Raw genomic sequence first — 87,581 nt, 5'->3', positions numbered from 1 at the left:
TGAATATTTTTATCGACTGAACAGGTCAATTTACAAAGATTCTATTTTTGATAATATATTCAAACGATTAGTCTCACATCCGCATCAGGGTTGGAAGCAAATCGTAGTCATTAAGTAAGTAACTCGATCGATTTAATAACCGCGTCTTGACTTACATATCCTTTAGATTTATTAAAAGTAAATTCACTAGGTTTAATACCTTTTTTATTTGAGCTTGGTCTTCGGTAATAACTACTTTGAACCATTCCTACTATAGTAATAATTTTGGTTTTACTAATCTTATGTTTACTATAAATACTATCTACTAAATCTTTCTTGGATCGGATGTCCCAAACTTTTTTTTTAAAAGTTCACGCCCAATTTCTAATTCGATTTCCTTGTTAGCTAATAATTTGCGTAGAATTCTGTTTTCTTCCTCAGCTTGCTTTAGCTCTTTACTACTAGTGTCATAAGTTACTTTTAAACCAGCTTCTCCCTGCTTCTCGTGTTTCTTCTTCCAGCTATACAAAGTGCCAGTGCTAACGCTGTATTTACGGCACGTTTCAACAACTCCTAATTCTTCTGAAAAGGATAGGATTTCTAGCTTTTCTTCTAAACTCCATTTCTTGTATTTCATATATCAAATGTACTATTTGAAATTTAAAATATCACTCCGAACTATTAAGGGGCTAAAATAATTATCAACTGCGTAACGAATTGCTGCAGCAATATCATTATCATGCTCATCTGCATTATTACAAATAACCAAAGGCATTATCTTAGTATGATGTGTAATTCCTTTTATTCCTATATCATTGGTTCTATCTGCTGCAATTATTCCTGAAACTAGTGTGCTGTGATTCTCTATTGTGTGCTCTTTTTTAATTGTATTTACTATTTCATTGTTTCCTTTTGCGACAAATACATCATCGTTAATAAAATGACGTTCATTAAATTCAAGATTTAAACATTCATTTTCAATGGAATTAAGTTGTAATTCTTGATCTTGTATATCCGTCAAAGTATTTTGATTTGATGCTAAGCTAGCCCTCATATAATCGATTAATGCGCCTAGATCTTTATCATTATCATCCCTTCTTCTCCTAAAACTTTTATCATTGATTTTGTGCTTTTGATACAAACTGTCCAACTGTTGGCTTGTATAATCTTCTTTTGGAAAATAGTGTTTTAAGGTGTCTTTGACCAATGGATATACTTGTATAAGATACTGCAAAGACCTTAACCAATTTTTATAAAATTTAGTTTCAGTATCAAACCTTAATTGGGCTCTTTGATATTCTTTGAATTGATTTAATTCATTCTTTGATAGTTGTGCCGCAGTTTTATCTTTAAATACGGGCGACCATTTTCTAATAATACGCACAAATTCATTGTTGCCCCATTTTATATAGTCTCCGTTACTATAACCTAGAAAATTCCACCCATTTACATCATCAATAAATCCATTACTATCATCGTCTATACCGTTATTTGCAATTTCTTTTGTGTTGATCCATATCTGATTTTGTAAATCTTCGTGTTTTAAATCAATTTTAGTATCAATAACAGCAACAATTATTTCCTTTGCTTTTGATACTTTTTTATTTTGTTTATACCATTTGTCTAAGGAAATACCTGGAATGCTGTCCTGCAGCTCATCTCTTTGAAACCAATTATTTAATGAACCATCTTGCTTTGTGGTGAGTAAATTACTGCTTGTCGTGTTCTCTTGAGAAAAACAGCTTACAAAATTTGCAATAAAAAGAAAACAAGTAAAATAATAAAGCGGCAATGATTTCATGATTAAGGTAATTTTAATGGTTCAAATGTATTAAAGTTGAACGATTCCTGTAAATAGAAATGTAAAGTTGTTACTGGAATTCCGTGAATTCCGCTATCTAAAATTCTATTGGCTTATTTTAAAACAGTTAAATTGCTCTAGTTTTACTCAATTCTTTGATAAAAAAGCTAGGCTTGATTTTATACTTTTTATAAAAAGCAGCCGAAAAGGCTTCAGCCGAATTAAAACCAAACTCACTTGCTAAGGAAGCTATGGTATAATTTTGCAAAACAGGTTGTGCTTGCAATTGCAAAACTGCTTCATTTACACGAAGCTCATTGATGTATTGTACAAACGTTTTTCCTTTTTGTTCATTAATAACTTTAGACAAATATTTAGTATTGGTGTTGAGTTGCAAAGCCAGTTTTTGAATAGAAATTATTTTTTCTATAAAGCCTTTATCGTTTTCAAACACTGTTAATTTCTCCAGTAATTCAAGTACAATTTCATTTGATAAACTTTGTTGTACTTGACTTTCTTTAGCATCAGGCGTGGTAAGCTGCGTTTCTAGAACAGTACTATTTTCTTCAATAGATCCGGCTGGATTCAGAATTGCTTCAAATCGATTTTGGTGTTGTTTTTTTAAGTAAAATTGGTAACCAATCAAGCCAGCAACGCCCACAACTAAAACTATAATCCATATATAAGAAGCAGACTGCTTTTTTTCCAAAGATTGTATTAAGGCTTCTTTCTCTGCAATTAAGTGCGGGGTATCGTATTCATCTCACAAAACTTTACTTAGTTGCTTGTAGTCACTTTGTAAAACGCTATCGATTTTTGTGAATGTGGTTAAATATTTCAATTGATTCTCTTTATCTCCCGTTTGTTTGTAATAATCAATTAAATAAAAGTAACCACCAACAAATTCGGGTATGATTGTTTTATTAATGACATACATTGAATCTACTTTTATATAATTTTTAATCGCATTTTCTTCATTACCCATACCCGCATAACACTTTCCTAAATAAAAATAAGATGCCAGTATGTTGCCATAGTTTTTATCTGATACTATTTTAGGTAATACCTTATTTATGCTATCTATAGCTGCTTTATAGTTTTTCTTTAATACTTGATTTGCACCTTCATTTAAAATAAAATATGAAATATAATAGTAGTCATTGGTAACTCTCGACTCTTCGTAACCCAATTTATTATAAAAACTCGTAGAATCTAAATTGTTTAATGATTTGTGAGCATCAGCTAAAGCGAACAAAACATTATGGTATTCAATTGCATAATTAGGAGACCTAACATCTTTCCCTTTATAATAATTAAAACATTCTCTGTAAAGCACAAGAGCTTCTTCCACTTGACCTAATTCTTCAGAGCGAAGCATACCTATCGAATGTTTTATATTAAAGTAAAAATCTAAATTGTTTTTTTTCGCTATCCTTTCAGCGATAAAAAAATTATCAAGTGCTTCAGCAAATCGAAACTGTTTTTTTAGTTCATATCCTTTTTTAGAATAGGACAAAGCTGGGAATTCTGTATCATTTATGTTTTTTGCGTAAGCAATTGAATAATCCAACAATTGAATTGCTTTAGCTCCCTCATACATGTGCGCTAATATGTAATAACCCCTAGATATATTTATGTGGCTATTGTTAGCGCGGGCTCTTTTTAAATATTCATTCGCATAATACAATTGTTTGACATCATTGCCTTTATTTTTAATGAAAGCATTTTTTAAATCCTCGTATACTGCAGATTTGTTAGAAGATTTACTTGTCTGAGACCATAAAAAGAAAGGAAACAGTACTAAAAGCACTATTTTTAAAAATTGCTGGTTAATCATTGTAGTTTGGTTTAGTGCAAAAAAAGATTATATAAATTGAAATGCAGTAAAAAACTACATTTCTATTTTAATTTTATTATGTTGATTTTCAATGTTTTAAAAATATAAATTATCGGAATTCACGGAATTCCGATAACAAGTATTTGCACATCCTCAACAACAATCCTAGTTTTGACCTCAGAAATGAAAAGCATTAAAAATAAAACGATAGCCAAAAAATATAAGCTTTATCAAAAAAAGGGAATAATTCAGCTGGTAGGTAACCCTTCAAAAAAAATACAGAGCATGGAGTTTATAAAGCTACGATCTCCATTAAAAAATGAGCATAAAAGTTCTCGAGAAACTTTTTTAAAAAAAGAATTTTAAAAATGAAAAAATGAATTTACAACCATTTTTAGATCAACTAAATAGTGCAAAAGTAAAAACTATAAAAGAAACAACTTTCACTGCACTTTTTGTGGTTATTGCTGCATCAGTTGAGATAATTTCTGATTGGGCCAATTTTATGGCTGGACTAATGGGAACACTACCTAACAATCACTCAAAAATGAAACTACCCAAAAACTTTTATTTATTCTTTGGAATTTTCTTTACCATAAACTTAATTTATTCCTTAATTGAGATCAGAGACACCTACGAATTATTCTCTTTCCCAGTTAATATTTGGGTATACAGAGGCTATAGATTGTTTATTGCTGTAGTGTTTATAATGATATATTTTAAAATGAGAGCCAACGATATGTCAAAACTAAATCAATAAGTATAAGTTCTGTCATCAAGAACCTTAAACCTACAAAATTTGTTTGAAAAATATACTTTTTAGTTCCTACTAGTTTACTGAAGTTTAAAAGCCCACAACTAATGAAATACTTTATTACTCAAACGTTACAAAATACAATTCTAATTGTGTTCATTTTACTTATACGAAATTTTTTTAAAGATGAAAAAAACATCGACATCTACAAACTATTGGACTTAGAACAAATCTATTTAATCCTCTTTTTTTCAGTAGCACTAGCAAGCTATGAAACATACAAAAAGAAGCAATCAGACTCAAAAAAGGAACTGAATCCATAAACATCATTTTAGATCTATCCTAAATGACCCTATAGACTTTGAAGTTAAATTATATCTTTTACATTAAAATTCATATAGAAATACTTCATTTTTCAAATCAAAAAGAATCCTAATAAAATCCTCATAAAAATACTATACATAAAATGATCACACTTCTACTGAAAATAATCATACTATACTGGAACCTAGTCGTGAATTTAATTACAGAAACTTTAGGTTAAATAACGAATTGGCATACTATTTGAAATAAAATTATAGCTATTTCAGTACAAAAAAAATGAAAAAATACATCTACTTTTTGATATGCTTCGCCATATTCACTACAACATCTTACGCCCAAAAAAAAGGTAAAACGGCTTTACCTGAAATTGAAAAAACAGTAAATACAAATCCCTGGCAAAATATAAAAACAATAAAATATTCTTGGTTAGAGACTATAGATAAAAAACAAATTGACTCCATTATGGGAACATCACTAATAATAACAAGTACAGAAAAACCAGTTAAAACATTCAAAAAGAAAAGCTAACCACAAAAAAAAGAGCCAACATTATGTTGGCTCTTTTCATATTTGTGTGTAAGTAATTACTATCCTTTTAAAGCTTCTGCTCCACCTACAATCTCTAAGATTTCATTGGTAATTGCAGCTTGACGTGCTTTATTATAAGTCAATTTCAATTGATTTCTCAATTCCGTTGCATTATCAGTTGCTTTGTGCATCGCTGTCATACGTGCTCCATGTTCAGAGGCAAATGAATCACGAATACCTTTATACAATTGAGTTTTTAATGATTTAGGAATCAAGGTCAAAACAATTTCTTCTTTTGAAGGCTCAAAAATATAATCACCTGCCGCAACAATAATATCTGTTTTCAGTGCTGCTAAAGGCAAGAACTGTTCAGTTTGAACAATTTGTGTAGCAGCATTTTTAAATTGATTGTAAATCAATTCAATCTTATCGTACTGCCCAGCAACAAATTTCTCCATTAACTCATCGGCAATTTTTGCCACATTGTCAAAAGTTAAATCATCAAAAACAGTACTATGATTTGCAACAACAGATAAAGTTTTGCTTAATACATCATTTCCTTTTTTACCTATTGCAAAAATATCTACTTGCTTTCCTGCATAAAATTCAGCACGGTTCTTAGCTTCTTTTATAACATTAGTATTAAAAGCTCCAGCTAAACCTCTATTAGAAGTTACTACAACAAGCAACACTTTTTTGATATCACGTTGTGTGGTATACTCACCACCAGCGTCACCCTCTAAAGTAGCAGAAAGATTTTGTAAAAGTTCTGTCAATTTTTCGGCATAAGGGCGCATAGCAGTGATTGCATCTTGTGCTTTCTTTAGCTTTGCTGCAGAAACCATTTTCATTGCCGATGTAATTTGCATCGTCGACGAAACGGAAGTAATTCTATTACGGATTTCCTTTAAATTTGCCATTGTTCTTTAAATATTAAGATTTAAGTATTAAGTATTAAGTCAAGGAAAAAACCTTAGAACTTAATACCTAATACTTAATACTTTTTTTAGTTATATTTCGCTGATAATTCTTTTGCAACAGTTTCAATTACATCTGTAATTTCATCAGTCAATTTTCCTGCTTTCAACGCATCAAGAGTTCCTCTATGTTTAGCATTTAAGAATTCTAAGAAATCTTTCTCGAATTCTCTAACTTTAGAAACAGGTACGTTTTTCAACAAGTTTTTTGATCCTGCATAAATAATAGCAACTTGATCTTCTACAGTATAAGGATCATTCAAACCTTGTTTCAAGATTTCAACGTTTCTTTTTCCTTTTTCGATTACGTTTAAAGTAACAGCATCCAAATCGGAACCAAATTTAGCAAACGCTTCCAATTCACGGAATTGTGCTTGGTCTAATTTTAAAGTACCAGCCACTTTTTTCATTGACTTAATTTGCGCATTTCCTCCAACACGAGATACTGAGATACCTACGTTGATCGCTGGACGAACTCCAGAGTTAAACAAATCTCCATCTAAGAAAATTTGACCGTCAGTAATCGAAATTACGTTTGTTGGGATGTATGCAGAAACGTCACCAGCTTGAGTTTCAATAATTGGTAAAGCAGTTAATGAACCGCCACCTTTTACAATTGATTTCAATGAATCTGGTAAATCATTCATGTTTTTAGCAATTCCATCATCAGCAATTACTTTACAAGCACGCTCTAATAAACGACTGTGTAAGTAAAAAACGTCTCCAGGATACGCCTCACGTCCCGGTGGTCTTCTCAATAAAAGAGAAACCTCACGGTAAGCAACAGCTTGTTTAGACAAATCATCATAAACGATCAACGCTGGACGACCTGAATCTCTGAAATATTCCCCAATAGCAGCACCTGCAAAAGGAGCATACACTTGCATAGGAGCTGGATCAGATGCATTTGCAGCAACGATCACTGTATACGCCATAGCACCTTTTTCTTCTAACATCTTAGCAATTCCTGCTACAGTAGAAGCTTTTTGTCCAATAGCTACGTAGATACAAAATACTGGTTTCCCAGCATCGTAAAATTCTTTCTGATTTAAGATAGTATCAATACAAACAGTTGATTTACCTGTTTGACGGTCACCAATAACTAGCTCACGTTGTCCACGTCCTACTGGGATCATTGCATCTACTGCTTTGATACCTGTTTGTAATGGCTCAGTAACTGGCTGACGGAAGATAACTCCAGGAGCTTTTCTTTCTAATGGCATTTCATATAAATCTCCACCGATTGGTCCTTTTCCATCAATAGGAAAACCTAGTGTATTTACAACACGACCTACCATTTGTTCTCCTACTTTAAGAGAAGCAATACGTTGTGTTCGTTTTGCAGTAGATCCTTCTTTGATTCCTGTAGATGGTCCTAAAAGTACCACACCCACATTGTCTTCTTCAAGGTTCAATACAATAGCTTCAAGTCCGTTTTCAAATTCAACTAACTCACCATATTGCACATTTGAAAGCCCGTAAATACGAGCAATACCGTCTCCAACTTGAAGTACAGTTCCTACTTCTTCTAGTGTAGCACCAGATTCAAAACCTTCTACTTGCTTTCTTAATATTGCTGAAATTTCAGCAGGTTTAATTTCCGCCATCTTAATTTATAATTTAGACACTTAATGTGTAATAAAAATTAGTTACTTAATTCTCTTTTTAAAACTTGTAATCTGTTAGCAACAGCAGCATTGTACTGCTTATCACCTATTCTAATAATAAAACCTCCAATAATAGCAGGATCTACCGTATTTATAATTGTAATTTTCTTATCAGACAAAGTAGCTACTTTAGCTAAAACTTTGGCTTCTAAAACTTCATCCATGGGAACAGCAGTAGTAACAGTTGCTACTTCAACTCCGTTCATTGTGTCAAACAAACCATTGTACTCTAATGCAATAGCACCTAGGATTTCAAATCTTTTGTTTTCAAATAACAAATGAAATAAACTTTTACTCACAGGATTTGCATCAGCAAAAACCTCTAGTAAAGCACTTTGTTTTTGATCTACTTTTAAAGTTGGATTTTCAATAAAGTTTTTCAATTCTAGATTTTCTGTAACAGTCAACGCAATAGTTTTCATATCAGCATTGACAGCATCAGCCACACCTTTTGACTGCGCGATTTCTAAAATTGCTTTCGCATAACGAATTGCTGCTCTAGTTCCTGACATAATGTTAGTTTAATTTTACGTCTCCTAACATGTTCTCAACTAGTTTAGTTTGAGCTTCTTTGTTAGATAATTCGCTTTTTAATAATTTCTCTGCAATGTCCAAAGATAAAGTAGAAACATGAGATTTCAATTCAGCCATTGCCGCATTTTTTTCTGCTGCAATAGCTACTTTTGCTTGCTCAATCATACGAGCTCCCTCTGCTTGCGCATCAGCTTTTGAATCAGCAATCATTTTCTCTCTCATTTCACGTGCTTCTTTTAACATAGCATCACGCTCTAAACGTGCTTCTTGTAAAATACGCTCATTTTCTGCAGTTAAATTTTGCATTTCCAAACGGGCAGTTTCAGCTGCAGCTAAAGCAGAGTTGATTGAATCTTCTCTTCCTTTTACTGCGCTCAAAATTGGTTTCCAAGCAAATTTCCCTAATAGGATAAAGAAAACTATAAAGATGATAGAGGTCCAAAAAATTAAACTCTCTGGTGCTGTAAAATTCATATATTTATATTTAAAAAGTTTGTTTTAGAAATAAAAACTTCCTGATACCAACCGTATCAGGAAGTTTTAAGCTTTAATTATGCGTTTGTAATTAACGCAACAACTACTGCGAAAAGTGCAACACCTTCAATAAGTGCAGCAGCAATAATCATAGCAGTCTGGATTTTTCCAGCAGCCTCAGGTTGACGAGCAATAGCGTCCATTGCAGAACCACCAATTTTTCCAATACCTAGACCTGCACCAATAACAGCTAATCCAGCTCCGATTCCAGCTAATACCATAATACTAAATTTAATATAGTTAATAATTAATAAAACACAAATTAATGGTGGTCGTGCTCCTCAACAGCCTGACCAATAAACAATGCAGTTAACAACGTGAAGATATATGCCTGCAACGCCGCAACCAACATTTCAAGTACACTCATGAACACTACGAAAGCTCCAGATATAGGTGCAACCGCTACTGTCTTGAATATAAAAATCAATGAGACCAAACTCAAGATGATAATGTGCCCTGCAGTGATGTTAGCAAATAAACGAATCATCAATGCGAAAGGTTTTGTCAACATACCAATAATTTCTACTGGTATCATAATAGGATATAATGCTTTAGGTACTGGTGGCAACAAAATGTGTTTCCAGTAATCTTTGCTTCCGCTAAAAGTAGTTACAATAAAAGTAATCAACGCCAATACAAATGTAAAGAAGATGTTACCTGTAAGGTTAGCACTAAATGGGAAAAAAGGAATTAGACCAATTAAGTTGTTAATCCAGATAAAGAAAAATATGGTTAACAAATACGGCATGTATTTGGCATATTTTTTAGTTCCAATATTAGGAATTGCAATTTCGTCTCTAACAAAAATAACTAATGGCTCTAGGAAACCTGCGATACCTTTTGGCGCTTTTGGGTTTTTCTTGTATGATCTTGCTACTGCAAAAAACAAGAAAAATAAAACCAAAGCCGACATTAACATAGAGAAGACATTTTTTGTAATCGAAAAATCAAGTGGTCTTGCATCAAATGCGAAAGCACCATTTTTTCTTTGATCTTCTGTTAAACTTTCAAATTTATCAGCATAAAAAATAACTTCATTGAAACGAACTAATTTTTGACCGTTTATATCAATTACATGATGACCTTCGTTATCGTGGTGAAATTGCTCCGAAGAGAAAACCTCTAAACCATTATTAGTCCACAAAATAACTGGAAGGTAAAACGAAATCGGGTGACCATCCCAATCAGCAATATGGAATTCATGCGAATCACCAATGTGATCATTAATCAATTCTGTGGCGTTGAATTCTTTTTCAGCAGAATGACCTGTTTCTCCGTGTGCTTCTGCAGCAGGAGTAGTGTTTTCAGTGTGATTTTGAAGACTATCCGCGCTTTCATTTGCGAAAGTAACCAATGGCATACACGCTAGAAAAGTTACTAACAGGAATTGAAGTGATTTTTTTGAAATTACCATTATTAATTGAGTATCTGATTTAACGTTTTTAAAATTTTTTGCAAAGGTACATATTTAATTGAAAATTGAAAATTATAATGATGATTTTAAAAAATGAATTTTACAATCGTCTTGCATTATTTTCAAGCAACTTATCTTTTATTTATCAATCGTACTGAAAATACAGTTTCAAAAAACAAAAATAGGAAATACGGTATAAAGAATGCAGCGATATCTAAATTAGTTTCTCTACCCTTTGTTTGTATCAGTGGAATTAAAAAAACAACCGAAGCCATCATTTTAAAAAACGTAATCCCCATAAAAGCAAACCCCGTGTATTCTGGTATTTTTGAATGAACAAAAAGTAGTATTATATATAGGAGTAATGACGATACAAATTGAAATAAATAAATACTCCAAGTTGTGTAAAAAAAATCGTGTTGAGATCCTAAAGCCGTTGTTGCATATTGCTGTGCAAAATACAATAGTAAGGTAAAGGGTATGCAATATTTTAAAAATGTAATTAATTTGCTCATTTATTATTTTTATTAATGTTGTTCACCTGACGTATGACATTATATAGCCCAACAAAAACAGAAAATAAAGATAGGCCAATGGTAAACCAAGGGGTTGTTCCATGAGTATATTTTCCGTCCAGCCATATTCCTAAATAAGTGAATAAAAAAATGACAATTCCCATTTGAAAAGGGATTCCCATAAATAAAAGCCACTTATTAACATTACTGTTTTTTGGTTCCTTTTTCACTGTCATTTGGTGTTTGACTTATATTTATCATTTTCATGGTACAGGTAGCCGTAAAATCAGCTCCTGGTTCTACAGAAAGTTTCCCTACAAGTACTTCACCATTTATGCGTGCCGTTGCTTTAATGTTTAAAAGTTCGGTTACTTGAATTTTACCTTCAAATTTTCCTTCTATATCGGCATTTTTACAAATTATATCTCCTTTTACACTACCCAAGGGACCGATAACAATTTTACCCTCTGAATGAAAATTGCCAATTAAATTTCCATCTAGTCTAAAATCAGCCTTAGAGGATATATCTCCTGTAATTGTTGTAGCTTCTACAATTCTATTTGTTTTGCCTAAAAGATCAGTGTAAGGTTTTTGCTTTTTATCAAACATAGTTTATTTTTTTAGACCCAGATACGCCTCCAGATTTTTTTTTATTTGAATTACTTTGTAATTATCATTGCTAATCACAATGGCATTTGGCACATTTTCAATTGGTTTTAATGCTTGTATTTTTGTTGTGATGTTTCTTGCAAATGTACTAGAATTAAATCCGTGGATTGTGATGAAATTTTCTTTTTCATTATACACATCAAATGACAAAGACAATTCAGTTAGATCATTTTCTTTTATAAATTTGGTTAATTTATCTGTTAAGAGTTTAGTGGCTTCGGCATCTTTTTTCCCTATGGTGTACAATACTTTCCACTTACCGCTTTCTGTTGTCTTGAAATCTATTTTTTCTAAAAATGGAATTTGCTCTTTTAAGGTAAGCACTGCACCCTTACCTTCTTCGCTATTTGGATAATTATCAGCAACATCTTGCAATGCATTTTTAAAGGCCGTTACTCCTCTTAGTTTACCTATGGTATTGGCCTTAAGCAATTCAAATTTTGACACTATTGCATCCCCTGAAAATTGTGTAATTAATGGGTCTATGTTTTCTAATACTGTTACGTAGTCTTCATTCTGGAAAATTCTATACCATTTGTTATACGTTGTTTCTGGAGTTTCTTCTACAGTTACTGAACTTGAGCTGGTATTGCTTATAATTTGAGCATAGCGAGAATTAGGGAATTGAGTCTCTATTTTTTGTTTTATAGCGGCTGCTTTACTCACATCGGTAATTTGGTATAATTTATACAAATTGTAAAGTGATGGCAATACTAGTTTTTCCTCAGGATTGTTTAAAAGTAATTGCTCTAACTTGGCTATTGCCAATTGATTTTCTTTGAATTTTTCCTTGTAGATTATTCCTAACTGATAGTAGGCCTCATTTCGGTCTTTATTTAACTTATCCAAGTCGGCTTGTTCAGTAGGTAATTTCTTGATGTAAAAATCAGTAGTAAACTGCTCCGCAACGGCTGTTGTTGTTTCTCCTGCTGCGCTTGTAAGTGGCGAATTAGTATCATCGTTTGCCAAACTAGAATTTGAGGTAGCTTTTAGGATTCTCCAATTGCCTGTGGCTTCTCTATCTCCCCAATTTTTTTTAAATTCTACTTTTCCAAAAGCTACTGTGGTAGGATTGTAAAAATAAAAGGTGCTGAGTGCTTGTTGTGAAATAGGTGCGTTCCCTGATGGCGGAAGCATTGCGTTTCTTCCTCCAGGGGGTACCGGGCTTAAATTTTCAGCTGGATCTATTGAATTAATTGATGTATTTGCAGCTAAATTTTCAGCAATGCGTTTGTTTTTTTCTTCAAGTATTCGTTTTTGTTCTTCTTTTTCTTTGAGTACCGCAATGTGTTTTTCATAATATGCAATTCTATCTGTTGTACTCATGGCTACAACCCGCAGGATACTGTCATTTCTATTGGCAATGGTTTCGTATAAAATAACCTCATCAAGATCCGTTCTAATTTTCTTGATTTTTGCAAACTCTCTAGTCTTATCATTAAGTTTTACCAACGTACTATCATAATACTTGGCTGCAATAGGATATTTTGTATTTCTAAAATACATATTCCCCAGATTTCTATAGTTTGAAGCTACGAGATAAGCATCTTTAGAATTTGATTTTAAGGATTCATTATACAACGCAACTGCTTGTTCTTGTTTGTTTTGCTTGTCCTGAAATAAGGCCATTTGATGAAAGATCAAATCCTTAAATGGACGGTTTTCTCGATCATTTATTAATTTGTTAAAGGTTTTAGTGAACAATGCCACATCTCCTTTTTGATAATCAAAAAGCGTTGCTTTTTTTGCTTGAGCTTGAATGACAAACTTGCGCTCCGCTTTTCTGTTCATGTCAATGACTGATTGGTAGATTACAACGGCACTATCTTTATGTCCTAACTCTTGATATAACTGCCCTAAAATAAAACGGTATCTTGCTCTTTCTTGATTAATTCTTGTGAAATCTATGGCTAATTTTAATTTGGCCACAGCACTATCTTTTTGTTCTTGATTTAAAAAAGAAGAAGCCAAAAGGGCATTTGCATCTGCGAAAACTTGTTTTTTTACTTCGTGATCCTTTAGTAATTTGCTAATATTCTTGATAACGAGTGGGTCATTACCCAAACGCATATTGGTTTTTTCACGCCAAATCTTAGCTTCGTAAATTTTACTACTATTGGGGTATTTGTAAAGGATGTAATTGAATGCATCAAGAGCTGGTATAAACCTTTGGTCATAATATCTGGCTTTTCCTAGCATGAGATATGCCTCATCAATTTGCATGTTTTTTTCTCGGCCGTTAATGTTCATAGAGTGTTTTTGAATGGCTTTAGTCGCTTTGGTTTCGGCCAATTCAAAATCAGGGTTTTTAGCTTTGTTTGAAGCTGAAAATTCCTCTGAAATTTGCATTTTTTCTATGGGTAGAATATTCCAAAAATTATCATCGCTGTTGTCGTTGACGGTTTTTATTCCTTTGTCTAAGGCTATTTGTCCGTTGTAAAGGATGTTGTATTCTGTACTTAAGGCATGGGAATTTCTAGAAATGAAGGTATCTTTTTTTGTAGAACAGGCTACAAAAAAAGTAAGAAGCAACCCGAGAGATAATGTTTTAAATATATTGATTTTCAATGGAAAACGTTTTTATCAATTAACTAAAAAATACACCTTTTAGTATATTACTGGTAAAAATACATTTCTTTTTGATAACGTGAAAATTATGATGCTTTATTTGGTTAATGTGAGTGCGTAAGGGATTGCAGCGGCATCCTTTATTTTTTTTCTTTAAAAAAATAAAGATAGAGCGAAAAGCCCGACCCGAGGTCTCGTTTTACTGAACGAGACTGAGGGTTACGGTTACGCCCAAAAGAAAACGCTAATTCATTTAGTAGATATTCTCCTGGGAGCCTCTCATAAGCGAATTAGCGTTGTCTATTTTATAGAACTGTTGTGCTGAATTTATACGGCAAAAAACTGCTCTAATTCTTGTAAGGTTTCTGGTGATGTTTGAATGTCTTTGACCACGTTTCCTTTGTGCATGGCAACAATCCTGTCACTAACCTCAACGGTATGTTGCAAATCATGGCTTGACACAAGCACGGTTACGTTAGGATCATCGGCTAGATCTTTGATGATTTTTTTTAATCGGAATTGCGTGGTTGGATCTAAATTCGCAAACGGTTCGTCAAGAATCACTACTTCGGGATTGCCAATAAGAGTGGCAATGATACCAACTTTTTTCTGGTTTCCTTTTGATAAATCGCGTAAATATTTTTTGTTTTTAAGGATTTCGCCGTTGAAAAACTCTTCATGTTTGGCTAGTAAAACATCAACATCGGCTTTGTTTTGACCGCGTAAATCGCCAATGAAATAAAAATATTCTTCGGGAGTTAGGTATCCTATCAAGAAGCTTTCGTCTAGGAACGATGCTGTAAAAGGTTTCCAGGATTCGCAGGTATTGACTTGTACGCCATGGTTAATGATGTTTCCTGTTGAGGGCTGGATTAAATCTAAAAGCAAACTGAAAAAGGTGGTTTTTCCAGCGCCGTTGTTACCTACTAAGCCAAAGCTTTCCCCTTTTTTTATCTCTAAAGAATCTATTTTTAATACGGTTGTTCCGTTATATGTTTTTGATAAGTTGTTTACTTGTATCATTTTTTGAAGTTTTATAGGTTGGTTTGTTGTTGCTTGAATTGCTTAATCTATTTTTTAAACCATTAAGGGATTAAGAAAATTAAGAGTTGATTGCTCAGCATTATTTTATAATTGTTGATAGTGTTTTTTTTAAACCATTAAGGGATTAAGAAAATTAAGCACCATCGCATTAAATTATCTTTATGAATCTTATCCTTTTTGTTTGTATGCTGCTATGGTAGCGTATTTCTCTGATTTATAAGTTTTTTCAATCAATGAAAATGCTTTTTCTTTGAATGCAAAACCTATTACACCTAGGGCTGCTACTAGCGCTAAACCTATAGTTGGACTGCCATATTTAGATCCAAGCCAATACAATAATACAGGTAATCCTAGTTGTGGTATGGAGATGAGCATGGTTTTTACATTGAAGGCTTTTTTATCTCCAAAAGCGCCTTTTCCTGAACTTAAATCAATAGGTGTTTTAGTGTACGCTCCTCCTAATAATACAAGATGTGAGTTGACACCAATGTTATAAATGGCTCCTACAATTATGGTTAAGTAGACTTGTATTCCAAAATAAAGATAGAACGAAGCAATAACTGTTGTGACTATAGTAGCGATTACCATCAACCACCATTTTGAACTCAAATAGCCTTTGTACGGAATATTTTGTGTCATCATGAGCTGGTAATACGAGCTATCCCAACTCGGCACAAATTGTCCGAAAGTAATTAAGAATCCACCTGAAACTATAATCCCGCCCAAAATTTGCATTGAAGGATTGCTGTACATAGGAATTCCATTACTGAAAAACAGTAAGCCGTAAACAAGAAACATAACGCTAAGTCCAACCGTAGTTTTAGAACGTTTGTTTCTTTTAATCAATTTGATGTCATTTTTCAAGAAAGTTCCGATGGATCCAAACTGGTTCAACCAAGTTAGGTCTTCTGTTTTGGCCTCATCGTGTTTGCTAGATAAACCTGCGTCTAGGTACAAGTTATTTTTGAAATATTGAAAAGTAACATAATACAAAACAACTAGTGCAACAACTGGTATTAAAAATGCCCAATAGGTATTGAAAAGTGCATTAAAAAACGGAGCTACATAAGCTGTAATATCAAATATGCCATAGTAATGCAATCCTCCTAAAACGGCTGTTGTTCCTAAAAATACGGCAAATAAATTATCTTTATTGCTCAACAATATATTGATAAAATTGTTACCATATAACAAAGAATAAACAGCCAAGAACCACAGTACCACTGAGGCTGGATCATATCCTTCTATAAGTAATACTATACTAAAGGGAATTAAAAAGAAGGCATGAATAATGTTGAAAAAAGACAAAATAGTTTTCCCTAGCGAGAAATGGACAATAGTTGATTTATTGATGGGGAAAATCAACAAAGGGCGAATATTGAGCACTGGAATTTTTTGAAGCATCAAGCGGATAATTAAATCCATGATTACATAGTAAAATAGGAATTGATTTACCGCTACCACAGGATCTAGCTTCATTTTCTTCAGGATATAAAATGCTCCTACCCCTACTCCTAGGAAAATTAAAATGAAATAAGCGGCTAAAAAGCCCATCAGGATTTTTAGTGCCAAATTAGATGCGAAGGAAGCTGACCTAGTGAAAGCTTTCCACTCGAGATAAAGGAATTTTGAAATCATATTTTGGTTTTTTGGTTTGCTAGTAAGTAGATCGAAATAAAAAAATGTTACAATTTTTCGTATTTATATTCTGGATAGGTTTGTTCTAGGTAGGTTTGTGTTTTGGATGGGATTATTTTAAAAATGATGAAAAGGGCTTTGTCCTTCATTCATTTTTAACTGTATAAAAATTGGTTTGCGGCGTGTATGTCATGCTGAGGAACGAAGCATCTCAACTATGAATAGCAAACAAATCATCAAGAAATCCCATGTCAGGATTTATGGTTTTTATTAATGCTATTTTCTTATCTCTCTTCCAGCCTTTAATTTCTTTTTCCCTTGCAATTGCAACTTGAATCCAAGTAAACTTCTCGAAGTATAACAAATGAAAAACCTTGTATTTACTTGTAAATGAGTCTGAATTCAAGGAATCTTTATGCTGCTGTAGCCTTACTTTTAAATTATTTGTCACGCCCGTGTACAAGACTGTTTTAGCTTTGTTAGTTAACATGTATAAATAAATAGGTATGATAACCTTCTTGATATTCAATCATGGCTTTCTCTTTTAAAATAAATTGCTAGTTTGTAGAGATGCTTCGTACCTCAGCATCATGGGTAATCTCAGTAAATTAGTACTTTAAGACCCTAATATATAGGTTGGCCAACTGCACTGTGAGCAACTTGTTAAGATGCTTCGTACCTCAGCATGACAAATTTGGAGAAATCTATTCTTACAAAAACCTACGTTAATTTCAATTTTTTTACGATTTTAAAATGTTCACTAGCCAACATTAATTGAAAGAAAGAGTATACAAATGGACTACATAATAATATACAACCTACTAAATTTTGCAAAAAAGAACTAGTAGCATCAAAATGCTTCAATGGATCTCTATAGATGTTAAACTGTAAGCAAAATAAAAAAACGACCCAACCTCTGAAAAGAAACAATCTTCCGTACATAGTTTTAATTGTAGATCTCCAAATCAAGAACATACTTATACTGGTACATACCATCAAAAGGGTATAAACTCCTTGTAAAGCTAAACTAATGGCTTTAAAGGTTTCTTTTTGAAATGTATTTGAAACTATAACAGCTAATAGAGACCCGAAAACAAGAACTGAAAAAAATACATGTAAAGCCTCTCTTTTAGAATAAGCGACTAATTTGTCTACTACAAATCGAGGTGCTTTAAAGAAAGCTCCTAACCAAGCATAACTTGAAGAAATTATTAGTGCACTTTTCCATTTCTCAAAAACTGATTTACAGACATTGTCAAATGAAATTTCTTCATGACTCATTCTTTCTTCAATTTCTGATGCTATGTGGTCAATTATTTCTAGCTTCACATCTTGATAAACAAGACCATTTAAAACTAAAGTTCCTTCTATTTGGGCTATTTGTTCGGTGGTTAATTTCATCTTGAAAAAATTAAAATTCTAAACTAGGCTTAGGGTTCACTAAACTCTGCATGTTTCTGATGAAATCCTCGAGTTCTGAGAGTCGGTTTACGGTTTCCTTCTCGCCTGCTTCGGTTAGTTTGTAATACTTGCGCATGCGGTTGTCTACTTTTTCAATTTCAACATCCAGAATACCTTCCGCTTCAAGTTTGTGTAGGGCGGGATACAAAGCGCCTTCAGTAATATTCAACTCGCCCGCAGTAATCGCTTTTACTTTCTGAGTGATTTCATAGCCGTACATCTTGCCATTTTCTTCCAGCAATTTCATGATAATCGTATTCAGACTTCCTTTGTACAATTGTGAGTTTTTCATTTTCATTTTCTTTTGGAAAAACAAATATACATAAGATTCTTATACATAACACTTCTAGGTATGTAAATTTTCAATTACTTTAATTTAACTTACCTATTGACTTTAGTATCTTTGTAAAAAAAATTATCACATGTCGTCTTTTTTAAAACTTATTATAAAAGAAGTAAAACGCGAAACCAAAGATGCGGTTTCTTTACTTTTTAATGTACCACAAGAATTAAAAGCTAATTATGCTTTTATTGCTGGTCAATATTTGAACTTAAAACTAACCCTTGACGGTCAAGAAATTCGCAGAGCCTACTCTATTTGTTCTTCGCCTGATAGTGATGAACTTCGAATCGCTGTTAAAGCCGTTCCTAATGGTTTGTTTTCCCAATTTGCCAACACCAAACTCCAAGCGGGTGACGTTCTTGAAGTAGGAACTCCCGAAGGAAAATTTACATTTGAACCTCAGGCTGATCGCCAACGCAACTACGCGGCTTTTGCAGCAGGAAGTGGAATTACTCCGGTGATGTCGATCTTAAAATCGGTTTTACACAACGAGCCCAACAGCACTTTTGTTTTAGTTTATGGTAACAAATCACCTGAAGAAACTATTTTTCACCAGGAATTACACGATTTACAATTGCAATACGTAGGACGCCTTTTTGTGCATTATGTGTACAGTAAAGTTCAAGTAGAGCCTTCTTTATTTGGCCGAATTGAAAAATCAAGCGTAAATTTTGTTTTAAACACAAAACACAAAGAACTTGAGTTTTCTAAATTTTACTTGTGCGGACCAGAGGAAATGATCAATACCGTTTCTGGAGTTTTAAAAGAGCACAATGTAAAAGAATCAAATATTAAATTTGAATTGTTTGCTTCTTCAACCAAAGAAAATAAGATAGAAAAATCATTGGGCGGTCATTCAAAAATTACCGTTTTAGTAGATGACGAAGAGACTACTTTTGAAATGTCGCAAAAACAAACCGTTCTAGATGCCGCATTAAAACAAGGAATTGATGCTCCATATTCTTGCCAAGGCGGAATTTGCAGCAGTTGTCTGGCTCGTGTTACCTCTGGAACTGCTGAGATGTCTAAGAATTCTATCCTTACGGATAAAGAAATAGCCGATGGTTTGATACTTACCTGTCAAGCGCATCCTACCTCTGAGACTCTTTATGTAGATTATGATGATGTTTAAGAAGTAACTATCCATTATTAAAAATTCCAAATTCCAACGTTTAAAGCTGGCATTTGGAATTTTTGTTATTTATAAATTCTGGTTATCTCATTTACAAGAAAGCATTCCACAAAAACAGGTTTTTTTGACGCTTATTTTCTTCCTTATCTTCCCCATACGTAAACCAATCTTTTGTTTTTTCTTCGATCAAGGTTTTTAACCCTATTAAATCGTACGTTTTTTTAGCTGTAATGGACTTGATCGCGGCGTTATCATTGATTTTTAAATCTACTTTAGTTGCAATGTACGAGGTGTATAATCTAGGAATTGATAGACCTAAAATAAGTCCTGGCAATCCGTTTATAGAACATGGACCTCCAGAAATGGTGATATCATTTGTATAAAATGCAAAAACATATACATCATCCATTATTTTACCAACTGCTTTTCTACAATTATAGCCAGCAATTTCTCTGTGTTCATTAGTAATCTTCCACTGAATGTTAGGAATACTATCTACAACAACAAAATTGGTTTCTGCAATTTGCTTTTGCATGTTCATTTTTCGAGCTGTAAAATCAAAAAACCAACTGTTCTCTTCGTCTGCGTCTTTTTCGTGTTTCGGGATTCTAGTTTTGGGACTCCAACGGTCGAATTTAAAAATACTTTTATTGTCCTCAAAAGTATAGGTGAAATAGGAAATTTTTAAGTCAGACATGTTTTCTTTCATTTGCTCATCCCAACTGTCATTGCTCATTGTTTTTTTCAGATTGGTGCTTACTTCATATTCAACTACAGCCTTATCTACAAATTGCTGAGCAAATAATCCTGAAGTGCAAACAAAAGCTGCGAGATAAAATAGGATTGATTTCATAGGATTAGATTTTATACTTTTTGATGTTTTCATTTTAGTTGCTGTGCTTAAAAACGTTATTCAACGCATGATTCTACTTAACAAACATGTTTGTCTATTTTTTTTCTAGGCCATTTTTGTTTTTAAAATTCCATGTAAAACCAATCATAGCATAACGGCGAAGTCTATCATTACGCTCCTCACCTATGGTGTTTTCATAGACAAATCTATTAATGCCAATGTTTTGATTCAAAATATCTCGTACCATAACATAAGCGGTAAATTCATCATTTTTGAATGTTCTTTGCAACCTAGCATTCCATAATTGGTTTGTAAGATTGGTTTGAAAATCTACTGTTTTTTGACGAGAGTATAAATTATAATCAGTAGATATTTTCCATTTTTCTCTAAAGTAAACCGCAACATCTAATCCTAAATTATTGGTATTAAAAGATTTCACCTCATTGTTTTGAGAGGTAGCATTTCGGCTATTTGAAAAACTATTGTTTAAAGTAATATCATATTTCTTCTCTTTAGATTTATTCAAATAAATAGAGAATGACGAATTCAAAGTATTCGAATTATTGATTTTGTTATTGATACTATTTACAGATCTATTGAAATTAGCTGATGGACTTAAATTGACATTCAAATCAAATTTTTTGATCCTAAAACCATATCCCATATAGAAATTTCCTGAGAAATTTCCGTTTGTGTTGATTGGTGTGGTGACGGTCTTTGCACTTTCAGGATCAATATCTCTATTGAAAGAAATCAAATTTGAAGTCGTTCTAAAAGAAACACTTTGATACCAATTCGTTTCGGTCAAAATATCATAACTATTATTAGACACATTTATGCTATTTGTAAACGATTGTTTCAAATCTGGATTTCCTACTATTTGGTTAAAGAAATCTTGATTGTTACGCAATGGTTGTAATTGGTCAATTGTAGGCTGTCTTGTAGCTCCTTGATACGTCACACGCAAATTGCTGTTGCTTTTGTATTTATACGAAAAATTAGCCGATGGGAAAAAATTAGTAAAACTGCGTTTGTATTCTTTATTCAAAGTTAAATCTTGTAAATTAAAGGAAGTAAAGCCAAAACCACTACCAAAACTGTAATTGATTTTTTTGGTATTGTAATTTAATTTTATAACCGGTTTATGGGTTGTAATATTTTGTTCAAACTGATTCGAAAGTGACTCTACTACTACATCATATTTGCCTGTAATATCAGAGAAGTCGTAGGTGATAAAATTACTATCGCCGCTGTTATTTGCAATTTGATAAGATAATTGCAATGCGAATTTTTTTCCTAAAGGTTCTGTATACGTAGTGTTTCCTGTAAGATTCTGAGTGCTTTTTTCGCCTATTTTGTTTTGGTCCACTTCATTACTAAACGCAAAAACACCACCTTCATAACTTTCGTTGGCCGATTTTAAAAAATTATTAGCATTGGTATTAAGAGTATTCCAATTGGTATTTATAGACAATGTCCTACGGGCTTTAGCAAATTTATGCTTGAATAAAGCTCCAGCTGAAAGCGCTACTTTATCAGATTTAGTAGTAAACAAACGCTCTTGATTGTTTCGTATCAAACCATCGCTACCGGTTGTATTCCCGGTTGTAAACTCATCACTTTCTGTATTATAAAAATTAGTTTTCGCTGTAATTTTTAAAGTATTTACAGAGTCAATTTTTACATCATAAACCGCATTTAATTTAAAGTTATCTCTGTTAACATGGCTTACGGTTGATCTATTCTCGTTCAATTGTGTGTCACCTACCTGAGTCTGTGTATTTCTAGAATTATTGTTTTGGTAGCTTTGTCTGTTATATTTTGGTGAAAAATTAAAATTATGATTTTCACCCCATTTGTTGCTGTATTGCACACCTGCATTGGTATTCTTTATAAATCCATTTTGAGTATCTACATACTGTTCCTGATCTGTATCGCCACCAGTCCATTCGTAGTTTACGTTTCCATCATCATCCATACTCATGTTTACATTACCTGATCCGCCTCCAAATTTGTCACTATCCTCCCAGTCCAACCCATCTTGGCCTGTATTTCCATTTAATAAAAATGCAGAGAGCTTTCTTTTTCCTTTGAAACTGCTCGCCATAACATTGCTATTGTATCTGGAATCTGCATCGGTAAAGGGTTGGTTCGAACCATCTATTTTACCAAAATATCCTTTCTTTTTGTCCTCTTTCAATCGCAGATTAATTGTTTTTTTTGTGTCACCATCGTCTATTCCTGTGAACTCTGCTTGATCACTTTTTTTATTAAAAACTTGTACCTCTTTAATAGCATCCGCACGTAAATTTTTAACAGCCATTCCTGGATCATCTCCAAAAAATTCTTCGCCATCTACCAATACTTTTTCAACGGTTTCTCCCATGGCTTTAATCGTACCGTTTTTGTCAACTTGTATTCCTGGTAATTTTTTTAGTAATTCCTCCACATTTGCGTTGGCATCCACTTTAAAATCACTAGCTCTATAACTAGTGGTATCTCCTTTAATCTTGATAGAACCCGTTTTAATGACCACTTCACGGAGCAACTCCATTTTACTCATTAAGTTAATGTTACCCATATCCATGTCTTTATCAGTAATGGTAATATCCTCTAAATAATCTGCATATTGATTGTGAGCAGTCATCAGGATGTACTTTCCTGGCTTTATATTTTGTAGCAAGAACTTACCGTCCTTGTTGGATCGTGTAAATTGAAATAGGACAGAGTCTACCGGAGTTAATAATGCTACAACTGAATTGTAAATTGGAGTTTTTTCATTACCATCCATTATCACTCCAGAAAGTTTGGTTTTTTGAGAAAATACTGAAAAGCAGAAATAAAAGAAAATTACAAGTGTTACAACAATTTTTTGCATAAAGGGTATCTGATTTTGTGAAAGGAACGATTCAAGATTCTTCTAAAAAGTTTGATTATCAAATGAATATTTTCTTCTAACCAAAACAGATTGAAACAAACTGAATTTTTCAAAATCAAAAATAGTATTATTCTTACTGCAAAAATAATGCGTTTTTGTTATATTAATGTTAAATTTATTCTTACATAAAAAGTCCATGCGTTTAAAAACTACAATTGTAATTCACAAAGCACTTCTAAAGATTGAAATCACTTTTGGGAAACCATCGTGTTAAAAACGAAAACTTATCTGAAATGGGTGGTTTTTGATGGGTGTTTTGCTTTAAAATTCTAAATGGTTGTCCAAAATACCATTAATTTTTAAAACAATAGCTTCTGGGGAAATGGTGCGCATGGCCTTTTCATAACCCACTACTTTTTTGTTTCCATAAACCGAAGTTGGTAATTTAGGAAACAGATTCCTATCTGATACCAAAGTATTCTCTAAAGACTGGTTAAAAGGTGAGAATCCCGCATAAGGATGTGTTGCGCCCCAAAGTGTAATGACTTTTACACCAAGCATAGCCGCAATATGCGCATTTCCAGAGTCCATAGAAAGCATTACATTTAGGTTACTGATGAGTTGTAATTCCTGCTGAAACTTAATTTTTCCTGCAACTACAATCACATTTTCTTTATTCAATGCAAGTGAATATAAGAGTTCTATTTCCATTTTTCCTCCGCCAAAAAGCAAAATGGTTTGGGTTGTATCCAATGCTAATTGATTAATTACTTCCTGCATTAAATCCTGCGGATAAACTTTAGAATCGTACTGTGCAAAAGGAGCAATACCTATCAGTTTTTGATTTTTTTTCCCAATTAATTCTAAGATTTCAGGACTCAAAACTGCTTTTTCAGGAAACTCAGGTTCCGTAATATAAACGGTAAAACCTAGTTGCTCAAAAACTTTTACGTGTCGTTCAAACATAGTAGGCAGTTGCTGAAATATTTTGTTTTTGGGTTGGGTCAATGCTTTTTTTGCTGCTCTTCCCTTATCTACTGCTGCTGTTTTTTTTCCGCTCATGGCAAAAAATACACGAACAAATTTAGAGCGCAATATACTGTGCAAATCTGCAACGGCGTCGATTTTTAAACCTTTTAAGTCTTTAAACAAACGCAACAACCCTACAAATCCTTTGTGCCGATCTATTTCATCAAAAGCAAAAAAAGAAAGATTGGGAATTCCCTCAAAAAAAGGTTTGAAAAACGGTCTTGAAATAACCGTAATTTTAATTTGTGGATACTGTTTTACAAAAGCCCGTAAAACAGGAACAGTCATAGCGACGTCTCCCATTGCAGAGAGTCTCATGACGGCTATATGTTTGATAGTAGTTGACAAATATTTGTTGTTTAAAAACCATTAAGCCATTAGGAAAATTAAGAAAATTTAATGAATCCTAACAGCTTTATGGTTCAAAATACTTTTTTACTTTTTATTTTGGTACAAAACAGGATTCAATTCATCATCATTGTACATCTTCATTTGTTTGTACACTTTCATGAATTTATCTCCCTTTTCAATATCAGTAAGTAAATCATCAATTGCTGTTGACAAATCAGTGCGCTGCTCTAACAACACATTCAATTTAGCTTGGCATTTGTCGCGGTGGTCTTGCGATGCTTCTGCACGGGTAGCCTCCTCTTGCATGTGGTAGATTTTTAATGCTAAGATAGACAAACGGTCAAACGCCCAAGCAGGACTTTCGGAGTTGATTTTGGCATGATCTTTAACCATCACTTGACTGTATTTTTGAAGAAAATAACTGTCTATATATTCCACCATATCCGTACGCTCTTGATTAGAAGCATCAATTCTTCTTTTCAATGATAAAGCAGCAACTGGATCAATGTTTGGATCGCGTACAATATCCTCAAAATGCCATTGAACGGTGTCAATCCAGTTTTTGTGATACAACAAATGTTCAAATTTATCCTTTGGGAAAGGATTGTTTATAGGTTGATCAACGTTATCAAACTGGTGATAATCCTTGATGCTTTGCTCGAATACGGAGTAGGCTATTTTTGAAAACATATCTTTAAATATTAAAACACAAAGATACTTTTTATACTTTTATACCATAAAAAATAAGTACTAAGTTTAATTCGAAAAAAAAAACCATGCAAATTCATTATTTATCAGAGGAAAACAGTGTCCTTAATCACTTTTTAGGGCAAATTCGAAATGTTACTGTACACAACGACAGCATGCGTTTCCGAAGAAATATTGAACGTATTGGTGAAATAATGGCATACGAGTTAAGTAAAAATTTAGAGTATACTAATATTGAAATCCAAACACCTCTAGGAATAAAAAAAACTACTGAAATAGCAGATCAACTTGTTTTATGTTCAGTACTTAGAGCAGGTTTACCATTGCATTTAGGTTTTTTAAATTACTTTGATCAGGCCGAAAACGGTTTTGTATCCGCTTACCGACACCACCCAAACAATGATGAAGAATTTGATATTTTGGTGCAATACCAAGCCATTACTGACCTCAATGGAAAAAATTTAATTCTAGTAGATCCTATGCTTGCTACAGGACAATCGCTAGTAGCTGTTTTCAATAAACTAATGGAAAATAGTACACCAAAAGAAATTCACATTGCCGTGGTTATTGCCGCTCCAGAGGGCATTGCTTACCTGCAAGAACAATTGCCTGATACTTGTCACTTATGGGTTGCCTCACTCGATGAAAAGCTAAATGAGAAAAGCTATATCGTTCCTGGACTAGGAGATGCAGGCGATTTGGCCTACGGGATTAAATTATAATTGCGTAAAAAAAGCAAACATACTGCAAGCAATCATCACATAAACTACAATTTCTTGTTTTAATTTTTCTTGTGGCAACTCAATATGACTGGTTGCCATGATGGCTAATGGTGCAAAGGTAAAAATCAGTAAATCATTACTTTTATCATCTGAGATAAGATAAATGATAACTCCTAAAAAGAATGAAGCAATCACTTTTTTATAGGATGTGTGTAGTATTTGAGGTCTACTGGACAAACTAGCAAACATAGAGATTATAAAAAACAAAGCAATAGTTGCAAAAATAGACATTGCCCCGTTTTGATAATTATTCGTGAAATAATCTAGTGAAAAGTTAACACGAAGGCTATTTTGGATATAAGAGAAACTATCAACTTGAAAGAGCGTTGTGAATAATAGAAAGATAATTCCGGTAACAAAAAAAGCAATAAAAGGTAAAATCCAGTTTCTATAGTCTCTGGCTACGTGAAAAATAATAGAAATAAATACCAAACCTATAAAAAGGATACTCCAAAAATGAAACAAACTAGCTAAGAAAATCCATAACGAAGCATCAAATATTTTCTCTTTGGATGCTTTTAAAGAATGTAATGAGATTAATCTGCGTAGGGCTAAAAGCAGAAAAAAATTTGCAATAATGAGATTAATATTGTCAAAAATACTTGGGAAAAATAACAAGAACAATAAAAAGAAAAATATCGTAAAAGTGCTGTCTTTACTCAAGCCATTTCTTTTGGCAATAAAATCAGTTAAAAACACCGAAGCAACTATAAAACAAAAAGATATCCCTTTTTTAAACATTAAAAAATAAGATGTCATCCAAGAAGTTTCTTGGAATTGTACTGCTAAAAAGAAAACCAGCAAAAAAATTACAACAACTGAAAAATTTAATGGTGTAGATTTTCTAAAAACACTTGTTATCATAAGGATATTTTATACTTTTGTGTTTGTAAATATAATACTTGTTTAAAAAGTAAAGCCTGCTTGTTAATAAAGATTATTTTATTTTAAAAAACATTCGTTAGTATCGTGTTTACAAAACAATTACTTAAATCAATTTATATATTATGAAAGCATTTTTCGAAGGAATACAATACTTATTTGTAGACATTTTATTTGCTCCTCTAGATTTTTTACGTTCTTTAGAGCTTAGCTCATGGTTTGTTGCTAATACCATCAACTGGATTTTCATGATTATTTGTGCATCTGCAATGGTATACTGGATCAAACAATTGCAAATCTTTAATGATGCAGGAACAGAAAATCAAGATACTACGGCTCACTCTTTCTTAAAATAAGAACCCTCAACCCCAAGTGGGATTGAGAGCTCTTTTTATTATTTAAGATCATTTCCAATGTCTTTTCTAAAAAACATCTTATCAAAATGTAGCTTGTCTATGTTTTGGTAAGATTTTTTTATGGCCTCTTGAAAATCATTTCCGTAGGACGTAATGGCTAGCACTCTACCCCCATTTGAAACAATAGCTCCTTGGTCAAGTTTAGTTCCAGCATGAAATACAATAGCATCTTGAACGTTTTCTAGTCCCGTAATTACTTTTCCTTTTTCAAAATCTTCTGGATAACCTCCAGATACTAGCATTACGGTAGTAGCACTTCTTGGATCAATTTCTAAGTTGATTTCGTCTAGTTTTTCATTGGCTACAGCCAAAAATAATTCGACCAAATCAGTTTGTAATCTTGGGATTACTACTTCAGTCTCTGGATCTCCCATTCTTACATTGTATTCAATAACAATAGGTTCATTATTAACATTGATTAAACCTATGAAAACAAAACCTTTGTAGGCAATTCCATCTTTTTGAAAACCATCAATTGTAGGTTTTACAATGCGAGTTTCTATTTTTTCCATCAAAACAGCATCTACATAAGGAACTGGAGAAACAGCTCCCATACCGCCTGTATTAAGTCCTGTATCGCCTTCGCCAATGCGTTTGTAATCCTTAGCAGTTGGCAATATTTTATAACTTTTTCCGTCTGTGAGTACAAAACAGCTCAGTTCTATTCCGTCCAAAAATTCTTCGATAACAACTTTTGAACTGGCTACACCAAATTTTTGATGTACGAGCATGTTTCTTAATTCTTCTTTGGCTTCAGCCAAATCCTGAATGATCAAAACGCCTTTACCAGCGGCCAAACCATCTGCTTTTAACACATACGGAGGTTGCAATGTTTCTAAGAATTCACATCCTTGTTCTACGGTTTCGGCTGTAAAACTATCATAAGCAGCCGTTGGAATGTTGTGTTTGATTAAAAATTCCTTTGCAAATTCCTTACTCCCTTCTAGCTGAGCGCCTATTTTTGAAGGACCAATAACAGGAATATGACGTAAAGCTGGATCATTTAAAAAGAAATCATAAATCCCCTTTACCAATGGATCCTCAGGACCTACAACCACCATGCCTACATTCTCTTGAATGGCAAATGTTTTTATGGCTTCAAAATCGGTTGGACTCATAGCAAGATTGGTTGCAATGGCTGCGGTTCCTGCATTTCCAGGAGCTACAAAAAGTTTTTCGCATAATGGGCTTTGAACCATTTTCCAAGCAAATGCGTGCTCTCTTCCGCCAGAACCGAGTAGTAAAATTGTCATGTGTGTTGTTTTTAGTTGTCGTGCAAAAATAATTGGTTTTGAACTCAAAAAACAATTAAATAGTAAAAACTTCCCCAAAGCGACTAATAAGTAAGACATAAATACTATTTTTGACTACTCAATACTTCCTAAAAATGTTTCGATTATTTGATATAGCACTGCAATGGAACGGGTTTCCCATTCGTAAAGCAAAGCAGGAATTACTAAAAATAATTGCAGATACACCGCAAGAACATGAGCAATTTATTGAGAGAAAGAAACGAGAAATTGTTCAGTATCATTTAGAAAACAATCCGTTTTACAATGAACTTGTAGGTACAAAAAATTATAAAAATTGGGACAATTTACCCGTTTTGACCAAACAAAATTTACAAAAAGCACTTCAAGAAAGACTTTCTAGTGGATATACTTTAAAAAACTGCTACACAAACAAAACGTCTGGCTCAAGCGGTACTCCATTTATATTTGCAAAAGACAATTATTCTCATGCTTTGACTTGGGCTTCAAACATGTACCGTTTTGGTTGGTATGGCATTGATTTTAATACTTCATACCAAGCCCGGTTTTATGGCATCCCGATGGATTTTATTGGAAATAAAAAAGAAAGGTTCAAAGATTTCTTGAGTCATCGATACCGGTTTTCTGTATTTGATTTGTCAGATGTTGTTTTAGAAAGGATTTTGAAAACCTTTAGCCAAAAAAAATTTGATTACATCAATGGGTATACCAGCGCTATTGTTTTGTTTGCCAAATTTTTACAGCAAAACAATATTGTACTAACCACTGTTTGTCCTAGTTTAAAGGTATGTATGGTTACCTCTGAAATGCTTTTTGATGACGATAAAATTTTATTAGAAAAACAACTTGGAGTTCCTATTATCAATGAATACGGTGCCTCTGAGCTAGACTTAATTGCGTTTCAAAATCCTGAAGGTTTGTGGCAGGTAAACTCTGAAACCTTATTTGTTGAAATTTTAGACGAAAATAATAAAGCAGTTCCTTATGGTAAAGCTGGCCGTGTTGTCATCACCTCTTTGTACAATAAAGCGCATCCGTTTATACGGTACGATATTGGAGATATTGGCATTTTGGATAAAAAAAGCACCTTACAAAAACCCATTTTACAACAATTGATAGGGCGCTCCAATGATGTGGTTGTTTTACCAAGCGGAAAAAAATCAGCTGGTCTTACATTTTATTACGTGACTAAAAGTATCATTGAAGATGATGGAAATGTAAAAGAATTTACCATAAAACAAACTAAATTAGATTGTTTTGAAATTGATTATGTAAGTGAAAAAGAACTAGTTAACAATCAAATTAAAAAAATTGAAGCTGCCATTTCTTTATATCTTGAACATAATTTGAGCATTATATTCGTCCGAAAAAATATCTTAGATAGAACCAATAGAGGCAAACTAAAACAGTTTAAATCTATGCTATAATTTTTTTGTGTAACGCGGCTTGACCAAAAGTTGCGTAAACAGGAACACTAACATGCACAATAATGCCCGTATGATGTTGTATCCATGAAAAGAACGATATACTGCAAAATTATGTTTGAGTAAAGCCATTTTACCAGCTGAAATAGAGTTGGCCCTTACTCTATAAAATGCTAAACTTTCGGGTACGGGCTGCACTTTTTTTATAGGTTTTAGGATGGTAATCCACATCATCCAGTCTTGTCTTTTTCTAGAATGAGAAATAGGAATTTTTCCGTAGAAAGAAACATCATAAATCCCAGTGAGATTGCCTATGTAATTGCAAAAAAACAGTTGCATATACGTAAGTTGCTGTGGCGCCTCGACACCTTTGTGTAATAATGTTCCTGCTTCATTCATACATTCGTAAAAAGAAAAAGTAAATGGTAATTTATGCTGCTGCATGAATTGCAATTGTAGTTCAAGCTTATTGGGTTTCCATTTATCATCTGAATCTAGGAAGGCAATATAGTTACCAGTGGCTTTTGATAAAGCTGTATTTCTAGCAACGCCTGTTCCTGAGTTTGTAGGGAGTTTAAAAATACATATTCGGCTGTCTTGATTTGCAATTACTGTAGCAATAGATACAGTGCTATCATTAGAACAATCATCAACTAGAATCAATTCCCAATTTGTGTGTGTTTGTTGCTGTACTGACAGAATAGCTTCAAGAATGTACTTCTCTGAATTGTAGCAGGGCATTAGGATAGATACTAAATTGTTTTTCATATCAATATGCTTTTTTATCGCCCCGAATCGTATTGTAAATGGTCAAAAAAATGATTTTAATATCTAATAAAATAGACCAATTTTCCATATAAAAGATATCATATTTCACCCTGTTGATAATGTCCTTATCAGTCTCCACTTCTCCTCTAAACCCCTTTGTTTGAGCGAGTCCAGTAATACCCGGTTTTATAAAATGACGCACCATAAATTTATCCACAGTAAGCGCGTACATCTGGGTATGACTTACCATGTGAGGTCTAGGACCTACTACTGACATTTCGCCCAGTAAAACATTAAAAAATTGTGGTAATTCATCAATACTTGTTTTTCTTATAAAACGACCTACCCTAGTAACTCTAATATCGTTTTTTGATACTTGATTCAAATGGGCTTCATCATTAAGTTCCATAGATCTAAACTTATAACAAAAGAATTCTTTGTAATTCAATCCATTTCTTTTTTGGATAAAAAGCAAAGGCCCTTTTGACTCCAATTTAATGAATATAGCCAGTATGGGTGTCAACCATGAGAGCACTCCTGCAATTATGATCAATGAAAAAACAATATCAAAAACACGCTTAATCACCTTGTTCAAAGTATCATCAAGTAGAATGTTACGCAGTGATATTACAGGAATATAATTGTAATATTCAAAGGTGAAATTCCGGGAAAGAATTTGTTTTTCGCTAGGAATAAACTTTAATGTCTTCAAATTATTATCAGCAAAAAAAACAATTTCATTGATTTGATTTTGGTTTAAATCACTCATAGAACAATACAATTCATCTATTTGATGTTCTATTACATACTCAAAACTTTCCTTGAGGGTTTTAGACTTGTTTTTTTCAAGCTCAAAAACACGCTCCAGCTTGTACCCGTAATCCGGGTTCTCTGTAAAAAAATGTTGTAAAGGCTCAGTACTTTTTTCATTACCAATTAAAATTACTCTTCTAAAGTTTCCACCATACAATAGCCTATACTTTTTTAGAAAGTAATAAATAGCCAGCTTGACAATTAAAATGATAATTAACGACAGTAGCGTAAAATACCCAATGCTTTCAAAACTGGAATTATAGGAGTCGTAAAAGGCTAAGGCAAGACAAAAAAGAGAAAATACAACTCCTTGTTTTAAGGCACAATTTAGTATAGAAATCACTTTAGTGTACCTGTAAACTTCATAAAATCCCAAGTTTGCCGCAATTATAAACCAGCTTAAACTTATTAATAATGGATAAAAAAGTGTCTTTACAGGAAAATCAGTCATATACCACAACAAGACATTGATTATCAACAAATCAATGGCAAATGAAAAGGGACGTATATAACCAGAATATCTTCCTGTTTTGGTTTTCACTGTATTACAAATTATAATGGCATGTAATCATACTTGCTTTGGTACTATTTAAAAAAATGAAATGTTCTTAAAGCCATTCGATTTGAATATAGCATGAAAAGAAACCAAATTTTTAAAATATATACTTAGAAAAATCCTTGTGCTCTTCTTTTGAAAGTTCTTCCTTAGATAAAGATTTAAAATACTCGTAGGTGATTTTCATTCCTTCGGCACGGCCTACTTTTGCCTCCCAACCAAGCAATTCTTTGGCTTTAGTAATATCAGGTTGACGCTGTAATGGATCGTTTATCGGTAACGGATGGTACACCACTTTTTGATTGGTACCTGTGAGTTTAATGATTTCTTCGGCAAAATCTTTAATGGTAATTTCGTCTGGGTTTCCAATATTTACAGGCAAAACATAATCCGAATGCAACAATCTAAAAATACCTTCTACCTGATCATCAACGTAGCAAAAAGAACGGGTTTGCATACCATCGCCAAAAATGGTTAAGTCCTCGCCACGAATAGCTTGACCTATAAAAGCTGGAATAACACGTCCGTCATTGAGGCGCATTCTTGGTCCGTATGTATTGAAAATTCGAACAATTCTTGTTTCTACGCCATGAAAAGTGTGGTATGCCATGGTTATAGATTCCTGAAAACGTTTGGCTTCGTCATACACTCCTCTTGGTCCTATGGTATTTACGTTGCCATAATATTCCTCGGTTTGTGGGTGTACCAATGGATCTCCATACACTTCAGAAGTGGATGCAATAAGAATTCGTGCTTTTTTAACTCTGGCCAATCCCAATAAATTATGAGTACCAAGGGAACCAACTTTCAAGGTTTGTATAGGAATTTTTAAATAATCAATAGGACTTGCAGGCGATGCAAAGTGTAAAATATAGTCTAAATTTCCAGGAATGTGTACAAACTTGGTGATGTCATGATGGTAAAATTCAAACTGCTCCAATTTGAAAAGATGCTCAATATTTTTTAAATCTCCCGTAATGAGATTATCCATCCCAATAACATGGTAGCCTTCTTTTATGAAACGGTCACAAAGATGTGATCCTAAAAATCCTGCGGCTCCGGTGATAAGTATTCTTTTCATTATTTAAAAAAATTTGATTTTCGTTTGTACAAAAATATAGTTTGTTCTCAAAAAAAGGCTTGATTTAATCAAAATAACTATACAAGACCCAACTTTATTTTAAAAGTATAAATTGATTGTGGCAGATTATTGATTTTACAATAATTCATCGTTTTATTCTCGGGTGCCAACCAGAGAGGAAAAAGGATCATCAAGAACAACACTATTCGTTTTGTGGAGAAATTTTCCTGTACAATAAGTCAACCTCAATGTATTTGTTTTTATTACCAAGATTAAAATCAAGCATTCCCATCAATTCAAACCCTTTGTCTTGAAGATAATTATTCATCGTATTAAAGGAAGGCTGACTTGAATATAACTCCTCTAAGTTTGCTTCGATGATTATATAACCAATAGCCTTTATAGTTTCATCGGCTCCTTTTAAAACCTCAAGTTCATACCCTTGAACATCTAATTTAAGTAATGATAAATTTGTTTTGTCCACAGGTAATGCCAAAGAATCTAACTTCTTTATTTGGACTCTTATTTGCTCTAACTCATTATCTTTTCGTGTAAAATGAATGTTATCTTGACTAATTTCGAGAACAGAACTTGTATGTCCAAATTTATTTTTATTGAATAGAATTGTCCCATCCTCATTTCCCAAAGCGATATTATAGGTTTTTATGTTTGGGTTACTGCCGAATTTTTTTTTAATTATTGGATACAAATCTGGCAATGGCTCAAAAGTATGTATTTGCGCTTGCGGGTATAAATGTGCTGCTACTTTGGTAAATTGACCTGAATTAGCGCCCACATCAATTATAGTGGTTAATTCCGGTACCATTTTTTTTAAATTTGAAACTACTTCAAAAGATGCAAAAGAAAAAAGTTTTCCTTGAACTAGTTGTAAAACCCATCTGGATTTTGCAACGATAAACAATTGCTTGATCAGTATAGAATACTTCATTGTAATGTAATTATCTTTTGTTAAAAAAATCTTATTTTTAGTGGTGCAAGATAAAATAAAACCCATACAATATGAGCTTTATTAGTAGTATTTAATTAGCATTTTAGAATTAAAAAAAACGACTTCTTAAATGAATTATCTATTATTTTCAACCCAATTTAATTTTTTCGAATAAATATCAAAATAGTAATTCGGTTCCACATAATAAGTTTTTCGGCTAAAAAAAATTAGCACCGCAACTCTAGACAACTAGTCTGTTTAGCTTATTTAAAGCGATTTTTTTTATTAATAAGGTCCTTTTCAAACTGGGCTAAAACATGTTCTAAAGCAAGATTATTAATTACGTATTGCCTCGCCTTCAAGCCCATTTCTTTTGCTTTCTCAGGCTCTGATTTCAATTGAAAAAGTACATTCTTAATCTGCTCCACAGAATTTTCAGAAAAGTAAAACCCTGCTTGCGAATATTTAAACGTTTCCTTTATCTCAGAACTAGCATGACCTGTAATTATTGATGGCTTTGCACTAGCCATCATGCCTAAAATTTTTGAAGGCATTACCAGATCTTTAAACTCTGGTTTTTGAAATAACACATGCGTATCAGCATGGCATAATAAATTACTTAATTCTGTGTACTGTACTGGAGCCCAATAGGTAAAATTATCTCTTCCTTGTAATCTTCGTACCACTTCTTCTCGTTTTGCTCCCTCTCCTACTAGATAAAAATGAAAATCTGGATGCGCTTGCATCGCTGTTACAAATTCAATATAAAAGTCCCAATCTTGCTTTTCGCCAATGTTACCCGAGTAAAGAATGTTAAATGTATCTGGTCCAAAAATAGAATTAACCGATTTCTTATTAGGATCAATTACGGAATAGTCAATCCAATTAGGAAAAAAAACAGGAATAAGAGTTGATTTTTCTGCTAATTTGGACATCATTCCTTTACTAATAGTACTAGTATAATCGGCTCGGTTAATGATCCATCTTTCAATTGAAAATAATATTTTTTTATACCACTTATTTTTAGAATCTATTAAGGAATTACAAGCAGCATCAAATTCGAAATCTTGTATGTGCACCCACAATAATCCTCCATTAAAACATTTTATAAACCAACCCAAAATTATCGAAAGTGTAAACGGCATGATCACGATAATAACATCCGCTTTTTTTACTTTAAAAGCATTTACCAAGGAGCCCATAAAAAAATGAAGCATTTGCAAAACACGTTTGAAAAAATTAGGCTTTGCAGGTGTATATTGCTTGAACCTATATACTTTGACATTATTTATGGTTTCCATGAAAAACAACGAACTATTCACATAATTTTCATGTATTTGCCATTGCGGATAATACGGTACTCCAGAAATTACACTTACCTCATGTTTTGAGGCTAAAAATTCAGCCATACCAGTCGTATATAAACCTATACCACTATCCTCTGGAAAATAATTATGCCCAATAATTGTTATTTTCATAAGTGCCATTTACCTTCTCAAGGTTTCTAAAATTATTTCTTCAATAGTATTAATAAACCTAGTTTCGGTAAAGGTTTCTCTAGCAAATACGCCATTTGCAATCGCTTTTTTTTGTAATTGATCCCAGTTATCAATAGTGTACTTCAATTGTTTATACAAATCATCTTCACTTTTTTCATTACAAAAAACAGCATTTAAATCTGAACAGATATCCGGAATTCCTGCATGTTTTGTCGTCACAATAAAAGCATTGAAGGCCATTGCCTCGAGGATACTAATAGGTTGTCCTTCCATGCTGAAAAAAGTTGGTAAACAAAAAACATTACCCCAAATCAACAAATCTTGCTTAGCCGTACCCGTTACCGTCCCTAAATAGGAAATAGAATCTAAGCTCAAAAATAAATCATCCAGATTGTTGCCTTCAATTGTATTACCAGCAATTCTAACTTCGAGAGACAAACCTTCATTTTGAAATCTTTGCAGTACTTTAAGCAATATATTTATGCCTTTTTCCTCCAGTAAATTACTTAAAAAAAATAGCTTCACTTTTGAAAAATCTTTACGCTCATGTAACACTTGCTCTGAGACTACTAGTTGATCCTCAACAAAATTATAGACTTCATAAACAGACTCATTTACGATGAAAGGAGTTAAGTTATCCCTAAGAGACTTACTAAGAACGATTCCCGCATCAAACGAAGCAAGTATTTTAAAAAAGAGTTTCTTTTTGAATCCTTTTAAGGAGCTATATTCTTTTTTGAGATGGTTACTGTGCACATGTACTACTAATTTTTTTTGTAAAATTTTTGCCAAGAAAATAAAAGGTGCATATTTTAAAACTCCAAAAAAAGTAATGCCTATAGTAATATAGACTACTTGAGCACTCCAAATTTTGTACAACTGTAAATAGGTTTTAAGAAAAGACAATTTATCGATCGAAAATTGTCCAATACTACTGTTTACAGCATCTGATACTTCTGTATTTATTTGTGAAAAATGCCAATTTTTTTTAGAAAATCCATTTGCAACCACTTGATTAGACAAGCTAATTCCTTTTGGTGGTCCCGGAAAAGGTCCTATTATTAACAACTTTTTTCTCATCGTAGAATACTTTTCTTATACTTAGAAGTATAAAGTTGCATACCAATAACAAACGAGTACAGGATAATGCCGTTTTGCCGTTCTAAAACACTTTCAAAAAGAAATGTAAGCATAAAAAATAGCAGCAAAATTACTGCTTCAATATTTTGTTTTTTTATAAAGTCTAGCAAAATATAAACCAATGATAAAACATAAAGTACAATACCAAAAATACCAGTGGCAAGTCCTATTTGTAAATATTGATTGTGGGAATTATAATTTTCTTTTGCTAAAACAGTATAGCCAGCTGTTGCCAGTTCATGGCTTAACACTTTTTGAACATCTCCTACACCAACACCCAAATAATTTGAATTCTCAATTGCTTTTTGACTTGTATTCCATAGAATATACCTAATACCAGAGGAAGTTTCCTTATTATTTATAACTTTACTGCTATCAAAAACTTCTAAAAAACGGCCTCTAATCTCAGCGACACAAAGCGACAAAAGGAATAAAGTACTGAAAATAAATACTAATTTAAGAGTCTGTTTCGTGTCTCTTGTACACACTACAAATACACCAGCAAGTACAAAAAACGCTGCGATCACACCTTTTCGAGCCAGAATTAATAGTCCACAAATTAAAATTATAAACAAAATGGCATTCGCTATTTTACTTTTAAATCCTTCCATTAGAAGAAAAAATAAAGCTACCGCAAAAAATAGCGAAAGGTAAATAGGATGCTCATTAAAACCCCAAAATTCGTGAGTTATATAGGAATAACAGTAAAATAAATCATGTTTCTGACTAAAATAACCCAGTTGAAATAAGTAAAAAAATACCAAACAAGAGTATACACTAGCGGCAATAATAAAAGTTTTTTTGAAAATTTGGTTGAATTGTATTCGTGCTGCATGCGTAAGTAAAAAATACGCTAGCGGAATTACAACAATGGGAATGCAACGGACCAAAACGGTGATTCCTTTTTGAACATTTTCAGAAAACAAAAGGCTAACAGCATAGATAAGAAAGAATGTACTAGCTAGAGCGAGAATTTTTAAATTAAATTTTTGCTTTATTTTATTTTTACGAATGTAAACCAGACTCCAAATAAAAAACACAAACACAGTTATAGGTTTTATTTTAAAAGGTAGTAATACATACAAGCCACAAAAAAAAGCTACATAGGGCGTCAGATTTTTAAGAGTCACGTCTTTCAACACACTTTTCATATTTTAGTCATAGTTTTAGATTCTGTTTTGTACGGTAATTTAACAGCTTTAACAATAACATAGAACCCATAAAGCACCATGGAATAATAAATAAACCGATGTGAAGACCGCAGGTTGTACTCAAAACTATGAACAACATATAAAACCAAAAGTAAAAATTGCAACGCTGCCCAAAAGTACTTTTTATATAGCACTTGATTTTTTATGAAATAATCCATTGCCGCAAAATAGTACCCCAATGCAACATAATACAAGTAACTAAAAATCGGATATTTTGCCATTTCTCCAATAGCGGTGTAAGGAGCAATCTCATTTATCCTTAATTTAGAAGCGATTGCATACCAATTTGTCAATCGTCCTGGCAAAGGACTCAAAGTTGTAATTAAGTTTGCTACAGAAGCATTTTTATATAAATGGATGGTTTCTGAAGTAGCATAAAATCCAAAAATAAAAGTATAATAAATATTCATTACTGTATACTTGAACAAAATCTCTGGTTTGGAAATTGTGACTTTTAGATATGGAATTAGACCATGCATATTCGACTCTAAACGGAGTGAGATGTTATAACCAAAAAATACGACCACAAACGGAATGAAAAGTAAAAAAAATAACTTCGCCTGCTGCTGTGTCAAAAATAAAGCATAACTCAAACCAAACGCTACCAAGTAAATAGTGGCTGCCCTACTGCCCACACCTATCCCAATAGTCATGGCAATAAAGAAAGCCATTACAGCAATCGATTTATTAGTTCTATAAAGGATACCAGACAGAAGACATAAAACAATCAATAAATTTTGGTACATGATCTTAAAAATAGAGTTTTCTTTAGGAATATAATCAACTCTATAAAACAATAAAGATCCATAATCAATGTAAATCAAGACCAAACAAACTGCAGCTATTACTATAATCACAGCACGTATTTGAGTAGTATTTAGCTTTATATTTTGAACATTAATAAGCTTAATGCGTTGTTTTGCTAAAACAAAATATGATTTATTACAAAAACCATATAAAAAAACACCTACTACAAAAAGAGCAAGCATTTTTACATACACTAAAAACGTTCGATTGAACTTATTTTTACCAATAAAATCAAAATCAAAAAAATTGAATTTCTCATATTTTGGATAAAAATTATGATATAAAAACGTGGCCGCTAGTACGGCAATAAAGAACAAAACAAAAACATCAACAGGTGATAGCAAAAATATTTTTCGCTTCCAATAGAACGTGCCTATCAGCAAGAATAGGAAAAATAAACTTACCATCATTTCAAAATATTAATAAATTATAGATCTTCAAGGGCTTTAATAGTAGCATTTGCATTGTAAAAATTAGCAGTATGACCCACAATATACATATACAAATCGCCCTCTTTTTCATCCATCACAGCAATTTGTGGACTTGATTCAGGACCTTTAAAAACTTTCATGGAGTATGTTGGTGTTTTGTATGCCGTAATACTTTCTGCATTCGTAGCTTCATACCATCCAGCAGCATTTTTACCGATAAAAACTTTTCCCGTAAATCTATTCAAAACAACCACAGTGTATTCATTATCTTGCACCTGGTACAATTCCATCTGGTACTTTTGTTTATTTACAATTTCTTTTAAACTGAACGAATCCGTTTTCTTTTCCTCTTCTTTGCAGGAAACTACTAGCACTAAAACAAGTACTAAATAAATAATATTTTTCATTTTTGTCTTTTTAAATTCAATTTTTTGCACAAATATAGTAGCAATTTTTAATTTTTATCACTGAATTTACTATAATCACAACCACCTTACTACATTTATCTGATTCGTTTACAGTACGATTAAAAAAACGTTTTTCTTTTAAATGCAAAATAAAAAAGAACCACGACCATGAATACATCTACACCTATACGAAGTACAATTAAATTTGCAAAAGATATTTGATTTAAAACATAAAGCAGCATCACCACGCAAACATATAGCAAACATGAAAACAATAGTGCATAATTGTATTCTTTCAAAGCACCAAATGCTACTAAGGAACAACTTCCCATAACAATCGAGCAACTTATTACAGGAATAAGTACCACTAACAATTCTAATAAACTAGCATATTTTGCCATTTGAGTCCCACCAAAAAAAGTCATGAATTCAACTGAAAAATAAAAAATAATTCCTGCAAAAAACAATGAACTACAAAAAGTAAAGAGCATTAATTTTTGTAGAAACACTTTACTCCTGGTCCTAACAATGGAAGGAAAAACTGCCTGTTGAATAACTTCAAATGGAAAAACAAAAGCAAACAATATTTTAGAAGCAATATCAAAACCAGATACTAAACTTTTTGAACAGAAATATCCAATTAAAAAAATAGTTCCAAAGTTCAAAAAAAGTGTAGAAAATCGTCCTAAAAAAAACAAATATCCCTCCTTAAAATAGTGTTTTAAAACTGCAAAAGGAACAAGTATAAATTCAAATTTGGCGATCTTAACCAAAAAATAAAAACCTAAGCCGCCCCAAACAAGATTAGTAACCACCAAAATCAACACATATATGATAAGGTCATGCGTGTTATTTACAAACAAGAGCGTAAGCACAACAAGCAATGTTCGCGAAACAACACTTACAATTGCAATGGGTTTCATTTTTTCTATTCCTTGAAAATACCAAATTGGGAATAAAATCTCGCCAATTCCCATACCAAGCATTAAAAAAATTAAGTGAATATGCTTTGCAATTTCAGCATTCAAAGAAAATAATCCCACGAGAATAAACCCAATGATAAACAAAAGAGTTTTAATGGTTAAAACAGTTGAAATAATCTCATTTATTTTCGTTTTGTTCTCTTTGTTTTCAACAATGTATTTTGCAACGTACATATCAAAACCAAAATTAACAAGTATCAAAAAATACTGTGTAAATGAATCTACCCAAGTCAAAATACCGTAGCCTTGTTCTCCTAAGGTACGCACTAGATAAACCAACAAGAGATACTTGGAGACTATATTAGCAAACTTCACAACTCCAAAATAAAAGAAATTCTGTGCAATTTGAGTGCTAAATGACCGGTATAATTTTTTCAACATGTAAAATCAAGTTAGTTTGTTCACCGTTACAGTGCCTTATCCCATGTTTTAATAGTAATGTTAAATGCTTTTTTAATTTTACTTTTATCTAAAACACTATATTTTGGTCGTTGGGCGGGTGTGGGATAACTGCTGCTCGGAATTGGGTTCAAGGCAATACTTACGCTATTTACCTCAAATATTTTTTGAGCAAATTCAAACCAACTGCATTGTCCTTCGTTACTGAAATGGTATACTCCAAACCTATTCTTCTCTGGGTTTTCAACAGTATATAATATAATATGCACCACTACTTCTGCTAGATCTACGGCGTTTGTAGGCGTTCCTATTTGATCATTAACTACTGATAATTGCTCTCTTTCTGTAGCTAATCGAAGCATTGACTTCTTAAAATTAGATCCAAATTGCGAATAAACCCATGATGTCCTCACAATAAAATAGTCTTTCAAACACTCTTGAATGGCAATTTCACCATCTAATTTTGATTGTCCGTAAATGCTTTGTGGATTTGGAAAAGAAACTTCTGTATATGGCGTTTGACTCTGACCGTCAAAAATGAAATCAGTAGAAATATGAATTAATATTGTTTTGAAAGTGGCACAAGCTTTAGCTAAATTCTTAGCACCACTTGCGTTGATAGCAAATGCTTGTTCCACTTGACTTTCGGCTTGATCCACTGCCGTATAAGCGGCAGTATTAACACAAAAATCAGGCTTAATTTCCTTAAAAACAGCTTCAATTGATGATGATTCAGTAATATCAAGGGATTTTGAATCACAAAAAACAAAATCAATTTGAGGATAGTTATCTGCAATAAATTGAATAGACTGCCCTACTTGTCCATTTGCACCGGTAACAAGAACTACCAAGCGCATTTTGCATTCTCTAAAGTAGGTAATAGTAGGTCTTTTTCAGATATAAGTAATTCATCTGTTAGAAACTGCCAATCAATGTTTAGGCTAGAATCATTGTACTTAATTCCAGCTTCGGAATCTTTGTTATAAAAATTATCGCACTTATAAAAAAAAGTAGCGGTTTCGCTCAAAACTAAAAATCCATGTGCAAAACCTCTTGGTATAAAAAACTGTTTTTGATTATCACCAGAAAGCACAACCGAAACATAGTGTCCAAATGTTGCAGAATTAGGTCTAATATCGACAGCAACATCTAGTACTTCTCCCTGTAAAACCCTTACTAACTTTGCTTGAGCATGAATCCCTGTTTGATAATGGAGACCTCTCAAAACACCTTTTGTCGAAAAAGATTGATTATCTTGTACAAATTGAATGTCCTGACTAATCCCGTTTTTAAAAGTATTTGCATTATAACTTTCCATAAAATATCCTCTTTCGTCAGAAATTATTGAAGGATCTATAATAAAGCAGCCGTCTAATTTGGTCTGAATAAATTTCATAATTTTTTTAAATAATGTCTAATAAATGAGTGTCATAAACCCTTTTTACTATGGGTTGTGCAATAGATCTCAATTGTTTGCATATTGCCAGCATAAGTAGATGCAAGCGTGATCCTGTTCATGCTTATATTATTCCTTACATACCGATAGTATTATGAGGCTCTTAGTTCTGCTTTTATATATTGCTTTTTGTAAAAAGCTGTAAATAGCCGGATAGCAATAAAAAGGAATATAAATAGTAAAGGCAAAATCAATTTTAATTTACCATTGATAAGCCCCGAGCTTTCCATATTTAATACGGCACTAATATCCTTAACAATTTTATTTGATGACAACAACGAAACTTTCAAAATACCGTTTTCCTTTATTAGTAGTTCTTTAGTTTTAATCACATCATTCAACTGTGTATTTTCGTTATAATACACTAGACTATTGCTTTTTTGATTTTTGCCAGTAGCCGACTCCGAAACAGCACTTAAAATACCATCTATTTGACCAACGATTCCATCATTAATTTTGATTTTGTTTCGAATATTCTGGACAGAAACCTGCTGAACTTGCTTATAATACTCGCTTGAATTCAAATAATTTAAAATGGGTTGAATAGTAATTTTACTATTTGCCTTTCCTTTTGTTACAAACGTTATGGTATGAAAATCATAGTTTTTACTAGTTGTTGTCTCTTTTACAATTGCTTTTAAATCGCCATCTTCAGCCATCAATTTCAATAATTCGAAATTTTGTTCGCTGTTATTGATAAAATTGTAAACATCTACAACAGGTTCTATAGTAATTTTGGTTATTTTATCAGCCTGCTTTATACCTAGTGCTTTCAAAAAAAGAGTGTCACGCTCCCTAAACTTTGCACTTAATAGATCAATCTTTGAATACAAATAATCTGTACTACCAAAGTTTGGAGCCACCGTAACCTCACTTTTATAAATTTTATTGCTGTAATCTAGATATACTCCTAGTCCAACACCTATTATAAAAAGAATAAGAATAATGCGAGCATTTTTGACAAAAAAATGAATACATCTGAACAAATAAGTGCTAAAATTATCTAATAAAGCACCTATTTTTTTCGAGATATGAGTAAAGTCAATTTCTTGTTCTTCAGTAGTATTGGGTACATTTGTACTCATTTATAAGTTTTATTTTACGTTGAAAATTTGTTCCAATATTTTAATTGTAATCAAGTAAGTAGGTTTTACACCTGTTGTACCTAATCCTCCAGAGGCAAGAGTACTTCCTGTTTCAAGCGGATTATCTGAGGCATAATAGGCATAACGTACTTTGATGTCATGAGGAACACTTCTTCTAATTTTTGAGGCAGATTGAATGGCCTTTTGATAATAAGAACCTTCCATTTCAAGACCAATAATTCCCCAAGTAGACTCGTGGAAAAACTTTAATAAATCTCTGTTCTGTAATGAAGTTCCCAAAACAGTTACCATTGGTCCCGCAAAAACAGCAATGTCATTTCCTTCAAACATCTCAGCCGTTAGTTCGTTTTCAAAAAAATAATTGTCTGCAGTTCCTTCATTTATATGCGCATTTGGAATCATGATATCTCCTTTTCCTCCCTCTAAAATTCCTGCTTTACCCATAATAGAAACCGATTCTACGTTTAATAAAGTGTCTTTCTTAAAAGGTTTCAACAACTCGTCAATTGTCTCATAGGCTTGCTCCCCAAAAGCATAATCCATCACTATTAAAACTGGTTTTTTATCATCAGTCTTGGCACTAGGAAATGATGTTTTAGCCCAATTGATTTTAGCTGTATCAAAAATTTGTACATCAATATTAGTTCCTGAGGAATCTGGCAAAGAAATCATTCCTTGTTTCAATGCAACTGCAGTAACTTGATTGCGTACCTCATCAGCTCCTGATCTACTTAGCTCTTCATAAATAAAGAAATCCGATTTGTCTTTGAACTTTGTTTTTAAAACTTCAGTTGCAAAAATCGAATTCATCACACTGTGCATATTAGCACTGATTACATGAATTGGTCGGTCTAAAAGTTGATTTTCTTTTAAAACCTCTTTAATATTGGTAGCCCAAACTTCGCCATGAATGTGGTGTCCCAAACGTTCTCTTAAAATAGGACTAAAAGTGATTGTTCTCTTATTATCATCAACTATTTCTTCAATAGCTAATTTTCCTAACCAATAAATCACATGTAAAAAACGGTCTGGTGCAGCTGCTGAACCAAAGGCATCATAAATATCCAAAACCTCAGCAAAAGTTCTACCTAATATGTTAGCTGCATGCGAGATGGCTTTTTCTTTCTCTACTTGCGTAAGCTTTTTCTTTTGAGAAACTGCCTGTTCTAGTTTGTACCAGTCACGAGAAACCTCACCAGCATCATCCAGTAAAACACGGTTCCTGATTTTGTGCGATTCAATAAATATGAAGGTCAAGTGCGTTAAAATATCGTAAATATCTGATCGCCCTCTTGTAATTTCGACATTCATTTGCTCCTCATCAATTCGGTAGCAATTACGACGTCTTTTTGGAGGAACAATAGCTTGAAAATGCGATTTAGAGTAACCTTCGTCTGAAGTAAGATTGATAAAACGGCATTCTTCAATTCCTACCGGAAGTCGTTCAATTACGTATAAAAGTCCGTTCAATTCTACTTTCTCTTCGGCAATATTACCATAAATTTCTGGTCGTAAAGCAAGTAACGCCTCGCGAAGTGTATCACCAGATACTCCCATTGGCTTGTAAAATCCTCTATTAAAAAGGTGGCGCATGGTAATGTACATTTTTTCAATTGCTGCCGATGATTCTTGTGCTCTTGAGCGCGATATATTTTTTGTTTCTTTCATTTTCTACTTATTTTCTAACCTGCAAAGGTATGACATTTATTCTCTTTTTAACAAATCCACTATCTTTCTATCATTCGAAAGTCTTGGAATTTTGTTTTGACCCCCTAATTTCCCAATCGATTTCATGTATTCTTGAAAACCGTTTTTAACTACTTTGGTAACCACCACTTTTTGCAACACCTTGCCCACAATCAAATCATCATAATACATGTTTTGTTTTCGCATGGCATTGTCCAGCGCTTCCGCAAAATTCTCTAAATTTTCTGGTTCTCCGGATCCTTCGGAATCAAATTCTATAAACCATTCGTGATACGGTAATCCCTCGGCTGGCGTGATTTGTGGGGCTACTGTAAATTCATTAATTCTGATTGATGTTCCAGTAATAGCTTCTTGCAAAGCACTTTCTACTTCCTTACCAATAACATGTTCTCCAAAAGCCGATATGTAATGTTTGATTCTGCCAGATACAATGACGCGATACGGTTTTAAACTCGTAAACTGAACGGTATCACCAATATTATACCCCCAAAGTCCTGCATTGGTTGAAATAATTAAAACATAATTTAGACTCAATTCAACTTCGCCAATGGTGTATCGTCTTGGTCCCGAACCATCGGGATCGGTATAAAATTCGTCACTTTTGATAAACTCATAAAAAATTCCGGAGTTCAATAGTAGCAGCATTCCTTTTTCCTTTTGAGAATCTTGATACGCAAAAAATCCTTCCGAAGCTGGAAATAATTCAATGCTGTCTACTTTTCGACCTATTAAATTCTCAAACTTCGCCCGATACGGTTCATAATTCACACCGCCGTAAATGAACAAATTAAAGTTTTTAAAAATTTCGCCCACAGGCTTCCCTCCTTTTTGATGCAACTTCTCAAAATACATTTGCACCCAAGAAGGTATACCTGAAATCACAGCCATATTCTCGTGAAACGTTTCCTCTACAATGGCATTTACTTTGGTTTCCCAATCTTCAATACAATTGGTTTCCCAAGATGGCATTCTATTTTTTTGAAGGTATTTTGGAACAAAATGTGCTACAATTCCGGATAAGCGCCCTAATTTTATTCCGTTTTTTTCTTCTAAGATCGGGCTTCCTTGCAAGAAAATCATTTTACCATCTACAAAATCTGCATTTCCGGTTTCATGAATGTAATGCAAGATCGCGTTGCGAGCAGCCTCAATATGATACGGCATTGATTCCTTAGTCAACGGAATATACTTTGCTCCGGATGTTGTTCCTGATGTCTTAGCAAAATACAAAGGTTTCCCTTTCCATAGAATATCTGCTTCGCCTTGTACCACTCGGTCAACATAAGGTTTTAACGCCTCATAATCTCGAATAGGTACTTGCTTTGCAAAGTCTTTTTCGGTTTTTATACTTTCAAAATGATGGTCTTTTCCAAACTGAGTAGTGCTTGCTTGAGCAATTAACTGTTGCAATACTTTTTGCTGTGTAGCAACTGGTTCTGCTGCCCATTTTTGCGTTTTCTGGTATATTTTATGTGCAAATAATTTTGCAGCAAATGATTTTATTGACATTATGTAAGTGCTTCTTTTTAAAGATTTTTAGTTTGACTTTTTAGTTTTAGAACCTGATGATTTTGCTTTTTGGTCCTCAAGTGCAACTTGTTCTCGTAACTCCAACTCCGCATCAGTAGCGGACAAGTCTATTTCTTTATCTGAAGTAGTTGCCGATTCTAAAATGGAATCCTTGTTGAATTTTGCGTATTCTAATTTTCCAGTCAATACCTTTTTTATTCCGTTCAAATAATCCTCATTTTGTTTAATAGCCTTAGACAAAGAATCTGATTTTAAAGCAAGTTCTATGGCTTCTCTTTTTAATTTTGACGACGAATAGCCTGGTATAAACTCTCTTAAAGGAGTAAATGCAATTATAAAAGTAGTAACAATTATAATAAGTATTGCCCCTACACTCGCTACTACAAATACATTCATTAAAGTAAGTTTCAAGGAAAAAGTTTCTTCAAAAGTATCCTCGTTTAAGATAATTAAACGCCTCTTATTGAATAAATTTTCCTTTATAAATTTACGTTTTAGTCTTTTCTTGGACATAGAATTTGTTTATCAAACAAATATAACAATAATTGTTATTGCTTGTATTTACTAGTTTTTACAAGCCGTTAAAATAAAAATACCACATTTAGTAAATTTTTAACGGTGATTGAATCAAAAAAAACTGAACAAAAAAAATTTAGGATGCATATTTCTATTTACCTTTGTAACTTATATTTAAATATTAGAGATATGAACTTTTTAAACATAACTTTAGGTTTCATGCCGGGTGGTTCAGAATGGATTTTAATCATTGCTGTTGTTTTACTCCTTTTTGGTGGTAAAAAGATACCGGAATTAATGAAAGGTCTTGGTGGTGGGATCAAGGAATTTAAGAATGCTGCAAAAGAAGACAGCCAGACTTTAAGTAAAAAAGAAGAAACAAAAGAGTAATCTTTTTTTAAAAAACAATATTTTAGAAAGCCCTAGTTCTTAATTCATTTTAAGAACTAGGGCTTTTTTATTTTACAAAACCATCGTCAACTGAATTCGCTTTCTATCCTCATCTACTTCGGTTACTTTTACAGTAACATGCTGGTGTAACTTGACCACTTCGTTGACATCGCTTACAAAACCGGCTTTGAGTTGAGAAATGTGTACCAAACCACTTTCTTTAATACCCAAGTCTACAAAACAACCAAAATTAGTAATGTTATTAACAATTCCGTTCAAAATCATTCCAGTCCTAACATCTTTAATGGTTTTTACATTCGGATCAAATTCGAAAACTTTTGCAGCTTTTCTAGGGTCTAAACCGGGTTTTTCTAATTCTTTAATAATGTCTTTTAAAGTCAATAAACCTATTTCAGCCGTAATGTAATTTTCTGGTTTAATTAAGGCTGTTTTCTCTTTGTTAGCAATCAAATCAGTGACTTTCAGCTTCAAATCTTTGGCCATTTTTTCCACAATTGAATAAGCTTCGGGGTGAACGGCTGAGTTATCCAATGGATTTTTCCCGTCTTTAATTCGAATAAAAGCAGCCCCTTGCTGAAAAGCTTTTTCGCCCAAACGAGGTACTTTTTTGAGTTGTTTTCGATCCTCAAAAGGACCATTTTCTGAACGGTAATTCACAATATTTTCGGCTAGCTTCTCGCCTATTCCACTCACATAACTCAACAAATGTTTACTCGCAGTGTTGATGTTTACTCCAACTGAATTCACGCAACGAACCACAGTAGTATCCAGTTCTTCTTTCAATTTACTTTGATCCACATCGTGCTGGTATTGGCCTACGCCAATGGCTTTTGGATCAATTTTTACCAACTCGGCCAAAGGATCACTCAATCGGCGACCGATAGAAACTGAGCCTCTCACGGTTACATCATAATTTGGGAATTCTTCACGAGCAATTTTGGAAGCGGAATACACCGAAGCACCCGCCTCTGAAACAATGAAAACCTGAACCGTTCTATCAAAAGCAATTTTTTTAATAAAGAATTCGGTTTCGCGCGATGCTGTTCCGTTACCTATTGAAATAGCATCAATATTATAGGCGTTTACCATCGATTTTATCTTTTTCATGGCCATAGCGGTTTCGTTTTGTGGCGCGTGCGGATAAATGGTTTCATTGTAAATTAAATCGCCTTTTTCGTCTAAGCATACTACTTTACAACCTGAACGAAATCCTGGGTCGATGGCTAAAATTCTTTTTTCACCCAACGGTGGCGCAAGCAATAACTGCCCTAAATTGGTAGCAAAAACCTGAATCGAATTGGCATCAGCCTTGGCTTTCGCTTCTTGCAAAGCTTCGTTTGAAATAGCAGGATTTAGCAATCGTTTGTAGCTGTCTTCAATGGCTAATTGTACGTGTGGCGTGGCTGGACTGTCTCCTTTTAAAACCAATTCGTCAATAATATCATAGGCTTCATCAAGATCTACTTCTACTTTAAACTTGATAAAACCCTCATTTTCGGCACGAAGCATTGCTAATAATCTATGCGAAGGTGCTTTTGTTAACGGTTCAGACCAATCAAAATATTGGTTGAATTTTTGAGCGCCTTCTTCGTCTTTTTTGGTTTTTACTACTTTGGTCGTGATGGTTGCTTTGCGCTCATACAAACGACGCAACTGTTTACGAACAAAAATATTTTCGTTGATCCATTCGGCAATAATATCCCTTGCACCCTGCAAAGCAGCATCTTCATTATGGACACTATCGTTCAAATATTTCGTTGCTAGGAAATCAATATCCTCTTTGTTTTGAGCCATGATGATTTTCGCTAATGGTTCTAAACCATTTTCTCGAGCCACATCAGCTTTGGTTTTTTTCTTCTTTTTGAAAGGCAAATACAAATCTTCTAATTCTTGTAAATCAAAACTTTGTTGTATTTTTTTGTCTAATTCTGGCGTTAATCCGTTTTGCTCTTCAATTGATTTTACGATCCCTTCTTTGCGTTTTACAATCGCTTCGTATTCTTTTTGAAGCTTGGCAATGTGTTCAATTTGTACTTCATCTAGATTTCCAGTAGTATCTTTTCGATAACGGGAAATAAACGGAATCGTACAATCTTCTTGTAAAAGTTGAACTGTTTTTTGAATGTTTATGGCTACTGTAGCAACCTGTTTTTTTATGAAATCTATATTTGTCATTGTCTCTATTTTCTAAATGCTAAAATAATATCTTTGACTTTAATTTAAATCAAATGACTGTTTTATTCTGTTTCTTTTTTATGATTAACCTAATCGCTTTTGTGAGCATAGGTTATGATAAATTTTTAGCTACAAATCACAAAAAAAGAATACCTGAACGTACTCTTTTGAGTTTTGTATTTCTAGGCGGAACATTTGGTTCCGGAATTGCAATGCTACTTTTTAGACATAAAACAGCCAAAAAAAGCTATTTATGGAAGTTTTGGTTACTTGCTACTTTACAAATTGCACTGCTCTATCTATGTTTTAACTTTGGAATTTTAAGTGATAAAACATTAATTTAGTCAATAGAAAATAAAAAAAGCCCAGTGAAAAACCGAGCTTGATGTAATTATAAAGCTGCGAAGCAGCCAAAATTTTATGGACAGGCTATTTTATTGACACGATTTTGGTGTCTGCCACCTTCAAAATCAGTAGTAATAAAAGCTTCAACCATTTCTAATACTTGTGGAATTGAAGTGAAACGAGCAGGAATACTAATAATATTAGCATCATTATGTTGGCGCGCTAAAACTGCAATTTCTTTAGTCCAACACAAAGCTGCACGAACTTGAGCATGTTTATTAACAGTCATTGCAATTCCGTTTCCGCTTCCGCAAATTACAATTCCTAAATCAGCTTTACCTTCTGTAACATCAGTAGCTACTGGATGTCCAAAATCAGGATAATCAACACTATCAACTGAATCAGTTCCATAATTGGTTATTTGATGTCCTTTTGCGATAAGCATTTCAACAATTGCCTTTTTGTAATCTGGTCCGGCGTGATCGTTTCCTATTGAAATTTTCATTTTGTATGTTTTAAGTTGTGTGTTGCAAATTTAGAGAAACTATTCTACTATTAAGGAGTAAATACAGCTAAGTTTATTGAGGAAAATTGATTCTTATTAACATTATTACGTGTTAAAAAACATTTTTATTTAAAGTATTAATTATAAGGTAGTTAGTAGTTATTAACAATATCAAATTAATTGTAAATAACTGTAAATCAATATGACAATTAAAATTATAAATTATAAATTTTACGTTGTTAATACCAAAATGCAAATGCTTGATATTCAGATAACTTTAAGTTAACATAAAATGTTGATAACTTGAGATAGAAAATAAGAACTATTTTTTGGTAAAATGAAAAAAATAACTAATCCAAAACTGACTTATTAATTCCTAATTTAGTTTGCTGAATTTTTAGAAAAGTTATCAATACTCAAAAGTACTTTATTAACTAATTTTAAAAAATTACTTATTTACAAATACATTTCATTTGTAATTATCAACCGTTGTTAATTAAAAATAGAAACTATTTTAAAATCAATAGATTAATCTAATATAAGTATGTTGATAAGTCTAAATAACATCTTAAAACTGATTTTCAATATCATTTTTAAAAAATTTATTGCCATTATTAACACACTATAATAACAACCAAGAAGGATTTAAAATTTAATTTTTCTTTTTGTTTATTTAAATATATGTTCACAACTTTGAAAAAAGAAAATTCAAAAATTTTTAAAATTGATCTCAAACGATTTTCAAATTGTTGTTCAAGTGATCCAAAAGAGCTTGCACTTTTTCAAAATCGTTTTGATGAATTTTGAGTTTGATTCCGCCGTATGCAAAACTGCCAAACGGATCGACTGCTATGAGATTTTCGTTTTCGAAAAAAAAAGCAATTGCTTCTTGCTCTAATAAATGTTTGATGACCACAATTTCGTGTGCGTAATTGAATATAGCAATCGTTTTAAATGCTTCCATTGGTATAGTTTTTATAAAGATACAACTATTACGTAAAGTTATATTTTATTTAAATCTAGCGCTATTTTAGTGATAACACTTTAGTATTTCGTAATTTTAGACTTTTAAGAACAAGATTTATGAGTAAAAGATTAAGAAAGCCGATAAAGAAAGGGAAAGATTTCACGGATAAAATATTAAAAATACTATCGCAAAGTGCTAATAAAGCATTCAATTATAAACAAATAGGAGCAAAGTTGGAGCTTGATGATACAGAGAGTAGAAATCAAATAATAAAAGATTTAAAGATTTTAGCCTCACAAAATAAGATTATTGAGTCGGAACCAGGTAAATTTTTGGTAAAAGCTGCTAGTCAAGATTATTACGAAGGTAAAATAGACATGACGGGTCGTAAAACAGCCTTTTTTGTTTGTCCAGATCTTGAGGATGATGTTTTTATTCCTACCGCAAACTTGAATCATGCTTTAGATAAAGATATTGTTAAAGTTTACGTGTACAACCGTAGAAAAGGAAAACGTCCTGAAGGTGAAGTTATTGAAGTCATAGAACGACACAAAACAGATTTTGTAGGCGTAATTGATATCCAAGCTAATTTTGCTTTTGTCTCTACTGCGAATCCAAAAATGTATACTGATATTTTTATTCCAAAGGATAAAATAGGAGAGGCGGAGCAAGGTGATGTAGTTTTGGTACATATTGAAGATTGGCCAAAACGTGCTGATAGTCCGTTTGGGACCGTTGTTAAAGTTTTAGGTAAACCAGGTGAACATGATACGGAGATTCATGCTATTTTGGCTGAATACGGTTTACCATCAGAGTTTCCTATTGAAGTTGAAACTTATGCACAAAAAATAGATACTTCGATTACGGAAGAAGAAATTGCCAATCGTCGTGATATGCGTGATACATTGACTTTTACCATAGATCCAAAAGATGCTAAAGATTTTGATGATGCTTTGTCTTTCAAAGAATTAGAAAATGGAAATTTCGAAATTGGAATTCACATTGCCGATGTATCTTATTATTTAGAAGAAGGAACCATCCTTGATGATGAAGCTTATCAACGTGCCACATCGGTTTATTTAGTGGATAGAGTAGTACCTATGTTACCTGAGGTGTTGTCAAACTTTGCGTGTTCCTTACGTCCGCATGAAGAGAAATATACGTTTTCGGCCATATTTGAAATTACTGATAAAGCGCAAGTGGTAAACCAGTGGTTTGGTCGAACGGTAATTTTCTCGGATCAACGTTTTGCTTACGAAGAAGCGCAACACATCATAGAAACGAAACAAGATGTTATTCCTGTAGAAATTTCGATCACTGGAGCATCATATCAAGTTCCTGCAGAAATTGTTGCAGCAACGCTTAAAATGGATGAAATAGCTAAGATTTTTAGAAAAAAGAGAATGGCTGATGGTGCCATCTCTTTTGACAAAGTCGAAGTAAAATTCAATTTAGACGATGCGGGTGAACCACAAGGAGTTTACTTTAAAGTTTCAAAAGATGCCAATCATTTGATTGAAGAGTTTATGCTTTTGGCAAATAAAAAAGTAGCAGAATACATTGGTAAACAAAAGAAAACCTTTATTTATAGAATCCATGATGAGCCTAATGAAGATAAATTAATAGCCATGCAAACCGTAATTGCTAAGTTTGGTTACAAAATTGATTTCAGAAACAAAGGGGATATTTCGAAATCTTTGAATCAATTAATGGCTGATGTTAATGGTAAAAAAGAGCAAAATTTAATTGATACACTGGCTATTAGAAGTATGAGTAAAGCCAAATATTCTACAGATAACATTGGTCATTACGGACTTGCTTTTGATTATTATTCTCATTTTACATCGCCAATACGTCGTTATCCAGATGTTATGGTGCACCGTTTGTTACAGTTTTACCTTGATGGAGGAAAATCAGTAGATGAAGAAACGTATGAAACCAAATGTTTACATTCCTCAACTATGGAAGGTTTGGCAACCAATGCGGAACGTGATTCTATCAAATACATGCAAGTAAAATACATGCAAGATCATCAGGATCAAGAGTTTTTGGGTGTGATTTCGGGTGTGACAGAATGGGGAATTTATGTTGAAATTATCGAAAATAAGTGCGAAGGAATGGTTCGTATTCGAGACATACGTGATGATTATTACACTTTCGATGAAAAACAATATGCATTAACAGGAGCAACTTCTGGTAAGATATTGCAATTAGGAGATGAAATTTTCGTTAAAGTTAAAAATGCCGATTTAGTTAAAAAACAATTGGATTTTAATTTTTTAAGAAGAGTTAGCGAACCTATAAAGTAAAAAAAATGAAATTAAAGATTCAGGAATACCAAAAAAGTAATTTTAGAAATTGGACTAAAAAAATAGTGCTACTTGCATTTGTAATTTTAAGTCAAATTACGAATGCTCAAGTATCTAGAAATCTAGGTGATTTTGATGAAGTTAAAGTTTTTGATAAGATTAAAGTTGTATTAATTCCAGCTTCGGAAAACAAGATTGTTATTACAGGTGATCGATCTGAAGAATTAGAGACGGTAAATAAAAACGGAATTTTAAAAATAAGGATGCCGTTCCCAAAATTACTTTCTGGTAATGACATCACTGTAAAATTGTATTTTAATAAAATTGAAGAAATTTCAGTAAGTGAAGGTGCTTATGTTTCTAGTGAATATGATTTTAAACAGACCAGTTTAGCCGTAAATGCAACATCTGGTGGCGAAGTTATTTTAGATTTAAACGTACAAAAAGTCAATGTAAAAGTCAATGCTGGTGGAATTGTTACCTTAACTGGAAAAGCAACAAATCAGGACATTATAATTACATCTGGAGGTACTTTAAGCTCCAAAGAATTAATTACTACACAAACCGCCATAAGTGTCTCTGCAGGTGGTGAAGCAGATGTTTATGCTACCACGCTCGTAGATGCAAAAGTTCGTGCCGGAGGTTCTATTTTTATTTATGGTAAACCCAAACAAATTAACAAAGAAGTTTTCATAGGTGGTAAAATTCAAGAAAAATAGATAATCCTTGGTATATTTACAGGCAACAAATTTTAATTTTGAATGATAAACGATATTTTAGCTGGTATTCCTTGGGGAATATTTCTTAGTTTTATGATAGGCCCTGTTTTTTTTATACTACTTGAAACCAGTATTATAAAAGGATTCAGAGCCGCTTTAGTTTTTGATTTAGGTGTTGTATTAGGAGATATTTTTTTTATTGCTATTGCGTATTTAGGAAGTTACAGATTAATACAAAGTATCAAAGACCAACCGGCATTATTCATTTTTGGTGGTGTTATTATGTTAGCGTACGGCATTATTTCTTTTGTTCAATTAAAAAAAGAACAAAAAATAAATACCGATATTATTGACAAAGAAATTGTCAAAAAAAATTACATAAGTCTTTTTGTTAAAGGCTTTTTACTCAACTTTATCAACATAGGCGTTCTAGGTTTTTGGGTTGCCATTATTATATCTGTGGGACCAAAACTGGAGATGCAAACTTCTAGAATGATAACGTTTTTTATTTCTGTAATACTAAGTTATTTAATCATTGATTGTTTTAAAATATTGTTAGCCAAACAATTAAAAACTAAACTTACACCAGTAAATATTCTTAAAATTAAAAAAGGAATAAGTGTAGTAATGATGGTTTTTGGGATAGTATTAATCACGCAAGGTTGGTTTCCCGAAGAAAAAGAATTGGTTAAAAAAGCATTTGAAAAAATAGAGAATAAGTAATTTTAAGTTCTTTTTAATTAACAAAGCCTTGATTCTAATACATTAGTGTCAGGGCTTTTTTATTTGAACATATAAGTCATTTAAGGTTTATATATCAATAGGCTATTTATTATTCTTTTTGGTTCACTCTTAATTTTCTTAATACCTTAATGGTTTAAAAAAAAATAATTTTTCAAACTATAAACCATAAAAAAAACTCAAGTTTGATTGAAGTTAAGTGGTTTATATCCATAAACTTAGGTACGTTTTCGGACCTTCCTTTGACCTTATGTTTTTAAAATAAATCACAAAAAAAACCTCAAGTGTCCTTAAAGGTTTTAGAGGCATCTCTCGAAGTTTCGGGACGGATTCGAACCATTATTTTACTTTATTTTTTCTAAAAGTAAATCACAAAAAAACCCTCAAGTTTCCTTGAAGGTTTTAGAGGCATCGTCCGGATTCGAACCGGAGTAGGAGCTTTTGCAGAGCCCAGCCTAGCCGCTCGGCCACGACGCCAATATTTAATTGGTTTGCAAATGTACTATAAAATTTCTTAAATGCAAGTTTCAATTTCTAAATAAAACATATAATTCTATTACAAAGTAATTTTCTTTATTTAGAATGACAGAAATTAATTTCTATATTCTTCCATTTCAATAGTAACTGCTTCAACGTCACCACCAATAGGAGGATTTAGTTTTGAAACCTGAACCACAATTCTTGATATGGCTGCGATTTCATTAAAAATACGATTTACAATTCTATGCGCCACATGCTCCAGTAAATCTGATCGTATGTCCATTTCTTCCATTACAATGCGGTTTAACAGCACATAATCTACTGTATCTTTTAAATCGTCAGATATACTTGATTTACGTAAATCTGTTTTTACTTCTAGATTAACGAGATAGTCTGATCCTATTTTTCCCTCCTCGATCAAGCAACCGTGATAAGAGAACGTTCTGATATTTTTAAGTTTTATTATTCCCATTTTTGATTGTTAGTTTTATGTATAAAGATACTGCTGAAATCCCAGCTATTAATTGGTTTCAATGTAAACATTAAACTCAAACCTTAAAGTTTTTTTTATCTTTGCTAAAATAAAACAAAAAGATGTCAACTGAAGAAAAATCACTCCATTTTATAGAACAAATCATTGAAGACAGTTTAACAAACGGTTTTCCTCAAGATAAATTACGTTTCCGTTTTCCACCAGAACCTAATGGTTATTTGCACATTGGTCATGCCAAATCTATTTGCTTGAATTTTGGATTAGGTCTAAAGTATAATGCTCCAGTTAATCTACGTTTTGATGATACTAATCCAGCCAAAGAAGAGCAGGAGTATGTTGATGCTATCAAAGAAGACTTAGATTGGTTGGGCTTTAACTGGGCTGAAGAACGTTACGCATCTGATTACTTTCAGCAATTGTATGATTGGGCAGTAATTATGATTAAAAATGGAAAGGCGTATGTAGACAGTCAGTCTTCTGAAGAAATGGCTGCTCAAAAAGGAACACCTACGCAACCTGGTGTTGATGGACCTTATAGAAATCGTTCAGTTGAGGAGAATTTAACTTTATTTGAAGGTATGAAAAATGGAGATTTTCCGGAAGGAAGTCATGTTTTGCGTGCCAAAATTGATATGGCTTCTACTAATATGTTGATGCGTGATCCATTGATGTATAGAGTCTTACATCGTCATCATCATAGAACAGGTAATGATTGGAAAATCTATCCTATGTATGATTATGCTCATGGAGAAAGCGATTTTATAGAACAAATTTCACATTCAATTTGTACTCTAGAATTTGTAATGCACCGTGAGTTGTACAATTGGTTTTTAGATCAAATTTATGACGATACGAAAGTGCGTCCAAATCAATATGAATTTGCTCGTTTGAACTTGAATTATACTGTAATGAGTAAGCGTAAATTACTCCAATTGGTTCAAGAAAATTTTGTAAACGGTTGGGATGATCCTAGAATGCCAACTATTTCTGGTTTACGCAGACGAGGTTATACTGCTAATTCTATTCGTAAATTTTGCGAAATTATCGGAGTTGCTAAACGCGAAAATATCATCGATTATTCGTTGTTAGAATTTTGCTTACGCGAAGATTTAAATAAAACTGCGCCACGTGTAATGGCTGTTTTAGACCCAATAAAGTTGGTTATTACCAACTATCCGGAAGGTAAAGAAGAGTGGCTGGATGCTGAGAATAATCAAGAAGATGAAAGTGCTGGTTTCAGAAAAGTACCTTTTTCAAAGACTTTGTTTATTGAAAGAGAAGACTTTTTAGAAGATGCTCCTGCTAAATTTTTTAGATTAAGTATTGGTCGTGAAGTACGTTTAAAAAATGCCTATATAATTAAAGGTGAATCCGTTGTAAGAGATGATTCAGGAGAAATTATTGAAATACATGCTACCTATGATGCAGATAGTAAGAGTGGAAGTGGAAGTGAAGCTAGCCAACGTAAAGTTGCGGGTACCTTGCATTGGGTTTCAGTTGCTCATGCTTTAGAAACTGAAGTTCGTTTGTATGACAGATTGTTTTTAGACCAAGCACCTGACAGTCATAAGGATAAAAACTTCTTAGATTTTATGAATCCGAATTCACTTCAGGTTGTAAAAGGATATGTAGAGCCCAGTTTAGCTACTGTGAAAGCGGGTGATAAATTTCAATTTCAGCGTTTAGGATATTTTAATGTTGATAAAGACTCTTCTGTTGAGACCATTATTTTCAACAAAACGGTTGGATTAAAAGATGCTTGGGAAGAAAAGGGCAAAAAAGAAGAAAATCTTTTGATGAACACTCAAAAAGATCTGAATAAGTACGTTAAGGAAAAAGATGAAACTGCCGCAGCTGCTCTTTTAATTCCTATTATTGAAAACATTAAGAGTGTTGATAACTATAGTTTGTTAGTTCAAACGGTTACCAAAAATATCAAAAATGATAACAATGCTTTGTTATTTGCTAATTTGATTGTTCAATATTCTGATAAAGTTGAAATTAATTCGTTTGATGCAGATATGGTTCAAAAATTTTATACTATGTCATTAAAAAGTCAATTGTCGTCGGTGCGAGTGGCTGCAATTCTGAATTTGAAAAATGATACTGATAATTTAGTTTTATTTGAAGCAATTTTATCAGAATTGAAAAATGTAGAAAAAAACGAAAAAGTGCTTGCTTTATTAAATTAGAAAATCACTTTTTTTATTATAGATATTATCAATACTAGAACTCCTTTAATCGGGAGTTTTCTTATTATTATTAATTTCTATTCTAATTTAAACAATTATTATTTTTATTTATTAAAATTGACGTTTATATTTTAATTTTAAGACGTTAATTTTATTTAGTCATCAATTTGTATGTTTTTAAAAATTTCGTTCAATCAAGAGGTTATAATTAGTTTTTGACGTAAAAACAGTTACTTTTTGTACATATTTGTTCCAATAGGCTGTACGAATTTCGAAAATGTACTTTTTTTGTTTTTCCACGTGAAAATTATTTTTTAAAAAGCTAAAATAATTTTGGTTACCATTTTATTAAAAAAATGAAAGAGTAGGTGAGGAGTTCATTTTTTATTTTAGTTTCAAAAATAATGATGGCACAAAAAAAAGAGGCACTTGGCCTCTTTAATTTTTTATTCTGCTTTATCCTGAATTTCGGAATGATCAGTTGAACTGTGGTTTTCTATTTTATGATCTTTCGATCTGTGATCTTTTTCATTTCTTTTTTTCATTAGTTCACCAACTTGGTTGGAAGCTGAAAATGATGCAATCATATTATTCAACATATCGCTTCCTGCTTGTGGTGAATTTGGTAATAAAATTAAATTCGAATTTGTATCGGCACCTATGGCTTGCAATGTATCATAATGTTGCGTTACTACTATTAAAGCCGATGCTTCTTGTGAATTTATACCAACTCTATTCAATACATCCACACTTTCCACAAGACCTTTTGCAATTTCTCTTCGTTGGTTAGCAATACCTTGTCCTTGTAATCGCTTACTTTCTGCTTCAGCTTCGGCTTTTGCAACAATTCTAATACGTGATGCTTCAGCTTCAAATTCTGCCACGGTTTTTTCTCTATCAGCTGCATTAATACGGTTCATTGCATTTTTAACTTGTATATCTGGATCAATATCAGTGACTAAAGTGTTTATGATTGTGTAACCATAAGTTGTCATAGCCTCATTTAATTCTCTTTTTACGGCAATAGCAATATCATCTTTTCTTTCAAAAACATCGTCTAGTTTTAATTTTGGTACTTCGGCACGTACTACATCAAATACATAAGACGTAATTTGATCGTGTGGATATTCTAATTTGTAAAAGGCATCATAAACGGTTTCTTTGATAACCATAAATTGTACCGAAACTTTTAGTTTTACAAATACGTTATCTTTAGTTTTCGTTTCAATGATAACATCTAATTGTTGGATTTTTAAATTTACTCTTCCGGCAATTCTGTCTATAATAGGAATTTTGAGTTGTAATCCGGACTGTCTAATGCTTAAGAATTTTCCAAAGCGTTCTATTACTACAGCCGTTTGTTGTTTTACCGTAAAAAATGAGGATAACAAAATGAATAGTCCAAAGACCAAAATTACAATTAATGCAATGTTCATAATAATTTGATTTAGTTTAATTATAAATTTACAAATTATACTTTACAAATTATCGTATTTATCTTTCTTTATTTTGCATAAAAAAACGCCTTAAATTTGAGGCGTTTTATATGTTTTTACAAATTTTCTATTGCTTTCTGAATTCTTGAAATAGTTTCTTCTTTTCCAATTACTTCCACAATATCAAAAAGGTGTGGGCCTTTTAAGGCGCCAACTAAACTTAAACGAAATGGTTGCATAACTTTGCCCATCCCAATTTCGTTTTTCGTCATCCAGTCTTTTACTATGGTTTCAATATTCGCAGATGTGAAATCGGTAATTTCCTCCACTACAGATATTAATTCTTGCATTAGTGCAGGAGTTTCAGCTTTCCAGTTTTTGCTTGCTTTTTCATCATAACTGGTTGGAGTTACAAAGAAGAAATCACTCATTTCCCGAAATTCTGTTACAAAATGGGCACGTTCTTTAATCAAGGAAACTATTTTAGTAAGCTTTGTTTCTTCGACATCAAAACCTTTTTCAAGCAAAATAGGGGAGAAGGCTCTTGCTAAAGTAGCATCCTCTTGTTTGATTAAATACTGGTGATTGAACCATTTATTTTTTTCAGGATCAAATTTTGCTCCAGATTTGTGAACCCTATTTAAGTCAAATGCTGTAACTAGTTCTTCTAATGTGAATAATTCTTTATCTGTTCCGTCGTTCCAACCTAGTAAAGCTAAAAAGTTTAAGACCGCTTCTGGGAAAAATCCTTTCTCTCTATAACCTGATGAAACTCCTTCTTCTGTTTTCCAATCTAATGGAAATACAGGGAATCCCATTTTATCTCCATCACGTTTTGATAATTTTCCGTTACCAATAGGTTTCATGATTAGCGGTAAATGTGCAAATTCCGGTGCTTCCCAACCAAATGCTCTGTACAATAAAACGTGTAAAGGCATTGAAGGCAACCATTCTTCACCACGAATAACATGCGAAGTTTCCATTAAGTGATCATCTACTATATTAGCCAAATGATACGTTGGCATGCCGTCACTTTTAAACAATACTTTATCGTCTAAAAGATTCGTTTCAAATTTTACATCACCACGAATAATATCATGTAAATGCAAAGTTTCATTCACTGGTGTTTTAAAACGTATTACATAATGTTCTCCAGCAGCAATTCTTTTTGCAGCTTCTTCAGTAGAAATTACTAGAGAAGTATCTAATTTTTCTCTGTTAGTATGATTGTACATAAACGTTTTTCCTTGTTCTTCTTCTAATTTTCTAGCCGCATCTAAGGCTTCTGCGGTATCAAATGCATAATACGCATCGCCTGAATTGATTAATTCAGCTGCATATTTTTGGTATATATCTTTTCTTTCGCTTTGACGGTAAGGTCCAAATTTTTCGTTTTTACCAATCGTTTCATTAGGAGCAATTCCTAACCATTCTAATGCTTCCATGATATATTCTTCGGCACCAGGAACAAATCTATTTTGGTCTGTATCTTCAATTCGTAAAAAGAAAACACCATTGTTTTTCTTCGCAAACAAATAATTGAATAATGCGGTACGAACTCCGCCAATATGTAAAGGTCCAGTTGGACTTGGTGCAAAACGCACACGAACTTGTTTAGACATCGATTTTTTTTATTGCAAAGATACAATTCTATACATTTATTACGCTTTTCTTATTTTGGTATATTTATTTAACTTAAATTGATATTCTGCATCAATTAAAATTATTAGTTTTATAGGTTAAATAAATACCAATATTATGCTTAAAAGTCAGCATGTTATTTACGATAAACTAGAAGCTTTTATTAAAAAGTATTATACCAATGAACTCATTAAAGGATCACTTTTCTTTATTGGTTTAGGTCTAATTTATTTTTTACTTACCCTTTTTATTGAATACTTTTTATGGCTTAAACCTAGTTATAGAACGTTTTTATTTGTTCTATTTATAATTGTAGAAGCTTATTTGTTCTTTCGTTTTATTTTGATTCCAATTTTTAAGCTTTTTAAATTAAAATCGGGTATTGATTATAAAGTAGCTTCAGCTATAATTGGAACCCACTTTTCTGAAGTTCAAGATAAATTGATCAATTTTTTACAGCTATCTCAAGATCAATCTTCAGTATCTTCGGAACTAGTTTTAGCTTCTATTGAGCAAAAATCCAATACACTTTCTCCAATTCCTTTTGGGAATGCTATTAATTTTAAAGCAAATTCTAAGTTTTATCCTTTAGCGTTAGCTCCTATAATTTTGGTCTTTCTTATTTATTTCACGGGAAACAGTGCTGTTATTTCTCAAAGTTTAAATCGTGTTGTTAATTTTAGTTCCCCTTTTCAGCCACCAGCGCCATTTAAATTTATTATTCTCAACAAATATTTACAAGTAGAGCAAGGTTCTGATTTTACTTTACGTTTGAAAACAGTTGGTAAAGTAATGCCTGAAAACATTATCGTTTTTTTAAATAATGAAAGTTATTTTATGGAACAGGATGCCCAAGGAGAGTTTTCATTTAAAATTACAAAACCTATTCAGTCTTTATTGTTTCACGTGGAGGCTAACGGAGTTTTATCCCCAGATTATGAATTGAATGTAATTGAAGTTCCTTCTATTGCCGACTTTGAAATGTATTTACAATTTCCGGGTTATCTAAATAAAAATTCTGAAATTATCAAAGGCACAGGTAATGCTATGGTTCCTGAAGGTACAGTGGTTACATGGAAATTGAACACATCTAAAACACAATCTGTAGCTTTTATTGAAGATAATCAAAAATCTATTTTCGTTAAATCTAATAATACTTTCCAATTAGCTAAACGAATTTCTAGAAATCTGGATTATCAAATTACTACTTCTAATAATGCTGTTACTAATTTTGAGAAACTCAATTATGAAATTAACACAATAGCAGATCAGTTTCCATCTATCATGGTATCTAAGGCTCCGGATAGTCTCAATGTTAGTGCGAATTTTGTTATTGGTCAAGTCTCTGATGATTATGGACTTTCGAAACTACAAATTGTTTATTATGATCGTAAGAATCCATCGCAGGTTAAACGTGGAACTATTGCTGTTAAGAAAGCATCGTTTGATCAGTTTGTCTTTGCTTTTCCTAGCAATTTACCTGTTATTGAATGTGTAGATTATGAATATTATTTTGAAGTTTTTGATACTGATGCTTTGCATAATTTCAAAAGTTCAAAGTCTTCTATTTTCTCAAATAGGGTAGTAACTGAAGAGGAAAAAGTAGCTGAAGTTTTAGAGTCGCAGTCCCGTAATGTTTCTGGACTTTCTAAATCTTTAAAGCAACAAGATAAACAATTTTCGTCTTTAGATAAATTGCAACAACTAGGCAAAGAAAAGGATAATCTGGATTTTAAAGACCAACAAAAATTGGATGATTTTATGCAACGTCAATCGAAACAGGATGGTGCTATGAAAGATTTTACAAGAAAAATGAATGAAAACCTTTCTCAATTTAAAACGGAAAAGAAAGATCCTTTTAAAGAAGAGCTTCAAAAACGTTTAGAGAAAGCCGAGAAAGATTTAGATAAAAATGATAAGTTATTAGACGAATTAAAATCCTTAACGGAGAAAATGCAGAATGATCAATTGTTTTCTAAGTTAGAAAAATTTAAACAAAACAGTAAGAATCAAGTTAAGAGTTTGGAACAATTAGTTGAGCTTACAAAAAAATATTATGTAGAAAAGAAAGCGGAACAACTACAAGAGCAACTTTCAAAATTAGCTAATAAGCAAGAGAATTTATATAATGATGATAAACTCAATAAAACCGAAAACCAGAAAGAGATTAACGATGAATTTAATTCTTTAAAGAAAGAACTGGATGCATTGTCTAAAGAGAATAAAGATTTAAAAGCACCTTTATCTTTACCAAATTCAGATTCTAAAAATAAAGATGTTGATGAGGAATTGAATAAAGCTATTTCTGAATTATCAAAAAATAACAAAGTAAAAGCTAAATCAAATCAAAAGAACGCATCTAAAAAGATGAAACAAATGGCGCAAGAAATGGCGCAAGAAATGGAGTCTGCTGAACAAGAACAAATGCAGGAGGACGTTGCTATGTTGAGACAAATTTTAGATAATTTGCTATCATTTTCATTGACTCAAGAAGACCTAATGTATCAGTTTAAAAAGTTTAAACCAGGTTCACCTGCGTTTAATAAAAACATTAAAATCCAGCAAGATTTGAAACAACAGTTCAAATATGCCGATGATAGTTTGTTTGCAATATCACTTAGAAATCCAAGATTTACAGATGACATTACGAAAGAAATTGGAGCTGTGTCGTATAATTTAGATAAGTCACTTAGTAATTTTACCGATGCTCAAATTTCAAAAGGGCTATCTCATCAACAGTACACAGTTTCGAGCGCTAATAAATTAGCTGATTTTTTAAGTTCTATTTTAAGCAGTATGCAATCACAGATGTCGGGTATGGGTAAAGGTAAGCCTAAACCCGGAAGTAATGAAGGAATGCAACTTCCAGATATTATTAAAAAGATGGATGGCTTAGCCGATAAAATGAAGCAAGGTCAAAAGAGTGGTAACACCCCTAAACCGGGTAGTAGTGGAAAATCATCTCAATCTGGATCAAAAGGTGAAACTGGTGAGGGAGAAGCTCAAGATATTATGGATATTTATAAAGAACAACGCCAGTTGAGAGAGTCGCTACAAAATGAACTTAACAATAAAGGCATTGGAGCTAAAGCTCAGAATGCTTTAGAGCAAATGAAAGCTTTAGAAAAGCAGTTGCTTAATAAGGGTTTTAATAATGAAAATATGCAACGTGTTTTGAATATTAAACAAGAACTACTCAAGCTTAAGACAGCTATTCAAGAACAAGGTGAAGATACAAAAAGACAATCAGATACAAATCAAAAAGAATTTAAGGGTAGTTCAAATAGGGTTCCAGCTGCTTTATTAGAATATTTAAATAGTAAAGAGATTTTAAATAGACAATCCCTACCTTTGCGCTCTAATTTTAACACTAAAGTTCAAGTTTATTTTAAAAGCAAATGATCAATTTTAATTACGAATCCACGTTCATATTAGACAATGAAGATAGTTATGCTACATGGTTGTCTGCTGTAATAGTTTCAGAAAATAAAAAGGAAGGAGAAATAAATTATATTTTTTGTGATGATGAATACCTTCACAAAATTAATCTTGAGTACCTTAATCACGATACTCTTACAGATATCATTAGTTTTGATTACTCTATAGGTAATGAATTAAATGGAGATATTTTCATTTCCATTGAACGTGTTCAAGATAATTCTAATGACTTCGAGGTAAGTTTTGATCAAGAATTAAAAAGAGTCTTAGCGCACGGTATACTTCATTATTGCGGTTATAAAGACAAGAGTGATTCTGAATCATTATTAATGAGAAAGAAAGAAGATGAAAAGATAGTTATGTTTCACGTGGAACACTAATCTTTTATTTATTCTATTTCGTTCCACGTGGAACACAATTTTTTAGTAGTATTTTATTGTTCCACGTGAAACATAATATAGTATCAACTGTTATATAGTTCCACGTGGAACACAATATATTTTAAATTGTTAATTAGTTCCACGTGGAACATATACTGAATTTTTAAATTCAATCCGTAAGGATTAAAATTTTATATAGATGTTTTATCAAGAATATGATGTTATTGTAGTGGGAGCTGGTCATGCTGGTTCTGAGGCTGCGGCTGCCGCTGCTAATTTAGGTTCGAAGACACTTTTGGTTACCATGAGTTTGCAGAACATTGCTCAAATGTCTTGCAACCCTGCAATGGGTGGAATTGCAAAAGGGCAAATTGTTAGAGAGATTGATGCCCTCGGTGGGTATTCAGGAATTGTTTCAGACAAGACGGCAATTCAGTTCAAGATGCTCAATAAATCAAAAGGACCTGCTATGTGGTCTCCAAGAGTTCAAAGTGACCGAATGCGTTTTGCTGAGGAATGGAGGTTGATGCTGGAAGGAACTCCAAATCTTGATTTTTACCAAGAAATGGTTAGTGGGTTGATTATCGAGAATGGAGTAGTCAAAGGGATCAAAACTTCATTAGGCTTGGAGATTCGTTCAAAATCTGTGGTGCTTACAAATGGTACCTTTTTAAATGGATTGATTCATATTGGTGATAAGCAATTTGGTGGAGGTCGTGCAGGGGAGAGTGCTTCTTATGGAATTACTGAAGATCTCGTTGCTGTTGGTTTTGAATCTGGCCGAATGAAAACTGGAACGCCACCGCGTGTTGATGGACGATCACTTGATTATTCTAAAATGAATGAAGAGAAGGGTGATGCCAAGCCGGATAAGTTTTCTTATTCTGATTTCACTAAACCTTTGGCTTTCCAAAAATCATGTCACATGACGTATACTTCTCTTGATGTTCATGACATCCTTAGAGAAGGTTTTGATCGTTCTCCAATGTTCAACGGTCGTATCAAAAGTTTAGGCCCGAGGTATTGTCCGTCTATTGAAGATAAAATTAATCGTTTTGCAGATAAAGAAAGACATCAACTTTTTGTTGAGCCTGAAGGTTGGAATACCTGTGAGGTGTATGTGAATGGTTTTTCTACTTCTTTACCCGAGGATATTCAATTTAAAGCTTTGCGTTCTGTTGTGGGTTTTGAAAACGTAAAATTTTTTAGACCAGGTTATGCGATAGAATATGATTATTTTCCACCAACGCAATTGAAGCACACTCTTGAAACGAAATTAGTATCAGGTTTGTTTTTTGCTGGTCAAATAAACGGAACTACAGGATATGAAGAAGCAGCTGCTCAAGGATTGATGGCTGGAATAAATGCGCATTTAAAGATCAACGAAAAAGCTCCTTTGATTTTAAAAAGAGACGAAGCTTATATCGGGGTTTTAATAGATGACTTAATTACTAAAGGAACAGAGGAGCCATATAGAATGTTTACCTCACGTGCAGAGTACAGAACTTTATTGCGTCAGGACAATGCAGATTTTAGATTAACTCCAATGTCATTTGAAATTGGTCTTGCTTCTGAAGCTCGTTTGCGCAGAATGGAACATAAATTAAAAGAGTCTGAAAAGATGGTTGCCTTTTTTAAAGAGACTAGTGTTTCTGTATCTGAAGCTAATCCTATTTTAGAATCTAAAAAGACTGCATTGATTACGCAAGGGGATAAAATGTTTAAAGTTTTTTCTAGACCACAAATAGATTTAGAAGATATCTTAAAATTCGAAAAAGTGACTGTTTATATTGATGAGCACGATTTAGATCAAGAGATTTTAGAACAAGCGGAAATTCAAGTAAAGTATTCTGGTTATATTGAAAAGGAACGAAATAATGCAGATAAGTTATTGAGACTCGAAGATGTTAAGATTCCTGAGAATTTTGATTATGAAAAAATAAAGTCTATGTCTATTGAAGCCAAACAGAAATTATCCAAAATCAGACCGGTTACTATTTCACAAGCTTCCAGAATAAGTGGTGTATCTCCAAGTGATATTTCTGTATTGTTGATTTATATGGGGCGTTAAGTAAGTCTTCATTATTCAGTATATAGTCTTAGTTGACCTTCGATTTTTATTTATACTGTTATTGAATACTGAGTACTAAAATTGTTCCACGTGAAACTACGGCGTGAAGTCCTGCTGTTATTGATAATTTAGAATAATACATAATTCCAACCCTGAAAGCTTTGATAAACGCTTTCAGGGTTTAGTTTAAAAACAAAACATAAAGAAGATTTAATTAATGGACATTTTAAACAAAAAACATTTTTTAACCGTTAAAGACTATTCTGTTTCAAAAGAAACTTTTGAGTTGTATCATGACGAAGATTTGGACATGTTGATAACAACTCCGCAACCAAGTTTAGAAAATTTAGGAAAGTACTACGAAAGCGTAGATTATATTTCACATACTGACAGTAAGCGTTCGTTGTTTGAAAAAGCATATCACTTCGTAAAAGGCATTGCATTAAAAAACAAACTCGATTTGATTAATTCCTTTCAACCAGATAAAGGAAGGATTTTGGATATTGGAGCAGGAACAGGAGATTTTTTATCTGTTGCAAAACAAAACGGTTGGCAAACCATAGGAGTAGAGCCAAGTGAAAAAGCAAAAACGATAGCAAAAAATAAAGGTGTTGCTTTTGTTGAAAAAACAACAGCATTAGAAAATCATTCTTTTGATGTAATTACCATGTGGCATGTTCTAGAACATGTTCCTAATTTAGAAGAGCAAATTTTAGAACTGAGGCGATTACTTAAACCAAATGGAACTTTGATTGTAGCCGTTCCTAATTTTAAATCTTTTGATGCAAAACAGTACGGAACTTTTTGGGCAGCTTATGATGTGCCTATTCATTTTTGGCATTTTTCGAAAACAGCTATAGAAATGCTTTTCGAAAAAGAAAGAATGAAATTAGTAAAAGTACTTCCAATGAAATTTGATGCGTTTTATGTGAGCTTGCTTTCAGAAAAATACAAAACTGGAAAAATGAATTATTTTTCGGCAATTTGTACAGGACTCAAATCAAATTGGTATGGAAAGAGAAAATCTGAGTACTCATCGCACATTTATGTGCTTAAAAACGACCAAAAATCAATTTAAGCGCTTTTAAGGCCCTATTTAGAGTTTAAATACTGTATAATATCGCTTTTTTTTAATTTTTAATTTAAAAGCGATTGTGTGGGTCGTTTTTAATAGGCTAAAATTATTTTTTTAATTAGGTGCATAAGTAAATACTATAGCGATTAAAATGACTAATTTTTTAAGTTTTTGCTAATGCTGTCTATTTTTTTATATTTTTGTCACTGTTACTAAAATCATTTACAATCACAACAAAATTTAATAATTACCAATCTCAAATAATAAATAAAATTACTATGAATAAAAAAGCGTTAGTACTTGTTGCTTTAACAATTGCACTTGTATCTTGTAACAAACCAGCAGAAGCATCTAAGGAAGTAAAAACGGCTTATGTAGATACGTCTGAATTAATGAAACAATATACCGAAGCTAAAGATCTTGAAGCCAAATACAAATCTAAAGCAGAGGAGAAGGGAAGACAATTAGAAGTTGAAATTAATAGATTTAAGCAAGAAGCAGCAAACTTTCAATCACAAGCGCAAGCTAATGGTCAAGAATGGGCTCAGAAAAAAGGGGCTGAATTGCAAAAAAGAGAACAACAATTAGGTTATGCTCAACAAGCTTTATCACAAGAGTTACAAGCTGAAAGTGGTAAAGAAATGGATTCACTAGTAAGTGGTGTAAAGAAATTTATTAAAACATACGGTAAAGAAAAAGGTTACGCATATATATATGGAACTGGAGATGCTGCTTCTATCTTGTATGCTGAAGATAAATTTGATATTACAAAAGATATCATTAAAGCATTGAATGATAAATATAAAGCTCCTGCAAAAACGGAAGAAAAAGCAGAAGCTAAAAAATAATTAGCATCGAGATTCAAAAAATCGCCTTCATCTATTATTAGATTGAAGGTTTTTTTTTGCTTATTTTTTATAGCTATATTTTTTTTTAATTGGGAAAAGAATTCATTTTTAGTAAACCAAAGCGTACTGGTTTTTGATTCCTTGGTTTTAGCATTGAATCTTTTATATTTTGTAAATCTATCTATCAAGAGAAATTTTTATTTCATTTAATTACTTTGATTGATCTATTTACTCAATTTATCGGTTTACTAATAGATTGATTAAACTTAAAAATTTACTTTATTTACGAATTTAGAATAGTCAGCTTATTTTTAATTGAATTTTCGTTTACTATATTTGCTTTTTTATATACACGCCTAATGCAAACTATCTCTGAAGCAGCAGCTTACACACTTCGGTTTATCAATCAAACGCAACGTTCTATTTTTCTAACAGGAAAAGCTGGTACAGGAAAAACCACTTTACTTAAAGAAATCATTGCTACTACACATAAGAATACAGTGGTCGTTGCACCTACAGGCATTGCGGCCTTAAATGCTGGAGGGGTTACTATTCATTCCATGTTTCAATTGCCTTTTGGAGGTTTTATTCCAGATAATTCGGCGCCACAATTCTCTAATAGTACTAAGTTTGAAACGAAGGCTACTTTGCGTAGGCATTTTAAAATGAGTGGTTTGAAAAAATCGGTCATTCGTAATATGGAGCTGCTAATTATTGATGAAGTTAGTATGTTACGCGCTGATTTACTGGACGCTATAGATTTTATGATGCAAACAGTTCGTTCTAAAAACAGCCCTTTTGGAGGAGTTCAGGTTTTGTACATTGGGGATTTACTGCAATTGCCACCTGTTATACGGGATGAGGAATGGAGCACTTTAAGGAATTACTACAAAGGGAAATTTTTCTTTCATTCCCATGTTATTCAGCAGTTTCCACCATTGTATATTGAATTATCAAAAATCTTCCGACAGACAGATGATACTTTTATTTCAGTGTTGAACAATTTGAGAAACAATCAGATCACCGCTCTTGACATTCAAACCTTAAACCAATACGTACAACCTAATTTTGATTTAAAAGCTAACAAGGGTTACATCACTTTAACTACCCACAATCACAAAGCCGATACGATAAACGCACAAGCGCTTGAGGATCTTGAAGGGAAACTACAGGTATTTCAACCGGAAATCACGGGTGATTTTCCAGATAAAATTTTCCCCGTGGAACATGATTTGAAATTAAAAGTGGGTTCGCAAATTATGTTTGTCAAAAATGATTTGTCCTTTGATAAACATTATTTCAACGGGAAGATGGGTGTGGTACAATCTCTCGCGCCCAGAGAAATTGTAATTTCATTTCCTGAAGAAAACAAAACGATCGAGGTTGAAAAATACGAATGGCAAAACATACGGTACACCGTAAATGCCACAACAAAGGAAATAGAAGAGGAGGTTTTAGGCACTTTTGTGCATTACCCGATCAAATTAGCGTGGGCGATAACCGTTCATAAAAGTCAAGGACTTACTTTTGAGAAAGCAGCGCTTGATGTATTGCAAGTTTTTCTTCCTGGGCAGGCGTATGTAGCATTATCACGTTTACGTTCCTTAAATGGGCTTATTTTGCTTTCTCCGCTGCGTATGAATGGTATTTCAAACGATCAGGATGTAATGGACTATTCTTTGAACAAAGCTTCGGATACTGTTCTAGAAAACGCCTTGCACTTTGAAACTAAGAATTTCATTCATCAATACTTGGTTAACAGTTTTAATTGGAGTGATTTAGCGCAACAATGGCGCAACCACAAGTTTAGCTATACTGAAAATTCTGAAAGTACTGGCAAATCAAAACATGCGCTTTGGGCCAGAAAACAAATGGAAATTGTTGAGCAATTACTTGAACCTTCTGCAAAATTCATAAATCAATTAAATAAACTTTTTGCTCCAGAAACTGTAGATCTAAACCATGTAGCAACTCGAGTGCAAGCAGCATTTTCTTATTTTTTTAAGCCAATGGACGACTTGGTATTTGAAATCCTTTGGAAAATAGAAGAGATAAAGCGAATCAAGAAAGTAAAAGCCTATTACGAAGAGTTGGTTTTGCTAGAGGAATTTCAAACAAAAGCCGTACTTCGTTTAATGAAAGCCCAACTTTTAATTGAAACAGTGGTTGCAGGCGAAACCATTTCTAAAGAAAAATTAACTTCAGACGAAATCCAAAAATACATTAACAGAAAAACGGAAGCCATTCAAAAACAGTTCAAAGAATTGAATGTTACTTTAATTGAAGATGAGCAAGATGTGCAGCGTTATACTAAAAAGAAAAGTAAAACAGCTGTTGTAAAGAAATCGACCTATCAAGAAACGTATGAGCTGTGGGTAGAAAAGAAAAGCATACCAGAAATTGCAGCATTGCGAGTACTTACCGTAAATACTATCTACTCTCATTTTGTTAAGTTGATTCAAACCAAGGCGGTTTCTATTAAAGAGGTTTTATCAGAGCAAACACTTCAAGATCTTGAGCAAGCTTTTGCGGGATACAAAGAGGAATCTTTAAATGCTTTAATGGAAGAAAACGGCCAAAAATTTTCATGGGAAGAAGCGCGCATGTTTAAAGCGAGCTTGAATTAAGGTTTTTTGATTTAAGGCTAATAGTTTGATACTCTTTTGATTCTGAATTAATATCTTTAAAAAGAACGTTTATAAGTAGCCTAAAGTAAGTAATACGCCTTGAGGTAACCATAACATAGCCCAGGTAGAAGTGAAAATCCTTATGCGCCGGGTTTCGGCGTATAAGATTGTAACGGATAGCTGGAATTGCTTCTCAAAAAAATCCCCAGGAATAAAATTTTGGACGCTCTGAATTCACCTGCAAGAGCATTTATTTAACAAGAAAAATACCTTTTTAAATCTCCATTCATTTTATAGTATCATAAATACACGTAAAAATACGCAGTTACCGTTGTGATAATTGTTTTAGTTTTGAGTGCCCATAAACCAAATTAAATTTTTGGTGTGTTCTTAAATTAGGCGAAAGAGATTGATATATCAAACTGAAATTAGGAATGATTCAGTAAATAGTGGCCATCTAGCAGTCAACAAAAGGCAATATGATTTGCTAAATCGTTCGCTAGTTTGGTTCAAAAACTGTAATAGAAACTATCAATTAAACTAAAAATAACTATGACAACATTTACAAGAGCGAATGCATGGAACAAAGGAGGTACCTTTGAGAATTTAGATCTTTTGTGGTATGCAAAAGCAGTAGGCGTGATGAAATCAAAACCAATTAGTGATCCCACAAGTTGGTGGTTCTACGCTGCTATTCATGGAGAATATCTAACGAGTGATTTTGGTACAGGTACGGCACCATCTGGCTATCCTAACTGGACTAAAATCAATTCAATACCTACAACAGCTAATCTTGGTACATTACCTAATCAAAGTTTTATCAGTTTGTTTTGGAATCAATGTCAGCACGGTACGTGGTTTTTTCCTCCTTGGCATAGAGGGTATTTAGTAGCTCTTGAAAATCTTCTTAGGGATACCATAGTTGAATTAGGAGGACCAAGCGATTGGGCCTTACCGTATTGGAATTACATGAGTCAATCCCTAATTTTTGAAGAAAACTATATTCCGCCAGCATTTACTTCTTCAGAGTTGCCTGATGGAACCGCAAATCCTTTGTATGTACCAGAACGATATGGAGTTACGGGTAACCCTACGAACGGTATATTTTTAATAGTGGGAACGGGTTTGACTAATTCTATTAATGATGAATGTCAATGGGATACTTTATACAGTAGCGGTGCTGATTCACAGGAAGATCCACAAACGCCTCCTGACGAAGAAGGCATAACTATTTTTGGCGATCATTATGGTGGTGCACAAACAGGTTTTAGTCATAGCAATGGTGGTTTTGGAGATTTAGAAATGAATCCTCATAATTTTGTGCACGGTATGGTTGGAGGATTAAATTCAGAATTTTGGTCTTTTTCAGGTACTAATTTTACGGTGCAAGCAAACCAACCTTGGCAATCTACAGGAATAAATATTGTTCAAGGAAGTTCCACAGTTTTAGTGTCCTTTGTGAGTGGAGCTTGGACTGCAGATCCAAATGATAATGGCGGTAAACTATATGATGCTAATGGTTCTCCAGATATTGTTGTTCCAGTTAATCAACCGCTTTATCCAATGGTTAATGTAGCTATGGGAGCTCTAGTTGGGAGAGTAAATGACGGAACTCCTTTTTTAATAGGAGATGGGGCTATTGTACCAAATGTAAGTAGTGGTTTATTAGAAGTTTGCATAAATGACGATTTAACGGGTTCATATGGTGCAGGTTTAACAGATAATACCGGTGCTGTTACAATTAGTCTTACTAGCACTCCAAGTGAGGAATATGAAGGCCTAATGGCTGATCCAGGATTAGCAGGTTTAGACCCTATTTTCTTTCTACATCATGCCAATATTGATCGAATGTGGGCTGCTTGGAATGTAACAGGTAATAATAATAATCCAACAAATCCAAATTGGTTAGCAGGTCCTTCAGCGCAAGGAAATTCAAGATTTGCAATGCCACTGGACTCGGGTGGAAAACCATGGTACTACACACCTGATGATGTTAATAGCACTACTGATTTAAAGTATTATAATCAAGCTCTTTACTCGTATACTTATGATGATCTTTCCTTAACTTCATACAGTAAAGTACCTCCAGCTACCGCAGTTGAAAAATCCGTTTTGCGTTTATCTAAACTTGGAGTTACTGTAAATCCTAATGATCATCCTATGCCTTCAAAAAGTAATGCTGAGCTAGTTGGCGCAAGTAGCAATTCTATTAAATTGAATAGTGGTACAACCCAAGCAAGTGTAGCACTTGATACCAGTGCATGGAAATCGGTCTCTAGGAGCTTACTTAAAGCGTCTTTAAGCGCAATGCCTGATGAAGTTTATCTTTTATTAGAGAATGTAACAGGGACTAATAATGCTAATTTTTTATCCGTATTTGTAAACGGGACCTTAGTAAAAACAGTTTCACTTTTTGGTATTCGAATGGCATCCATGAAAAATACTGCTCACGGAGGTTCTGGTCTTACTTTTAAATTTAATATTACGAGTATTGTTGATGATTTGCATCTTGCAAATAACCTCACTTTGGAAGCGCTCCATGTCGAGATAAAAACATCAAATCCTTTGCCTAATAATAGTGAAATTACTGTAGGCAGGATAGGAATTTACCGTTCTGGCAAATAAACCAAAAAAGTAAAGTATGAAACTATCAAAATACAGTAAAATAAGCATCAACTTTATAATCATAAGCATCAGTTTACTTGTTTGGGTACTGCTATTAGTAAATCCTGGGAATATTATGACTATGGAACATTGTCATGTTTCTGCATCTGGTCCTTCCGCTGGATCCTTAAAAATGTTATTAGAAATGAATCCATTTTCCTCCCAGCTATTAGGCTGGGGGTTAATGGTTGTGGCTATGATGTTACCCAAATTAATCGTACCCATACAACTTATTCACATGCAAAGCTTGAAACGGAATCGTTTTTTAAATGCTTTGTTATTTGTTTTAGGTTATGTATTAATATGGATGGTAACAGGTGTATTCATGATTGCAATTATCATGATGTTAAATTTGTTATTTCCTATGTCTTATTTACCGGCATTGGGCTTTATGATTGTAGCTATAATTTGGCAATTCTCCCCTATAAAACAACAATGTTTGAACCGAGGTCACGAACATTGGACTCTTTCAGCCTTTGGATGGTCGGCAAAACGAGATGCATTTGTTTACGGAATTTACCATGGTTTATGGTGCGTAGGAGCAGGATGGGCCTTGATGTTGTTTCCTATGCTTTTGCCTACTGGTCATAATTTAGCCATGATTGCGGTTACAATTATAATGATTAGTGAACACATGGAACACCCGCAATTGCCCCGCTGGAACTTTAGTTTGCGTTTGAAATTGATAAAAATTATTATTGCTCAAAGTAGAATTAGACTACAGCAGCTAGTAACGGTATAACAAACAATATAATCTTGACTTGAGATGTATTAGGACAAAGAGTTAATTCAAGTTTAAAAAAAATCCCCTAAATAAATTTTACTATTTAGGGGATTTTATATCATTGATAAAATGTAATTTAAAGCGATTCTATTAAAATCCAAGCATCAGGATTGTGCGTATTGTTGATTTCTTTTTTTGCTTTTTCTGCTTCTGCAAATGTGGCATAACTTCCGTATAAAACTGGGTAATACCCATTTTTATTGTGAGCAATACGTCTGGCAGGAAACCCTAATTTTTTAAGATTTTGTAAACTCTCATCAGCATTATGTTGATCTCTATACACTCCAGCCATAATGTGGTATGGTAGGGTTACTTTTTCTGAAGGTTTTACAGTTAAAGTAACAGCTGGTATAGGATTTTCAATAATAAAAGTAGCTTCTTGAATCTTGTTTTGAACTTGTTTTTGTACTGCAGTTTTTACCAGTAACGTTTGGGATGCAACTTGATTTTCATACATAGGGTAACCCACGCTACCTACAAGTCCTAAACCTAATACAAACACAGCTGCATATTTTAAATATGGAGAAATAGTTCTAGGTTCAGTTGGGATAAAAGTAACCGTTTGTGTCTCATCTTCAGTAAGTAATACCTGCTCTTCTATGAGTCTTGTTACTTCTGGTGAAACAAACGAAACTAGACCAAAAGAACTGGTTAAGTAATTGGTTTGATCAAAAGGGGTGAAAACTATATTTTTGTCTTCATTCAAGCGTAAATCACCAATATTATCAAGGGTCAAATACGTGTTTTCTTCTAATGATTTTTTCCACTTGAATACTTCATATTGTATGGCGCCTACTGCATAATCATAAGATTTTTTCTCTGCTAGCGCAATATGATTGGCCAGCAAACCATCATTATTTTTCAAATTGGCATTAAAAGCAATTTTTTTGGTAGGCGGAGAAAAGGAATGAGAACCTTGCTCTAGTTTTGCAGATTGGATTTCAGTCAAAAATGCCCCAAAACCAGGTACAGTTACACATTGGTAACGATATAAAAGCTGAGCGATGTAAATTTCGATTTTCATAGTAGCAAAGTTATACAATGAAAATAGTTATCACAATTTTATTCACAATTTTTATTAACAATTTCCATAAAAATTTATACATTTCACCTTCAAATATTTAGCATGAACGAACAGGATTTATTTTATATTTTAGCTTTGCAACGTGTAGAGGGAGTAGGGGACATTATGGCCAAAAAATTACTATCACATTGTGGTTCTGCCGAAGAAGTGTTTAAATCAAAAACTTCGCAACTTGCTACCATTGATGGTGTTGGGGCAATGCTTTTAAAAAATATTAAAGATAAATCAGTATTTGAAAAGGCAAATCAAGAAGTAGCATTCCTAAAAGCCAATGCTATTAAGACAACCAGTTTTTTAGATCAAGATTATCCGGAACGACTCAAACATTGTTTTGACGGACCCTTATTATTGTTTCAGTCCGGAAATATCGATTTAAAAAATAAAAGAATCATAAGCATAGTAGGTACCCGACAAATCACGGCATACGGCATCGAATTTTGTAGAAAATTTATCTCAGATTTGGCTCCTCTTAATCCAATAATCGTGAGTGGTTTTGCCTATGGCGTTGATATCGTGGCCCATCAACTGGCTATAGAATTTCAGTTGCAAACCATAGGCGTTGTAGCCCATGGATTGAACCAAATTTATCCCAAAACGCATAAAAAATACGTAGCTGCAGTTGAGCAAAACGGAGGTTTTATGACCGAATTCTGGAGCACTACCAACCCAGACAAAGAAAACTTTGTGCGCAGAAACCGCATTGTTGCAGGCATGTCTGAGGCAACCATCGTTATTGAATCAGCAGATAGAGGTGGCTCCTTAATCACAGCCAATATGGCCAATGATTACAACCGAGACGTATTTGCAGTTCCCGGCCGTGTTACCGATAAATACAGCCAAGGCTGCAACAACCTCATTAAAACCCAAAAAGCAAATGTACTCACTAGCGCCGCTGATTTGGTGTATATCTTAAATTGGGATATTCAGCAGGATTCTAAACCCGTACAAAAGCAATTGTTTGTAACGCTTGATGATGACGAACAAAAAGTATACGATTACCTCCTAAAAACAGGAAAAGAATTGATGGACATTATTGCACTACACTGTGATTTCCCTATTTACAAAATATCAGGAATGCTCTTAAATATGGAGCTAAAAGGCGTTATAAGGCCATTACCCGGCAAATTATTCGAAGCAATATAAATCCTGACAATCGGTTGTTTTTTATTCAAATAGCGTCTTAAAAATGAGTCAAATCCTTTAAAGTTCATTTCAAAAGCCGTTTCATCGGAAATATTTGTGTGTTTTTCTAGGAGCAGTATATTTTTGCCCAGCACACGAGTTGTCCCGCTGTACGCTTCAATCTTTATTAAGATTCGGTTAAAAAAACGGACCTCAATAAAGGATTTTCACTTCCATCGGGGCTAGGGGAGAACGTTTTGTTAAGACCTAACAGGTTTTTAAAACCTGTTAGGTCTAGATACTTAAACAGTTCTAGGTTTTTAAAAAAAAAGACGCTTTTTTAATTAAGAAATAGCGTCTTTTAAAATTAATAAAAACTTTAATCAATTATTGAACAATCACCTTTTTAACAGTTGTAGCCGTATCGCTTGTAAGGTAAATATAATAAATACCAGCTGGTAATTGTTCTAAATTTGTAGTAGTGTGATTTCTAGTACTTGTGAAGGGAACCTTCATGAGCTTACCTAATGCATTATAAACTGCTATTTTATCGATAGCAACATTATCAAAGTACAATTCCCCTTTGGTTGGGTTAGGATACATATTTAGTTTTTCAAATACAATATCTGATGTAGATAAATTACCACAAGACTCTGCGAATGAAGCAGCAGGGTCTTTAGTAGATGACCAATTGGCATCAGCATAAGTTTTACTATCTACTTGAATACAAGTTAGATTAGGATTTAAGTAGAGTAGAATTTTAGAACCTGTTATCAAAGGGTTATTTGCATTTTTTAAATTCAAGCTTTCAAGCAAATTGTTATGACACAATAAGCTAGTAAGAACAGTGTTTTGAGAAACATCTAATGTTTTTAATTTATTAGCATGACAATAAAGTAATTGTATTAATTTATTGTTGGTAACATTGAGACTTGGGAGTTGATTAAAAGAACATACTAAAGTTACCAAATTTTGATTTTTTGTCACATCAATGCTTGTTAATTTATTTTGTGGACATCGCAGTGTTTTTAAAGTGCTTGAAACAGGTAAAAGCAAATTTGTAATCCTGTTTGCAGTACAATCTACCAATGTTAACTCATTATTTTGAGATAAATCTAAAGACGTTAATGAGCATGCAATTAGTTCTAATTGTTGTAAAGATTTGTTGTTTGAAACATTTAAAGCGGGCAATTCGCTATTCATGCTGCAATCTAAAGTTACAATATTTTTACAATTAGATATGTCCAGATTCTTTAAATTATTATATCTAAGATATAAGGTTCTCAAGTTGATTTGATTTGATAAATTTATACTTTGAATATTGTTGTTAGAACAAGATAACATGGAAAGTGCAGGATTTTTGGATAAATCAAGAACTTGTAATTGATTAGAAAAACATGTTAAACTATTTAAAGCCACAAAATCTTCAATTCCAGTTAGATCAGCAATTGCGCTAGAAGAAACACTTAATGATGTTATTGATGCTATATTTGAAGTCAACACTTTACCATCAGGAGCGCCTGAATCATGCCCTAATTCAATTAATTTTTTCTCAAAATTTACATCAGGGATTAAAGTATAAGCAGCACCAATTGTCGCCACATCAACCACAGAAACATTGTCAACTAAAATTTCAGAGTTCAGCGTACCTGTTGTCCAGATATCTACTTCAATAGATTCGCTAACGGTTGGGGTGTAGTCAAATTCTATTTTTCTCCATTCGGTGCTGGATGTTACAGCATCTGTTTTTTTGGTAATTTCTGTTTTAAAAGTACCTGGTTTGTGATACAATCTTAAGTCAATAGCCGAAAAAGTTCCCGTAACGAGTTTGTGATACATGGTAATGCGATACGTTTTACCAGCTACAACCGGAAAAAACTCACTGTTGATGTAATTAAAAGTACCACTTGTAATTTGCATTTTAATACTCGAACTTCCATTTTGAGCAGAAGTACTTTGGAATACTAATCCGTTAAAGAATCTAAACCAATTATTTGGTTGTGAGGAGGATGTCCAGTTTTCGAAGTTTCAATTGGGCACCAAATTGGTTTGGGCTTTCATGTAAATCGTCAAAAACAAAAACATCAAAAGTAATTTTGTTTTCATAAAAAAAAGTTTTGTTGGATTTTAGTACAAATGTATATTTTTATATCTAGACGATTTTTATTATTGTAATTTTAATTTTTTATCAAAATTTTTCCCCTTTTGGCCTTCGTTTTTTGCATTATGATAGTCTAAAAGTACTTTTGATCTTTATGATTCTTTTACAAATGTCATACTTGTTCTAATTGCTGTGTGCCTTTTATTAATCTTTTAGTTCATATAAGATAAAATTTTGACAAAAGTCTTTACTTAAAACTATTCAACAAATTAGTTCTTTATTAAGAGATAGGATAAATTGCGGATTGCTTTGTAATTTCAGTTGCTTTATTTGAAAAAAAATGCCCAAAAAAGTATTAAAATACAGGCTATGTTAACCTAAAATTTTTAAGTTAATTCGATGGGGCGCGAGCGCTAAGGTGCTGATCAAGGTGATATTTTTTTTAAATCCGATTTTTTATGATATAGCATCATTTTTACATAAAAATTTACCTATTAATAAAATTGTTGAAAAAAAACAGTAATCTAGAAAAACCAATACAATAATATTAAAAAAACATCAATTAAATTTTGCTCTGTTAACATAATCTATACATTTTAATTAAAGTATAGCTACTTATGGTAACCTACCATTAACATGTAAAAAGTTGTGCTGCATTAGTTTTGTGAAAAATAAATTTAAATTATTATGAGCAATCATTTTGACAGACGTTCTTTTATCAAAAAATCATTATTTGCTGCTGGTGGTGCCGCAATGATAACAATTCCTTTTGTAAGTTGTGATAATGATGAAGTAGAAACCAAAAATACAGAAAACGCTTCAAGAAAAAATTTCAATGAAGGAATTGCTAGTTTTGATCCTACTTCTTCTAGTGTAATAATCTGGACACGGTATACAACTAATTTTGCTGGTATTACGGAATTGTATTGGGAATTAAGTACCGATAGTAATTTTACTCAAATAATACGAACGGGATCAATTCAAACAGACGAATCTAAGGATTATACCGCTGCAATAGACATTCAAAATTTAAAATCAAATCTTAAACTGTATTACCGATTTTTTAATACTGCACAAAAAGAAGTCTCTGAAATAGGGGAAACAATTACGTTACCAAGTGCAGGAGATAACGTACCGCAAGTAAAAATGGCGGTTTGTTCTTGTGCTAATTTTGCTGCAGGACTTTTTAATGTTTATGAAGCAATGGCAAATTCTGATGTGGATGTAATTGTACATTTAGGAGATTATATTTATGAATACGGTGCGGGTCAATACGGTACCAATGCCAATACACTTGCTCTGGGAAGAACACATGTCCCTGCAAATGAAATTATTACTTTACAAGATTATAGAGCACGTTACAAGCAATATAGAAGAGACGCGAAATTAAAATTAGCGCATCAAAAAAAGCCGTTTATTGCGGTTTGGGATGACCACGAAATTGCAAACGACACCTACAAAGATGGTGCTGAAAACCATCAGCTAAATGAAGGAAGTTTTTCGGCAAGAAAACAATCCGCCTTAAAAGCTTACAGCGAATACATTCCGCTAAAAACAGGAGCAAACCCAAAAATATATCGCTCCTTTGAATTTGGAAATCTGGTGGCACTGCACATGCTAGATACGAGAGTAATTGCTAGAGATAAACAATTAGACTATGCAAATTATTTTACAGCAAGTGGGTTTAATGCGGCAGCGTTTCAAACCGATTTACTAAACCCTTCCAGAAAATTACTTGGAAATGAACAACTAAGCTGGTTAGCCAATAAAGTTGCAACAAGTACACAAAAGTGGCAAGTATTAGGGCAGCAAGTTTTAATGACTAAAATGCTAATTCCTGCTGATTTGCTACTTTCAATGTCGGCAATACTAGCAGAAATAGATGCTACAGGAAGTGCAAGACCACAAACGTTAGCTGCTTTTCAAACCACCTTAACGCAGCTTGTAACCATAAAAATGAGAATGTTACAAAACGATCCTACTCTTACTGCTACCGAAAAAGCGAGAATTAACATAACTTTGCCATATAACCTAGATGCATGGGATGGTTATCCTATAGAGAGAGAAACTTTATTTGCAGCTCTGGCAGGTAAAAAAGTGATTTCTTTGGCAGGAGATACCCATAACGGCTGGCAAGGTAGTTTAATAGAAGGTTTTAGTGGAACAAAGACACAAGTAGGTACAGAGTTTGCAACAGCATCAGTTACATCACCTGGGCTAGAAACCTACTTGGGTATAGGAGCAGGCGCATCTGCACAAATAGCCCAATTTCAAGAAGCATTTGCATTGCTAATTGATGATTTACATTATGCTGATGTGTCTAAAAGAGGCTATTTAAAAGTTACGTATACCCAAGGACAAGCCAGAGCCGATTGGTTTTATGTAACTTCTACCAGTACGGATTCCTATTCCTCTAACATGGAATTTACCAAAATAGTTAATTAAATCACTGCTAGTTATTTTATATACCACGTTGTCTAGTTTAGACAACGTGGTTTTTTTGTATACATAGTGTATCAAAATTATGTGAAAACATAAAGTATATAATGTTTGCAAACGGGCGCTTGCAGTGAGATTTTTATTAGATTTACTGCTTTAAATGAAGATTTATAAAAAGGGCGAAGTCAGGAGACTTCGCAGAGCGGGGGTGGCAATGGTAACCGAACTCACTATACACAATTACAAGTAGGGGAACCTAAAGTAATTTTAGATGATGCATTAGTAGATCCAATTGCAGTAGTAACAGATGCTAGAGGTCGTAAAACTTACAAAGCAATTTATCATGATAGCAAATTAACCAATAATGCCCCTTGGACAACTAACCAAAAATCCGAAATTATTGATAAATTTACAAATGGAAAAGGTGTTATTACGGATGCAAATGGTGCACAATATCTGGAATTCGAAGTAAAAAGTAGTGATGATTATTTGAAAAATTTTACAAATAATTTTCTTAGAAATGGAGATAAAGTCAGAATATATAGATCCGACATTTATAAGTCAATAAGTAACGGAGATGGGAAGAGTATAACAGAAACAATTAAAATCTTTAAATAAATTTAATATGAATATAGAATATATAACTAAAAAATTTGAAGGAATTTCACCTGAGGGTTTTAATGTTGTTATATCAAAAGAGAATTATATAAGTCTTGAAAAGATTAACAACACTATTTTAAATAAAATATATTGTGGAAACTTAAACGCTTTTTTTTTAACAAATATTTCATCAAGCATTATTTTTTTTGAAATAGAAAACATTCTGAATAATAAATACGAATTAGGACAAAATAATCCAACTATTGATATTCTTGGAAACAAATTTCTTTTTAAGCATGATTATCAAGAAATTTTGATTCAATTACCTGTAAGTTTAGATACTGAAGCTGGCATAGATAAAGCTTGTCAACTTATACAACAGTATATAGAACAAGAAGCTATTCCCTTTTTTAACTATTGGCAGGATATTCGCGATTTTTTGCCTTTTTTAGAAACAAAAAATAATGGTTTTATTGCAGATCTATTTTCGGGAGATGGTTTTTATAAAAAAGTAATTATTTGGAAACTATGTTCACATCCTGGATATAATGAATTAATAGAGGAAATGTTCGAGATATTTATGCAGGAACTAAAGGAATCTCCTAAGGACAAATTATTAAAAAAAGATTATGATAAGTATATCAAAATCATAAAAACATTAGAAAAGACAAAACCATTGTATGAATGGGATGAAAAATATTTAATACAAAAACCTTATATAAAATAGAATAAAAAGGGGAAAAATCCCGATCGCGCATTCTATGATAAAAAACAGGTGATGTTTTAAAAATTAACAGGCAAATTTATATGTGTTTATGTATGGAGTTTGTCTGTTAATTACAGAAAAAACGCGACCAATAATTTTACATTTTACATTGTTTAAAACTAGCATCGCATTTTTACCTTCTCCTTTTTTTCGTTCATAATACTCTTTGAGCTGTGGATCATGTTTCACTGCCACTAAAGCACACATTTGTAATATTGATTTTATCTTTTTATCTGCCATATGATTCACTTTGGTTCGTCCTTTAATACTCGAACCCCGATTACGCGGATATATCCCGATTTGACAAACCCGATAGCTCGGATATGATGAACATTCTCGATAGTGATAGCGTGGAATTACTTCGTCAGTTCGCTATCGCTCGGGTGCATTCCGTGCCCACAATCAAAGTCAAATAATACAAGTAAAAACAGAAAAGCAACAAGTAAAATTGTTGCTTTTTTATTTTGAAATTTCCAGCTGGCGATATGTCTCTGCAAACGATAGCGCGGAATTGCATTCCGTGCCCACAAAGTTCATCAACAATCTAAAATAAGTCCAACATTACGACATCTAAATCATTTTCTAAGCCCGCATAATTTCTAGCAGAACTAAAATAGTAATCTTCTTGTGAGCCAACTACTTTCTCTTTTACAGGATTGTTATGGATATAATTCACTTTTTGTTTTATGAACCAATTGGTTTCTATTATTTCAGCGTGATAGCCATCTTGCCATACTTTATAGCTTTGATTTCTCTTAAGATGCGCACACGCTTTTTCAAAATAGGCCAATAGCCACTCCCTGCGACTCTTTGGTTCCTCTTTAATCGTTTGAATAATTTTCTTGGAAGTGTATTTTTTAAAATCACGCATGACATCAGATAGAATAAAACCATTTGTGGCTTTGCACATTAAATGGATATGACTGTTCATAATGCAATACGCATAAATCTCAAGTCCTTTCTTCTCCTGACAATATTGCAAAGCATTAATAATATTATACTTTTGGTTGAGTCGAGTAAATATATCAACCCAACCTACTGTTGTAATGGTTATAAAATATGCCTGATCTGTAGTTGTTGCTTTATATTTTGTTGACATTTTTTTATTTAAAAAAACAATAAAAGCTACAAAAAAAACAAATAAATAGCTTGTATTTCTTTGTTTTGGAGTAGATTTGCTTTGTAGGCTAATCGTTGTGGGCACGGATTGCAAATCCGCGCTATCGGGGAAGATTTAATAAATCTGAAAAGCTATTAGAAGCATTGAAAGATGATTCAATATTCGAAACAATATTTAAAATAGCAGAGTAATTATGTATCAATTTCTAAAAAAAATCAAAGACGTATTAATATATCAATTCCATAATGATGATTTGATAACAATACAAGGCAATCAAACTATTTCTCATTTGACTTTATTAAGCAATGATTTAAAGTTACAAAACAAGCTGGATCACGTTACGGCTTATGATATTGTTATATATCAAAATAATATTTTTATTACAGAATCTAATTCATACGATTCATATCTTTTAAATTTAACAGACCATAAATTAATTATAATAAAAAAACTAGAATATACTTTAAATATAAAAGGGAATGATTTTAAAAACTATTATATCGCTTCTGCTTATATTGGGCGTATAAAATGTTTCATACTTATTAATCTTGAAACTAGTAAGATTTTAAAAAAGATGCCAATTACTTTAGGTCTCGGTTTTGTTGATTTTTTAATTTCAGATAATTTAATAATCTCTGCAAATTCTGATTCCTTAGGTTTATTTACACTTGACAACGAAAAAATATGGACTCATAACATCAATGATATTTTAATACAAGAGAAAAAAGGGACAATTAGAGCAATGAAAATCTATAATGACAATGTAATTATAGTTTCTGAATTAGGCTATATTAGTATTAATATAGCTACAGGCAAAATAAATTGGGCAACAGATGGTTATGCAGATGTTATAGAAGTGGTTGGCAATATCGGTTATGTAGGTACTAACCATTCTCTCAGTAAAATTAATTTAGATACAGGTTTGCGATCTGGTTATGGCTGGGAGTATAATGGCTTTCCAGATTTTGAGTATAATGGAGAAAAATACGGTGCAGTAGGTTATGGTGTTATATACCACGAAGGTTTACTTTGGTATGCGGTTTATGATTCTGGCCAAAGTTTTATAATTGCAATCAACCTTCACGATGGTTACTATGAATGGATTTTAAATGTAAAAGAAGCTAACAAAATTGATAATTTAAAATTTCATAACAATAGAATGTATATTCGAGATGTAGACAACAATTTATTTGTTTATGAGAATATATAATAAATAAGCCCGACCCGCCCCCCGCTCCGCAAAGTCTCATGACTTTGCGTTTTTTTTAATAGCCAGCTGCTCGAAGTATTCAAAAAAACGTACTTAAAGACTGTGGGTTGCTGCGCGAATGTCTCTGACTTCGCGCCATTTTAAATCCCCGATGGCTCGGATATGACGAGCATTCTCGATATTGATACCCGATAGCTCGGATATGACGAGTATTCTCGATATTGATAGCGCATTCTATGATAAAAAACAAGTGATGTTTTAAAAATTAACAGGCAAATTTATATGTGTTTATGTATGGAGTTTGTCTGTTAATTACAGAAAAAACGCGACCCGCTCCGCAAAGTCTCATGACTTTGCGTTTTTTTAAAAGTTCTTGAAAACCGTAAACACGTCAAAAGTCGCTCCAAAAGCCCCGCTCCCCAAAGTCTCATGACTTTTGCGTTTTTTTTAAAGTTCTTAAAAACCGTAAACATGTCAAAGTCTCCCGACTTTTAACGTAAAACCCGATAGCGCGGATTTGTAATCTGTGCCCAGAACGATGAGCACAAGCATAATCCGTAACCTCAAAACAAATTTACACGAAAACCAAAAAATAAAAGATATGTAATTGTTTTATTTGTAGCTTTTATTGTTTTTTTAAATAAAAAAATGTCAACAAAATATAAAGCAACAACTACAGATCAGGCATATTTTATAACCATTACAACAGTAGGTTGGGTTGATATATTTACTCGACTCAACCAAAAGTATAATATTATTAATGCTTTGCAATATTGTCAGGAGAAGAAAGGACTTGAGATTTATGCGTATTGCATTATGAACAGTCATATCCATTTAATGTGCAAAGCCACAAATGGTTTTATTCTATCTGATGTCATGCGTGATTTTAAAAAATACACTTCCAAGAAAATTATTCAAACGATTAAAGAGGAACCAGAGAGTCGCAGGGAGTGGCTTTTGGCCTATTTTGAACAAGCGTGTGCGCATCTTAAGAGAGACCAAAGCTATAAAGTATGGCAAGACGGCTATCACGCTGAAATAATAGAAACCAATTGGTTCATAAAACAAAAAGTGAATTATATCCATAACAATCCTGTAAAAGAGAAAGTAGTTAGCTCACCAGAGGATTACTATTTTAGTTCTGCTAGAAATTATGCGGGCTTAGA

At 32.9% G+C, this 87,581-nt stretch carries 76 protein-coding genes and 1 tRNA gene; 26 read left to right on the top strand and 51 right to left on the bottom strand.

The features are described from left to right. Window positions 1–304: 304 nt before the first annotated feature. The 4 genes from FJV36_RS15485 to FJV36_RS15470 all read right to left on the bottom strand — a co-directional run bounded on the left by FJV36_RS15485 (window position 305) and on the right by FJV36_RS15470 (window position 3,617). Window positions 305–616 (bottom strand): transposase, encoded by a 312-nt coding sequence (locus FJV36_RS15485; RefSeq protein WP_158727651.1) that lies wholly within the window; start codon window positions 614–616, stop codon window positions 305–307. A 12-nt stretch (window positions 617–628) separates the two neighbouring features. Continuing rightward, complete coding sequence (locus FJV36_RS15480; protein WP_158728090.1) at window positions 629–1,780, bottom strand: S8 family serine peptidase; 1,152 nt, start codon at window positions 1,778–1,780, stop codon at window positions 629–631. 127 nt (window positions 1,781–1,907) lie between these two features. Continuing rightward, window positions 1,908–2,489 carry an AraC family transcriptional regulator gene (locus tag FJV36_RS15475; RefSeq protein WP_158728089.1) on the bottom strand — a complete coding sequence of 194 codons (582 nt, stop codon included), beginning with the start codon at window positions 2,487–2,489 and terminating at the stop codon, window positions 1,908–1,910. A gap of 54 nt (window positions 2,490–2,543) precedes the next feature. Continuing rightward, entirely contained in the window at window positions 2,544–3,617 is a 1,074-nt protein-coding gene (locus FJV36_RS15470; protein WP_158728088.1) for a hypothetical protein, read from the bottom strand. A 376-nt stretch (window positions 3,618–3,993) separates the two neighbouring features. Here FJV36_RS15470 and FJV36_RS15465 point away from each other — a divergent pair, with 376 nt between their 5' ends. Further along, window positions 3,994–4,377 carry a hypothetical protein gene (locus FJV36_RS15465; protein ID WP_158728087.1) on the top strand — a complete coding sequence of 128 codons (384 nt, stop codon included), beginning with the start codon at window positions 3,994–3,996 and terminating at the stop codon, window positions 4,375–4,377. Window positions 4,378–4,971: 594 nt separating this feature from the next. Next, on the top strand, window positions 4,972–5,223 hold the full coding sequence (locus FJV36_RS15460) for a hypothetical protein (protein ID WP_086455042.1): 252 nt from the start codon (window positions 4,972–4,974) through the stop codon (window positions 5,221–5,223). A 59-nt stretch (window positions 5,224–5,282) separates the two neighbouring features. Here the strand turns inward: FJV36_RS15460 and atpG are convergent, their stop codons facing one another. The 6 genes from atpG to atpB form a co-directional block, all read right to left on the bottom strand. Next, the gene (gene atpG / locus FJV36_RS15455; protein ID WP_158728086.1) at window positions 5,283–6,143 is read right to left on the bottom strand and encodes an ATP synthase F1 subunit gamma; all 861 of its coding nucleotides are present in this window, start codon (window positions 6,141–6,143) and stop codon (window positions 5,283–5,285) included. An 86-nt stretch (window positions 6,144–6,229) separates the two neighbouring features. Next, window positions 6,230–7,807, bottom strand: coding sequence for a F0F1 ATP synthase subunit alpha (gene atpA / locus FJV36_RS15450; protein WP_144889987.1), 1,578 nt, complete (start codon window positions 7,805–7,807; stop codon window positions 6,230–6,232). 38 nt (window positions 7,808–7,845) lie between these two features. Then, complete coding sequence (gene atpH / locus FJV36_RS15445) at window positions 7,846–8,379, bottom strand: ATP synthase F1 subunit delta (protein ID WP_158728085.1); 534 nt, start codon at window positions 8,377–8,379, stop codon at window positions 7,846–7,848. 4 nt (window positions 8,380–8,383) lie between these two features. After that, a complete protein-coding gene (locus FJV36_RS15440; protein WP_158728084.1) occupies window positions 8,384–8,875 on the bottom strand; it encodes a F0F1 ATP synthase subunit B in 492 nt (163 codons plus the stop codon). A 77-nt stretch (window positions 8,876–8,952) separates the two neighbouring features. Beyond that, on the bottom strand, window positions 8,953–9,156 hold the full coding sequence (atpE, locus tag FJV36_RS15435; RefSeq protein ID WP_039113322.1) for an ATP synthase F0 subunit C: 204 nt from the start codon (window positions 9,154–9,156) through the stop codon (window positions 8,953–8,955). Window positions 9,157–9,197: 41 nt separating this feature from the next. Next, window positions 9,198–10,349 carry a F0F1 ATP synthase subunit A gene (atpB, locus tag FJV36_RS15430; protein WP_158728083.1) on the bottom strand — a complete coding sequence of 384 codons (1,152 nt, stop codon included), beginning with the start codon at window positions 10,347–10,349 and terminating at the stop codon, window positions 9,198–9,200. 93 nt (window positions 10,350–10,442) lie between these two features. Here atpB and FJV36_RS15425 point away from each other — a divergent pair, with 93 nt between their 5' ends. Then, entirely contained in the window at window positions 10,443–10,685 is a 243-nt protein-coding gene (locus tag FJV36_RS15425) for a hypothetical protein (RefSeq protein ID WP_158728082.1), read from the top strand. 175 nt (window positions 10,686–10,860) lie between these two features. Here the strand turns inward: FJV36_RS15425 and FJV36_RS15420 are convergent, their stop codons facing one another. The 8 genes from FJV36_RS15420 to FJV36_RS15385 form a co-directional block, all read right to left on the bottom strand. Continuing rightward, complete coding sequence (locus FJV36_RS15420) at window positions 10,861–11,046, bottom strand: AtpZ/AtpI family protein (RefSeq protein ID WP_254906633.1); 186 nt, start codon at window positions 11,044–11,046, stop codon at window positions 10,861–10,863. A gap of 22 nt (window positions 11,047–11,068) precedes the next feature. Beyond that, a complete protein-coding gene (locus tag FJV36_RS15415) occupies window positions 11,069–11,473 on the bottom strand; it encodes a polymer-forming cytoskeletal protein (protein WP_158728081.1) in 405 nt (134 codons plus the stop codon). A 3-nt stretch (window positions 11,474–11,476) separates the two neighbouring features. After that, window positions 11,477–14,101 (bottom strand): tetratricopeptide repeat protein, encoded by a 2,625-nt coding sequence (locus tag FJV36_RS15410; protein ID WP_158728080.1) that lies wholly within the window; start codon window positions 14,099–14,101, stop codon window positions 11,477–11,479. Window positions 14,102–14,428: 327 nt separating this feature from the next. After that, window positions 14,429–15,124 carry an ABC transporter ATP-binding protein gene (locus FJV36_RS15405; protein ID WP_158728079.1) on the bottom strand — a complete coding sequence of 232 codons (696 nt, stop codon included), beginning with the start codon at window positions 15,122–15,124 and terminating at the stop codon, window positions 14,429–14,431. A 189-nt stretch (window positions 15,125–15,313) separates the two neighbouring features. Next, window positions 15,314–16,783 (bottom strand): DUF5687 family protein, encoded by a 1,470-nt coding sequence (locus FJV36_RS15400; protein WP_158728078.1) that lies wholly within the window; start codon window positions 16,781–16,783, stop codon window positions 15,314–15,316. Window positions 16,784–16,994: 211 nt separating this feature from the next. Continuing rightward, on the bottom strand, window positions 16,995–17,273 hold the full coding sequence (locus tag FJV36_RS15395; protein ID WP_158728077.1) for a GIY-YIG nuclease family protein: 279 nt from the start codon (window positions 17,271–17,273) through the stop codon (window positions 16,995–16,997). A gap of 230 nt (window positions 17,274–17,503) precedes the next feature. Beyond that, window positions 17,504–18,184, bottom strand: coding sequence for a hypothetical protein (locus tag FJV36_RS15390; protein WP_158728076.1), 681 nt, complete (start codon window positions 18,182–18,184; stop codon window positions 17,504–17,506). A gap of 10 nt (window positions 18,185–18,194) precedes the next feature. Then, window positions 18,195–18,536 (bottom strand): PadR family transcriptional regulator, encoded by a 342-nt coding sequence (locus tag FJV36_RS15385; protein ID WP_086453071.1) that lies wholly within the window; start codon window positions 18,534–18,536, stop codon window positions 18,195–18,197. A gap of 130 nt (window positions 18,537–18,666) precedes the next feature. On the opposite strand from FJV36_RS15385, the gene FJV36_RS15380 reads away from it, so the two are divergent. Further along, window positions 18,667–19,719: a ferredoxin--NADP reductase gene (locus FJV36_RS15380; protein WP_158728075.1), complete on the top strand. Its 1,053-nt coding sequence runs from the start codon at window positions 18,667–18,669 to the stop codon at window positions 19,717–19,719. A gap of 91 nt (window positions 19,720–19,810) precedes the next feature. On the opposite strand, the gene FJV36_RS15375 is transcribed toward FJV36_RS15380, so the two are convergent. The 4 genes from FJV36_RS15375 to FJV36_RS15360 all read right to left on the bottom strand — a co-directional run bounded on the left by FJV36_RS15375 (window position 19,811) and on the right by FJV36_RS15360 (window position 25,520). After that, entirely contained in the window at window positions 19,811–20,572 is a 762-nt protein-coding gene (locus FJV36_RS15375; RefSeq protein ID WP_158728074.1) for a GLPGLI family protein, read from the bottom strand. Window positions 20,573–20,666: 94 nt separating this feature from the next. Beyond that, window positions 20,667–23,450: an outer membrane beta-barrel protein gene (locus FJV36_RS15370; protein WP_158728073.1), complete on the bottom strand. Its 2,784-nt coding sequence runs from the start codon at window positions 23,448–23,450 to the stop codon at window positions 20,667–20,669. A 321-nt stretch (window positions 23,451–23,771) separates the two neighbouring features. Then, complete coding sequence (locus FJV36_RS15365; protein WP_158728072.1) at window positions 23,772–24,797, bottom strand: glycosyltransferase family 9 protein; 1,026 nt, start codon at window positions 24,795–24,797, stop codon at window positions 23,772–23,774. Window positions 24,798–24,914: 117 nt separating this feature from the next. Next, entirely contained in the window at window positions 24,915–25,520 is a 606-nt protein-coding gene (locus FJV36_RS15360) for a DUF4254 domain-containing protein (protein WP_158728071.1), read from the bottom strand. 86 nt (window positions 25,521–25,606) lie between these two features. Here FJV36_RS15360 and upp point away from each other — a divergent pair, with 86 nt between their 5' ends. Next, window positions 25,607–26,260, top strand: a complete 654-nt coding sequence (gene upp / locus FJV36_RS15355) for a uracil phosphoribosyltransferase (protein ID WP_158728070.1) — start codon at window positions 25,607–25,609, stop codon at window positions 26,258–26,260. Here the strand turns inward: upp and FJV36_RS15350 are convergent. Beyond that, on the bottom strand, window positions 26,255–27,184 hold the full coding sequence (locus FJV36_RS15350; RefSeq protein ID WP_158728069.1) for a DUF6427 family protein: 930 nt from the start codon (window positions 27,182–27,184) through the stop codon (window positions 26,255–26,257). The two genes, upp and FJV36_RS15350, sit on opposite strands and share 6 nt — an antisense overlap. 143 nt (window positions 27,185–27,327) lie before the next feature. Between FJV36_RS15350 and FJV36_RS15345 the strand changes: the two genes are divergently transcribed. Then, window positions 27,328–27,558, top strand: coding sequence for a uracil phosphoribosyltransferase (locus tag FJV36_RS15345; protein ID WP_144889941.1), 231 nt, complete (start codon window positions 27,328–27,330; stop codon window positions 27,556–27,558). Window positions 27,559–27,596: 38 nt separating this feature from the next. Here FJV36_RS15345 and purD read toward each other — a convergent pair whose 3' ends face one another. Next, complete coding sequence (gene purD, locus FJV36_RS15340) at window positions 27,597–28,871, bottom strand: phosphoribosylamine--glycine ligase (protein ID WP_158728068.1); 1,275 nt, start codon at window positions 28,869–28,871, stop codon at window positions 27,597–27,599. A 134-nt stretch (window positions 28,872–29,005) separates the two neighbouring features. Between purD and FJV36_RS15335 the strand changes: the two genes are divergently transcribed. Beyond that, window positions 29,006–30,316, top strand: coding sequence for a phenylacetate--CoA ligase family protein (locus FJV36_RS15335; protein ID WP_158728067.1), 1,311 nt, complete (start codon window positions 29,006–29,008; stop codon window positions 30,314–30,316). Here the strand turns inward: FJV36_RS15335 and FJV36_RS15330 are convergent. The 16 genes from FJV36_RS15330 to FJV36_RS15255 form a co-directional block, all read right to left on the bottom strand. Next, on the bottom strand, window positions 30,311–31,081 hold the full coding sequence (locus FJV36_RS15330; protein ID WP_158728066.1) for a glycosyltransferase family 2 protein: 771 nt from the start codon (window positions 31,079–31,081) through the stop codon (window positions 30,311–30,313). The two genes, FJV36_RS15335 and FJV36_RS15330, sit on opposite strands and share 6 nt — an antisense overlap. A gap of 1 nt (window position 31,082) precedes the next feature. Further along, window positions 31,083–32,435 carry an exopolysaccharide biosynthesis polyprenyl glycosylphosphotransferase gene (locus FJV36_RS15325; RefSeq protein WP_158728065.1) on the bottom strand — a complete coding sequence of 451 codons (1,353 nt, stop codon included), beginning with the start codon at window positions 32,433–32,435 and terminating at the stop codon, window positions 31,083–31,085. A gap of 112 nt (window positions 32,436–32,547) precedes the next feature. After that, complete coding sequence (locus FJV36_RS15320) at window positions 32,548–33,531, bottom strand: UDP-glucuronic acid decarboxylase family protein (protein ID WP_158728064.1); 984 nt, start codon at window positions 33,529–33,531, stop codon at window positions 32,548–32,550. A gap of 202 nt (window positions 33,532–33,733) precedes the next feature. Continuing rightward, complete coding sequence (locus tag FJV36_RS15315) at window positions 33,734–34,480, bottom strand: FkbM family methyltransferase (protein WP_158728063.1); 747 nt, start codon at window positions 34,478–34,480, stop codon at window positions 33,734–33,736. A 263-nt stretch (window positions 34,481–34,743) separates the two neighbouring features. Continuing rightward, window positions 34,744–35,958 (bottom strand): WcaI family glycosyltransferase, encoded by a 1,215-nt coding sequence (locus FJV36_RS15310; protein WP_158728062.1) that lies wholly within the window; start codon window positions 35,956–35,958, stop codon window positions 34,744–34,746. Between the two features lie 9 nt (window positions 35,959–35,967). Further along, window positions 35,968–37,059, bottom strand: a complete 1,092-nt coding sequence (locus FJV36_RS15305) for a glycosyltransferase family 4 protein (RefSeq protein ID WP_158728061.1) — start codon at window positions 37,057–37,059, stop codon at window positions 35,968–35,970. Beyond that, on the bottom strand, window positions 37,056–37,730 hold the full coding sequence (locus FJV36_RS15300) for an O-antigen ligase (protein ID WP_158728060.1): 675 nt from the start codon (window positions 37,728–37,730) through the stop codon (window positions 37,056–37,058). The genes FJV36_RS15305 and FJV36_RS15300 overlap by 4 nt, the downstream gene beginning before the upstream one ends. A gap of 536 nt (window positions 37,731–38,266) precedes the next feature. After that, window positions 38,267–39,481: a hypothetical protein gene (locus FJV36_RS15295; protein WP_158728059.1), complete on the bottom strand. Its 1,215-nt coding sequence runs from the start codon at window positions 39,479–39,481 to the stop codon at window positions 38,267–38,269. Window positions 39,482–39,564: 83 nt separating this feature from the next. Further along, window positions 39,565–39,975, bottom strand: coding sequence for a hypothetical protein (locus FJV36_RS15290; RefSeq protein ID WP_158728058.1), 411 nt, complete (start codon window positions 39,973–39,975; stop codon window positions 39,565–39,567). 119 nt (window positions 39,976–40,094) lie between these two features. Continuing rightward, window positions 40,095–41,339 (bottom strand): oligosaccharide flippase family protein, encoded by a 1,245-nt coding sequence (locus FJV36_RS15285; RefSeq protein WP_158728057.1) that lies wholly within the window; start codon window positions 41,337–41,339, stop codon window positions 40,095–40,097. A 26-nt stretch (window positions 41,340–41,365) separates the two neighbouring features. Beyond that, window positions 41,366–42,214: a dTDP-4-dehydrorhamnose reductase gene (gene rfbD / locus FJV36_RS15280; protein WP_199250861.1), complete on the bottom strand. Its 849-nt coding sequence runs from the start codon at window positions 42,212–42,214 to the stop codon at window positions 41,366–41,368. Continuing rightward, window positions 42,202–42,753: a dTDP-4-dehydrorhamnose 3,5-epimerase gene (gene rfbC, locus FJV36_RS15275; protein WP_158728055.1), complete on the bottom strand. Its 552-nt coding sequence runs from the start codon at window positions 42,751–42,753 to the stop codon at window positions 42,202–42,204. Before rfbC ends, rfbD begins: the two co-directional genes overlap by 13 nt. A gap of 152 nt (window positions 42,754–42,905) precedes the next feature. Further along, entirely contained in the window at window positions 42,906–43,898 is a 993-nt protein-coding gene (locus FJV36_RS15270) for a hypothetical protein (RefSeq protein ID WP_158728054.1), read from the bottom strand. A 9-nt stretch (window positions 43,899–43,907) separates the two neighbouring features. Beyond that, window positions 43,908–45,587 (bottom strand): hypothetical protein, encoded by a 1,680-nt coding sequence (locus FJV36_RS15265; protein ID WP_158728053.1) that lies wholly within the window; start codon window positions 45,585–45,587, stop codon window positions 43,908–43,910. A 36-nt stretch (window positions 45,588–45,623) separates the two neighbouring features. Next, entirely contained in the window at window positions 45,624–47,135 is a 1,512-nt protein-coding gene (locus FJV36_RS15260) for a GH3 auxin-responsive promoter family protein (protein WP_158728052.1), read from the bottom strand. A 27-nt stretch (window positions 47,136–47,162) separates the two neighbouring features. Next, a complete protein-coding gene (locus FJV36_RS15255) occupies window positions 47,163–47,669 on the bottom strand; it encodes a peptidase (RefSeq protein ID WP_158728051.1) in 507 nt (168 codons plus the stop codon). Between the two features lie 192 nt (window positions 47,670–47,861). Here FJV36_RS15255 and FJV36_RS15250 point away from each other — a divergent pair, with 192 nt between their 5' ends. Further along, window positions 47,862–48,062: a twin-arginine translocase TatA/TatE family subunit gene (locus FJV36_RS15250; protein WP_086455335.1), complete on the top strand. Its 201-nt coding sequence runs from the start codon at window positions 47,862–47,864 to the stop codon at window positions 48,060–48,062. 72 nt (window positions 48,063–48,134) lie between these two features. On the opposite strand, the gene FJV36_RS15245 is transcribed toward FJV36_RS15250, so the two are convergent. Beyond that, window positions 48,135–50,258: a Tex family protein gene (locus FJV36_RS15245; RefSeq protein ID WP_158728050.1), complete on the bottom strand. Its 2,124-nt coding sequence runs from the start codon at window positions 50,256–50,258 to the stop codon at window positions 48,135–48,137. An 80-nt stretch (window positions 50,259–50,338) separates the two neighbouring features. Here FJV36_RS15245 and FJV36_RS15240 point away from each other — a divergent pair, with 80 nt between their 5' ends. Beyond that, a complete protein-coding gene (locus FJV36_RS15240) occupies window positions 50,339–50,602 on the top strand; it encodes a DUF1294 domain-containing protein (protein WP_233264947.1) in 264 nt (87 codons plus the stop codon). Between the two features lie 74 nt (window positions 50,603–50,676). On the opposite strand, the gene rpiB is transcribed toward FJV36_RS15240, so the two are convergent. Both rpiB and FJV36_RS15230 read right to left on the bottom strand, forming a co-directional pair. After that, on the bottom strand, window positions 50,677–51,108 hold the full coding sequence (rpiB, locus tag FJV36_RS15235; protein WP_086455338.1) for a ribose 5-phosphate isomerase B: 432 nt from the start codon (window positions 51,106–51,108) through the stop codon (window positions 50,677–50,679). Between the two features lie 730 nt (window positions 51,109–51,838). Beyond that, the gene (locus FJV36_RS15230; RefSeq protein ID WP_086455302.1) at window positions 51,839–52,072 is read right to left on the bottom strand and encodes a hypothetical protein; all 234 of its coding nucleotides are present in this window, start codon (window positions 52,070–52,072) and stop codon (window positions 51,839–51,841) included. 119 nt (window positions 52,073–52,191) lie between these two features. Here FJV36_RS15230 and rnr point away from each other — a divergent pair, with 119 nt between their 5' ends. Genes rnr through FJV36_RS15215 form a run of 3 tightly spaced genes read left to right on the top strand, consistent with a single transcriptional unit; the run spans window position 52,192 to window position 55,826 of the window. Then, window positions 52,192–54,384, top strand: a complete 2,193-nt coding sequence (rnr, locus tag FJV36_RS15225; protein WP_086455301.1) for a ribonuclease R — start codon at window positions 52,192–52,194, stop codon at window positions 54,382–54,384. 5 nt (window positions 54,385–54,389) lie between these two features. After that, entirely contained in the window at window positions 54,390–55,103 is a 714-nt protein-coding gene (locus FJV36_RS15220) for a head GIN domain-containing protein (protein WP_158728048.1), read from the top strand. A 42-nt stretch (window positions 55,104–55,145) separates the two neighbouring features. Continuing rightward, the gene (locus tag FJV36_RS15215; protein WP_158728047.1) at window positions 55,146–55,826 is read left to right on the top strand and encodes a LysE family translocator; all 681 of its coding nucleotides are present in this window, start codon (window positions 55,146–55,148) and stop codon (window positions 55,824–55,826) included. A gap of 424 nt (window positions 55,827–56,250) precedes the next feature. Here the strand turns inward: FJV36_RS15215 and FJV36_RS15210 are convergent. Together FJV36_RS15210 and folB are read right to left on the bottom strand one after the other, a co-directional pair. Next, window positions 56,251–56,321, bottom strand: a tRNA-Cys gene (locus tag FJV36_RS15210). A gap of 115 nt (window positions 56,322–56,436) precedes the next feature. Continuing rightward, window positions 56,437–56,796: a dihydroneopterin aldolase gene (gene folB, locus FJV36_RS15205; protein ID WP_158728046.1), complete on the bottom strand. Its 360-nt coding sequence runs from the start codon at window positions 56,794–56,796 to the stop codon at window positions 56,437–56,439. 122 nt (window positions 56,797–56,918) lie between these two features. Between folB and FJV36_RS15200 the strand changes: the two genes are divergently transcribed. After that, window positions 56,919–59,009 carry a glutamine--tRNA ligase/YqeY domain fusion protein gene (locus FJV36_RS15200; RefSeq protein ID WP_158728045.1) on the top strand — a complete coding sequence of 697 codons (2,091 nt, stop codon included), beginning with the start codon at window positions 56,919–56,921 and terminating at the stop codon, window positions 59,007–59,009. Between the two features lie 446 nt (window positions 59,010–59,455). Here the strand turns inward: FJV36_RS15200 and FJV36_RS15195 are convergent, their stop codons facing one another. Both FJV36_RS15195 and gltX read right to left on the bottom strand, forming a co-directional pair. After that, complete coding sequence (locus FJV36_RS15195) at window positions 59,456–60,445, bottom strand: SPFH domain-containing protein (protein ID WP_158728044.1); 990 nt, start codon at window positions 60,443–60,445, stop codon at window positions 59,456–59,458. A 116-nt stretch (window positions 60,446–60,561) separates the two neighbouring features. Further along, entirely contained in the window at window positions 60,562–62,067 is a 1,506-nt protein-coding gene (gltX, locus tag FJV36_RS15190) for a glutamate--tRNA ligase (RefSeq protein ID WP_158728043.1), read from the bottom strand. Window positions 62,068–62,203: 136 nt separating this feature from the next. Between gltX and FJV36_RS15185 the strand changes: the two genes are divergently transcribed. The 8 genes from FJV36_RS15185 to FJV36_RS15150 all read left to right on the top strand — a co-directional run bounded on the left by FJV36_RS15185 (window position 62,204) and on the right by FJV36_RS15150 (window position 75,931). Then, window positions 62,204–65,488: a DUF4175 family protein gene (locus FJV36_RS15185; protein ID WP_158728042.1), complete on the top strand. Its 3,285-nt coding sequence runs from the start codon at window positions 62,204–62,206 to the stop codon at window positions 65,486–65,488. Next, complete coding sequence (gene ybeY / locus FJV36_RS15180; protein ID WP_158728041.1) at window positions 65,485–65,904, top strand: rRNA maturation RNase YbeY; 420 nt, start codon at window positions 65,485–65,487, stop codon at window positions 65,902–65,904. Before FJV36_RS15185 ends, ybeY begins: the two co-directional genes overlap by 4 nt. A gap of 199 nt (window positions 65,905–66,103) precedes the next feature. Further along, window positions 66,104–67,975, top strand: coding sequence for a tRNA uridine-5-carboxymethylaminomethyl(34) synthesis enzyme MnmG (gene mnmG / locus FJV36_RS15175; protein ID WP_158728040.1), 1,872 nt, complete (start codon window positions 66,104–66,106; stop codon window positions 67,973–67,975). 217 nt (window positions 67,976–68,192) lie between these two features. Beyond that, the gene (locus tag FJV36_RS15170; RefSeq protein WP_158728039.1) at window positions 68,193–69,053 is read left to right on the top strand and encodes a bifunctional 2-polyprenyl-6-hydroxyphenol methylase/3-demethylubiquinol 3-O-methyltransferase UbiG; all 861 of its coding nucleotides are present in this window, start codon (window positions 68,193–68,195) and stop codon (window positions 69,051–69,053) included. 275 nt (window positions 69,054–69,328) lie between these two features. Then, a complete protein-coding gene (locus FJV36_RS15165) occupies window positions 69,329–69,898 on the top strand; it encodes an OmpH family outer membrane protein (RefSeq protein WP_158728038.1) in 570 nt (189 codons plus the stop codon). A 359-nt stretch (window positions 69,899–70,257) separates the two neighbouring features. Continuing rightward, window positions 70,258–72,525, top strand: coding sequence for a helix-turn-helix domain-containing protein (locus tag FJV36_RS15160; protein ID WP_158728037.1), 2,268 nt, complete (start codon window positions 70,258–70,260; stop codon window positions 72,523–72,525). A gap of 552 nt (window positions 72,526–73,077) precedes the next feature. Continuing rightward, window positions 73,078–75,150 (top strand): tyrosinase family protein, encoded by a 2,073-nt coding sequence (locus FJV36_RS15155; protein WP_158728036.1) that lies wholly within the window; start codon window positions 73,078–73,080, stop codon window positions 75,148–75,150. 16 nt (window positions 75,151–75,166) lie between these two features. Then, window positions 75,167–75,931, top strand: coding sequence for a DUF2182 domain-containing protein (locus FJV36_RS15150; protein WP_199250860.1), 765 nt, complete (start codon window positions 75,167–75,169; stop codon window positions 75,929–75,931). 118 nt (window positions 75,932–76,049) lie between these two features. Here the strand turns inward: FJV36_RS15150 and FJV36_RS15145 are convergent, their stop codons facing one another. After that, complete coding sequence (locus FJV36_RS15145; protein ID WP_158728035.1) at window positions 76,050–76,997, bottom strand: SPOR domain-containing protein; 948 nt, start codon at window positions 76,995–76,997, stop codon at window positions 76,050–76,052. Window positions 76,998–77,099: 102 nt separating this feature from the next. Between FJV36_RS15145 and dprA the strand changes: the two genes are divergently transcribed. Further along, a complete protein-coding gene (dprA, locus tag FJV36_RS15140; RefSeq protein WP_158728034.1) occupies window positions 77,100–78,200 on the top strand; it encodes a DNA-processing protein DprA in 1,101 nt (366 codons plus the stop codon). A gap of 366 nt (window positions 78,201–78,566) precedes the next feature. Here dprA and FJV36_RS15135 read toward each other — a convergent pair whose 3' ends face one another. Then, complete coding sequence (locus tag FJV36_RS15135) at window positions 78,567–80,099, bottom strand: T9SS type A sorting domain-containing protein (RefSeq protein WP_158728033.1); 1,533 nt, start codon at window positions 80,097–80,099, stop codon at window positions 78,567–78,569. A gap of 868 nt (window positions 80,100–80,967) precedes the next feature. Between FJV36_RS15135 and FJV36_RS15130 the strand changes: the two genes are divergently transcribed. Beyond that, window positions 80,968–82,725 (top strand): alkaline phosphatase, encoded by a 1,758-nt coding sequence (locus FJV36_RS15130; protein ID WP_233264533.1) that lies wholly within the window; start codon window positions 80,968–80,970, stop codon window positions 82,723–82,725. A gap of 619 nt (window positions 82,726–83,344) precedes the next feature. Next, window positions 83,345–84,046 (top strand): hypothetical protein, encoded by a 702-nt coding sequence (locus FJV36_RS15125; protein WP_158728032.1) that lies wholly within the window; start codon window positions 83,345–83,347, stop codon window positions 84,044–84,046. 63 nt (window positions 84,047–84,109) lie between these two features. Here the strand turns inward: FJV36_RS15125 and FJV36_RS16550 are convergent, their stop codons facing one another. Then, window positions 84,110–84,379, bottom strand: a complete 270-nt coding sequence (locus FJV36_RS16550) for a transposase (RefSeq protein ID WP_255470422.1) — start codon at window positions 84,377–84,379, stop codon at window positions 84,110–84,112. 250 nt (window positions 84,380–84,629) lie between these two features. Further along, window positions 84,630–85,184, bottom strand: a complete 555-nt coding sequence (locus tag FJV36_RS15115; RefSeq protein WP_158728031.1) for a transposase — start codon at window positions 85,182–85,184, stop codon at window positions 84,630–84,632. A 214-nt stretch (window positions 85,185–85,398) separates the two neighbouring features. Between FJV36_RS15115 and FJV36_RS15110 the strand changes: the two genes are divergently transcribed. Together FJV36_RS15110 and FJV36_RS15105 are read left to right on the top strand one after the other, a co-directional pair. Next, window positions 85,399–86,415, top strand: a complete 1,017-nt coding sequence (locus tag FJV36_RS15110; RefSeq protein ID WP_158728030.1) for a hypothetical protein — start codon at window positions 85,399–85,401, stop codon at window positions 86,413–86,415. Between the two features lie 648 nt (window positions 86,416–87,063). Beyond that, a partial coding sequence (locus FJV36_RS15105; protein WP_158981247.1) for a transposase occupies window positions 87,064–87,581 on the top strand: 518 nt, incomplete at its 3' end.

This window comes from Flavobacterium sp. I-STPP5a (assembly GCF_009764685.1).
Lineage (GTDB): Bacteria > Bacteroidota > Bacteroidia > Flavobacteriales > Flavobacteriaceae > Flavobacterium.
This window is presented reverse-complemented; position numbering and strand designations above follow the sequence as displayed.

What these genes read in the sequence shown, in the direction of transcription:
- FJV36_RS15485 (WP_158727651.1), bottom strand. Translation starts at nt 616, where the DNA reads ATGAAATACAAGAAATGGAGTTTAGAAGAAAAGCTAGAAATCCTATCC.
- FJV36_RS15480 (WP_158728090.1), bottom strand. Translation starts at nt 1,780, where the DNA reads ATGAAATCATTGCCGCTTTATTATTTTACTTGTTTTCTTTTTATTGCA.
- FJV36_RS15470 (WP_158728088.1), bottom strand. Translation starts at nt 3,617, where the DNA reads ATGATTAACCAGCAATTTTTAAAAATAGTGCTTTTAGTACTGTTTCCT.
- FJV36_RS15465 (WP_158728087.1), top strand. Translation starts at nt 3,994, where the DNA reads ATGAATTTACAACCATTTTTAGATCAACTAAATAGTGCAAAAGTAAAA.
- FJV36_RS15460 (WP_086455042.1), top strand. Translation starts at nt 4,972, where the DNA reads ATGAAAAAATACATCTACTTTTTGATATGCTTCGCCATATTCACTACA.
- atpG (WP_158728086.1), bottom strand. Translation starts at nt 6,143, where the DNA reads ATGGCAAATTTAAAGGAAATCCGTAATAGAATTACTTCCGTTTCGTCG.
- atpA (WP_144889987.1), bottom strand. Translation starts at nt 7,807, where the DNA reads ATGGCGGAAATTAAACCTGCTGAAATTTCAGCAATATTAAGAAAGCAA.
- atpH (WP_158728085.1), bottom strand. Translation starts at nt 8,379, where the DNA reads ATGTCAGGAACTAGAGCAGCAATTCGTTATGCGAAAGCAATTTTAGAA.
- FJV36_RS15440 (WP_158728084.1), bottom strand. Translation starts at nt 8,875, where the DNA reads ATGAATTTTACAGCACCAGAGAGTTTAATTTTTTGGACCTCTATCATC.
- atpE (WP_039113322.1), bottom strand. Translation starts at nt 9,156, where the DNA reads ATGGTATTAGCTGGAATCGGAGCTGGATTAGCTGTTATTGGTGCAGGT.
- atpB (WP_158728083.1), bottom strand. Translation starts at nt 10,349, where the DNA reads ATGGTAATTTCAAAAAAATCACTTCAATTCCTGTTAGTAACTTTTCTA.
- FJV36_RS15425 (WP_158728082.1), top strand. Translation starts at nt 10,443, where the DNA reads ATGAATTTTACAATCGTCTTGCATTATTTTCAAGCAACTTATCTTTTA.
- FJV36_RS15420 (WP_254906633.1), bottom strand. Translation starts at nt 11,046, where the DNA reads ATGGGAATCCCTTTTCAAATGGGAATTGTCATTTTTTTATTCACTTAT.
- FJV36_RS15415 (WP_158728081.1), bottom strand. Translation starts at nt 11,473, where the DNA reads ATGTTTGATAAAAAGCAAAAACCTTACACTGATCTTTTAGGCAAAACA.
- FJV36_RS15405 (WP_158728079.1), bottom strand. Translation starts at nt 15,124, where the DNA reads ATGATACAAGTAAACAACTTATCAAAAACATATAACGGAACAACCGTA.
- FJV36_RS15400 (WP_158728078.1), bottom strand. Translation starts at nt 16,783, where the DNA reads ATGATTTCAAAATTCCTTTATCTCGAGTGGAAAGCTTTCACTAGGTCA.
- FJV36_RS15395 (WP_158728077.1), bottom strand. Translation starts at nt 17,273, where the DNA reads ATGTTAACTAACAAAGCTAAAACAGTCTTGTACACGGGCGTGACAAAT.
- FJV36_RS15390 (WP_158728076.1), bottom strand. Translation starts at nt 18,184, where the DNA reads ATGAAATTAACCACCGAACAAATAGCCCAAATAGAAGGAACTTTAGTT.
- FJV36_RS15385 (WP_086453071.1), bottom strand. Translation starts at nt 18,536, where the DNA reads ATGAAAAACTCACAATTGTACAAAGGAAGTCTGAATACGATTATCATG.
- FJV36_RS15380 (WP_158728075.1), top strand. Translation starts at nt 18,667, where the DNA reads ATGTCGTCTTTTTTAAAACTTATTATAAAAGAAGTAAAACGCGAAACC.
- FJV36_RS15375 (WP_158728074.1), bottom strand. Translation starts at nt 20,572, where the DNA reads ATGAAATCAATCCTATTTTATCTCGCAGCTTTTGTTTGCACTTCAGGA.
- FJV36_RS15370 (WP_158728073.1), bottom strand. Translation starts at nt 23,450, where the DNA reads ATGCAAAAAATTGTTGTAACACTTGTAATTTTCTTTTATTTCTGCTTT.
- FJV36_RS15365 (WP_158728072.1), bottom strand. Translation starts at nt 24,797, where the DNA reads ATGAGACTCTCTGCAATGGGAGACGTCGCTATGACTGTTCCTGTTTTA.
- FJV36_RS15360 (WP_158728071.1), bottom strand. Translation starts at nt 25,520, where the DNA reads ATGTTTTCAAAAATAGCCTACTCCGTATTCGAGCAAAGCATCAAGGAT.
- upp (WP_158728070.1), top strand. Translation starts at nt 25,607, where the DNA reads ATGCAAATTCATTATTTATCAGAGGAAAACAGTGTCCTTAATCACTTT.
- FJV36_RS15350 (WP_158728069.1), bottom strand. Translation starts at nt 27,184, where the DNA reads ATGATAACAAGTGTTTTTAGAAAATCTACACCATTAAATTTTTCAGTT.
- FJV36_RS15345 (WP_144889941.1), top strand. Translation starts at nt 27,328, where the DNA reads ATGAAAGCATTTTTCGAAGGAATACAATACTTATTTGTAGACATTTTA.
- purD (WP_158728068.1), bottom strand. Translation starts at nt 28,871, where the DNA reads ATGACAATTTTACTACTCGGTTCTGGCGGAAGAGAGCACGCATTTGCT.
- FJV36_RS15335 (WP_158728067.1), top strand. Translation starts at nt 29,006, where the DNA reads ATGTTTCGATTATTTGATATAGCACTGCAATGGAACGGGTTTCCCATT.
- FJV36_RS15330 (WP_158728066.1), bottom strand. Translation starts at nt 31,081, where the DNA reads ATGAAAAACAATTTAGTATCTATCCTAATGCCCTGCTACAATTCAGAG.
- FJV36_RS15320 (WP_158728064.1), bottom strand. Translation starts at nt 33,531, where the DNA reads ATGAAAAGAATACTTATCACCGGAGCCGCAGGATTTTTAGGATCACAT.
- FJV36_RS15315 (WP_158728063.1), bottom strand. Translation starts at nt 34,480, where the DNA reads ATGAAGTATTCTATACTGATCAAGCAATTGTTTATCGTTGCAAAATCC.
- FJV36_RS15310 (WP_158728062.1), bottom strand. Translation starts at nt 35,958, where the DNA reads ATGAAAATAACAATTATTGGGCATAATTATTTTCCAGAGGATAGTGGT.
- FJV36_RS15305 (WP_158728061.1), bottom strand. Translation starts at nt 37,059, where the DNA reads ATGAGAAAAAAGTTGTTAATAATAGGACCTTTTCCGGGACCACCAAAA.
- FJV36_RS15300 (WP_158728060.1), bottom strand. Translation starts at nt 37,730, where the DNA reads ATGGAAGGATTTAAAAGTAAAATAGCGAATGCCATTTTGTTTATAATT.
- FJV36_RS15290 (WP_158728058.1), bottom strand. Translation starts at nt 39,975, where the DNA reads ATGAAAAATATTATTTATTTAGTACTTGTTTTAGTGCTAGTAGTTTCC.
- FJV36_RS15285 (WP_158728057.1), bottom strand. Translation starts at nt 41,339, where the DNA reads ATGTTGAAAAAATTATACCGGTCATTTAGCACTCAAATTGCACAGAAT.
- rfbD (WP_199250861.1), bottom strand. Translation starts at nt 42,214, where the DNA reads ATGCGCTTGGTAGTTCTTGTTACCGGTGCAAATGGACAAGTAGGGCAG.
- rfbC (WP_158728055.1), bottom strand. Translation starts at nt 42,753, where the DNA reads ATGAAATTTATTCAGACCAAATTAGACGGCTGCTTTATTATAGATCCT.
- FJV36_RS15270 (WP_158728054.1), bottom strand. Translation starts at nt 43,898, where the DNA reads ATGAGTACAAATGTACCCAATACTACTGAAGAACAAGAAATTGACTTT.
- FJV36_RS15265 (WP_158728053.1), bottom strand. Translation starts at nt 45,587, where the DNA reads ATGAAAGAAACAAAAAATATATCGCGCTCAAGAGCACAAGAATCATCG.
- FJV36_RS15260 (WP_158728052.1), bottom strand. Translation starts at nt 47,135, where the DNA reads ATGTCAATAAAATCATTTGCTGCAAAATTATTTGCACATAAAATATAC.
- FJV36_RS15255 (WP_158728051.1), bottom strand. Translation starts at nt 47,669, where the DNA reads ATGTCCAAGAAAAGACTAAAACGTAAATTTATAAAGGAAAATTTATTC.
- FJV36_RS15250 (WP_086455335.1), top strand. Translation starts at nt 47,862, where the DNA reads ATGAACTTTTTAAACATAACTTTAGGTTTCATGCCGGGTGGTTCAGAA.
- FJV36_RS15245 (WP_158728050.1), bottom strand. Translation starts at nt 50,258, where the DNA reads ATGACAAATATAGATTTCATAAAAAAACAGGTTGCTACAGTAGCCATA.
- FJV36_RS15240 (WP_233264947.1), top strand. Translation starts at nt 50,339, where the DNA reads ATGATTAACCTAATCGCTTTTGTGAGCATAGGTTATGATAAATTTTTA.
- rpiB (WP_086455338.1), bottom strand. Translation starts at nt 51,108, where the DNA reads ATGAAAATTTCAATAGGAAACGATCACGCCGGACCAGATTACAAAAAG.
- FJV36_RS15230 (WP_086455302.1), bottom strand. Translation starts at nt 52,072, where the DNA reads ATGGAAGCATTTAAAACGATTGCTATATTCAATTACGCACACGAAATT.
- rnr (WP_086455301.1), top strand. Translation starts at nt 52,192, where the DNA reads ATGAGTAAAAGATTAAGAAAGCCGATAAAGAAAGGGAAAGATTTCACG.
- FJV36_RS15220 (WP_158728048.1), top strand. Translation starts at nt 54,390, where the DNA reads ATGAAATTAAAGATTCAGGAATACCAAAAAAGTAATTTTAGAAATTGG.
- FJV36_RS15215 (WP_158728047.1), top strand. Translation starts at nt 55,146, where the DNA reads ATGATAAACGATATTTTAGCTGGTATTCCTTGGGGAATATTTCTTAGT.
- folB (WP_158728046.1), bottom strand. Translation starts at nt 56,796, where the DNA reads ATGGGAATAATAAAACTTAAAAATATCAGAACGTTCTCTTATCACGGT.
- FJV36_RS15200 (WP_158728045.1), top strand. Translation starts at nt 56,919, where the DNA reads ATGTCAACTGAAGAAAAATCACTCCATTTTATAGAACAAATCATTGAA.
- FJV36_RS15195 (WP_158728044.1), bottom strand. Translation starts at nt 60,445, where the DNA reads ATGAACATTGCATTAATTGTAATTTTGGTCTTTGGACTATTCATTTTG.
- gltX (WP_158728043.1), bottom strand. Translation starts at nt 62,067, where the DNA reads ATGTCTAAACAAGTTCGTGTGCGTTTTGCACCAAGTCCAACTGGACCT.
- FJV36_RS15185 (WP_158728042.1), top strand. Translation starts at nt 62,204, where the DNA reads ATGCTTAAAAGTCAGCATGTTATTTACGATAAACTAGAAGCTTTTATT.
- ybeY (WP_158728041.1), top strand. Translation starts at nt 65,485, where the DNA reads ATGATCAATTTTAATTACGAATCCACGTTCATATTAGACAATGAAGAT.
- mnmG (WP_158728040.1), top strand. Translation starts at nt 66,104, where the DNA reads ATGTTTTATCAAGAATATGATGTTATTGTAGTGGGAGCTGGTCATGCT.
- FJV36_RS15170 (WP_158728039.1), top strand. Translation starts at nt 68,193, where the DNA reads ATGGACATTTTAAACAAAAAACATTTTTTAACCGTTAAAGACTATTCT.
- FJV36_RS15165 (WP_158728038.1), top strand. Translation starts at nt 69,329, where the DNA reads ATGAATAAAAAAGCGTTAGTACTTGTTGCTTTAACAATTGCACTTGTA.
- FJV36_RS15160 (WP_158728037.1), top strand. Translation starts at nt 70,258, where the DNA reads ATGCAAACTATCTCTGAAGCAGCAGCTTACACACTTCGGTTTATCAAT.
- FJV36_RS15155 (WP_158728036.1), top strand. Translation starts at nt 73,078, where the DNA reads ATGACAACATTTACAAGAGCGAATGCATGGAACAAAGGAGGTACCTTT.
- FJV36_RS15150 (WP_199250860.1), top strand. Translation starts at nt 75,167, where the DNA reads ATGAAACTATCAAAATACAGTAAAATAAGCATCAACTTTATAATCATA.
- FJV36_RS15145 (WP_158728035.1), bottom strand. Translation starts at nt 76,997, where the DNA reads ATGAAAATCGAAATTTACATCGCTCAGCTTTTATATCGTTACCAATGT.
- dprA (WP_158728034.1), top strand. Translation starts at nt 77,100, where the DNA reads ATGAACGAACAGGATTTATTTTATATTTTAGCTTTGCAACGTGTAGAG.
- FJV36_RS15135 (WP_158728033.1), bottom strand. Translation starts at nt 80,099, where the DNA reads ATGCAAATTACAAGTGGTACTTTTAATTACATCAACAGTGAGTTTTTT.
- FJV36_RS15130 (WP_233264533.1), top strand. Translation starts at nt 80,968, where the DNA reads ATGAGCAATCATTTTGACAGACGTTCTTTTATCAAAAAATCATTATTT.
- FJV36_RS15125 (WP_158728032.1), top strand. Translation starts at nt 83,345, where the DNA reads ATGAATATAGAATATATAACTAAAAAATTTGAAGGAATTTCACCTGAG.
- FJV36_RS15115 (WP_158728031.1), bottom strand. Translation starts at nt 85,184, where the DNA reads ATGTCAACAAAATATAAAGCAACAACTACAGATCAGGCATATTTTATA.
- FJV36_RS15110 (WP_158728030.1), top strand. Translation starts at nt 85,399, where the DNA reads ATGTATCAATTTCTAAAAAAAATCAAAGACGTATTAATATATCAATTC.